Below are 115,343 nucleotides of genomic sequence, written 5' to 3'. Positions count from 1 at the left end.
CGTCCGGCACCGGGGTGACCGGCCCATCAGCAGGCGCGCCTTCGGCGGACAGCTCTTCAGCGGACGGGGATGCGTCGGCCCCGGTTTGGATGTCGCCGTCGGCCAGGTCTGCGCGCAGGCTGCCGTCCGACGCCTCAGCTATCAAGTCGGCCTCGCGAACATCCACAAGCGAGCCAGGCTCGACCCCGGCAGCATCGATTGGCCGGTCACCGTCCAGCGCGAGGGCCTCGGCGGAGTCGGATGCCCCGACCTCGCTGCGCAGCTCGCCGTCACTCGCGCCCGCGTCGGCGTCGGCGTCGGCGTGCAGGTCTGTCTTGGCGGCGGGTGGGTCGGCCTCAGCGGTGTCTGCGAGCGAGCCGGCCTCAGTCACGGAGGCTGCTGCGGGCCGGTCGGCTTCCAGCGCGGAGTCGTCGAGGAGCGCAGCCGGCTCCGCCTCAGTGCGTGAGCCGTCGTCGGCCGGATCGGCACGCAGGTCTGTCTTGGCAGCATCCGCAAGCGGACGAGACTCCTCCGCGACGGCCACCCCGAGCACCTCAGCCTTAGCAGCGTCGGCAGGCGGGCCGACCTTAGCCCCGAGAGCGTCGACTAGCCGGTCGCCATCCAGCGCGGGAGCCTCGGCGGACTCGGACCCCGACGCGGATGCGGACTCGGACCCCGACTCTGACGCGGACTCGGACCCCGACTCTGACGCGGACTCCAACGCGGATGCGGACTCGGATGCCTCGGCCTCGGCGCGCGAGTTGCCGTTGGGCTCGCCGCGCAGGTCTGTCTCGGGAGCGTCCGCGAGCGGATGGCGCTTCTGGCCGGCGGCGTCCACGGGCGAGCCGGGCTCGGCGTCAGCGGCATCGGCGGCATCGGCGGCATCGGCGGCATCGGCGGGACGGTCGTCGTCCAGCGCGGGAGCCTCGGCGGATGCGGATGCGGATGCGGATGCCTCGACCTCGCCGCGCTGGTTCTCGTTGGAGTCGCCGTGTGGGTCTGTCTCGGGGGCATCTGCGAGGGGGTCGGGAGTGGGGAGGCGGTTGGCGCCGAGGGTGGGGCGTTGGGGTGGGTGGGGGATGGAGTCTTGGAGGTTTCGGCGCCAGGCCAGGCGGACGATGGGGAGTTCGGTGGTTTGCTCGCTGGTGTCTTCTTCGAAGTCTGAGGAGCGGGCGGTGATCGAGCCGGGGCGGACTGGGTCGCCGTACGGGGAAGACGTTGGGGCTGTCGCGAAAGGGGCGGGGGCCGCGTGGGGGCCGGGGGTGGTTGCGTAGGGGCCTGGGGCTGTTTCCAGGGTGTTGTCTAGCCAGCGTTGCTTGAGGAGGGGACGGAGGATTTTGCCGCCGGGGGTGGTCGGGAAGTGTCGGCGCGGTACTCCGACTACCCGCGCGTCAAGGCCGAGTCGCCCGCGCACTACCGACCGGATCGCCTCGTCCACGCCCTCGGCGGCGTCCGAGGTCAGCGCATAGAAGATCAGCAACCGCTCAGTCCCCAGCCCGGCGTCGGCAACCCCACACGCCGCCACCAGTCCGGCCTCAGCGCCAGGAGCGGCAGCCGCGACGGCTTCGAGCTCGTGTGCGTAGTACGTCTGGCCGTTGAGGATGATCCGCTCGCTGTCGCGCCCGGTGATCACCACCTGCCCGCCGGAGATGAACCCCTGATCCCCCGTCGCCAGCCACTTCCGCGCCGGCCAGTTCCCGGCAGGGAACGCCGCCCGGTCCGCGTCCGGATTCCCCAGATACCCCGGCGTCACCCGCGCGGACGCGATCTGCAGCTGCCCGATCCGTCCCTCCGGCAGTACTGCGCCGTTGGCTCCCACGATCCGCACAGTCGCCCCAGGAGCGGGCGCGCCGACCGATACGAGACTCAGTACGCCGGGAGCGTCCACGCGCCCCTTGCCGGGCCGGGCGACCGCGACCTTGCCGGCGTTGGTGCGCTGGTCGACCCACTCGACGACGCCGTTCTGCGAGATCCGTACGCGATGCACGTTCGGCGTGAGGCCCGGCCGCCCGAAGGTGATGCCGGTGACCGTCTCGGTCATCCCCCACGCTGCGACGAAGGTCTCCGGTACGACGCCGAAGCGGTTCGTCAGCCGCAGGAACTCGCTCACCACCGGCACGGTGATCTGCTCGCCACCGCTGACCAGGCTGCGCAACGCCGACAGGTCCCAGTGCCGATCGGGCTCGCCGGCGATCGCCGCGGCGGCCAGCCGGTACCCGAAGTTCGGCGACCAGGAGTGGTTCACCCGGTGCTGGTCCATCAGGTCGAGCCAGCGCAGCGGGTCCGCGAGCACCCAGTTGGTGGCGACGTGGATGTTGGTGCACCCCGTGAACACGGGCAGCAGGTGGTACAGGAGGAAGGCGCCGCTGTGGTCGAGCGGCAACCAGTTGAGTGTCGTCTGCCCGGGTCGCACCGGCAGCATGGCCGGCGTACCGGCCGCGAACTCGACCAGGCCGCGATGCGTGAGCTGGATGATCTTCGGCGTACCGGTGCTGCTGCCCGACGTCATCATCAGTACTGCGACGTCGTCGGCGGCGGGCCGATGGAACTCGGTGGTCGGCTCGTGCCCGGCGAGTGCGTCGGGGTCGAGCACCGGCAGGCCAAGGTCGTTCGGCAGGTCCGACGGGCGGCCGATCAGGACGGTCCAGCCGAGCAGGTCGGTGACCTTGCGGAGCCGCTCGCGGCCCTCCTCGGTGGTGTCGCCCTCGGGCGACGGCGACATCAGCAGCGGCCGGATGCCGCCCAGCGTGCATGCCCAGAACGCGGCGAAGAAGCCGACCGGCTCGGTGCAGTGGACGACAGCGGGGTCACCGGCCCGTACGCCGTTCGCGCGCAGGCCGGCCAGGATGCGCGCGGCGAGCTCGAGCAGCGTCGGGAAGTCGAGGCGGGTCTCGCGGCCGTCGGGGCCGATCTCGACGACACCCGCGGTACCGAAGTCGCGGGCGGCGCGGAGCAGAGCACTGGGCAGATCGCGCGGGTATCCCGCGGGGATCATCAGCGCCGGTCCGGTACTGATCGCCGGGCGGTCCACACCCTGCCTCATCGCACCAGCCCCGTACTACTCGGCCGGACGGCAGCGGAGGAGACGGAGGCGCTAGTGCGCCGTGTCGGCCGTTCCGTTAGCGATAGCGGTGTCGAGGTGCGTGGCTGGGCGCCGGTAGCGCAGCGGAACGGCCGACACGGCGCACTAGCCAGTCGGCGACCCACGGACACGCGCCTCCCCAACTGGACGGAGCGGGATCAGAGCACACCCGTCTCGCAGATACCGACAGAAAAGCCCCGTTGCCGACCGCACGACGACGGTGACCGAGTGGTCCCGGTGCGTCATCGACTTGCCGACGAACGGGAACCTTACCAGCCGAAATGTGACCTGGCCGAAGCAGATCCGGCAGCTGACTGTAAAGAAAGTCGGAGCCCCGGGCAGCGTGTCGCGAACCCGCTGGTGAAGAGGGCCGAACCGGCTGCCCAGGAAGGGGGAGAGGTGGGCGCTGAGGGGATCGAACCCCCGACATCTTCCTTGTAAGGGAAGCGCTCTACCGCTGAGCTAAGCGCCCTCGTTCCACCCGTGAAGGCGGAGCGCAGAGTCTATCCGAGATCGGGTCGAAGGCTTGCCAGGGCCTCCGCATACTCGTCCGGGTCCCGCGCCTCGGGGATCGTGTTGACCACCGACCAGCGCACGGTCCCGGCCTGGTCGATCACGAACGTCCCGCGCACCGCGCAGCCACGGTCGGCGTCGAACACCCCGTAAGCCGACGCGATCGCGCCGTGCGGCCAGAAGTCGCTGAGCAGCCCGAACTCCAGCCGCTCCGCCTCGGCGTACGCGCGCAGCGTGAACATGGGATCGCACGAGATCCCCACGAACTCCGCGCCGGCGAGCAGATCCGGCCGGTCGCGGAGCGCGCCGAGTTCGCTCGTGCACACCCTGCTGAAGGCATACGGGTAGAACACCAGGACCACGTCGCGCCGGCCCTGGTACTCCGAGAGCCGGAACGGTTCGCCGTGCTGGTTGCGGGCGGTGAAATCCGGTGCCTGGCTGCCGACCCTGGGGACGACTGGGCCAGTCACCGAACGATCACCGTCTGACCTTGGGTGACTTCGGCAGCACCAACTTCGTCGCCGACCAGTCGTCGGTGACGCTCAAGCTGCTCGTCGTCTGCATCCCGGCCGTCGGGGCCGCCTCGGCGACCTCTGCCGCGTCGACGTAACCTTCGCGGCCGACCTTGGGAGTCATCAGCCAGACGGCTCCGCCGGCCTTGAGGTCGGTCAGCGTCTCGAACAGGGCGTCGACCAGATCCCCGTCGTCCTCACGGAACCAGAGCAGGACGACGTCCACCGCGTCGTCCGGGTCGTCGCCGGTGAATTCCTCGCCGGTCAGTTCCTGGATGGCGTCGCGGAAGGCATCGTCACAGTCGTCGTCGTACCCGAGTTCGAGCACGACAGTGCCGCTCTCGAAACCGAGCCGGCTCGCCATGTTCGGCTCGCCGCTCTTGCCGTCCGCGTGGTCCGCGGTCGCGCTCACGTGTCCTCCTCCGTCGTCCCCGGTGTCCGGGGGTAGGCGTCAGTAGCAGTAGTCCATCGTGGCCTACCGCGTCGCGCAAGTATGCACGAGGGTTCCGTGACGTGTCCGGTATCCGCATGTCGGACACGGGGCGTGTCCGGTGGCACCCACCCTTTCAGGCGAGATCGGACGAGGTTGTGGATGCGAAGTAGAACGCATTCCGGTCAGGTGACAGGATTACGGGTGCTGCTACCGGAGCTTCCGACACGCGGCACTGGAGTACCGACTAGACAGAACGGCAGGACACCCGTGGCTTCCGGACACGAACCACCAGCCATCATCACCGAGGGGATGCCCACCCAGCTCCCCGATATCGACCCCGACGAGACCCGTGAGTGGGTCGAGTCGCTCGACGCCGTGCTGGACGAACGCGGCAAGGTGCGCGCGCGTTACCTGATGCTCAAGCTGATCGAGCGGGCCCGGGAGCGACAGGTGGGGGTGCCCGCGCTGCGGAGCACGGACTACATCAACTCGATCCCGCCCGAGCGCGAGCCGTGGTTCCCCGGTGACGAGCACATCGAGCGGCGGATCCGGGCCTTCATCCGGTGGAACGCCGCGGTGATGGTCAGCAAGGCCAACCGCAAGGGCCTGGAGGTCGGCGGCCACATCGCCACCTACCAGTCGGCGGCCAGCCTGTACGAGGTCGGCTTCAACCACTTCTTCCGGGGCAAGGACCACCCGGGCGGCGGCGACCAGATCTTCATCCAGGGCCACGCCTCCCCCGGTATGTACGCCCGCGCCTTCCTCGAGGGCCGGCTGACCACCGACCAGCTGGACGGCTTCCGCCAGGAGGTCTCCCGCGGGCCGCACCAGGGCCTGTCGTCGTACCCGCACCCGCGGTTGATGCCGGACTTCTGGGAGTACCCGACGGTCTCGATGGGGCTGGCCGCGCTGGACTCGATCTACCAGGCGCGCTTCAACCGGTACCTGCAGAACCGCGGCATCAAGGACACCAGCGACCAGCACGTCTGGACGTTCCTCGGTGACGGCGAGATGGGCGAGCCGGAGTCGCTCGGCGCGATCGGCCTGGCCGCCCGCGAGGAGCTCGACAACCTCACCTTCGTGATCAACTGCAACCTGCAGCAGCTGGACGGTCCCGTCCGCGGCAACGGCAAGGTGATCCAGGAGCTCGAGGCGTACTTCCGCGGCGCCGGCTGGAACGTCATCAAGGTGGTCTGGGGCCGCGAGTGGGACTCGCTGCTGGCCCAGGACCACGACGGCGCGCTGGTGAACAAGATGAACACCACCCCGGACGGCCAGTTCCAGACCTACGCCGTCGAGTCCGGCGAGTACATCCGGAACAACTTCTTCGGCGGCGACCAGCGGCTCCAGGCGATGGTCCGCAACCTGTCCGACGAGGACCTGCGCAAGCTGCCCCGCGGTGGGCACGACTACCGCAAGGTCTACGCGGCCTTCAAGAGCGCCAAGGAGCACGTCGGGCAGCCGACCGTCATCCTGGCCCAGACGGTCAAGGGCTGGACGATCGATTCGCTGGAAGGCCGCAACGCGACCCACCAGATGAAGAAGCTCACCTCCGACAACCTGAAGACCTTCCGCGACCGGCTCTACCTGCCGATCGAGGACAAGGACCTCGAGGACGCCTACAACCCGCCGTACTACCACCCCGGCAAGGACTCGCCGGAGTACCAGTACATGATGGAGCGCCGTTCGCAGCTCGGTGGCTTCCTGCCCGAGCGCCGGGTCCGGCCGAAGACGCTGAAGCTGCCCGGCGACGACGTCTACAAGCCACTGGCCAAGGGCAACGAGAAGACGCCGGTAGCGACCACGATGGCGCTCGTCCGGCTCTTCCGCGATCTGATGAAGGACCCGGAGATCGGGCACCGGATCGTCCCGATCGCCCCCGACGAGTACCGCACCTTCGGGATGGACTCGATGTTCCCGACGGCGAAGATCTACTCGCCGCACGGGCAGACGTACGAGGCGGTCGACCGCAACCTGCTGCTGGCCTACAAGGAGTCCGCGAAGGGCCAGCTGCTGCACGAGGGCATCAGCGAGGCCGGCGCGATGGGCTCGATGATCGCCGCGGCGACGGCGTACGCGACGCACGGCGAGCCGATGATCCCGTTCTACATCTTCTACTCGATGTTCGGGTTCCAGCGCACCGGCGACCAGCTCTGGGCGCTCGGCGACCAGCTCGGCCGTGGCTTCCTGATCGGCGCCACCGCGGGCCGTACGACGCTGACGGGTGAGGGTCTGCAGCACGCGGACGGGCACTCGCCGCTGCTGGCGTCGTCGAACCCGGCTGCCGTGCACTACGACCCCGCGTTCGCCTACGAGGTCGCGCACATCGTCAAGGACGGCCTGCGCCGGATGTACGGCTACGGGCTGGACAAGGACAAGCCGTACGGCGAGGACGTCTTCTATTACCTGACCGTCTACAACGAGCCGGTCGCGCAGCCGGCCGAGCCGGCCGACCTCGACGTCGCGGCCCTGCTCAAGGGCCTGTACCGGTTCAACGAGTACGAGACGGCCAAGGGCGACGACGTACCGCGCGTGCAACTACTCGGCTCGGGTGTCGCGCTGCCGTGGATCCGCAAGGCGCAGCAGATCCTCGCCGAGGAGTACTCCGTGGCGGCCGACATCTGGTCGGTCACGTCGTGGAACGAGCTTCGCCGTGACGCGATCGCCGCGGAGGAGCACAACCTGCTGCACCCAGACGAGGACGAGCGCGTCCCGTTCATCACCGAGCAACTGAAGGACACCAAGGGCCCGGTCGTCGCGGTCAGCGACTTCATGCGGGCGGTCCAGGACCAGATCTCCCGCTGGGTGCCGAACGACTACACGTCGCTCGGTACCGACGGCTGGGGCCTGGCCGACACCCGCGCCGCCGCCCGCCGCCACTTCCACGTCGACGCCGAATCCATCGTCGTCGCCACCCTGCAGATCCTCGCCAAGCGCGGCGAGGTCAAGCGCGAGGTCGCAGCGGAGGCAGCCCGCAAGTACCGCATCGAAGATCCGACCGCGGTAGCCGGCGTAAAGCAGGAAGGCACCGGCGCCTAGGTGCTGAACGTCTGAACGGGCCACCCCTGCTGGAGTGGCCCGTTCGCGTTGCGGCCCGGCCGGGCCTGGTGGTGTCCCCGGCCGAACCGCTCAGCCCGGTACGGCGCTGGACCGGGTGGCTCAGGCCGTCGCCAGCTCGAGTTCGGGCTGAGTCGTGTGCGCCTCCAGTTCGCGGACCAGCGGCAGGACCTTGGCGCCGAAGTACTCGATCTCCTCCTGGAAGTGGAGGAAGCCGGCCAGGATGAGGTCGACGCCGCGGCGGCGGTAGGCGACGATGCGTTCGGCGATCTGTTCGGGGGTGCCGATCAGTTGGCTGCGGAAGCCGTCGTTGTACTGGACCAGGTCCTCGAACGACGAGTCCGCCCACATTCCCTTGCCGTCCGGGGAGGACGCGCCCGCCTGGGTGACCGCGGCCCGGAAGCCCTCCACCGCCGGTTTGTTGGCCTTGGCAACGATCTCGCGGAGGACCTCGCGCGCCTCCTTCTCGGTGTCGCGGGCGATGATGAATCCGTTCAGCCCGAACTTCACTTCGCGACCCGCAGCCCGCGCCGTACGGCGGACGTCGAGAAGCTGTTCGGTGACGCCGTCGAAGTCCTTGCCGTTGGAGAAGTACCAATCGGAGTACTTGCCGGCATTGTCGCGAGCAGCCGTCGAGTTGCCACCCTGGAAGAGCTCGGGAACGACCAGCGGCTTGGGTTTCAGGGTGAAGTCGCGGATCCGGTAGAAGTCACCGGCGAACTCCACGTTGTCCTCGGTCCAGACCTTGCGCAGTACCTGCAAGAACTCCGCCGACCGCCGGTACCGCTCGTCGTGCTCCAGCCACGGCTCCCCCAGCGCGGTGAACTCACCCTTGAACCACCCGCTGACCACGTTCACCGCGAACCGCCCGTTGGACAGGTGATCAGCTGTCGCGCCGAGCTTCGCCAGTACGCCGGGTTGCCACAGCCCCGGATGGACAGCCGCGATCACCTTGAGCCGTTCGGTTGCCAACAGCAACGCCAGGCTGAAGCTGGTCGACTCGTGCTGGAACTCCGCGCCATAGCTGGCCGTGTACCGAACCTGGCTCAACGCATACTCGAACCCGACCCGCTCAGCCGTCTGCGCCAGCTTCTTGTTGTACTCGTAGTCCCAGCCGGTCCGCTGCTCGATGTCGCTGGTGACCAGGCCACCGCTGACGTTCGGCACCCAGTAGGCGAACTTGGTCTGGTCCGACACCCGCTCAGTCGTCATCAGGAATACCAGGTCGGCTCGGGCAACTCGCCGGTGAGGAGATGGCGCCCGACCTCGCGCCGCTTGTACGCCACCGGATCGTGCAGCGTGTGCGTCCGGACGTTGCGCCAGAACCGGTCGAGCCCCTCCCTCGACGCGGTTGCCCGCGCGCCGGTCGCCTCGAAGATCCGGTTGGTCACCTCGAGCGCCACGTCGGTCGCCCTGGCCTTCACCGCGGCGACCCGTACTTCGTGCTCACCACGCTGCTGAACGGTCACCTCCCAGGCGTTCTCGTGGATCCGCTGCCCCTCCAGCGCGACGGCGTCGGCGAGGGCTTCCACCGCCCAGAGTTTCGCCTGCAGATCGCCGTACAGGTCGATCACATAAGGCTCCTCGGAGGCGGTCGAATAACCTCCGTGCAGCCAGGAACGGCTCTTCTCCCGGGTATAGGTCAGTGCCGTTTCCAGCGCCCCGCGAGCGATTCCCAGGTAGAAATTGACGAACACCAACTGGATCGTCGGGACGTTCAAAGTGTTGTAGACCCGCGGCTGGAAGGTCTTGCCGACGAACCCGGCCGCCTGGTCCCAGCCGACCCGGACGTGGTTGAGGCTCACGCTGCCGCTCTCGGTCAGCCGCTGGCCCAGGTTGTCCCAGTCGTCGTGGAAGGTCAGCCCCTCGATATCCGACGGCACGATCGCGAAAACGTGCGTCCCGCTGTCGAGCAGAGTGCCCTCGAGCACGGTGACATCGGAGACCTTGCTGCCGGTCGAGAAGCTCTTGCGGCCGTTGAAGACGATCGTGCTGCCCTCGTCGGCGACCACGACATCGGAGTCGCGCGGGTTGACCGCGCCGCCGAAGAACCACTTGTTCTTGGTCGCTTCCGCCTCGACGTGGGCGATCTGCTCCGGCGTACCGACCAACCGGGCGGCCCAGAACCAGAGCAGGTGATAGCCGAGCAGTTGCCCGATCGATCCGTCGGCGGTGGCGACCGTCCGGATCACTTGGTACGCCGTCGGCCAGGTCTGCCCGCCGCCGCCGTGCTCGACCGGTCCGAGCAGGGTGACCAGGCCGGACTCCTTGAGCAACCGCACTTCCTCGTACGGCGTGGCGCCGGCCCGGTCGCGTTCGACCGCGTCGACGGCGAGGATCGCGGCCACCTCGGCGGCGCGCTGAATCCATTCTTCGGGCGTTTTCGGGGTGACCGCGGACAGGGCAGGCTGATTCGATACTTCGGTCATGATGATTCCTCGTTCCAGGAGGTGTGGGGGGTGAATTCGGAGCGAGGGGATCAACAGGTCTGCGAGGCGACGCGCAACAGATCGATATGGCGCCGGCGCACCAGGATCAATTGCTTCGTCATTCCTCAATGTCAACAGACTTACTAGACATTCGTCAACGCGATGACGGCTCGTCTCAGGCGCTGGACACTCCCCGGGTGGTCGTTGGTGAGGCCAACCGACTACGGTCGAGTGGAGGATTTTCCAGCGACAGGGAGTAGTCGAGCGTGTCGGGTACGCAACAGGACGCCGTCGAGGAGAAGCAGTTCTTCGGCCACCCGCGAGGGTTGATGACGCTTTTCACGACCGAGTTGTGGGAGCGGTTCAGCTACTACGGGATGCGCGCGATCCTGTTGATCTACCTGACCGACCAGGCGCACGGGCTCGGGCTCGGCCAGTCGCTCGGCGAGGCGGTCGTCTCGATCTACGGCGCGTCGGTCTACCTGCTCTCGGTGCTCGGCGGCTGGTTCGCCGACCGGGTGTTCGGCGCCCGGCGGACGGTTCTGTACGGCGGTACCGTGATCGTGGCCGGCCACCTCTGCCTGGCGATCCCGGTCGAGGGACTCGCCTACGTCGGCATCGCATTGGTTGCCCTCGGCACCGGATTGCTGAAGCCGAACGTGTCGACGATGGTCGGCAACCTGTACGAGAAGGACGACAACCGGCGCGACTCGGCGTTCTCGATCTTCTACATGGGCATCAACATCGGCTCGTTCAGCGCGCCGTTCGTGGTCGGCTTCCTGCGCCGCGAGTTCGGCTTCCACGTCGCCTTCGCGGCGGCCGCGGTCGGCATGACGCTCGCGCTGGTCGCGTATGTGCTCGGCCGGCGCACTCTGCACGGCCGCGGCGACACCCCGCCGAACCCAGTCACCGCCGAAGACCGCCCGACGATGGTCAAGATCACCGTCGCGGTCGTCGCCCTGCTGGTGATCGTCTTCGCCCTGTCCGCCTGGAGCTCCGGTGGCGTCGGCCCGAAGCCGGTGGTCGACGCGATCTCCTACCTGTGCTTCCTGGCGCCGATCGCGTACTTCACCATGCTGCTGCGCAGCCCACTGGTGACGGCCGACGAACGCCGCCGGGTCCGGGCGTACATCCCGCTCTTCATCGCGGCGATGCTGTTCTTCATGGTCTTCGAGCAGGCCGCCACCACGCTGACCACGTTCGCGGCCGACCGGACCGAGCTTTCTGTTCTCGGGATCTCGATCACGCCGGAGTTCTTCCAGTCGGTGAACCCGTTCAGCATCATCTTGCTCGCGCCGGTGTTCGCGGTGATCTGGATCAAGCTCGGCGATCGCGGCCCGAGCATCGGCCAGAAGTTCGCGACCGGGCTGCTGTTCGCCGGCCTCTCGTTCGCGGTGATGTCGCTGGCGTCGTCGGTCGCCGGCGAGTCGCTGGTCTCGCCGCTGTGGCTGGTCGTCGTCTACGTCATCCAGACGCTCGGCGAACTGTTCCTCTCCCCCGTCGGCCTGGCCGCGACGACGCTGCTGGCTCCGAAGGCGTTCACCAGCCAGATGATGGCGCTGTGGTTCCTCGCCCCAGCGGCCGGCCAGGCAATCACCGCCCAACTGGTCCAAGCAACCGAAGGCGCCTCAGACACCGCCTACTTCGGCGGCCTAGCCATCGTAACGATCGCCTTCGCCCTCATCCTCTACTTCTTAGCCCCCTGGATCCGCCGCCACGCAGACGTCCGCAACTGACCCTCTCCGGAGGGAGCCAGATCCCTTCAACGGGTGAGGACTTCGTACGGCGTACCGCTGAATGCTCTCTTGTATGACAGAGCATCCTGTACCCCGCTGGGCCTATCGTCTCGCGCACGTCATCCCGCTGTTGACCCTGCCGTCGGGGCTTTGGCGGCTTGGGTTGGTCGCGGGGTCGTCGATGGGGATGCTGGATGACAATGGCCGGCCGGCTCAGGTGGACAGTGTTGGGCAGGGTGTCTACATCGTTTGTCTGACTCTGTTCGCGGAGGCGGTCGCGCTGACTGCCTTCGGGATGGTCAAGGCGTGGGGCGAGGTGGTGCCGCGTTGGATCCCGTGGCTGGGTGGGCGCCGCGTTGCGCCGTACGCGGCGATCATTCCCGCGACGCTCGGTGGGTTGTCGCTGATCGCGATCTGGACCTATGGCTTCCGGGATGTCTTCACTGGCGGCTTCATCCCGTTCTCGAGCGACGCCGCTGCGGCCCTGATGATCAGCTGCTACGCACCTTTGCAGCTCTGGGGTCCGGCGCTGCTGGTACTGACCTGGGCCTATTGGCGACGGCGGCGGCAGTCCGCTGCACGGTATGCACAAACGTCACGATCTCAGGGCGTGAGGTCGGCGGGAGCCAACTGAGGACCAGGGTCGTCGTCGGCAGATCCGCCACCGGGATGGCGATCACCTCCCGGGTCAGGCGATCTACAGAGCCCGAGCCGACGACGGTGACGAGCCGGCCCAAGGCGACCCGGTCGAGGATCTCGTCCAGGCCCATCGGCGGGCACTCCTCCTGGTACGTCGGGTCTTGGCAGAGGTCCGCGGTGGTCACCATCGCCCGGCTCCCTGGTGCTCGACCGGATCGGCTGCCCGCCCCGGCGCACGGATCGCGTCGGTTGCCGAGTTCGGCGTACCAGGCGTCCTGCCGGTCTTCTGCCGGCTGGATCAGGACGATCTCACCGCCTTGACTGGGCTCGCCGAGCGCGGCGAACTCGCGGTCAGGGTCGGCGCCTGCTACCCGCTGGAGCGGGCGGGCCGACGCCCCCAGCGCGCCCAGGCCGCGGGCGGTACCCGCGGCAAGATCGTCATCGAGATCGGGGGCGCGGTTTGAGGCGGGCGCCTGGGAGGGGTGGGGCGGGGAGGGCGGCGCCGTCGTAGCCGGGGACGGTCGGGAAGCGGTCGGCGCCGTGGGCATCGATCGAGGCCATCCAGTCGTTGCGGGCGGCAACGATCTCCTCGTGGGAGCGGCCGATGAAGTTCCACCACATCACGAGTTGCTCCTCGAAGGGCTCGCCGCCGAGTAGGAGGAAGCGGGCGTCGCCGGTCAGCTCGATGGCTTCGCGGCCGGCGCCCAGGTAGACCATCTCGCCGAATCCGGGGGTCAGGTCGCCGACCGTCATCGAGCCGGCGACCACCAGTACGGCGTACTCGAAGGCTGGAGTGAGTGGGAGGCTGACGGTGCGGCCGGCGTCGAGTTGGATGTCGGCGCCGACGAGTGGCGTGTAGGCCGGGGCGGGCGAGGTGATGCCGGCGACGGTACCGATCATGACGGTGCCGTGCGCGCCGTCGAACTCGAGCGCCGGCAGGTCGGCGTACGCGTTGAAGTGGGGCGTCACCGTCGTCCGCGCGGAGTCGGGCAGCGCCACCCAGAGCTGGGCGCCGTGCAGCGTCGGCGGGCCGTCCGGCAGCGAGACCTCGGAGTGCGCGATGCCATTGCCGGCGGTCATGATGTTGAGCTCGCCCGGGCGGACCATCGCGTGCGAACCGACGCTGTCGCGGTGCTCGATCTCGCCCTCGAACAACCAGCTCACCGTCTGCAGGCTGGTGTGCGGATGCGGCGGCACGAGCATGCCGCGCTCCCCCGGTACGTCGTACGAGTCGACCCTGGCCGTCAGGTCGTCAGGCCCGTAGTGGTCGACGAAGCACCAGGCGCCGACCATCCGGCGGTTCTTGTTCGGCAGCAGTCGCCGGACCTTCGTCGTGCGCCCGAGCACCACCTCGCGAGCCTCCAGCAGCTCGACCACTGGCCCCTCGGCCCCCTCGCCACCACACACGCCTTCAGCGGGATGCTCGTCCAGATTGCTCATGATCCGAGTATCACCCCGGCGACGAAGCGGTCCACTCCTGGAGGGTGGGTGCGTCCCAGGTGTTGATGACGCGGTCGGCCGGGACCTCGCATTCTTCGGCTCGCTCGCAGCCGTAGATCTGCCAGTCGAGTTGGCCGGGGGCATGGGCGTCGGTGTCGATCGAGAAGACGCAGCCGGTCTCCACCGCGACGGAGAGCAGCCGGCGGGGCGGGTCGAGGCGTTCGGGGCGGGAGTTGATCTCCACCGCCGTACCGAATTGTTTACAGGCCTCGAAGACCACCTCGGCGTCGAACTGTGACTCCGGGCGGGTGCCGCGCTCGCCGGTGATGAGGCGGCCGGTGCAGTGGCCGAGTATGTCGACGTGCGGGTTGGCGATCGCGCGGACCATCCGCTCGGTCATCGCCTCCGACTCCATCCGCAGCTTGGAGTGCACGCTGGCGACCACGACGTCGAGCCGGGCGAGGATCTCGCTGTCGCAGTCGAGCGAGCCGTCGTCGAGGATGTCGACCTCGATCCCGTTCAGGATTGTGAACCCGTCGAGCTCGTCCGCGAGCTTCTTGTTGAGCTCGGCGACCACGTCCAACTGCTGCAACCGCCGCTCGCGGGAGAGCCCGTTGGCGACCGTCAGCCGAGGCGAATGATCGGTGAGCGCCATGTACCGATGCCCGAGCGCAGCCGCCGTACGAGCCATCTCCTCGATCGGGCTGCCGCCGTCCGACCAGTCCGAGTGCAGATGCAGGTCGGCCTTCAACTCACCTCGAAGCCCGACACCGGCCCCAGCCGCCGTCAGCTCGCCCGCAGCCTTCTCCAGCTTCACCAAGTACGCCGGAGTCTCCCCGTCCATCGCCTCGATGATCACGGCCTCGGTCTTGGGCCCGATCCCCGCCAATTCGGTCAACGTCCCGGCCCGCCGCCGAGCCCGCACCTCAGCCGCCGGCAACCCCTCGATCGTGTCCGCCGCCCGCCGGTAAGCCTTGACCCGATGCGTAGGCTGCCGCTCCCGCTCAAGGAAGTACCCGATCTTCCTCAAAGCCTCCACCGCAGCCTCAACACCCGCCCGATCACTCATCCCCCCATCATGCCGCCTCCCGGGGACAACCCGGCCGCTCCTCGCCCCACCTCGCAAACCACCCCATCGGCAAGGGCTCACTATCAACAGTCGGCACGCCACTAGCTGGGAAACAAACTTGCACCTGGAGGCAAAAAGTTTCCCGCTAGTCGGATCACGATCGCTGGCGGCCCGGCCAGCTCAGCCTCGGTGGTCAATCGTCCTCTGGCCAGTTCGTGAGGAGGGCGTGGAGGGCGGTGAGGGTGGACTTCCAGGAGAGGTTGGTGGGGCGGGGGGTGTGGCGGAAGGAGCCGGTTAGTTCCAGGGTGATGTAGCCGTGGAGGGTGGCGCCTAGGAGGCGGATGGCGTCTGTTTGGGCGTTGGGGGTTAGGGGGTAGGCGTGGAGGATCGAGCGGGTCAGGTCTGCGTGGCGGTGGGCGGGGGCTGCTGCGGGGCCGTCGGCGTCCAGGTCTTGTTGCATCGCGGCGTAGCGGCCGGGATGTTGTTTGGCGTAGTCGCGGTAGGAGTTGGCGAAGGCGAAGAGGGCGTCCTTGCCGGAGCGGCCGGCCATCGAGGCTGCTACCCGGTCGGCCAGTTCGGTCAGGGCCAGGGCGGCGACCCGGGCCCGGAGGTCCTTGGCGTTCTTGACGTGGGAGTAGAGGCTCGCGTCCTTCACCCCGAAACGGCGGGCCAGGGCCGAGACGGTGACGTTGTCGAAGCCGATCTCGTCGGCCAGCTCGGCCGCAGCCTGGGTCAGGCGGTCGGCGGTCATTCCCACGCGGGGCATGCGACTCCTCGGATATCAGTTTGCCTAGGACGTCTAGGATACTACCTATGAGTACTTGGATCACCACACCGATCGACAACCAGCTCGTGCGCGGCGCGGTCGAACTAGAGCACACCCAGTACGGCGTACTGCCGCATCGCCTGCCCGCATGGGCGCGTGCCCAGTCGACAGACGGGCAGCTGGCGATGGCCGAGGCGCAGCCCTCCGGCGTACGGCTCGTCTTCCGCACCAGCGCGACCGCGATCGAGCTCGACGTGTTGCCGACCAAGGTCCTGTACGCCGGTGCGCCTGCAGGTCCCGACGGCGTTTACGACTTGCTCGTCGACGGTCGGCTCACGGCTCAGCGCAGCGCGTCGGGCGGGAACGTCTTCACCATCGACCTGGCCACCGGGTCGACCGAGTTCGCGCCCGGCTCGCCCACCACCGTCCGTTTCGACGAGCTGCCCGGCCACGCCAAGGACGTCGAGATCTGGCTGCCGCACCGCGAGCGCACCGATTTGGTTGCCCTGCGCACCAATACGCCGATCGACCGGCAGCCGAGCAGCAGCAAGCCAGTCTGGCTGCATCACGGCAGCTCGATCAGCCACGGCTCCAACGCGGAAAGCCCGACCCAGACCTGGCCGGCCCTGGTGGCCCAGCAGCGCGGCGTCGAGCTGACCAACCTCGGCTTCGGCGGCGGCGCGTTGCTCGACCCGTTCACCGCACGCACCATGCGCGACCTCCCAGCAGATCTGATCAGCGTGAAGATCGGCATCAACCTGGTCAACCTCGACCTGATGCATCAACGCGCGTTCGGCCCGGCCGTACACGGCTTCCTCGACACGATCCGCGAGGGTCATCCGACCACGCCGCTACTCGTGATCTCCGCGATCTACTGCCCGATCCACGAGTACACCCCGGGCCCCGGCGTACCGGACTTCGCCGACGGCAAGGCGCAGTTCCGTGCCACCGGCGATCCCGATCAGCCCGGCAAGCTGACGCTCAACTGGATCCGCGAGGAGCTGGCGAGTCTCACCGCCGCAAGGGCGAAGGACGATCCCAACCTCAGCTACCTCGACGGCCGGGAGCTGTACGGCGAAGAAGACTTCGCAGTACGTCCGCTCCCCGACCAACTCCACCCCGACAACGCCACCCACCGTCAGTTGGCCGAACGCTTCGCCAAGCACCCGTTCATCGCTGGGCCGCGACAAGGCTCCGTCGCGGCAACAACAACGGCGTTGCGAGGATCAGCAGTCCAGCGACCACAACCGCCGTCCGAGGGGTGGTCGCGGCCGCCAGTACGCCCCACAAGGCGGTCATCAGCGCGATGACCGCCTTGCTGGAGATCGACCACGCCGACAGCGTCCGAGCCATCCGGTCATCAGGCGTCTCGGTCAACCGATAAGCAGCGAAGAGCGGCATGAAGATCCCCATGCAGGTGATCAGTCCCAGCTCCACCAGGATCACAATCAGCAGCCCAGCCACTCCCGGCCGGATGAAGGCCAGCCCAAGAAGCCAGCAAGCGCGCAGCGTCCCCGTGACGATCAGGACGCGATGCGAGCCGAAGCGCGCGGCCAGCGGCGCGGACAGGCGCGAGCCGATCAGCCCACCGATGCACGGCAGGCCGAAAGCCAGCGCGTACTGCCACGGCGCAAACCCGAGCTCGCCGAGCATGAGCACAGCCAGCACGGGCGCGGTCGCCATGATCAGCCCACTGGTCAGTACTCCGTTGAAGAACAGCAACCGCAGCGACGAGTGGCCGAAAATGTAGCGCCAGCCATCCCAAAGGTCCGCCACTCGAAGGCGCTCCTCCCGACGAGCCGGCCGGGTCTCGCGCAAACGGATCGCACGAACGCTCAGAGCCGAGAGCAGGTAGCTGACGGCATCGGCGAGCACGGTGACGACCGGCCCGAAAAGGCTGATCGACGCGCCACCCAACGGCGGCCCGATCATCGTGGCCGTCCACGTGGTCGACTCGAAACGTCCGGTGGCGACCAGGAGTTTCTCCCGCGGTACGACGGCCTTCAGCACTGCCCCGGTCGCGGCGGTGAAAGCGTTGTCGGCGGCACCGACCACGACCGCGACGGCCACCAGCTGCCAGAAGCCGAGCCACCCGGCCCAGTATGCCACCGGGATGCTCAGCAAGGCGGCGAAGCGCAGCAGATCCATCCCGACCATCACCGGTACCTTGCGCCGGAACTCCACCCAAGGCCCGAGCGGCACCGCCACCACCGCACCCACGGCCAGCCCGGCGGCCGCCAGCAACGACACCTGCCCAGGCCCTGCCTGCAACGCCAGGATCGCGATCAACGGGAACGCGTCGAAGGCGAACCAGGTCCCCACCGTGCTCACGGCGTACGAAGTCCACAACCAGCCGAACTGCCGCCCCAACTTCCGTTCGCTCACTCGAGGGATCAAAGCCCCTCACCCCGTCCGACCTCAAACAACCCTCACCTCGGCGAGCCACAACCGGACGTTGTAGAACAGTGCCCGTGGATCTCGACGCCGTGCGTACCTTCGTCGCGGCAGCGACCGCGGGCAAGTTCCAGGACGCCGCCGACGACTTCGGGATCACCCAGCAGGCCGTCTCCAAACGCATCGCCGCCCTCGAGAAACACCTCGGTACCACCTTGTTCACCCGTACTGCGCGCGGCGCCCGGCTCACCCTCGACGGCCAGGCGTTCCTCCCGAATGCCCGAGCACTCCTACAGGCCGAGCAGCAAGCGCTGGCGTCGGTGAAACCCGGCAACCGACCACTCCGAGTCGATGTGATCGGTGGCTTTCTCGCCCCGGCCGGCCTGGTCCGCGACTTCCATCGCGAGCACCCCGCCGTCGACCTCGACATCGTCAACCTCCCCGACGGCGCGACCGCGATCGCCGCAGTACGGGCCCGCGCCATCGATGCAACCTTCCGCGCACTCGGCGGCGCCCTCGGCGACGATCTCGGCAGCGTTCGCGTCTTCGACGAGCCCCTCCAGCTCCTGACCGGACCGGCCCACCCGCAGGCGAACGCGAAAACGCTCACCCCCAGCGACCTCCGCGGCCAGCGGATCTGGATGCCCGGCAACATCGCTGGTACCGAGTGGGCCGCGTACTACGACGAACTGGCCGCCGCGTTCGGCTTCACGATCGACACGGTGGGACCCAACTTCGGCCTCGACGCCATGCTCGACGCGATGGCCGAGGCCCCCGACCGCGCCACCTTCGTCGGCGAACAGACCCGCTTCCGCTGGCCCGACGGCTACGACCTCCGCCGAATCGACCTCCGCCACCCCACCCCCGTCTACCCCCACTCCCTGATCTGGCGCACCACCAACCCCCACCCCGCCCTCGCCACCCTCCGCGCCCACCTTCTGCGCCAACTCCATCCCACGACGAACTCCGTGTGGCCAGGCCCCGAGTAGCGCCGCGCCAGTCCCTCCCGCCCTCCACGCGGTGACTTTGTGCACGACGTGAGCGACTTGGCGGGCAGAAAACGCTCACGTCGTGCACAAAGTCGCCCCAGAGGGGACAACCCCGCCACGTCGGCGGTCGACGGCCGACGTGCGGCGTGGGGGTGTGGGTCGAGCGCGGTTGGGGCTGTGGGGTGTGGTGGCGTCTGTATGGTCGGGGCGTGGTGACCAAGCGGGCGATCAACGCGCATGAGGCGCGGGCGCAGCGGTTGCAAGGGGCGACCGGTGCGCTTGCGACGGCCGCGATCGCCGCGATGGACGAGAAGCTGCCCTGGTTCGGGAAGCTGTCGGCGCAGGACCGGTCCTGGATCGGGCTGGTCGCCCAGTCCGGTATCACCGCGTTCGTCGACTGGTTCCGCGACCCGGAGGCGCACGCCTCGATGCCGACCCGGATGTTCGGCTCGGCGCCGCGCGAGTTCACCCGGGTCATCTCGCTGCACCAGACCGTGGATCTGCTCCGGACGACGATCGAGATGATCGAGCACACGATCGGCGACCTGCTCCCGGCCGACGACGTACCGGCCGTCCGCGAGTCGATGCAGCGGTACGCCCGCGAGGTCGCGTTCGCGGCCGCGACCATCTACGCCCAGGCCGCCGAGATGCGCGGCGCGTGGGACGCCCGGCTGGAAGCGCTCGTGGTCGACTCGGTGATCCGCGGCGAGGCGGACGAGTCGGTCCGATCCCGCGCCTCCGCCCTCGGCTGGACCGGTACCAGTACCACCGGTGGCACGTCGTCGGAGGTTGCCGTGATCGTCGGGCGAGCCCTGGAGACCGAGTCCGGCAGCGCGAACGTGGCGGACGCGGTACGGCATGCTGCCCGCGAGGCGGGGGCTGACGCTTTGTGCGCGATGCAGGGCGATCGGCTGGTGGTGGTACTCGGTGGCACGAGTAAACCTGTCGAGATCGTACAAAAACTGATCGGCTGGTTCGGACCCGGTCCGATCGTCGTCGGGCCGGTCGTCAAGGACCTGATGTCGGCCGTCACGAGCGCCCGCGCGGCCGTCGCCGGACTCCGTGCGGCACCCGCCTGGCCGGGCGCCCCGAGGCCGGTCCAGGCCGACGAGCTGCTGCCCGAGCGATCCCTGTCCGGCGACGGTCATGCCCGCCGGCAACTCGCCTCGGACGTCTACGGCCCGCTCACGAAAGGCGACGGGGTACTGCTCGACACCGTATCGACGTACCTGGACTCGGGTGGTTCACTCGAAGCGACGGCCCGGGCGATGTTCATCCACGCCAATACCGTCCGGTACAGGTTGAAGCGTGTGGGCGAACTCACGGGCTACTCGCCGTCGAATCCGCGAGACGCTTTCACGTTACGTGTCGCACTGGCCCTCGGCCGCCTGCTCAACCCGGAACCCGGATCCCAGCTTTTGTAGGAATCCTACAAACTCCTGAGGGTAGAATTCGTGCTGCTTTGTGCTCCACGAAGCGCGTCTCTCAGGGAGAGTTGTCATCGTGCTCGTCATCGCTGCGCCCGGACAGGGCGCCCAGACCCCAGGATTCCTCGAGCCGTGGCTGGCCGACCCCGTCTTCGAGAACCGGCTGAACTGGCTGTCCGCTGTCGCCGGCCTCGACCTCGCCCACTACGGCACCAAGGCCGACGCCGACGCGATCCGGGACACCGCGATCGCGCAGCCGCTGCTGGTCGCGTCCAGCATGCTGTCCGCGCTGGCGCTGTTCCCGCACCCCGGTGACGCGTTCGAGAAGATCGGTGCGCTGGCCGGCCACAGCGTCGGTGAGATCGCCGCCGCCGTCGGCGCCGGGGTGATCACCGGTGAGCAGGCGATGGTGCTGGTCCGCGAGCGCGGCAAGGCCATGGCCGCCGCGTCGGCGCTGACCCCGACCTCGATGACCGCGGTGCTCGGCGGAGACCGCGACGAGATCCTGGCCAAGCTGGCGCAGTACGGGCTGACCGCCGCCAACGACAACGGCCCCGGCCAGATCGTCGCCGCCGGTACGGTCGAGGAGCTGGCCGCCGTGCAGGCCGACCCGCCGGCCAAGACCCGGCTGATCCCGCTGTCGGTCGCCGGCGCCTTCCACACCAAGCACATGGAGCCCGCCGTCCAGACGCTGGCCGGCTACGCCCGCTCCGTCACCACGCACGACCCGCGCACCCGGCTGATCTCGAACCGCGACGGCCAGATCGTGCACGACGGCCGCGACGTCCTGCGCCGGCTGGTCCAGCAGGTCAACGCACCGGTCCGCTGGGACCTGTGCATGCAGACGATGGCCGACCTGCAGGTCACCGGCATCCTGGAGATGACCCCGGCCGGCACGCTGACCGGGATCGCCCGGCGCGCGCTCAAGGGGGTCGAGGTGTTCGCGCTGAAGACGCCGGACCAGCTCGACGACGCCCGCGCGTTCGTGGACAAGCACGGCAGCCCGTCGGAGATCAACGCGTCGCCGACCTGGCGGCTGCTGGTCTCGCCGATGAAGGGCACTTTCACCCGAGAAGGTCAGATCACCCGCGAGGCGGGCGACACGGTCGAGGCCGACGAGGTCGTCGCGATCGTGAAGAGCCTGCGTGATGAGGTCGAGGTCCGCGCGCCGCACGGCGGCAGCGTGGTCGAGTGGCTGGTAGAAGAAGGCGACCCGGTCGCCCCTGGGCAGCCGTTGGTTCGGCTGCATCCGAGTGGAGTGAGCTGACATGCCTGGACAGATCGCAGAATCGACCGGCTCCGCGCACGCCGCAGTACTGGGCCTCGGCTCGTACCGGCCGCGGCGCGTCGTGCCGAACTCAGAGATCCTGGAGCAGATCGACTCCAGTGACGAGTGGATCCAGACCCGGTCCGGGATCAAGGAGCGCCGTTGGGCCTCCGACGACGAGACCATCCTGATGATGTCGGCGAACGCCGCCAAGGAGGCACTCGCCGACTCCGGCATCGACCCGGCCCAGATCGGCTGCGTCGTCGTCGCGACGGTCACCCACCTGTACCAGACCCCCGCGATCGCGACCCAGATCGCCGTCGCGGTGGGCGCTCCGACGGCAGCGGCCTTCGACATCTCGGCCGCCTGCGCCGGGTTCTGCTACGGCATCGCGCTGGCCAGCGACCTGGTCCGCGGCGGCAGCGCGAAGTACGTGCTGGTGATCGGGGTCGAGCGGCTCAGCGACATCACCGACCGGACCGACCGCGGGACGGCGTTCATCTTCGCCGACGGCGCGGGCGCTGCCGTGGTCGGACCGTCCGACGAGGCGGGCATCGGCCCGGTCGTCTGGGGTTCCGACGGTACGCAGCACGAAGTGATCAGCCAGAAGGAGTCCTGGCAGGAGGCGCACGCCGGCGACCAGTGGCCGAACCTCACGATGGACGGCAACCCGGTCTTCCGCTGGGCGTCGTTCGAGATGGCCAAGACCGCGCAGCAGGCGCTCGACGTCGCGGGCGTGAAGTCCGAGGACCTCGACCTGTTCATCCCGCACCAGGCGAACATGCGGATCACCGACGCGATGCGGCGCACGCTGAAGCTGCCCGAGAGTGTCAAGGTCGCGCGCGACATCGAGCGGCAGGGCAACACGTCGGCCGCGTCGGTCCCGCTCGCGATCGCCACGATGCGCGAGAGTGGCGAGGCGAAAAGCGGGGACCTCGCCCTGATCATCGGCTTCGGCGCGGGCCTGACCTTCGCCGCCCAGGTGATCAGGCTCCCGTAACCACAGATGTCCGGGCCGGCTCAGGTGGCCGCCCCGGCTAGCACCGCACACCCAGCATTCGAAAGGGAAACACACTGATGGCCAGCACCGAAGAGATCCGCTCCGACCTCGCCGAGATCGTCAACGAGATCGCCGGCATCCCGGTCGAGGACGTCCAGCTGGACAAGTCCTTCACCGACGACCTCGACGTCGACTCGCTCTCCATGGTCGAGGTCGTCGTGGCCGCCGAGGAGAAGTTCACCGTCAAGATCCCCGACGACGAGGTCAAGAACCTGAAGACCGTCGGTGACGCCGTCGCGTTCATCGAGCGCGCGCAGAACGGCTGATCGAGCCCGTCTCGATCGATCGTGCTGGGCAGCGTGGGGAGCTCACCGGGGTTTCCGGTGAGCTCACCGCTCCAGCAGCACGGCCGGTACGACGTACCGGCCTCCCCTGGTTCAACCACTCGCTACGCCGAAGGATGAGGTAACCATGTCGAAGACCCGAGTCGTGATCACCGGGCTCGGAGCGACGACCCCGGTCGGGGGCGACGTCGCCAGCACCTGGGAGGCGCTGCTGGCCGGCAAGTCCGGCGCGAAGCTGCTCACCGCCGACTGGGTCGAGGAGCTGCCGGTCAAGATCGCCGCACCCGCCGCCGTCGAACCGACCGAGGTCATCGAGCGGGTGAAGGCCCGCCGCCTGGACCGCAACGCGCAGTTCGCCGTCGTCGCCGCCCGGCAGGCCTGGGCCGACTCCGGTCTGGCCGAGGTCGAGCTGGACAAGACCCGTCTCGGCGTGGCGATCGCCACCGGGATCGGCGGCCTGCTCACCACGCTGACCAACTACGACCTGCTCCAGAAGGGCCCGCGCCGGGTCTCGCCGCTGGCGATCCCGATGCTGATGCCGAACTCGGCCGCCGCCAACGTCGGCCTCGAGCTGGGTGCCCTGGCCGGCGTCCAGACCCCGGTCTCCGCCTGCGCGTCGAGCAACGAGGCCATCTCGCTGGCCGCCGACCAGATCCGGCTCGGCCGCGCCGACATCGTCGTCGCGGGTGGCGCGGAAGGCTCGATCGCCGGGCTGCCGCTGGCCGCGTTCGGCCAGATGATGGCGCTGAGCAAGCGCAACGACGACCCCGAGCGCGCGTCCCGTCCGTGGGACGTCGACCGCGACGGCTTCCTGCTCGGTGAAGGCGCCGGCGTACTGGTGCTGGAGTCCTACGAGCACGCTGTCGCCCGCGGCGCGAAGATCTATGCCGAGTTCGCCGGCGCCGGTATCACCGCCGACGGTCACGACATCGTGCAGCCCGACCCGACCGGTTCAGGCGCCGAGCGCGCGATGAAGCAGGCGCTGCGCGAGGGCGACCTGGCCACCGGTGACATCGTGCACATCAACGCGCACGCGACCTCGACCCCGGCCGGCGACATCGCCGAGGCGATCGCGATCCGCAAGGCGCTCGGCAGTGCGACCGACCACGCCGTCGCGACCGCGCCGAAGTCGATGATCGGGCACCTGCTCGGCGCCGCCGGAGCGGTCGAGTCGATCGCCACCGTGCTCGCCCTGCATCACCGGCTGGTCCCGCCGACGATCAACGTCGACAAGGTCGAGGACGGCATCGACCTCGACATCGCGACCGAGCCGCGCAAGCTCGCGGACGGCGACATCGCGGCACTGAACAACTCCTTCGGCTTCGGCGGCCACAACGTCGCCCTGGCCTTCAAATCAATTTGATGCTGTAAGTCGGTCTGATCTCTGGGTGGGCCGGGGCTGGTCCCGGCTCACCTGCTCGGTCCGCACCCTTCTGATCCGGGAGACGCCCATGACCACCGCCCCTGTGAAACCGGCCAAGCTGCCGCGTGAAGAGGATCCCCGCAACCCGGTCTCCCGGCTCACCGCCCTGCTCGACCCCGGCTCCCTCGAGCTGATCACGCCCGACAACCTGTCCGGCATGCTCGCGGCCCGCGGGACCATCGCAGGCGCCAAGGTCGTCGCGTTCTGCTCGGACGCCACCGTGATGGGCGGCGCGATGGGCGACGAGGGCTGCGAGGTCGTCGTACAGGCCTATCAGCTGGCCCGCGACGAGGAGCTGCCGATCATCGGGCTGTGGCACTCGGGCGGCGCCCGGCTGGCCGAGGGGGTGCTCAGCCTGCACGCGGTCGGGAAGATCTTCTTTGCGATGACGCAGGCCTCTGGCAAGATCCCGCAGATCTCCGTCGTCCTCGGCCCTGCCGCCGGCGGAGCGGCGTACGGGCCGGCACTGACCGACATCGTCATCCTCGGTCCGGAAGGCCGCATCTTCGTCACCGGGCCGGACGTGGTTCGATCCGTCACCGGCGAGGACGTCGACATGCTGCGGCTCGGCGGTCCCGAGCCGCACGGGCGGCGATCCGGGGTCGTCCACATCACCACGGACTCCGAGGCGGCCGCGATCGAGAAGGCTCGCCTCCTCGCGGACCTGTTCGCGAACGCCGGTGAGGTGTCCGGCGATGTGTCCGACACCGACCTGTCGGGTCTGCTGCCGGAGTCGGCCAAGCGCGCGTACGACGTCCACCCGCTGGTCGGCGGGGTGCTCGACGAGGAATCCGGCGTCGAGCTGCACCAACGGTGGGCACCGAACATCGTCACCACCCTCGGTCGCCTCGGTGGCCGGACCGTCGGGGTGATCGCGAACAACCCGCTGCGACTCGGCGGTTGCCTCGACGCGTTGTCGGCTGAGAAGGCGGCTCGCTTCGTCCGGATGTGCGACGCGTTCGGGGTACCGATGGTGGTGCTGGTCGACGTACCGGGGTACCTGCCGGGTGTCGGTCAGGAGTGGGACGGCGTCGTACGTCGGGGCGCCAAGCTGCTGCACGCTTTCGCCGAATCCGTCGTACCGCGGGTCACCCTCGTGACGCGCAAGACCTACGGTGGCGCCTACATCGCGATGAACGCGCGCTCGCTCGGCGCGACCCGGGTGTTCGCCTGGCCGCGGGCCGAGGTGGCCGTGATGGGTGCGGTCGCCGCGATCCGGGTCCTGCACCGCCGCCGGCTGGCCGAGGTCGAGCCGGACCTGCGTCCGCAGGTCGAGGCCGAGCTCGCCGCCGAGCACGAGAAGATCGCCGGTGGCATCGAGCGCGCCCGCGAGATCGGCGTCGTCGACGAGATCGTCGAGCCCGCCAAGACCCGCTCGGCACTGGCCGCCGCGATCGCCACCGCGGAGTCCGGCGGCCGAGTCCGCGGCCACCACGGCAACATCCCCCTGTAGCTCCTCCGATCGCAGCGCCTGATCCCCGAGCCCCTGCCTGGGGCCGCGCCACACCAGCCTCGCGACCTTGTGCACCACCTGAGCATCCGGGCGCCGCGAATCCACTCACGTCGTGCACAAAGTCGCGTCCGCCCGCCCCGCCCGCCCCGGCCGCCCCGGCCGCCCCGGCCGCCCCGGCGACCTTGTGCACGACGTGAGCGTCCTGGTGGCAGGAATCCACTCACCTGGTGCACAAGGTGTGTCCGGGGTTTGGAGGGAACCGGCAGTGCCATCGTCTGCGTCGGTACAGGCGAGCTTCACCATGAACCCACGGAGGAACCACCGCCCATGCGCAAACCTTTCATCGCTGCAGCCGGAGTTGTCGCCGCAGTCGGCTCAACTCTCACAGCGCTGCCCGCCAGCGCCGCAGTGAGCGACGTACCGGCAGACTGCTCGGCCTACACGACCGCCTACCGCTCAGACGGCCAGCGGCTCGCCTACGGGTACAACGCCCGCAAGGCCGGCATCACGTCGTACCCGGGTGACAAGCTGGCCTGGGTGCCGTCCGCTTGGCAGCAGTGGGGAGCAGCCGGTGATACCGACCTGTTCATCAGCAGCGAGCTGGCCACCCACCCGACCGACGGCTATATCTACGACCTCGAGCGCCGGGGCGAGCGGACCAACGGCGTCTGGAAGATGACCAAGAACACCTCCGCCCGGATCGCCTCGGGCTTCGCCGGCACCCGGATCCTGGCCAACGGCAGCACCTACTTGTACCGCGTCGCAGGCACCTCTCTCTACCGGTACAAGGTGACCTACGGCGGCACCAAGCCGACGCTGTCCGCGCCGGTGACGCTGCGCACGACCGGCTGGAACGCGGTCAAGACGCTGACCTTCGAGCGCACCGAGGGGACGGGCAGCGCGAAGGTCGACGTACTGATCGGCACGAAGACCAGCGGCGAACTGGTGGAGTGGCGGGTCAACGTGGCCACGCCGTCGACGATCAGCTCCACTGTGCTGAAGACGACGGGCTGGGCCGGATTCAGCAGCCTGACGAGTGGCTACTGCGGGTCGCATCAGAACGGCCGGTCGCTGCTCGGCATCACTGCGGCCGGGGCTGCGTCGATCTACTTCGACGCCAACCGGGCCGACCGGATCGGCACGGACATCAAGGGCGGATCGCTCGGCTCACTGGGCTGGACCGCGAAGAGCTACGGCCAGTAAAGGGCTTCAGGCAAAGGAAGGGCGCGGACCCGAAGGTCCGCGCCCTTTCACGTGGTGCGGCCGCTGTTTGCGACAACCGGGGGTGTCCCGACACCCGGTGGCCCCAGCGGCCACGATCTCTCCCACCCGGTGGGAAGTCTGACCCACAGCATTGTCGAAAAGTTCTAGGAAGTCTTCTACTTCTTGGCTTTCTTCTGAAGTTCTCAGGATCTGGTCAGACGACCTGGTGCAGCCAGCGAACTGGTGCTCCGTCGCCGGCGTACCGGAACGGTTCGAGCTCGTCGTCCCAGGGCCGGCCGAGCAGGCGCTCGACCTCCTCGGTCAGGTCGGCTTCGCCGGTGGCGGCCTTCAGCATCGCTGCCTTCAGCCGCTCCTCGGGCACCATGATGTCGCCGTGCACCCCGGTGGTCGCGTGGAAGACGCCGAGGGTGGGCGTGAAGGAGTACCGCTCGCCTTCGACCCCGTTGCTCGGTTCCTCGGTGACCTCGAAGCGCAGCTTCTGCCAACCGCGCAGCGCCGACGCCAGCTTCGCCGCCGTACCGGCCGCAGCCTGCCACGACAGCTCTGCCCGATAGGTGCCCTGTGCCGCGGGCTGCGGCGTCCAGTCGAGTTTCACGGGCACGCCAAGGATGCCGCCCGCTGCCCATTCGACATGAGGGCACAACGCTGACGGCACGGTGTGGACGTAAAGAACGCCACGAGTCGTCGCCACCGGGACCTCCTGTGCTCGAGCTGCGCCTTCCCCAGCGTTCTCGAACACCACCGTCGATCCCGGTCGGCGAGGTCCATACTGCACCACTGACCCCGCTGACACCAGCAACCTCGCCGTGTCAACTACATCACCGTCGTGTCGCGATGCTGCACTGATCAGTCCGCAACGCCATCGCCCAGCCCGCGCCGCCCCTGTTCTTCCTACTTGAGCGTATCCGGAGTGGCTCTGACCGGCGGAGAGTTGTCCACAGGTCTCAGACCGAGGACCGGACCACCAGGCGGGTGGGGAGGATGAGCGGGCTGGGGTGGTCGCCGGCCATCAGGGCTAGGAGCATTCGGGCCATTTCGCGGCCGAGGGCGTGGATGGGCTGGTTGACTGTGGTCAGTGGTGGGTCGGTGTGGCGGGCGCTGGTGATGTCGTTGAAGCCGACGATGGCGACGTCACCGGGCACCGAGCGGCCGGCCCGGGCGAGCACTCGGAGGGCGCCGATGGCCATCTGGTCGGAGGCGACGAAGACGGCATCGAGATCCGGCGCGCGCTCGAGCAGCCTGGCCATCGCGAGGTTGCCGCCCTCCTCGCTGAAGTCGCCGTGGTCGACCAGGCTGCTGTCGAGGCCCGCTACGGCGAGCGCGTCCTGGAAGCCTTGCAGCCTGGCCATCCCGGCGCCCTCGTCCAGGCGGCCGGTGATGGTGGCGATCTTGTAGCGCCCGGCCGCGACCAGGTGCTCGGTCGCGAGTCGCGCTCCCCCGCGGTTGTCCGCGTCCACGTAGTACCGGGGTTCGAAGTTGAGCGGGCGGCCACCGAAGACGACCGGTACGGAGGCTTGGTCGGCGATGGCTGCCAGCGGGTCGTCGCCGTGCAAGGACATCAGCATCACTCCATCGGCTTGCCGAGTGCGCAGCAACTGCTCCAGCCGCGCCTGCCCGCGCGACGAGGTGGCCAGCGACAGCATCAGCTCCAGCTCGGTCTCCTCCAGCACGGAGTTGACCCCGACCACCACCGCGGCGAAGAACGGGTCCGCGAACATCGCGGGATCGTCACCGGAGATCGCCAGCACAACCGATCCCGCCTGCTGAGTGGCCAGTGCGCGAGCCGTCGCATTCGGCACATAGCCGAGGTCGTCGACGGCGCGGCGTACCGCTTCGCGTTTGGCGCGGCTCACGTGCGGCGCGTTGTTGATCACCCGGGACGCCGCCGATCGCGACACCCCGGCGCGCTCGGCGACCTCGTCGAGCGTCGGTTGCCGCCTGGGCGTCTCGGTCGTCACCTGAGCGTTCTCCTTCGTCTTGCCTAGTCGAGCCATCACGTCTGCACCAGTATCTCGGTCACGAGCGGACGGCCCCGTCCATGATGCCGCCGATGATCTGGCGGCCGAACAGGATGAACACGAGCAACAACGGCACGGTCGCGATCAGCGTGCCCGAGAACATCAACGTGTAGTCCGTGTAGTACTGCGTCGCCAGCTGGCTGAGCGAGAACTGCACGGTCGGATTGTCCGCCTCGAGGATCGCGAGCGGCCAGAGGAACTCGTTCCAGGTGCTCATGAAGGTGAACAACCCCAGTACTGCGGCGCCAGGGCGCAGCGCGGGTGACACCACTCGCACGAACAGCCCGAAGGTGCTGCACCCGTCGAGCCGGGCGGCCTCGATGAGCTCATCGGGTACCGCGCGTTCGGCGTACTGGCGCATCAGGAAGACGCCGAAGGCGGAGACCAGGAACGGCACGATCACGGCTTGCAACTGGTTCTGCCAGCCGAGTTTCACCATCACCATGTAGAGCGGCACGATGCCCATCTGGACCGGCACCATCATCGTCGCGAGGACCGCGATCAGGAACGCGTTGCGGCCGCGGAAACGCAGTTTGGCGAAGGCGAAGCCGGCCAGCGAGGAGAAGAACACCACCGAGATGGTGACCGCGATCGAGGCGAGCATCGAGTTCATCAGGCCACGGGCGAAGTGTGCCTCCTGGGCGTCGAAGAGGCGGCTGACATTCGCGCCGAGGTTGCCACCCGGGACGAGCGGCGGCGGCATCTGACCGATGACGTCGTTGGAGCGGGTCGCCACGACGAACAGCCAGTAGAGCGGGAAGACCGACAGCACGAGGCTGACGAGCAGGGTCAGGTAGACGAGGCTGTTGCCCTTGGTACGCCGTCTCAGCTTCATTGGGTGCCACTCCTCAGGCGACGGGCGATCAGCGCGTTCGCGACGCCGGCCACGACGGTGAGCAGGAAGATCGCCCAGGCGATCGCCGACCCGTAGCCGTAGTCGAAGTTCTGGAAGCTCTGCTCGAACATGTACATCGCGATGGTCTGGAACTGCCGCAGGCTGCCCCCGGAGATGTCGCCCTGGCCGAACAGCAGCGGCTCGGTGAACAGCTGCATCCCGCCGATCGTCGACATCACCACGGTGAAGATCAGCGCCGGCCGGATCAGCGGCACGGTGATCGAGCGGAACTGCCGGATCGCGCCGGCGCCGTCGAGCTGCGCCGCCTCGTACAGGTCGCGCGGGATCGACTGGATCGCGGCCAGGTAGATCAGCGCGTTGTACCCGGTCCAGCGCCAGTTGACCATGCTGGAGACCGCGATCCAGGACGACGCCTTACTCGCCTGCCAGTCGATCGGGCCGATGTCGATCAGCCCGAGCAACCCGTTGACCAGGCCGGTGTCGCGGCCGTAGAGCTGCCCGAAGACGATCGCTACGGCCGCAACCGAGGTGACGATCGGCGCCAGCACGCCGAGCCGGAACAGCATCAGCGCCCGGATCGGCCGGTTGAGCAGCCCCGCGATGATCAACGCGAAACACAGCTGCGGCACGGTCGACATCACGAACAGGCCGAGCGTGTTCACCATCGCGTTCCAGAAGTCGGGATCGTTCACCAGCCGGGAGTAGTTGCCGAGCCCGACGAACCCCGCATCCCCGGTCAGATCCCAGGCCCGCAACGAAACCCAGGCGGTGTAGACCAAGGGGAAGAGCCCGAAGAGGGCGAACAGGACGAAGAACGGCGTGATGAAGAAGTACGGCGAGCCGTGCAGGTCCAGGCGATTACGCCAAGAGGGCGCCTCCGGTCCCCGCCGCGGCGCGCTCTGCGCCGAGCGGGCGCCTGCAGCGGTCACACGGGTGCGTTGCGGCTCCCCCGCTCCCCCCGCTCCCCCCGCTCCGTCGCCCGCCGCCTTGGCAGCAGGCGACGGCGCGGGGTCGCTTGGTGGGCGACGTGTCGTGTTGCTCACTTGTCTACTGCCCGCTTTGCGTCCGACATCGCCTTCGTCCATGCCTCGTCGGGCTGGAGCTTGCCCTGCTCGACCGCGGTCAGGGCGTCACCGATGCCGTCGCCGACCACCTGGTTGTCGGGGCCTAGGTAGACCGGCTTCAGGTCCTTTGCGGACTGGCCGAAGATCTTGCCGACGGGCGCGTTGTTGAAGTAGGCGTTCACCGCACCGGACACGGCCGGGTCGTCGATCGCCTGCGGTGCCGACGGGAAGTTGTTCTTGGCCTTGAAGGCCGCGGTCTGCCCGGCCGGGCTGGTCAGGAACTTGGCGAGCTCGGCAGCCTCCTTCGGATGCTTGCTCTGCGCCGGTACTGCGAGGAACGATCCGCCCCGCACGGCACCTTCACCCGGCACCCGGGCGACATCCCACTTGCCCGCGTTCTCCGGGCCGGCCTGGTCCTTGATGATCCCGAGCATCCACGCCGGGCACGGGATGGTCGCGAAGGTGCCCTTCTTGAAGCCCGCGTTCCACGCCGGACTCCACATCTGCAGCTTGCCCGACAACCCGGCGCCGACCATCGCGACCGACTGGTCCCAGGCGGCCCGCACCCCGGGGTTGCTGTCGGCGATCAGCTTGTTCGAGCGATCGAAGTACGTCTGGTCGCCCTGCTGCATCAAGATGTTCTGGTAGACCCCACCCGCGGTGTCGAAGAAGCTCGCCCCGGTGCCCGCGGCAACGAACTTCTTGCCGGCGGCAAGGTAACCGTCCCAGGTCGGCCAGAGTGCCCCGACCTTGGCGCGATCCGTCGGCAGCCCGGCCTTGGCGAACAGGTCGGTCCGGTAACACATGCCCTGGGCCCCGATATCGGTGCCGAGGCCAACGAGTTTCTTGCCGTCCGGCGTCAGCGCCTGCTGCCACTTCCAGTCCAGGAAGTTGCCCTTCAGCTCGCCGGCGCCCTGGTCGAGCAGGTTGACGAACTGGTCGGGCTTGCCCATCAGCTTGATCAGGATGCCCTCCTCCAGCGCGACCACGTCCCCCGCGCCGCTGCCGGCAGTCAGCCACTGCTGCAGCTTGGGCGTGTAGTCGGCGAGCTTGGCGATGTTCTCCTGCTTGACCTGGACGTCCGGGTGCGCCGACTCGTAGCTCTTGATCAGGTCGTCGTAGCCGAACTGCCCGAAGGTCTTGATCGTCAGCGTGACCTTGCCGTCCGCCGCCTCTTCACCGCCGCCCCCGCAGCCGGCCGCCAGCAATGCCACGCCCACAGCCAGCACAACCGGTGCGGCAAGCGCTTTCCTGATTCGCATGATGAAACCTTTCCGTTCAGACCAGCAAGTTTTTGGGAGCGCTCCCAGTACTACGGACGCCGAGGCCACGGTGACGCCGCTGGGTCAGCGCCGGTCAGAACCCGATGGTGACGAGGGGCGATGCTCGGATTCAGAACTGGGAGCGCTTCCAGCTGACCATAAGGCACGCCCGGCCCGTTGTGAAGGGCAGATTTCACGCCTGTTTCAGTCTTGACACGCCAAGGACGCGTCGGCACCATGCACAGGGACGCCGCTGACTCGTTGGCCCAAAAGTGAAAGCGCTCCCAGCGCGATCCCCCTCCGGAGGCAGCCGCATGACCACATTCCGAAGGCGTTCGGCTATCAGCCTGACCGCCTTCCTCCTCATTCCCAGCGTGTTCACCATCCAGGCCGCCGCGGCGGACACTGCGCAGTACGAGCGAGTCTTGAACGGGACCTTCGACAGCGGCGCCAAGAGCCCGTGGTGGACCAGCGGGAACACCCCGTCGGCCATCACCGACGGGCGGTTGTGCGCGCAGGTCCCGGGCGGCACGGTGAACGTGTGGGACTCGATGATCGGGCAGGACGACGTACCGGTGGAGAGCGGTCAGCCCTACACGCTGCGCTTCGAGGCGTCGGCCAGCCGGGCGACCACGTTCCGCGCCGTCTTGCAGACCTCGTCCAAACCCGTCGCGACGGTGCTCAACAAGACCGTCAACGTCACCACGGGAACGCAGACCTTCACCTTCACCGGCACGTCCCCGACCACCGCGGACCACACCCAGGTCAGCTTCCAGGCCGGCGGCAGCGCGCAGCCGTACACGCTCTGCCTCGACAACATCTCACTCGTCGGAGGTGTCGTACCACCTGGTGGCGTACGGGACTTCGGATCGCCGGTGCGGGTCAACCAGCTCGGCTATCTGCAGGGCGGCCCGAAGCGGGCCACCTACGTCACCGACGAGACCGTGCCGCTCGACTGGCGGCTGCTGGACAGCGCAGACACCGTTGTCCAGCAGGGAAAGACCAAGCCGTACGGTGCCGACGCGATGTCCGGTACCAACGTCCAGCTGATCGACTTCGAGCGGTACCGCGGGGCGGGTGACGGCTACCGCCTCGCCGTCGGCGACCAGCTCAGCGAACCATTTGCCATTGGCAACGACATCTACCGGCCGCTGGCACAGGACGCGCTGGAGTACTTCTACAACAACCGCAGCGGCACCCCGATCGAGGCCCAGTACGTCGGCGCCGAACGCGCCCGCGACGCCGGCCACCTCGGCGTCGCGCCCAACAAGGGCGACACGTCGGTCGCCTGCTTCCCGGGGACGTGCGCGTACAGCCTCGACGTACGGGGTGGCTGGTACGACGCGGGCGACCACGGCAAGTACGTCGTCAACGGGGCGCTGGCGGCGTGGCAGTTGCTCGACCAGTACGAGCAGTCCGGTGACGAGACACTGCGGATTCCTGAAGCAGGCAACGCGATTCCCGATGTGCTCGACGAGGCGAAGTGGGAGATCGACTTCCTGCTCCGGATGCAGGCACCGTCCGGGATGGTGCATCACAAGATCCATGACGAGAAGTGGACCGGGCTGCCGCTCAAGCCGGCCGCTGATCCGCAGCAGCGCTACCTCTATCCCCCCTCGACCGCGGCCACTTTGAACGTCGCCGCAGTCGGCGCCCGCTGCGCACGGGTCTACGCGCAGTGGGACAAGGCACTGGCAGCCCGCTGTCTCGCGGCGGCGGACAAGGCCTGGCAGGCAGCATTGAAGAACCCGGCCGTCTACGCGCCCGACGGCGGCGAAGGCGGTGGCGCGTACGACGACACCAAGGTGACCGACGAGTTCTCGTGGGCAGCGGCCGAGCTCTTCGCCACCACTGGCAAGCAGTCGTACAAGAAGGCCATCACGACCAAACTGAAGGCGGCCGACGGCTTCTCCTGGCAGGAGACGGGCGGCCTGGCCGACCTCGCTCTCGCCCGGGTGCCGTGGCGGCTCTCCCCCATCGAGTACCTGACCTTGGTCATCCGGATCGCGGGCGTCGCCGACAAGTACCTCACCGACCTCCGATCGCAGGGCTACGCCAACCCGTACCTCCCGGCGAACGGCAAGTATGTCTGGGGATCCAACAGCGCGGTGGCGAACAACGCGATGATCATGGCAACGGCCTACTCGCTGACCTGGCTACCCAAATACCGCGACGGCGCACTGGAGTCGCTCGACTATCTGCTCGGGCGGAACGCGCTCAACCAGTCCTACGTGACGGGGTACGGCGAGCGGGACAGCCACAAGCAGCACCACCGGTTCTGGGCGAAGTCACTCGACCCCGCGCTGCCGACGCCCGCGCCCGGATCGCTGGCGGGTGGTCCCAACTCCGGCCTGCAGGATCCGGTGGCCCAGCGCGGCCTCCAGGGCTGCGCGCCGGCGACCTGCTACCTCGACAACATCGGTTCCTACTCGACCAACGAGGTCGCAGTGAACTGGAACTCCGCCCTCGCCTGGATCACGGCGTTCGCCGACAATGCGAGTCGGCCGTCCTGGCCGCACTCCACGGCTACGGCTACCGCTACCGCAGCCGCAGCTCCGGCCTCGGCCGGCAAGCTCCTGGCCAGTCCGATCGACCTGACCAGCGGCTTCTACGTCAACCCGAGCTCGACCCCGAAGGCCTGGGTCAACGCCAACGGAGGCGACTCCAGGGCCGCGACCATCAACACCAATATCGCGAGCAAGCCGACCGCCAAGTGGTTTGGCAACCCGCCCTCCGGTACGACGATCGGCGCCATGGTCGGCGCCTACGTCGGGGCGGCCGACGGTGCGGACAAGTTGCCAGTCCTGGTCGCCTACAACCTGCCCGGCCGGGATGCGTGCGGCGGTCATTCGGGTGGCGGCGCGGGCTCCCCAGCGGCGTACCGGACCTGGATCTCCGCCTTCGCCGACTCGATCGGTACCCGCCCGGCCGTGGTGGTGATCGAGCCGGATGCGCTCGGCGACTTCGAGTGCATGACCGCGGCGCAGATCACCGAGCGGAACGGGATGCTCGCCTTCGCCACCCAGCAGTTCAAGGACCGGGCGCCGAACACCTGGGCCTATCTCGACGCGGGTAACGCAGGCTGGGTGCCGGCGGCAACGATGGCGCAACGACTGCAGGGTGCGGGGATCGCCAATGCGCGCGGGTTCGCGGTGAACGTCTCGAACTACTACACGACCAGCGCCTCGGTCACGTACGCCAACAACGTGCGCAACAGCCTCGGTACGGCGAAACCGTTCGTCATCGACACCAGCCGCAACGGCAACGGTTCGAGCGGCGAATGGTGCAACCCGGCCGGCCGCAAGCTGGGGACATCTCCCCAGACGGGCGGTGGCGCCGAGATGCTGCTGTGGATCAAGGTGCCTGGCAACTCGGACGGCCCCTGCGGGATCGCCCCGAGCACCCCGGCCGGCCAGTTCAACCCAGACCTCGCAGTACGCCTGATCAACGGCACCTAACTCCGCTGGACGTTTGAGGGGTTAACCCCCCAAACGGTGGGTTGCCTACTCAGAATCTGACGGGGCAACCCACCGGCTCAGGGGTTAACCCCTCAAACGTCGGCGGGCGGCGGATGACGGGCTGGGGTTAGGGGAAGCGGGAGGCGAGGGCTATGCAGGCGCCGGCTGCGGCTAGCGTGAAGAGCATGGCTATGCCGGCGAAGCGGGAGGTTACTTCTTTGTCGACCTTGTCGTAGCCGACCGAGGAGCCGATGTCCTTGTAGACGTCCTCGAGCTCGCCCGCGGACTCGGCCGTGTAGGCCTCTCCCCCGGTGATCTCGGCGACGCTGCGCAGCTCGGCGCGGTCCGGGGGGACGCGCTGGCGGATGCCGTCCATCTCGATGAAGCCCGAGTCGGTACCGAAAGTGATCGTGTAGACGGGCGTGTTCTTCGCCTTCGCCGCCTGCGCGCCTTCCTGCGCCGTACGACCGACCGTGCGCTTGCCGTCGGAGAGCAGCACGATGCGGGCCGGGGCCGGGTCGTTCGGGTGGTCCGGGTCCGGCGGGACCTGGGTGAGCGCCTGCAGCGAGGTGAAGATGCCCTCGCCGGTGGCAGTCGACTCGGCCAGCTCGAGCCCGTCGATCGACCGCTGCACGGTGGCCCGGTCGGTGGTCGGCGGCACGATGATGGACGCGGTCCCGGCGAAGTTCACCAGCGCCACGTTGAACTTCGCCGGCAACTGGTTGACGAAGTTCTTCGCCGACTTCTTCGCCGCCTCCAGCCGGTTCGGGTCGACGTCGGTGGCCATCATCGACAGCGACACGTCGATCGCGACCACGATGGTGGCCCGCTCACGCGGCACCTTCACCTCGGCCTTGGGCTGCGCGAACGCGAGCACGCACGACGTCGTGGCGAACAGGGCCAGTACTACGGCCAGGTGCCGGCGCCACTGCGGCCGGCGCGGCGCGACCCGGTCGAGCAACGCGATGTTGGTGAAGCGCAACGCGTACTGCGCGCGGCGGCGCTGCAGGACGACGTAGGCGGCGACGACGACCGGGATGACCAGCAGGATCCACAATCTGCCCGGAGACAGGAACTCCATCAGCGAGCCACCCCCTTCGGCGGTTGGTGCAGGCGTGGCGCCATCCGCCGGTAGGCGAGGACGAACCGCACGGTGTCGGCGACCCAGTCACGATCGGTGCGCAGGACCAAGTGTCCGGCACCTACCCTACGCAGGGCCGTCCGGGTTCGCTCCCGCTGCGCCAGCGCGGCCGCGGCGAACTCTTCGCGCACCTTGCGCTTGCGGGTGTCGATCTCCCGGATCGCTCCGGTCTCCGGGTCGCCGATCAGGACGACGCCGATGTTCGGCAGTTCCAGCTCGCGTGGGTCGACGATCTCGACCGCGAGCACCTGGTGCTGGGCGGTCAGCTTGCGCATCGCGCGCTCCCAGGACGGCTCCATCCGGCTGTCGGTCTCGCCGTCCTCGGGGGTGAGGAAGTCCGACACGACCACCCGCAGGCCACGCTTGCGCTGCGTCCGGGCCATCGAGTCCAACGCTCCGGCCAGATCGCTGCGCGCCTGGTGCTCACCGTGATCGGTCTCCGCGAGCAAGGCCCGGAGCAGGCCGTAGAGCGCCAGCCGCCCGGACCGGGCCGGCCACCGGCGCAGCATCGAGTCGCGCAGCATCAGCCCACCGAAGCGGTCGCCGAGCCGATGGGTCAGGAAGCCGATCGTCGCGACCGCGGCCACCGCCAGCTCACGCTTCTCCAGCTGGGAGGTACCGAAGTCCATCGATGCGGACAGGTCGACCATCGCCCACGTCTCCAGCTCGCGGTCGGCGATCAGGTCACGGACGTGCGGGACCGTGGTACGGGCGGTGACGGCCCAGTCCATCCGGCGGACGTCGTCGCCGACCTGGTACTCGCGGGCCTCGGCCAGCTCGGTGCCCGGGCCGGGCAGCAGGCCGAGGTGCTCACCGTGCAGGTAGCCCTCCAGCCGGCGGACCACCGTCAGCTCGAGCCGGCGCAGCGCGCGCTCGGGAGCGAGTTGCGAGATCGTCATCGCAACTCGTGGGTCCGGTCGGTTGGCCATCTGCAGCGCGCCTAGACGAACTCGGGCCGGCCGGAACCGTCGCTGCCGTCGCGCCAGACGGGCTGCGGCGGCGGCACGGTGGCCAGGATCCGCTCGACCACGGCGCGCGGGTCGATGTTGTCGGCGACCGCGTCGAAGGTCAGTCCGAGCCGGTGACCCATCACGCCGAGGGCGACCGTCTGGACGTCGCTGGGCAGCAGGTAGTCGCGGCCGTGGATCAGCGCCAGCGCCCGGCCGGCCGAGACCAGCCCGAGGGTCGCGCGCGGGCTGACACCGAGCTCGATGATCGGCTCCAGGTCGGGCAGGTGGAAGTCGGACGGGGTCCGGGTCGCCATCACCAGGCGGACCGCGTACTCCGCGACGAGGTTGTGCACGAAGACCTGCTCGGCCGAGCGCTGCAGCTCCATGATCGTCTCGGGCTTCAGCACCTGACGCGCCTGCGGCGGGTCGACGCTCATCCGGCGGAGGATCTCGAACTCCTCGTGACCGCGCGGGTGCGGGACGTCGATCTTGACCAGGAACCGGTCCCGCTGCGCCTCGGGCAGCGGGTAGACGCCCTCGGACTCGATCGGGTTCTGGGTCGCGATCACGATGAACGGCTTCGGCATCGGGAAGGTCTGGCCGCCGATCGACACCTGCCGCTCGGCCATCAGCTCCAGCATCGCCGACTGCACCTTGGCCGGGGCCCGGTTCACCTCGTCGGCCAGGACGAAGTTCACGAACGTCGGGCCGAGCTCGATGTCGAAGGCCTCCCGGGTCTGCCGGTAGATCCGGGTACCGACGATGTCGGACGGGACCAGGTCAGGAGTGAACTGGATCCGGGCGAACGAACCACCGACCACCGACGCGAAGGTCCGCACCGCCAGCGTCTTGGCGACACCGGGCACACCCTCGAGCAGGCAGTGACCCCTCGCCAGCAGCGACACCATCAGCATCTCGACCATCTGCTCCTGGCCGACGATCACCCGCTTGACCTCGCTGATCGCCTCGCTGACCAGGTGTGACTGCTGGGCCACCGACCCGGCCGGCACAGTGGTTTCGGTCATGCCTGTCCTTCCGGGGTCCAACCAGGACCTTGTCTGCACACTCGGGAACTCCCGCTATTCCATCAGATCCCCGGGCAAGGACACGTGCGCGCCCCACCCTGCTCCCCTCCTATCGTGCCCACCCGCCCAAATCCGAACACTCCGGTACGCCGGCCTGGCGGCGGCCGAGGCGGACCGACTACGGCGTACCGGACGGGCGCGGGGCGACACCGCTACCAGGGATGTGATGGGATTGGAGGTGATGACCGCGACCGACTCCCAGACCGACACGGCGGCGCCGGCGGAGCCCGAGGCCCCGCCCGTCGAGCCTGCGCCGGTGCTGCCGGACGCGTTGCCACTGCTTCCGGAGGATCCGCCGAGGGTGGGCGACTTCTGGCTACGGGGCCGGCTGGGCGCGAACGCGGCCGGCTATCTGTACACGGCCAGTGACGAGACCGGGCGGGACGCGGTCATCGCGATGATGACCGAGGGCTCGTCCGACGACGCGGCAGCGAGGGACCGGTTCGTCACCGCGGTCGATGGTCTGCCGCCCGAGGTGGTGCTCGCGCACAACGACGCGGACGACGACGATCTGGCGCTGTGGGCCGCACTCGGGCCGGTCCGCCCGGACGACGGGTCGAGCGCCGCCACCGACGAGCGGCTGATCGCCGAGCGGCGGGGCGAGGAAGTGCTGTCGGCGGTCCTGATGGACCGGATCCCGCAGCGAGGCAGACTGCGCGGACCGGACTTCCGGCACTACTGGGAGCAGCGCCGCCGCCCGGGACTGTTCCGGATCTGGCCGCTGCCCTGGCCGTCGGCGCTGCGGCCCGCCTCCTGGCTCGCGATGGCGCTGTCGCTGCTGACGATGCTGGTCATCATGGCGGTGGCGATCCTGGTCGCCTGGCTCATGTTCCGCAACGCGCCGGAGGTCGACCCGCCACCGCCGATCCCGACCGACCGCAACACGGTCACGGTGACGGTCACCCCGACGACCCCGCCACCCGCCACGGGGACGGCCACGGGCAGCCCCGTTACGCCGAACCCGAGCATCTCGATCGTCCCGCCGCCCGGCACTCCCGGCGAATCGGGATCAAGTGGCACCCCGGAGCCGGGCGACCGCTTCTAGCCCCTGGGTACCTACAAAGAGTTCCTGATCGCTGTTGCCTTCGACACCAGTTGGGCCGCTGCGGCGGCTGGGATCTTCGCGCCGGACTGAGCCTTCACCTTGGTGATGAAACCGTTCAGCTGGACCTTCGCGGCCGGCACCTGGTTGTTCTTGACCGCCGCTCTGGCCACCGTCAGCCTGAGCACCAGGACGATCTCGACCGGCTTGGCCAGGTGCAGCGCCTTCACCTCGGCGATCAGGTCCGTCAGCGCCTTGTACGGGCTCGCCGCGACCGTCTCGACGAACTCGACCGACCCCGCGTCACAGTTCGCACCGAGCGGCCGGCCCTGCATGCGCTGGTCGTCCTCGGTCGTGCAGCTCGCCACCGGCACCCGGCCACCGAGCGGGCTGGTCGCCGCGGGCGTGCGCCCGGACGGGAACCCGTTGGTCAGCGGAGCCAGCTGCGGGTCCGCGGCAGTCACCAGGTCGGAGGCGATCGTGCTGCAGGTGGCGTCCCGTAGTACGGAGAAGCCACCGGAGGTTCCGTGGAAGGCGCCACCGACGCCGGCGCACGAAGTACCGGTGATCGGCAGCACGAGGGCGCTCCGGCTGATCGCGACCGTGGCCGCCGGTACTGCGGCGATGTGCGCGCCGGTGGTCGCCTTGTCGTCGGCCATCGTCACGTGAGTCAGCGTGACCTGAGTCGCGGTGGTGAAGTTCAGGCCGCCGCCGACCGTGGCGGTGTTGGCGTTGATGGTGGAGTTCAGGAAGCTGGCCCCGAACGCCGAGATCCGGGCGCCACCACCGGTACTGGTCGCCGTGTTGGAGTTGATGGTCGTCTTGTCGAAGGTGACCGACTCGGCCGCCAGGTCCAGACCGGCGCCGTTGACTGCCTTGTTGTTGAAGACCTTGCTGCCCTCGAGACCGGCTTGATAGGCGAAGCCGACCTTGACGCCACCGCCGTTGCCGGCCGAGGTGTTGCCGGAGATGGTCGGCTGGAAACCACTGACCGAGCCCGCGCTGAACGCGTACACCCCGCCGCCGTCACCACCGGCCGTGTTGTTGTTGATCTCGGACGTGTCGAACCACAGGGCCGACTCCGGACCGGGGGTCAGGAAGGCGACGCCGCCACCCCGGCCGGTCGCGGTGTTGCCGCTGAAGCCGCCCTTGTAGTTGCTGAAGTTGCCCACGCTGATCGCCGCGCCGCCACCGTCGCCGGCGGCCGTGTTGTTGTCGATCGGCGTGCGGTCGAGGTTGGTCGAGGCCGCGTTGCCGCCGTCCTCGACGAGCACCGGTGTGACGGACAGGCCACCGCCGGCGACCGTGCTCCGGTTGCCCTCGATCCCGGACAGCAACAGGCCGATCGACGAGGCCGGCGTGCCGTTGCGCTGCGACATCGAGAAGGAGATGCCACCGAGCGCGTCCGCGGCGGTCAGGCCGTTGTTGGCGACATAGAGCGAGTACCCGCTCAAGCGGCCACAGTTGACACAACGGATGCCCACCCGGCCGTTGTTCGCGATCGTGGTGAACTCGAACTCCATCTTGTTGGTCGGGAAACCCTGGCCGGTGTTGCTGATCCCCGCCCGGGTGTTGCCCGAGATGGTCGAGTTGGACACCGTCACCGGATAGCCGTCGACCAGCGAGAGACCGGAGCCGACGTTGTCCGAGATCGTCGTGCCGCTCATCGCCAGCGAACAGTTGTCACAGCTGACGATGCTGCCGGTGTTGTTGTGCAGGTTGCTGTTGTTCAACGTCAGCCGGTACGGCGTGATGCCGTGGTCGAAGCTGGACCAGACGACCGAGCCGCCCGGCGAGAGCACGTTGCGGATCTCCACATTCGCCAGCAGCAGCTCGCTGTCGGAGCGGACCGCGGCGCCCTCCAGCCCGGTCGCCGTGGTGTTCGGGCCACCGTCGATGATCAGGTCCTGCAGCTCGAGCCGGCCGGCGTGGTCGGTGCTGTCGATGATCCCCTTCGCGTCGCAGGTCTGGTCGATCACCGAACCGTTGCCCTGGACAATGAGTCCGTGGCCGTCGGCATGCGTCAGCGGACCGGTGCAGTTGGTCAGGGCGTAAGTGAGCCCGGCGCCCAGCGTGATGGTGTCGTCGACGCCGTTCGAACCGGCCGTCGTGAACGCCTCCCGCAACGAGGTCAGGCCGTCGCCCCCGTTGACGACGTCGGCCGTCGTGGTGACGGTGATGGTGGCGGCCGACGCGGCCGGCGCGACAACCGCGACCAGGCCGGAGCCGAGCAGTCCGGCCAGCGCGGCGGCGCGCAGGCAGGACCCGATGATTCTGGACATGTGACATCCCCCCACAGGAATCGAAGGACCAGAATCACCTAGGTGGGGGTCAGTGACAAGAGGTGGCTAGGCAAGAAGTCGGAGGAATTCTTCGTCACGCCACAGCTCGCCAGGAACTGATTGACGTACCAGTGCGGCGTCGGCCCGGATCTCGGCCTGGCTGGCCGCGCCGATCAGTACGGCGGCAACTGCGGAATGCCTGCCAGGGAAGGCCAACGCGGCCTGCGGCAGCGATACGCCGTACCGCTCGCAGACGGCCGAGAATCGCCTGGCCAGGATGACGCCTGGGTCAGTCGTTTGCTTGGATCGATCGACCTGCAGCACGTGCTTGGTCAGTACGCCGGACGCGATCGCCAGCACTCCCCTGGCCAGGCAGCGATCGAGCAGCGGTGCCGCCGACCGGTCGAGCAGGGAGTACTGCCCGGCGAGCAGAACCGCGTCGAGCTCGGTGTCGCGGACGAACTGGTCGAGCAGCTGCCAATCATCGGCTGCGACGCCGACCGCGCCGATCGCCTTCTCCTCACGCAACTGGTGGAGAACCGGATAAGCCTCCTCGATCGCCTGCTGCCAGTGCTCTCCCGGGTCGTGCAGCAGCACCAGATCGACGCTCAGGCCGAGCCGCTCCTGGCTCTCGACGAGCGACCTGCGGATGCCGTCGGCGGAGAAGTCCGCGCTGCCATCGACGGTCCGGCCGACCTTCGTCGAGAGCAGGAACTCCTCGCGTGGCCGGCGCGCGAGCGCAGTACCGAAGCGTTGCTCCGAACGGCCTGCGCCGTAGCGGGGAGCCGTGTCGAAGTACCGGATCCCGGCCTGGTACGCCGCGTCGATGGTGACCGTGGCGGTCGCGTCCCCGGCCGGGCCCGGCAGCTCACCGATGGGTGATCCGCCGAGCCCGAACCGGGGCAACCGGAACTTCGTCGCGGTCGACGGGCTGAGAACGTGGCTCGGAGCGGTCATCGGACTGGCCCTCCCTGGTCGGCACGTGTCCCTACCAGGATGGGTGCTCCGCGACGTCCTCGCATCTCGAACCGCCTAGCTCATGGCCGCTGAGTCAGCGCCCGGAGGTGTACAGCGCGCGCACCTCCTCGACGCCGAGGGCGCGGTCGAAGAAGTGCACCTGGTCGACCGTGCCGTCCAGGTAGTCGACCGGGTTGCCGCCGAACTTGCCTCGCCCGATCACGGCGTTCCCGGTCGAGGTGGCGTCCAGACTGCAGGCGCTCTCGGTAGCGACCAGTTCGCCGTCGACGTACAGCTTGAGCTCACCCTTCGCGGCATCCCGGACGCCGGTGAGGTGGTACCACTGGTCCGGGTTGGGCTTGATCGGCGCGAGCGCGCGCTGGCCGGGGAAGCTCATCGCGAACCGCTGGTCGGCACCGGAGTACTGCAGGAAGAACGCACTGTCGCGATCGCCGTCCTGGCTGACGATGGTCTGGAACGCGCCATCGGCCTTGTTCAGCTTCACCCAGGCGGTCGCGGTGTAGCTGTTGGCGGTGTCGAGCAGCTGCGCACCGGTATCGACGAACTGGCTGGATCCGTTCAGTGCAACGCCTTGCCCGTTCTTGCCGGGGGCAAAGACCGCTCCGCCTTGCAACGTCGCGTCTTTGGTGCCGACGGCATCTTCCGTCGTGCCGTCGAGCGGGTAGAAGTGGATGCCGTCGGCCCCTGGCGTGCCGGGCGGCGGGGTCGGACCGCTGGTACCGGTGCCGTCGGCGCCCTTGATGATGGCGGTGTTCACCGCGCGGACCTGGGCGAAGTCCATCTTCGGGACCTGCCGGTCGTAGGTGAAGAAGCCGTTCAGCTCGCCCTCGACATCGGTGATCTGGGTGTAGACCGAGCCACTGATGCCACAGGAGTTCGCGGACCGCAGTACGTCGCGCTGGTTCTCGACGTACCGCCGGGTGAGCGTGGCCTTGTCCGGCGTCATCTCGTACGCGAAGCCGTCGCCGAACCACATGTGGTCGGGAGTCTTCAGGCCGAACCCACCGTGCTCGCCGTCGACCGCCACCCGATCACCAGCCGGGGCGGAGGTCGCCGGGCCGAGGTACGCGTGGTGGTCGATCACGTCGCCGCGACCGGAGTCGCCCAGGGAGTCGCAGCAGTTCATCCCGCTGTGGGCGTTGACGAGCCGGGACGGATCCTGGGCCTTCACGCTGTCGGCGATCCGACCGGTCTCGGCCAGGTCCCACTCACCCCAGCCCTCGTTGAACGGGATCCAGGTGGTGATCGAAGTGAAGCTCCTGTGCTCCTCGACCATCTCGTGCAGCTCGGCCTTGAACTGGTCGCGCCAGGGCCCCGGGATCGGGTCGGTCTTGGCTGCCGGCATGTCCTGCCAGACCATCAGCCCGAGCTTGTCCGCGTGGTAGTACCAGCGGTCCGGCTCCACCTTGATGTGCTTGCGTACGGTGTTGAAGCCGAGCACCTTGTGCTGCTCCAGGTCGAACTTCAGCGCCTCGTCGGTCGGCGCGGTATTCAGGCCGTCGGGCCAGAAGCCCTGGTCGAGGGTCGACAGGTTGAACAGGATCTTGCCGTTGAGCGCGAGCCGGAGCTTGCCGTCGGCACCCTTCACCTTGCCGACCGACCGCATCCCGGAGTACGAGCCGACCTCGTCCTGCGTCTTGCCCCGGTCGACCAGCTTGACCTTGAGCGTGTAGAGGAAGGGGCTGTCGGGCGACCACAGTTTGGGGTTCTTGATCGGCAGCGTCAGCTCGGTGTCGGCCTTGCCATTCGCCTTGCCGACGATCTTGCTCCCGTCGTACGCGGTGGCCTCGACGTCGAGGCCGGCCGGTCCGCTGGTGTCGGCGGTGAGCTTGAGCGAGCTGCTCGGCAGGTCGGGGGTGAGCTGCAGGCGGTCGATCGAGGATCGGGCGACGGGCTCCATCCAGACGGTCCGCCAGATGCCGGAGCTGCCTTGGTAGAAGATGCCGTGGTCGGCGACCTCGCGCTGCTTGCCGACGGGCTGGAACGTCTCGTCGGTGAGGTCCTCGGCCCAGACGATCAACTCCTGCGGGCCGGACCTTTTGAGAACGTTCGTGACATCGACATCGAAGCCGTCGTAGCCGCCGCGGTGGGTCGCGACCTGCCGGCCGTTCACCCAGACCTTGGCGACGTAGTCGACGGCGCCGAAGTGCAGGACCAGCCGCTGGTTCTTCCAGCTGCTGGGCACGGTGAAGGTCCGGCGGTACCACATCCGGTCCTCGTGCCGCTGGATTCCCGAGAGCGCGGACTCGATCGGGTAGGGCACGAGGACCTGCTCGGCGAGCGTCCTGTCGATCGGCGGAGCTTCACCGGTGGCGGCCGGGGCGAACTCCCACAAGCCGTTGAGGTTCTGCCACTTCGACCGGGTCAACTGCGGCCTCGGGTACTCCGGCAAGGCGTTCGCCGGCGACACGTCGGCTGTCCACGGCGTACTCAGTGGCGGCGTACCGACGTGCCAGCCGTTGGGTTTGGCGGCGGGGTCTTGCGGTCCTGCTGTCGCCTGTTGGCTGCCGGCGGCGAGCGCGGTCGCGGCCAGCAGGCCGGCGACCGCGGCCGCCACCGCGCGACGTCTGAACTCCATGTGTGCCTTCCCTCCCTGGGCGGAGACCTTTCATGGGCGGAGAAAGGTCAGTCCGTTGGAAACGCTCCCGTGACGAAGCGTGACCATTCGGACACGCTCGTCATTCAAGGTGGGTCGGAACAAAAAGGCAAGAGTTCAGCCAAAATCAAACATTGACTGACCGGTACCGGTCAGCCGGCGGCGGTCAGCCCGGCAGGACGCAGACCGGGATCGGCGTGGTGAAGGAGCTCTTCTGGGTCAGCCCGCCGGTCTGGACGTCGACCGCGAGGGTGGTGATGTTGTTGGATCTCTGGTTGGAAACGAACATCAGCTTGCCGGTCGGGTCCAGCGTCACGTGCCGTGGCCAGTCACCGCCGCAGGACGGCGTACCGATCCGGCGCAGGCTCGCTCCCCCGGACTCGACGGCGAAGACGGCGATGCTGTTGTGGCCGCGGTTGGTGAGGTAGGCGAAGCGCCCGTCCGGCGACACGATCACCTCGCCGGGGTAGTTGGTCGGCCCGGCCGGGGCCGTCGCCTGCGCGGCTCCCGGGGTGACCTTGCCGGTCGCGCCGTCGTACTGGAGGACGGTGATGGTGCTGTTCAGTTCGTTGGCGACGTAGGCGTAGCGGCCGTTCGGGTGGAAAGCGAGGTGGCGCGGTCCGGCGCCGGTCTTCACCTTCGCCTGGCTCTTCAGGCTGAGCTTGCCGTTGGCAATCGTGTACGTGTAGATCGTGTCGGTGCCCAGATCGACGGCGAGGACGTAGCTACCGGTCGGGTCCTGGACGACCTGGTGCGCGTGCGGCGCCGAGCCGGCGTGCTTGACCAGGTCGGTCCGGGCACCGAGGCTCCCGTCCGTCTTGACCGGGTGGACGGAGATGTCGCCGGAGCCGTAGTTGGCGCTCAGCAGGTACTTGCTATTGGCAACCAGTGCGAGGTGACAAGGCGCGCTTCCGCCGTTGGGCTGGCGATTGAGCACCCGCAGGTGGCCGGGTGAATCCACTGCGATCGCGGTCACGCCGCCCGACGACTGCTCGTTCACGGCGTACAGGTTGCGGCCCGAGGACGACCGAATCAGGAACGATGGGTCCTGCACGCCGGCCAGCACGCCGGTCGAGCTGAGCTGGCCGGTCGCCACGTCGTACGAGGCGAGCCCGACGCCGGCACCACCGCCCGACTCGGAGGTGTAGGTGCCGAGATACAGCGTCCCCGTGGCTTGGCAACTCGCACTCGCATTCGCTGGGGTGATGCCGACTGCTGCGCTGCCGACGGCAGCGGCGGTGAGTCCGAGGAACTGGCGGCGGCTCGTACCCATGACACATCCTCCGAGCTTCTAGGTGATCGTCCGACCACATAGAGTGGCTCAGCTCGGCGGATGTGGCAATAGGCACAACCAAGGTTGCAGATTACGCAACCGGGACGCTCAGCCAGGAAGGATCGGCGGCGGGCGAACTGAAGCTGACCGTGCTGCCGAGGCTGCTGCGGCCGAGGTAGCGCGGATCGACGGTGTCGACCACCAGGACCAGGTGATGCCCGGCGGGCACCTCCCAGCTCGTCGCCTCCAGCCTCAGGTCGAGCGTCTTCGGCTGACCCGGCGTTGCCCCGCGCAACGTGTACGGCTTGTGGGAGACGAGCGACCCGAAGCCGAACGCGTCCACGTCGTACAGGTAGGCGAAGAGCGAGGTGTCGCGCGCGCTGGGCGTGACGGTCACGTGCAATCGCGGAGCGCCGTTGACGACCGTCTTGGAGCTGTACGCCGGCCCGGACCAGACTCCTGCGAAGGTGCGATCGACGAGTGGGGTGGCGACGCCGACCGGGATCGAGAGCAGCCCCTGCAACGCGCCGGAGATGAGCACCACGCCGCTGTCGGCCACCGTCGGGATGCCCGGGCCGATGCCATTGGACCAGCCGGTGGACGCCTTGGCCTGCAGGGATCCGGTGCGCGACAACCCCGTCGGCTTGGTCAGGTACGAGGTCTTGGTCGAGCCGACCGAGGCCCAGTTCGGGTAGCTGCGCCAGACGTTGCGCTGCGATTTCAGCTGGACGGGGGCTTCGTCGTCGGCGCCGTTTTCGGCCCCGGTGAGGAAGTGCTGCAGCCACGGGGCGAGCTCGTCCCAGACCTCGTTGGGCAGCCCGATCGCGCCGGTCACCTCGGGCGTCGCGTGGTCGCCGTGCGCGAGGAGCAGCCGCTTCGGCCCGGTCAGCTTGGTGAAGAAGTCCGTGTACTGCGTCGGCGGGAAGATCGAGTCCTCGAAGGCGTTGGCCAGGAAGACCGCGGGGTGGTTCGCATTGATCCGGTCGGCCACCGTCGTCGCCGACCTGATCGGTGCGAGCGCGGTCGCCTCGCTGATCGCGCCGTCGAAGTCGCCGGTGACGAACTTCGTCTGCAGCGACCGCATCTCCGGTCCGGGCCGGCCGGTGATGTTGCCCAGGGCAAGGAGTGCGGCGACGGCCTGGAGGTTGACCGTGTCGTTGGGGTTCAGCGAGGCGATCAGGTCGGCCCAGCCGCTGAGCGCGCCGACCGCCTTGATCCGGGGGTCCTGGGCGCTGGCCAGCAGCGAGATGCCGGCGCCGTACGAGATTCCGACGGAGGCGACCCGGCTGGTGTCGGCCGGTGTGTGCTCGGCGGCCCAGTCGATCACTTCGGTGACGTCGGCAACGGTCGGCGGACCGGCGATGTCGATCCCGCCGGCGGAGTCCCAGAAACCGCGGCTGCTGTACGAGATCACCTGGAATCCGGCCTTGGCGAGCTTACTGCCCTGGCCGACGTACTCGAGGTTCGGCACGCCCCAGCTCGACGGCATCACCACCAGCGGGAACGGGCCGGCGCCCTGCCCGGTCGGGGTGAGCACGACAGCACCGATCTCGGTCCCGCCGGCGCCGGGGATGCGCTGGTACGCCGTACTGAATCCCGCCGCGGCCGGAGCGGCCTGCGTTGGGACCGGGGCGAGACCGACGCTCGCGACGAGGACTGCAAGGGCGACGACGAGTCTGCGCATCGGTGACCTCCGGGGCGGGTTACTGCTCAGTTTTACCGAAGGGTAACCACGAAGTTACGGATGTGTCACTAGCTCGGTACTTTGGGTCAGACTCGGAGTTTGCTCAGAACGCGTTGACTCCGGTGGCCTCGACGGACCAGGCCCAGAGCTGCTGGGCGAGCTGCGGGTTCTGAGCGGCCTTGGTCGGATGGACCAGCTTCGGCTTGCCACGGAACTCTAAGAACGACGGACCGTAGTACGAGCCGGAACGCACCTCGGGCGCCGTCGCGGCGTACAGGCTGGGCCAGGCGCCGGCTCTCGCGGACTGGGCGACGATCTTGGTGCCGATCGCGAGCAGGCGGGCTTCCAGGTTGACGCCGCCGAGTTGCGGGCCGGACGCCTGCAGGTGGGTGCGGGCGTAGCCGGGGTGGGACGAGACGCTCGTCAGGTTCGAGCCGGCGGCGCGGGCGCGGCGGTCGAGCTCCAGCATGAAGAGCAGGTTGGCGAGCTTGGACTTGCCGTAGGCGTCCCATTTCGCGTAGCCGTTCTCGGCGCGCAGGTCGCCCTGGCGGATCGAGTTCACGGTCTTGTGCATGATGGAGCTGACCGTGACGACGCGCGGGATCGCCGCCTTCAGCAACAGTGGCATCAGGCGGGCGGTGAGCGCGAAATGGCCGAGGTGGTTGGTACCCACCTGCAACTCGAAGCCATCCACGGTCTGCCGGTACGGCGGTGCCATCACGCCGGCGTTGTTGACCAGGATGTCGAGGTGCTCGTGTTTCTCGGCGAACCGCTCGGCGGCGGTCTCGACACCGGCGAGGTCGGCCAGATCCAGGTCGAGAATCGCCGGCTGTGGTCTGCCGGAGGCCGCGGCGAGACTGGCGGCGGCCTGCTGGGATTTCTCCGGGTTGCGCGCCGCGATGGTCACCTCGGCACCGTGCCGGAGGAGTTCGAGGGCGGTCTCGTAGCCGAGTCCGCTGGTCGCGCCGGTGACGAGAACACGGCGGCCGGTCAGGTCAGGGATATCCGAAGTGCTCCAGCTCATGCGCCCACAGTAGTCGTGGGCGCATGAGCCGGCGCTGGGGTCAGAGAATCTTGCGCGCCTTGAAGGCGGTGGTCACCTTGGCGGCGGCCGCCTTGCCGTAGAGCAGGCGAGCGGACTGCACGGTCACCCGGGCAGCGTCGGCGAACGAGGTGTCGGGCGCGTAGAAGAACGTGCCCTGCAGGATCACCTTGTTGGCCTTGTTCCGGCCGAGTGCCTTCTGGATGTCCCAGAGCGCGTTCGACCAGATCTCGCCGTCGTCGTGCACCTCACCGTCGATGTCGTCGGTGGTCTTGCCGGTGTCGGTACGCCGCAGGCAGTGCTTCGGTCCGTCGGTGTACGACGTGGCGTCCCAGTCCATCACGCACGGGAGGTCGTAGTTCTTGCTGACCGGGATGGACTGCTGCACGGCCCAGTAGTCGCCGAAGCCCTCGCCGATCGCTCCGGCCTGCTCCGACTCGCCGAAGCCCGGGACGACGTCGTCCTGGATCGCGTGACCGTACTCGTGCCAGATCACCTCGGCGTCCTCGGCGTCGTCGACGCCGCCCTCGCCCATCGTGATGACATCGGTCGACGGGTCGTAGAACGAGTTGTCACCCTCGAAGGTGTTGATCGAGAAGTCCTGCGACTCGCTGTTGACGTCGGTGAAGCCGATCGAGTGGATGTACTCCTGGGTCTGGTTGACCTGGTAGTACGCCTCGACCTGCTCGAACTTGTCGTTGGCCCGCTGGAAGACGAAGTGGTTCTTCTTGTTGAACGCCACCCCGCCCTTGGCCTCGGCGATGTTCACGTACTTGCCGTTGAGCTTGCCGGAGCCGTCCAGGTTGCGCAGGATGACGTTCTTCTGCGCCACGAACAGGGCGTTCTGGTTCTTGTCGTCCTGGTCGGTCAGGTCCTCGTTCTTCAGCGTGACGACCGGGTTCGGGTCGAACACCGAGCCCGTGCCGTTGGCGTTGTCGCTGATCACCTTCGACTCCACGACCGTACCGGTCTTGGCATCGACGAGTGAGCGGCTGACGCCCTCGGTCGAGCGCGAGGTGACGTTCCAGACGAGCTTGGCGTTCGGGCCGCCGAGGACGGCCAGCTGGGCCGCACCCTGGGCCGCGGCCGGCGTCGGCGTGACGTTCTTGCCACCGGCGCCGCGGCTCCGTGCGGCGCGCGCGGTCACCGTGGTGTTGGCGCTCTTGGTGGCCGTCGCCGAGGCGACCTTGGCGCTCACGTCGAGGTTCGCCGGTACGGCGTCGCGGCCGTCGACAATCTGGGTCTTGCCAGACTTGTCGACGTGCTGCGCGTAGTACCCGCCGACGACCGGCAGCCCCTTGAAGGTCTGCTGGTACCAGTAGTGCTTGCCCAGCAGCGAGGTCTTGGTCTTGATCAGCTTCAGGTTGGCCGGTACCGCGCTGGCGGCCGAGCTGCTCGCCGGCGCTGCCCCCGCTGCGCTGGTGAACGACATCCCGAGTGCCAGCACCACTCCAGTGGCGGTGATGGCCGCGATCGCCTTCCGGCGACGCACGTGCTTCGTCATACATTCCCTCCCAAGGTGGACGACCGTGGTGGTACGACTACGATCCGTCGCGACCCTAGTTCGCCGGATACCTTCGTGGGAAGCAGAACTTCCCGCGTTCCCGGCTTGGCAAGGGAAAACATCTAGCCCTGCCTAGGTAAGTCGGCCGGCCTGGCTCGCTCCACCGGCAAGCAACCGGATGACCCCCGCTAGGACATCGATGCCAACCTCGGGGTCGATGGCGCGCTGCACGCCCAGGCCGACGCCGAGGCTGAGCAGCGCCGTCGCGCAGTCCTCGGCCGGCATCGGAAGCACGATGCCGAACTCCTCGGCATGTGCGGTGAGCAACAAGGTGACAGCGGCCCGTATCTGAGCGTTGCGCAGGGCAAGCTCCCGGCGGACGACTTCGTCCTGCCGGGCCCGGGTCGCGAACTCGACCTCGAAGACCGTCCAGGCCTGGTCGCCGATGGTCTCGTCTGCCCACCGCTCGAACGCGGTGAGCATCGCCTCGAGGGTCGCCGCGCCCTCCAGTGCGGACGCCATCTTGTGCGCCTGGTCGGCGCGGATCGCGTCGACGACGGCGAGGCAGAGCTCGTCCTTGTTGCGGAAGTTCGAGTAGACCGCGCCCTTGGAGAAGCCGGCCTCGTCCGCGACCTTCTCCAGGCTGGTCGCCGCGTACCCATCCTGGAGGAAGAGCTCCGTAGCGGTCGCGACGAGTGTCTCGCGGGTGCGCGCCTGGCTCTCCACCCGGCTCATTCTCGGCATGCGGCTGACTCTAGTGGTTGCTTCGGGTGGTGATCGGTTTGGGCTTCCATCGGTATTCAGATACCGCTAGTCTCCGGATATGGCTGACCACGAGGTACTGATCGTTGGAGCGGGCGCTTCCGGGATCGGGGCGGCGATCCGGCTGCAGCAGGCCGGGATCACCTCCTTCGTCGTCCTGGAGAAGGCTTCGTCCCTGGGTGGGACGTGGCGGGACAACACATATCCAGGGTGCGCGTGCGACGTACCGTCGGCGTTGTACTCGTATTCCTTCGCGCCGAACCCGTCCTGGACCCGGGCGTTTGCCGGGCAGGCGGAGATCCGCGCGTATCTGGAGTCGACGGCGGCGCAGTACGGGGTGTCTTCTCATTTGAGCTTCGGGGTGGAGATGCTGCGAGCCTCTTGGTCGGATTCTGCGCAGCATTGGGTCGTCTCGACGTCGGCCGGTGAGCTGACGGCCCGGGTGCTGATCACCGGGACCGGGCCTTGGCATGAGCCGTTGCTGCCGTCGGTGCCGCTGGATTTCGACGGGCCTTTGTTCCATTCGTCGCGCTGGGATCACTCGGTCGACCTCCGCGGGAAGCGGGTCGCGGTGATCGGCACCGGCGCGTCTGCGGTGCAGTTCGTACCGGCGATCCAACCGCTGGTGTCCTCACTGCATCTCTTCCAGCGGACGGCGCAGTGGGTCCTGCCGAAGCCCGATCACTCCGTGCCGATGGCCGAGCGGTGGTTGATGCGGCGGGTGCCTGCGGCTCAGCGCGCTTTGCGAGCTGTGGAGTACGGCGCGATGGAGGCGCTCGGGGTCGGTTTCCGGCACCCGGCGGTCATGCGCCAGATCCAGCGGGTGGGCGCCTGGCACCTGCGGCGGGCGGTCCGTGATCCGTTGCTGCGTGCGGCGCTGACGCCGTCATACACGCTGGGGTGCAAGCGGATCCTGATGTCGAACGACTACTACCCGGCACTTGCCTCCGACAACGTCAAGGTGCATCCGACCGGTGTCGCGTCGGTCTCGGGGTCCACCGTGACCGGCGACGACGGATCGGTCGCCGCTGTGGATGTGGTTGTCCTGGGCACCGGGTTCAAGATCCTCGACTTGCCCTTGGCAACAAGGGTTTTCGATGCTTCCGGTCGCAGTCTGCAGGACCACTGGCAGGGCAGCCCGTCCGCCTATCTCGGGACGACGGTGGCCGGCTTCCCCAACCTCTTCAACCTGCTGGGTCCGAGTCTGGGGACCGGGCACACCTCGGCCTTCATGATTCTGGAGGCGCAACTCGATCACACGCTGGCGGCTTTGAGCGCGTTGGTGCGGAGTGGGTGGTCGAGCATCGACGTACGGCCTGAAGTGCAGTCCGCATTCAACTCGGCGGTGCAATCGGCTCTGGGGTCGACGGTCTACGAGACCGGCGGCTGTGCGAGCTATTACCACGACGCGAACGGCCGAAACAGCTTCAACTGGCCCTGGTCGACACGGCGGCTGCGGGCTCAGGTTGGCCGGTTCTCCCCTGGCGACTACGCGATCCGTTCTGGTGTGGAGGTTGTGCGATGAAGCTCGACATATCCCGGTCGGTGGTTGTGGTGACGGGCGGCGCTCGCGGAATCGGGGCGGCGACCGCTTCGGCCTTCTCGGCTTTGGGCGCTTCGGTATTCGTCGGCGATCTCGACGGTCCGCGGGTACTCGACGTGACCTCGCGTACGTCGTACAAGACCTTCGTGGACGAGGTTCTCGGCGAGGCGGGGCGGATCGACGTGCTGGTGAACAACGCCGGGGTGATGCCGCTCGGGCCGTTCCTCGACGAGCCCGACGAGATCAGCCGGGCGACGCTCGACGTCAACGTGTGGGGGCTGATCCACGGGATGCGGCTGGTGGTCCCGGGAATGGTTGCCCAGGGCCACGGTCATGTCGTGAACATCGCCTCGATGGCGGGCAAGATCCCGTTTCCGGGGATGGCGGTGTACAACGCTTCGAAGTACGCGGCGGTGGGGTTGTCGGCGGCGGTACGGCGGGAACTGCACGGGACCGGGGTCAGCGTCAGCGCGGTGCTGCCGAGCGCAGTACGGACGTCGCTCTCGTCGGGCGTCCGACTGGGCGGCATCTTGCCGACCGTGGACCCTGCCGACGTCGCCGCAGCCGTGATCCGCACCTGCCGCACCCGCCGAGCCGAAACCCCGGTACCAGGCTTCCTGGCCGGCTGGGGCTTGCTTGACGGGTTGGTGCCCGAGCCCCTGATGGCTTTCGCCCGCCGCCTCCTCGGCGACGATCGCGGCCTGGCCGCCGACGCTGCTGCGCGGGCCTCCTACACAGCCCGCCTCGAAGCCTTCACCCGCCGCACGTAGCCGGCCTGGCGCTTTTCCTCGACCCCGGGAGAGGATCTGCCATGAGGAAGTTGAGTCTGCGAGCCCTGAACCGCGCCACCCTCGCCCGTCAGTGGCTGATCGAACGCCGCTCCGCGACTGCCCTGGAAGCGATCGAACACCTGGTCGGCATGCAGGCCCAGTCTCCCCTCGCCCCGTACGTCGGTCTCTGGACCCGCCTCACCGACTTCGACCCGGCTGAACTTGCCTCTTTGCTGGAAACCCGTCAGGCGGTCCGCGGCTCGATGATGCGAGCCACCATCCACCTGGTCTCCAGCCGCGACTTCCTGGCCATCCGCCCGCTCATCCAGCCCCGTCTGGAACGCGAGGTCTACGCCAACCAAACCTACGGCCGCCACCGCCTGGAGGGCGTCGACATGGACGCCGTCCTCGCTGCCGGCACAGCCCGAATGACCACCGCGCCAGCCACTGCGGTAGAACTCCGCGAACACCTGGCCCCTCTCTGGCCCGACCGCGACGCCCCTTCCCTCGCGCACGCAGTCCGCTGCCTACTCCCCACCATCCAAGTCCCCCCGCGCGGCATCTGGGGCAAGGGCGGCAACCCCACCATGACCACCGCCGACCTCTGGTTGGGCACCCCCATCACCCCCACCCCCGACGTAGACGCCGTCGTCCTCCGCTACCTGGCGGCCTACGGCCCGGCCTCAGTAGCCGACGCCCAATCCTGGTCCGGCCTGACCCGCCTGGCCGAAGTCTTCGACCGCCTGGATCTGGTCACCTACACAGACGCAGAATCCAACCGAACCCTCTACGACCTCCCCGACACCCCTCTCCCCGACGAGGACACCGAAGTCCCCACCCGCTTCCTCCCCGAATACGACAACCTCCTCCTCTCCCACGCCGACCGCACCCGCTGGATCACCGAAGCCGACCGCACCCGCCTCACCCTCCAAGAGGTACTAACCCGCGGCTCCATCCTCCACAACGGCCGCGGAACAGCCCTCTGGAAACTAACCAAACAGGGCAAAAAGTCTGCCACCTTGGAGATCGAACCAATCACCAAATTGACAAAGCCTGCCCGGAACTCGATCGAGTCCGAAGCTCACCAGCTACTAGCTTTCACGACTGAGGCCGCAGCCAGTGAGGTCAGGTTTCTGGGGTGACTTTGTGTTGATGGAGAGCTAGCGAGACTGGATGTAGACCTCGATGGCTCGGATCCTTTCGGCTACCGACGGCTGACCAGCGAGCCAGTCAGGCTGCATCAGCCCCAGCCTGCGCGAAGTCTCTTGATGCTGAGCCTGCCAACCGTAAAGAACCTCGAGAAGCTTGCGGGCATAGCCGAGGTCGGCGACAGCTCGGTCAGCCATCCGTTCGAGGAGCTTCGCCTCACCGATGAACAGCAGCGGAGCGAACAGCGGGGTGAGGAAGAGCAAGGGGACCAGAAGGCTGTCGTAGAAGATCAGCGAAGCGAGGATGAATCCGAAATAGGACACCATCAGGAAGCCGACGATCGTGCACCCAACTGCGGGTACCGTACGGCTGAGCTTCAGGAGCTGGCGGACTACCAGGGCAACGATGCGCGTCGGCACCGAGTACCACAGAGCAATTCGGCTGACCCAGCCGCGCCCGTGCAGATGTGTTGCAAGGTCATGCGCCAGCACCGCCTCGAGATGGCTGGGCGGCAACGTGTAGAGCGCCCATCCCGTCACCGTGACGGTGCATCCACCGGCGGCCGCGCCGGTCGGAGTCTCAGCCCCTTGGATCCAGAGGGTGTAGCGATTCGCATCCACTCCAGCTCGGCCGGCGACCGCCAGCCAGCTGGGAGCAAGCCGCTGCGCCTCGACCATGGTCGGGCGCCGGAGCCCCAAGAGATAGCGAGCGACGAGGCCATCCGATCCGGGCCACAGCACGATCAGGCCAGAGCACAGCCAGCTGATGATCAGCACCCACGTGCGTTCTTCGAGATCGAAGCCCTGACAGAGCCAGTAGATGATGATGAAACTGACGCCGACCCACAATAGGCCGTTGAGGATCTCAGCGACGAGCAGCCCGATACCGCCGATGAGGCTCCCACCGGACGGTCCACCAGACACGTGAATCGCTTCGTGAGGCCGACGCGGTGGCGGTAGCTGAGGCCGTCCTGGTCCGCCCTGCGGTTGGCCTCGCCACGGACCGTTGGGACCCGAGGCCTGAGGATCCGGGGGCGAGTTGTCGATCGGTCCCTCAGGAGTACTCACACTTCGCCTCTGCCATCAGTACATCGACACATGGACATGATCGTAGTGACCACCTGTCGCGTCGTTCGGATCGTAGACCCCGCCCCCGTTGTAGGGCTTCCAGCTCCCGGTACGAGAGCTCCAGATCTTGCCATACCAGATCAGGTACCTGACGCCGGTTGTCCCGGCAGTCTGAATCGCCCAGTTCGCAATCTGATCGCCCTTGACCCGCAAGGGGGCCGATCTGCGTGCGTCACCACCAACCATCACATCGCAGGCCTTGCCCTTGGGATGATCGCTGGTCGGGTTCCACGCGTGGCGATCCCAGCAGCTCATCGGCGGATTGCCCAGTGCAGCCCTTGCCTGGCTGACCCAGAGCGCGGTTCGAGGCGTCACCATGCCGCCGGTACCGGTCGGATCGGTCACTGTCTGCTCCTGAGGAGGCCAGACACCGTTGACCGGTTGCCCCGCGATCAGGCCTTGCCCTTCATCGCAATCATCGAGCGTAAATCCACCGTCGGCAGGACCCGCTGTCGGTTTGACGCCGGACCGGCCGGCATACGGATCGCCGGCGCGATCGATGTCGATACCAGCCTCTGTAGCGATCGCTCGAGCGGTGCGCTCGTGTCGGGCATAGGCGTTCGGGAAGGCCGAGACCTGAACCGCCTGTGCGGCTTCGGTGTATGCCATCGTCGGCCATCCGTCGATGTCTACCAGCCCAGGCGGGCTCGGCGGTTTGGCACCGCCGAAGAAGGCCTCGGCCGCATAGGTCGGGTCGAGAATCTGCTGAACCGTCCCCCAGCCCGCTGACGGCCTCTGCTGGAAGAGCCCGACAGAGTCCCGGTCTCCGTAGTCGATGTTCTCCAATTGGGACTCCTGCAAAGCAGTCATCAGGGCGACCAGGGTGGCTCTTCCTGGGAGACCGCGAGCAACCGCTACACCATCGATGATCTTGGCGAAAGCGACCTGTCGCGCACGGGTCGGCGCATCCGCACCTGGGTCATCGACCCGGCCGCCATCTCCTGCCGGGCAGCTTGCGACGAACCGGTCGCCGCCTGCTCCGAAGGGCAGGATGAGCGCCAGTCCGAGCAAGCCAGCAATCGCCATCAAGCCGATTGCTTTCAACACCATCGACTTACCCACCATCGCGCCCAGGACGCCGCCGGCTTCTCGCTCCGTCAACATGAGCAGCTCACCCACTCCGTCACGGGCCTGACCCACCATTCAAGTCGCTCACGACCCAGACAGTGCCTTCCGGCACCAACGTCACCACCAGCGGCAGAACGATCCGGTCCGGATGCTTGCCGGTGATATCGATTGTGACGGTAACCAGACGGCTTATCCGGGTCGGCGTGTCGACCGGTGCCGAGTCCGGCTTCGGCGCACTGACGACCACGGAAGCAACGCTCGACTTGTCCCCATCGGCTTTCAAAGCGTCATAGGTCGAATCTCCAGCGGCAAGCAGGCTGTCGGCCACCTCACCACTGATCATCGGGTCGGTCTTCGCGACCAGATCGCCGTAGGTCTCAGCACCGGGGTCTCGCGTGTAGAACGTTCGAGCCCACCTCGTAACCACATCGACCGCCCCGGTAGTCGCCAGAGCGGACGGCCGCTCCGTAAGCACCGGTGGCGTGGAGATCGAGGAGCTTGGCGACAGAGTAGAAGCGGGTGCGGTTGGTGCCGGCTCAGATTGGCCAGGCGGTTCCGGGGGCAGTGAAGGCGTGAGTAGCCCGACGTCCTTACCCGCGGGCTCATCCTGGCCGAGCAACCGCGGCAGGCCACCACCCAGACCGAGCACGACAATCGCCAGGATGACGATTGCAACGATCACCGTCACCGGACTGGTCGGCTCGGCCTGTCTCTGCTGACGCAGCCACGCCATCCGCTCTGCCTGGTCATCGCGTCGCCAGGATCGTTTTGCCCGACGCCTATCCCTCCGCCGGAGGTCGTCAATCTCGTCGGGATAGGAATAGTCCGGACGCACCACATCACGCCAGTTCTCCGGCGCTTCTGGGCGTGGCCGGTCGCTGGCCGCATCGTCGGCCTCGTGGGGACGCTTACTCCCGCGTTGCCGTTTGCCTTCCCGCCTACTCATCCCGTGCTCACCTGCGGGTCGGCACCATGACGGTCACTCCGTCCTTGGTCACCTTGGAGTACTCGCGGAATCGACGTGTGCCACCAGGCGCCGGACGTCGCCGTTCCCGCGCCACCTTGGGCGGACCATCACGCAGGCTGGCCGAGTGTGCGTTTACTCGGGGTTCGAAACGGCTACCCCCCTGCGGTTGAGGGGTATCCCGGGCATGGCGAGGACGCTTCGACTCAGCAGGGCTGCCGCCACTGGAGGTCGTCGGCGCCACCGCTGAGGAAGTCACGCCACCACCGGAGCTATAGCCGACAGAGATCGTCTTTCGTCGAGAAGAACCACGGCCATCGCCACCCTGGTTTGGACCAGATGCAGCTGCCTGGACGTACTGAGCCTGGTCCTTCGCCCTGGTCGACTGAGCATCGGCCCGGCCGATTGATCCGGCGCCCTTGGAACTACCAGCTGCCTCGATTGCGCGTCGGTCGTTTCCTGCTGCCAACTCTTGGGCGGGCCGCTGTGGTGATCCGGCGGCGCCTCGGGCTCCGCCAAGCACAGGTGCCTGCCGGAAGATTCGTACAGATGCCACCCTCTCGACGCTGGCCTCTCGAGCGCCTCCCTTGCCGGCCACCCGTTCACCAATGGTCGGACTGGCTGCACGACTGCCCACAGCACCCATCAACCGACGAACGGCCGATGTCGCACCACGGCGGGCCAACCCACCCATCAGCAGACTGCCCGCTCCAGGCCGCATCATCGAACTCATGCTCTCGAAGAGTCTGCGAAGCCGGAACCCAGCGATCAGAACAGCGATCGCGAGGCCGCTGACAGGCAGCCAGCCGAGCGTGTCAGTGAGCCCGAAGACTGCTGTCACCAAGGCCAGGGTCGTCGAGAACACGAGGAGCGCGAGGATCGATTGCAGGACGAGGCCGAGGAGAGCCTCGAACCAGTTCATCCCCCATTGTCTGGTTCGGCCCGGCACGGCCCAGAGACAGGCGAACAGGACGCCGACAACCAGCAACAACATGCATCCGACGAAGGCCATCAAGGCAGTGAACGCCAACGAGATCGTCAGGAAGGCGAAGAGGGTCGCGGCGATAGCGCCGAGCGTGAGTACTCCGACTCGACCGAACGGATTGTCCCCTTTGGCCCACTTGACTGTGGCAGCGTCGCCGCCACCTTCGGCCTTGCTGACCTCGTTGTCGATGTACTCCTTGCGAGCGTCACCATCAGTTCCCTTGTCCAGCAGGGCCTTGCCGTAGCGCTGGCAAGCGGCGAGCGAGCCGAATTCCGCGACACACCACGGAGTGGCCGCAAACGCCCTCCAGGTCGCGTCGCCGGACTTCCGTAGCAGAGTGTCGCGGTCAGTGCCGGAAAAGCTTGGTTCCGGCATAGTGATCGGCACCTTGACGGTGTCGCCGAGCACATGTGTCGAAGTACCGACCACGGCATCTGAACCGATCTGGCGAGCTCCGTCAACGCCGGTCAGCCAGGTCGATGGCGCAACCGCGAAACTTGTTGCCAGCAGCCCGGCGGCGAAGACCCACACCAGTTGCCCCATCGCGCTTCCGCTCGCACGCTTCTGGGCGTAGGCGGCGATCGCACCGAAAGCCAAAGCGGACGGCAACAACCAGCCGACGAACTCGGTATTCACCGCGCCGATGGCCGCGGATGCTGTTTGTGTCAGCGGCTTGATGTCGGTGAACGAGAAGAGCCACCATCCGACCGAGATCGCGGCCCGCGTGATCGCCACGATGTACATCATCACCATGTGCGCGTAGCCGTTGAACACGGCCTGGATCGGGTCCCTGAAGCTCGTCTCGAAGTCGAGCCCGTAAACCGTAGGACTGTACTGCTCGAACAAGGTTCGGGTGTCCCCGCCGGTCAGATCCGGGGTCGGGAGCAGGTCGCCGAAGCCGGTGGGGTTGGTGGGGCCGGTGGGGTCGGCTGCTAGGGCTAGTTGGGCGGTGACTATGAAGGAGATCGCGAGGGTGGTCAGCGCCGTTCTGAGGCGGCGAGACCACTTCATGCGACGTGCTCCTTCTTGCCGGAGCTGTTGTTGGACTTGGTGGGGTCCGGGTCGCTGGCGGGGTACATCGCTTCGTTGTAGGAGGCTTCGTCGGCTTCTTGGTCGTAGACCTCGCTGGGGCCGATTGGTTCTTCGTAGCGGGGTGGGTGGTGGTGGTCTACGCCGTTGGGGGGTGGGGGCGGGGGTGGGGCGGTGACGCCGTTGGAAAGCGTGTGTGAGGTGCTGGTGGGGGCGTGGTGGGAGGAGGTTTCTACTACTGGGACTGAGGGGAGGGGGGCGTCTTGGGTGGGGTCCTGGGTGTGGGCTTCGGCTTGGGCTGTTGCGGCGGCGGCCGGTTGTAGGGCGTTGGCGCGGTCTTCGTCGTCTTCGGCGAAGGGGTCTGGGTCTTCGTAGGGGGCGAGGATCGGCTGGGTGGGTTCCAGGTCGTGTTCGGACTCGGGGGTGGTGCGGAGGAGTTCGGCGACCCGTTGGCTGGGGATGTCGATCTGGACGGTGGCGACCTCGTCCCAGCGGTCTCGCATGATGCAGTGGCCGTGGCGGATGCTCTTGCCGTTGGCTGCCGTGTTGATGCCTCGGACGAGGGTTTGGTACGGCGCTGTTTGGGGGCGGCCGAGGAGCTCCAGCAGGGAGTCGACCTGTTCGCGGGAGCGGAGGCTGAAGGCGAACAGGGTGGTGATCTGCTCGACCAGGCCGGGGAGCTTCAGGATTGAGGCTGGGTCCTGGGTGTCCAGGACCAGGGAGGCGCCCAGGGCACGGCCTACTCGGGCGATGTAGTCGAGGAACGAGGCGCCGTCGGGCGTCTTGGTGAGCAGGTGGACCTCGGGGACGATGACGACCTTGGAGCGGCCACGGAACTCGCGGCGGCCGGTGGTACGGACCATCCAGGCAAGGCAGCCGCGCAGGCAGGCCATGCCGACCCGTTCGATCGGGGACCACGACTCAGGCGCGGACTCCGGCGAGGGCAGAGTCAGGCCAGGCATCTGTACTACCCACAGGCCCGGGTTGGTGGTCAGCGACGAGAGGCCGGACGGCGGGCCGGCGACGACCGAACCGAGGCCCGTCTCGACCAGGTCGCGCAACGCGAAACCGACCGTCCGGGTGGTCTCCGACTCGGCCGCGCACAGCCGCTGGATGACTCCCCACGACGACGGGTCGGGCGACTGGATCTCCGCACGCGTCGCCGCCATCACCGGAGCTTCCGCGGCACCACGCAGGTGCGGCGGCAGCAGCAACATCAACTGCGACGGCGCCTGCAGCAAGGCGTCGTCCACAGGTAGTACGCGCAGCAGGTCGGCAGCACCGGAGAACTGCGCGGTGATCTCGATGACGGCAGTCGGTACGCCGTACTCCGCGGCTACCGCCGAAACGCCTGCCGCATCACCCTTCAGATCCAGCAATGGCACCCATGCCCCGGCGAAAGCCGAGTCGAGGCCACCGAGCATGGCAGCAGTCGTCTTGCCTCGACCCGACCGGCCGAGGAACAAGGTGGTCGTCGCGTCGCCCAGGGCCGAACCGGCAGCCGCGTCGAAACGCACCAGGCCAGGCGTCGAGCCGGTCAGGTAGCCGATCGACGGACCGGTCGCGTCACCGATCGACGCGCCGCCCCAGAACCAGGATCCGAAGAACGCGGTCGACTCCCGGACATGGCCGAGGTCGGGCACCCGGAGCTGGTCGCCTGGCAGCGATTCCAGCCAGAGGTCGCGCTGCTCGTCCGCGCCGGCGGCCACCGTGATGCCTCGGTCGGCGTAGTGCGCGACGACGGCGTCGACGTACGCCTCGAGGTCCTCGCGGGTGTCCGCGCTGACCAGTAGGCGGGGGTGGTCCTCGACCAGGGTGAGGCCGCTGCGGTTGATGTCGCGCTTGACCTCGCGCATGATCCGCTCGGTCTCGACGATCTCGTCGGCGGTCTCCTCGGCGGTGCCCTTCGCGGCGGAGCGGCGCTGTTCCTTGGCGCTCTTGCGGGTCTCGTCGACTAAGTGCCGCGCGGTCTTCTTGGTCAGTACCCGGAACCGTACCGAGGCCTCGACGGTGACGTCGATCTCGTCGCCGTCGTCGTCGATCGCCTTGATCTCGGACAGCGTCCGCAGCCACTCCCCCGCGCCCGGGGTCTCGAGCTCCTCGGGGAAGTCCGTCATCGCCAGCACACTCGTGTACGCCGCGATCTGACCGCGGGAGTCGTAGATGCGCAGGTGGTCGGTGTAGGGCACGACCCGGCCGGACGTGAGGCGGGCCAGCGAGGCGCCGGTGATCAGGCCGCGACGGGGTGCGGCTACCGCGCCGCGGTGCATCTCACGGCTGATCAGCCAGGAGATCACCTCGGCCGGAGCCGTGTGCGCGCGCCAGACGGTCGAGCCGAGCTGACGGGCGAGCTTGTGGACGCGCTCGTCCAGGTGCGCGAGCTCGCGCGCGCTCACCCGCCACGACGTCGTACCGAGGGCGTCGCTGATCGAGCCGCGGACCTGGGCGGTCGCGCGCGGGTCGCGGTCGCTGAGGTGGACGCCGAGCGCGACGTAGCGCTCCGGCATCCGCATCTCGTCGATCCGGTCGGCGCGGGTCTGCGCCCAGCCCTCGTGGTCGCCGATCCGGTAGTGACCGGCGATGCTGTCGATGTAGTCCTGGCCGGTGGATCGGCCCCAGACCACCTTCAGGTGGCTGAGCCGGTCACCGAGGATGGTCGCGGCGGCACTGACCGCGGCGTCGAGAGCGGCGTCCTGCTCGCCCTCGGTGGCCAGGTCGGTGTTCGCGACCGAGATCAGGAACCATGCCTCGGCGCTGCGCTCGGTCACCAGCAGACCGTCGGCGATGGCGACCAGGCGTGGCGGCGGCAGGCCGCGCTCGCGGCCGACACCGACCAGGTTCAGGAGCTTGTCAGCGATCTTCATCAGTGCCCCTTATTTCGGCTGTGTCCCGACGATGTCCTGCGACTGACCCTCTGCACGTGGTCCGCCCCGAGGAGGCGGGCCCGCTGGTTCACGGTGATCTCCGCGCCGGCGCGGATCTGCGGGTCGAGCTCCACCACGTCCTCGCGTTCCCATTCGGGCGTCACTCTGGCCTTCGCCAGGTTGGCCACCTTCTGGGTTGCGACGCGCTCACGCCAGGGCAGGTACTCCGTCTTGTCGGCGGCCCGGGCGCCAAGTCCGATGATCGGGCGGTGGGCGCGCAACGCATAGCGGACGGCGAGCGCCCACTCGGTCACGCGGCGGCGGCGTTCGTGGTGCTTACCGGCCCGCCAGCCGAACGCGGTGATCACGAACGGCGGTACGACGTACAGGCTGACGGTGGCCTTCTGCGGCACCCCGATGAACGGGACGAGCAGGGCGATCCAGACGAGGATGATCACCGCACCGAAGATGATCATCCGCCGACGGGCGCCTTCTCCGAGGTCGATGCCGAGCAGGTCGTACTGCCGGGTCTCGATCTCGAAGTGGTGGGTCAGGGTGCGACCGACACGCATCAATTACCTCCGGCCAGCAATCCCCAGAAGCCCTTGAGCACGTTGATCGTCTGGTTGTTGGCGTAGATCAGGCCACCGACCAGGACACCGGCCGCGATGTGACCGAACAGCTCGCCCCACTCGCGCTTGAAGTAGTGCCCGATCGCGCGCAGGACCAGGATCGCGATGAAGATGTTCCCCGCGATGACCAGGACCCAGTCCTTGAAGTCCGCCCCCGTGGGGACGTTGCTGTCGGCCATCGGCGCGGTGAGCTCCACCACGCTCGCGACGAGTTGGTGCGTCATCATTGCGGTATCTCCCTTGGTGCTCTGATCATCCGACGGCAGTCTGCTGTGGTCATCCGACGGCAGCCACTTGCCATCGCTGTGCTCCGTCCGCGGCGACAGTACGCCGAAGAGTGAGCGAATAGGTCTGGTCGAGGGTGGTGTCCCCGGCCCCGTCCCAGGTAACGGCAGCCGTGGCTCGGCGCTCGTTATCGTTTCCGGTGTAGACCTGCCAGGATTTCAGGTCGCCGAGCTTGACGACACCGTTGAGGCTGCGGATCGCGGCGCCTGGTGCGGTCACCGCTTCCACCTTCGCGTCGGACTCGGCGTACGCGCTGAAGAAGGCCTCGGCGTCCTTCATCGTCACCGCGGTCAGATCGTCGTCCGGTACGCCGGCTTCCGGCATGTTGTCGGGCAGGGCGGCCCGCTCGTCGGCGACGAAGGTGGGCGGGCCGCTGGCGACGACCCGCGACGCCGTCCGCACCACCGGCACGGAGACGCGTTGCCAGGTGTACGGACCGGGCAGGTAGCTGCGGCCCGACTTGGTGAACACCCGGATCTGGACCCGGACGTCGACGACCGCGACCACGCCGCCGGCGTCGACCTTGACCTCACCCGGGTAGGGGTTACCCGCGGTCTGCTTGCCGCGGCCGTTCCAGCCGGCCCGGGTATCCAGGCCGGCGGCGAGGTCGAGGCCGATCTGGGCCGGGCGCGCGTCAGGGTTGGCCTCGTCCCAGTTCAGGTACGAGACCGCGTACCGGCTCGCGACCGCGCGGGCCTCGTCCGCCGGGAAGCCGGTCTGGCTGACTCCGCCGTTGGTCGTGGTGGTCGAGTTCGGCCGGACCCAGGACCGGACGCCGCTGATCGCGGCGAGCAGCAGGACCGCGACCGCCAAGCCGCGAAGGAAACGTTTGCCCCAAATTGAGAAGGACGTCTCCGGCTCGGTCGACCAAGGAGTCTGGTTGGGCTCGAGGATCGGCTCGCGGACCGGACCGGGCGCCGCGTGGGCGCCGTGCGGCGATCGCTGCCGGAGTCGCTCGGGCTGCCTGTTCCCGGGCACCGGCGGCTGGCCCGTACTACGGGCTGCCGGGGGCTGGCCGGGCGCCTGACCTGGCGGTACCTGCCCCGGCGGCGCCTGGCCGGCCGGTGGCTGGGCGCCGGGCTGCTGCGGACGGCGCGGCGGTGCCATCAGTCCACCGGTGTTCGGCGGCTGGGGTTGGCTGTACTGCGCTGCTACCCCCTGCGCCTGGCGAGGCGTGGGTGACACCGGGCCATCGGGGTGGGACCACCACTCCGGTGCGGTGTTGCTCTGCGGGCGTTGCTTGCCCGGCTTCTTAGTGCGCTTCTGGTCCGCCCAGTGCTCACCTTTTGGCGGCAGATTCAGCAACGTTCGCCACCAACTCATCGCTACCCGCCCCTCAGACAGCAGTTACGCGGACAGTAGCCGGGAGAATACGGCAAGCAACTGTCCATCGGGAGACCCCAGACCAGGATCCGGATGTTGCATCGCTCCCCGCAGCCATACTGTTACCCGCTTCCGCGCTCGGTGCACATTCACGGGTGAAGCGTGACACCTTCGGTACCGTCTCCATAACTCCTCTCTCATGCCCGACCGGTCGATCAGGCAGCGCAAACCATGCCACACGGTCCCGACAGGTTCGAAAATCCGTGCGAACAACATGGTAAGCGGAACGATCCAACTGATCACAGATAGTAACCGATCTGCCGGTCCGCCCTGTGGAAAACTCTCCCGTGGCGCGGGGTCAAAGTACTAGTGTTTGACCAACCTGCGGACCTTTGGAAGGACAAGCATGGAGACTCGTCGACTCGGGCGGCTGGAGCACCAGAGCTCGGTACTGATCTACGGCGCGGCATCGCTCGGCGGAGTGGACCAAGACCGCGCCGACGCCTCGATCCAGGAGGCGCTCGACGCCGGGATCAACCATTTCGACGTGGCGGCCGACTACGGCGACGCCGAGCTGCGGCTCGGGCCGCGGATGCCGGAGATCCGGGACCGGATCTTCCTGGCCACCAAGACCGGACGGCGCACGTACGACGAGGCGTGGTCGGAGATCAACCGCTCACTGGAGCGGCTGCAGACCGATCATCTCGACCTGATCCAGATGCACGCCGTCTGCGATCTGGAGAACCTCGACCTGGTCACCGGCAAGGGCGGCTCGCTCGAGGCCGCGATCCGGGCCAAGGAGGAGGGCATGGTGTCGGCGATCGGCATCACCGGGCACACCGCCGAGGCGCCGTCGGTGCATCGCGAGGGGTTGCGCCGGTTCGACTTCGACAGCGTGCTGACGCCGCTGAACTACAAGCTGTCCACCGATTCGCGGTACGCCGACGACTACGCAGCGCTGGTGGAGGCCGTCCAGGCCAGTGACGCTGCGCTGATGACGATCAAGATGATCGCCCGGCGGAACTGGCGCGAAGGCGAGAACAAGGCGTACGACACCTGGTACCAGCCCTTCGACGACCAGCGGTATGTGACGGCCGCCACAGCCTGGCTGCTGAACGGGCATCCGGAGATCACCGGGCTCGCGACCGCCGGTGAGACGAAACTGCTCAAGCAGATGATTCAGGCCGAGCAGGAGCGCGCCGGGCTCAGTCCGGAGGACGCGGCTGCCATCCTTGACGAGGTGCGGGACTACGAGTCCCCGTTCGCCGACATGCCGTTCTGATCCCCCGTACCGCGGTGCGCGGGGCCGGGAACACTGACGGCTCCCGTGCTGTTGTGTAGGGGGTATTCGTCTAACTTCGGAGGTCGTAGTGGCAACGGTCGAGCTGTCCCAGGAGAACTTCGACAAGACCGTCGGTTCCGACGGGCTCGTCCTGGTGGATTTCTGGGCGGAGTGGTGCGGTCCGTGCAAGATGTTCGGACCGGTGTTCGAGAAATCGTCCGAGACGCATGAGGACATCACTTTCGGCAAGGTGGACACGGAGGCCCAGGTCGAGCTGGCCCAGGCGTTCCAGATCAGCTCCATCCCGACGCTGATGGCTGTCCGCGACGGTGTCGTTCTGTACTCGCAGCCCGGCGCCCTGCCGGCCGCGGCGCTGGAGGACCTGATCACCCAGCTTCGCGCGGTCGACATGGAAGAGGTCCGCGCGCAGATCGCGGCCCACGAGGCCGAGCACGGCACGGAGCCGCACACGCACTGAGCCTCAGCGCTGCAGTCATAGCTGAAGAAGCGGTCCGGACCTGGTCATCAGGTCCGGACCGCTTCTGTTTTCACCGAGCTTACGTAGACAGAGCGTGGCTCCCCGAGGGGAGCCACGCTCTCTTCTGGCTCGGCGTCGTTGGCCGAGGCAGGCGGTGCGACGGTCCTCCGCCCGAGGACCGCTGGTACTCCGGGGTCGGAGTACCAGGTGGTGCGGCCGGCTCCCGCGCGGCATCGCGGGAGCCGGGTCATGCACTCGCGGTCCCCGCCAGGCGCTCGGTGTGGACCGCTGCCGGGTTCCGCGAGTGAGGCTTCGCGGAACCCGGGTCCTGCACCGCGGGTCTCCCAACTGGGCGGGAGTCGCGGGTGCTGCGGCCGGTATCCACAGAGCAGGCGCCGTGCGGATACCGGGTGGTGCTGCGGCTTCCCGACAGGGGCCGGGACGTCGCTGGTGGTGCTGGCTCCCGCTGAGGCGGGGCCGGTGGTGCTGCGGCTTCCCGGCAGGGCGGGAGTCGCGGGTGGTGCTACCGAGCCGTGGTGAGCAACTCGGGTCGTACGCCGGACTGTGGCCCGGGTGATGCTGCCGGGTCCGTGGTGAGGGAACCCGGGGTCGTGCGCCGGCTCCGTGGGGTCACGGTGGGCCGGGTGGTGCTGACCGGTCCGTGGTGAGCGGATCGGGTGGTGCGCCGGGTTGCCGCGGAATCGCGGACCCGGGGTGGTGCTGCCGGAGCCCCGGGAGATGTACGGGGCCGGCTGGTGGTCTCCTGCAGGGTGGAGGCCGCCTGGTCCCGTCGCGGTGAGGCGGCTGGGGTACGACTCGGCCGCGACGGGAGTTCGAGGGTGGTCGGTTGGGTGGTGAGCTCGGCTGCAGCCGTGCTCTGGGTGGCCGGCTGCAGCCGGGCTGGGAGGAGTCCGTCTGTGGCCGGACTCGTGTGGTCAGGTGTGGCCGGTCAGCGGAGTGGGTTGAAGGGGGCCAGCTCGACCGGCGTACGGCCGGTGGTGATGGTCTCGGCGAGCAGTTGGCCAGTGATCGGGCCGAGGGTGATGCCCCACATGCCGTGGCCGCCGGCGGCGAAGACGCGGGGTGAGGAGGTGGCGCCGATCAGCGGCAGGCCGTCCGGGGTGCAGGGACGCGGGCCGACCCACTCGAAGGTGCGAGCGTCCAGGTCGGCGTCCCGCAGCAGCGGCCGGGCCGCCTCCACGATCGCGTCGATCCGGCGCGGGTCGAGCTTCGCGTCGGGCTTGCGGAACTCCATCATCCCGGCCACGCGCAACCGGTCGCCCAGCGGCGTACAGGCGATCCGCTGCGCCGGGAAGTAGACAGGACCGGCCGGTACGTGCGCGATCGGCACGCTGAAGCTGTAGCCGCGACCCGCCTGCACGACGGTCCGTACGCCGAACTGCCGGGCCAGGTCGCCGAGCCACGCGCCGGTGGCCATCACGACCGCGTCGTACGGCGTGCTCTCGCCGTCGGCGGTGACGATCCGGACGCCGCGGATCTCGTCCACGATGTCCTTCACCGTCACGCCGGTGACGATCTTGCCGCCACGAGCGCGGACCGAGTCGGCGAGCATGTTCACGTACTCGCCCGGGTTGATGAAGCGCTGACCGTGCAGCCGGATCGCCGCACCGATCTCGTCCGACAGCGACGGCTCGATCTCGCGAGCGTCGTCACCGGTGATGGCCTCGAACTCGATCCCCTGGCCGGCCGCGTGGATGTGCTCGATCTCCTCGAGCAGCACCGAGCGCTCGGCCTCGGTCCGGTACGCCGCGAGGAACGACTTGGCCTCGTACGTCTCGGCCTCGACCCCCGCCTTGGCCAGCGCATCGAAGCCGTTGAGCGCCTGCCGGTTGATCGGGACGAGCGCCTCCATCGCGGTCTTCCAGCGTCCGGCGGTGCTGTTGCGAGCGAAGCGGGTCAGGAACGAGATGAGCCGCGGGCTCGCCGTCGGCGGTACATAGACCGGCGAGGAGGGGCTCAGGACCGCACGGACGCCGTACTTGAGGACCGCCGGCTCCGGCAGCGGAGTCGCCAGGCCGGGGGTCAGCCAGCCCGCGTTGCCCCAGGAGGCGCCCGCGGCGACACCCTCGCGATCAAGCACGGTGACCTCTACGCCGGCCTCCTGGAGGAACCAGGCGGTGGCGAGACCGACCATGCCGGCGCCGACTACGGCGACCCGGTCCGGGACGATGTGAGTGCCTTGCACGGAAGCGACCATGTATCGATGGTGCGGCCGCCCGGAACCGCTGTCATGGTGCGATCGCACCACAGCTGGCCCCAAGGACAGTGGCAAGAGCACAATAACCTTCATGATCACCGTCCCTGACCTGGTCGTTGCCGTCGGACCGGCCCTTTTCGAGATCGTCGTCGCCGGCCAGGGCGACGGTGAGGTGCGTGACGTTTTCCTGGCCGACCCGCAGGAGGACTCGACCGGCCAGGCGGGCGACCTGGTCCTGGGCTTCGGCCTGGGCAGCTCGGAGGACGCAGTAGAGCTGGTGGAGCGCTGTGCCGTCGGTAGCGCCTCGGGCATCATCCTGCGCACAACACTCGCCCGGGACCCCGCCGTGGTGACCCAGGCGGAGAAGAGGCACATCACCCTGGTCGCGCTGCAGCCGACGGTCACCTGGGCCCACGTGGTGTGGCTACTGCGAGGCGTAATCGACAGGGCGGCCTCTCCGGACTCCCCCGTCGCAGGTGACGCCGGAGTACATCAGGAGCTCTTCGCACTGGCCGATGCCGCTGCCGCCATCGTCGACGCTCCAGTGACGATCGAGGACAACCAGTCCCGAGTGCTTGCCTACTCGAGCCTCCATAACCTCACGGACACCGACCCAACCCGGGTGTCGACGATCGTTGGCCGTCGGGTGCCTGCTGAGGTCATAGCGCACTTCAGGGCCCGAGGGATCTTCCGGCGCCTCGCCCGGTCGAGTGAGCCCTTCCTGGTCCCCGACGGGCCTAATGGGATCCGCCCGCGTCTCGTAGTACCGGTTCGGGCGGGTGGTGAGTGGCTGGGGTCCATCTGGGCCGTGGTGGATGGTCCTGTGAGTGCAGAGGTGACTACTGAGCTCAGTAACGCCGCATCTGTCCTCGCGCTGCACCTACTGCGGCTCAGGGCTCAGGCTGACGTCGCCAGGCGCAGTGCGATCGACCGGCTGCGCACTGTCCTGCGGCAGTTCTCCCCCGACGCTCCGCTCGACGTACGGCTGCCGGCGCCGCCGTGGCGGGTGGTCGCGCTCGGTTCACCCGGCGCGTACGACGTACCGCAGGAGCTGGACCTCTGGGAGTCCACTGGTCGCCGCCATGGATGGAGCGAGCCACAGCTGGCCGACCTGGACGGGACTGTCCTGGCAGTCGTCTCGGACGGCGACGGCCCCGGCTCCTGGCGCTGGCTCCGCAAACTCGTCATAGACCTCACCAAAGAGTCCCCCGGTACTACGGCCGCGGCCGGCGGGCGTGCCCGTGGTGCCGCAGACCTCCCCAGCTCGCGGGCTGAGGCGGTCGAGCTACTAGGCCTGGTACGCCGTGGGCTCGCGCCTGGCCCGGCGCTGCGGGTGGAGCAGGCCTGGCACATCCTGACCGTTCATCGGGCGGTGACCTCGCTTGACACGACCAAGCTGGACGGGCCGCTCGCGACTTTGTTACGGCATGACATCGAGCACGACACCGCCTTCGTCGACACCCTGCAGGCCTGGCTGAACTATCCCGGCCAGCCGCAGCAGGCGGCCAGGGAGCTGCATCTGCACACGAACACGCTGCGGCACCGGATGAAACGGATCGGCGAGATCGCCCGGCTGGACCTGACCAACCCCCGTGAACGGCTGGCGCTGCAGCTGCAGATCGCGGCTGTTCGCACGGAGCACTGAGACGTAGGCCACAGAGCTAGGTAACAAGGCTTCATATTCCGGCAATGGATGGGCAACATGAGGCTGGCAATCTTTAACTCAGAAACACCGAGAGCTTGTCCCAGCCTTTCACCAGGAGGCTGGGGCCAGATCGTTCCAGCCTTTCACCAGGAGGCTGGAGCAACCCGAGCGAGCATTTCACCAGGATGCTCGGTCGCGTGTGGGCCCGGCGATTGTCTGAGCGATCGCCGGGCCAACGCGCGTTTTCAGGGGCTTTCAGGCGAGTTGGTTGACGATGGCACCGAAAATCTTCGGCAGTCGCGCCGCCGCCGGGACGATACGGGGAGCGAGCAACGACCTGTTGCGGGCCCAGAGCAACGAACCGGTGAGGAACCGGCACTCCCAGGAGACCCGCCGCCAGGCCGCGTCGTACGCCGCCGGCTGGTCGGCCTGGATGCACCGGACCAGTTCGGCAGAGGTCCGCAAAGCTACTGCGATGCCTTCGCCGGTCAACGCGTCGACATAACCCGCCGCGTCACCGACCAGCAACACCCGCCCGGCAACCCGACCGCGCACCCGCTGGCGTAGTGGACCAGCGCCCAGCACCGAGGTCGCCTCGGAGGCTCCGGCCAGTCGGCGCTTGAGCGCAGGGAAGGCTTCGAGGTGAGAGTCGAAGGACCCCCGGGCAGAGGTGAGGATGGCGACGCCGACGAGGTCGTCGGCGACCGGAGTCACGTAGGCCTCGCCGAGGGAAGACCAGTAGACCTCCACGAGATCGCACCACGGCCGGACGCTGTAATGCCGCCGCAGCCCGCGACGCAACGCAGCCGCGTCGCGGGCTGCGGAAGGGCGAGGCAAGGAGGACAGGTGTAACTGTCGCCGGATTGGGGAGTGGAGGCCGTCGGCTGCCGCTAGGTAGCGGGCGGTGATGCCAGCGGCCGTGACTGACTGCTGGTTTTGGGTGATGGTTTCGACGCGGGTGCGGATGATCGGCACCTCTAGCTCGGCCAGGCGGTTGGCGAGGGCGCGCTGGAGGGCAGTACGGCGTACCCCGAGGCCTGGACCCAGGCGGAAACGGGCGTCGACGACGTGCGATGAATCCAAGTAGCGGATGCCGTGGAAGGGGCGGCCGTCCAGCTGCACGCCCAGGCGGGTCAGATACTCCACCGCGCTGAAAGCGATGCCCTCGCCGCAGGCCTTGTCGATCGGGGACGCCCGTGGCTCGACGATGGCCACCGACAGGCCGGCTAACGCTGCGCGGATGGCGGTGGCGGCGCCGGCTGGGCCGCAACCTGCGACGAGGAGGTCGATCACTTGGTCAGCGCAGTGTCCAACGCCGCTTCCTCCGCACGGATCCGGACTGTCAGCAACGGGATGTTCAGCAGCAGGAACACCACGGCGGTCACCCACGACGTGTGCACCAGCGGCAGCGCGACCCCCTCCGCGACCACCGCCACGTAGTTCGGATGGCGCAGGAACTTATAGGGGCCAGCAGCAACCAATCGCAACCCCGGTACGACGATCACGCGCGTGTTCCACTGCTGCCCGAGCACCCCGATGCACCACCAGCGCAACCCCTGCGCCAGCAACACCACCGCGAACATCGACCACCCCAGCGCCGGGATGAACGGCCGGTCCGCCACGATCGCCTCGACCAGACAGCCGACCAGGAACCCGGTGTGCAGCACCACCATGAACGGGTAGTGCCCCTTGCCGGACTCCACCCCGCCCTGCTTGAAACTCCACGCCGCATTGCGCAGCGAGACGACCAGCTCGGCCACCCGTTCGAGCCCGACGACGAGCACCAGGGCGACGTACCACCACAACGACGAGTCCATCACCACTCCAGGAGTACGAGCTCGGAACAGAAGCCTGGGCCCATCGCGAGCAACACACCCATCCCCGAAGGATCCAGGCGCAGGGTGTCACCGAGCACGTGCAGCACCGACGACGACGACAAGTTGCCGACGGCGGCGAGTGATTTCCAGGTCAGGTCGAGCGCGCCCGGTCTCAACTCCAGCGTCTCCGCGACAGCCTCGAGCACCTTCGGTCCACCCGGATGACTCACCCACGTCCCGATCTCCGGAATGGTCAGGCCGTGCGCCGCGAGGAACGCGGTCACGTCGCCACCGAGGTACTTCCGGACCACCTGCGGTACGTCGGCGCCGAGCACGATCCGGAACCCGCCCGACCCGATGTCCCACCCCATCACCCGCTCCGAGTCGGGGTAGAGCCGCGACCGCGTCGCCACCACCGACGGACCCGCCGCCGCGGGATGCTCCGACCCGGTCAGTACTACCGCCGCCGCCCCATCACCGAAGAGCGCCCCACCGACCAGGTTGGGCAGGGACGAGTCGTCGCGCTGCAGCGTCAGCGAACAGAGCTCCACCGAGAGCAGTACTGCGACCTGCCCCGGCCAGGCCTTGAGGTAGTCGTGCAACCGCGCGATCCCCGCCGCTCCCCCGACACACCCCAACCCGAACAGCGGCAGACGCTTGACGTCCTCCCGCAGCCCGAGCCGCATGGCGACCCGCGCGTCGATCGACGGCGCGGCAATCCCCGTTACGGTGGTGAACATCAGCACGTCTACGTCATCCACCGTCAGCCCGGCCGCCGCGAGCGCCCCCGAGATGGCCTCGGCGCCCAGGTCGACCGCCACCGAGATCCACGCGTCGTTGGCCTCGCCGAAGTCCTTCAGTACGCCGTACTGCTCGAGCGGCAGCGCCAGATGCCGGTGCGACACCCCCGCGTTCGCGTGCAGCCGGCGGAGCAGCCCGATGCCCTTGCCGTCGGGCAGGCAGATCTCTGCGAAGGCATCCGTCAACTCCGACTGCGCATAGCGGTGCGGCGGCAACGCGGCCTGCACCGCGGCGATCCGCGTCATCGTGGCATCGTTGGGTCGGTGACCCGGCTCAGCGTCGAACTGCGTGTATCACGGGGCCTCGCCATGGCGAGCCATCCCGGACCAACTGTTGCCGTCACCACCTTGGTCACCGTCGTCGCATGGTCCGCAGGCCGAGACGCCCTCGGATGCTTGTTAGTCGCCGCAGCAATCCTCACCGGCCACCTCTCGATCGGCTGGAGCAATGACGCGATTGACGCACCCCGCGACACCAGTGTCCACCGAAACGACAAACCAATCGTGCTCGGACTGGTGAGTCGCCGGACCTTGTGGATCGGCGCCACGCTGATGGTCGTTGCCTGCGTCCCACTCTCCCTGGCCAGCGGCGTGCTCGCCGGGTTGGCGCACCTGGTCGGCGTGGCGGCCGCGTGGGGCTACAACCTGAGGCTCAAGTCGACGCGCATCTCGTGGCTCCCCTACGCCGTCGCCTTCGGCCTGCTGCCGTCCTTCGTCACCCTCGGTACCTCCGACACGTGGGCACCATGGTGGGCCTCCGCCGCCACGGCCCTCCTGGGCGTCGGGGCGCACCTGGCCAACGTCGTACCTGACCTTGCCGATGATCTGGCCACCGGAGTCGACGGCTGGCCGCAGCGCTTGGGCCGCCTAGCCCGGTACGCCGCGCCGCTGCCACTCGCCGTCGCCACGGCGCTCCTGGTCGTCGCTCCACCGGGCGCCGTGGGCGCAATCGGCTGGGCCACCCTCGTTGTTGTCGCCGTACTGCTCGCGGCAATCGTGCTGTGGAAGAACGCCCCGTTCCTGGTGACCATCGCCGTGGCCGCGGTCAGCATCTTCGCCCTAGTACTCCGCGGCGACGCCCTGACTCGCTAGTCGGCCGGCTTGAGCGGAGCGTTGCTGCCCAAGATCGCCGCCGTGAGCGCCTCGGCAGGCTCCTTGGCGGCTCGGGGATTGGTGATCAGGACCAGGTCGATGGGAGGGAGCTCGGGCAGCCCGGCGCTGGGTGGGGGCTCCACCAGGTCGGCCGGCATCAGCGAGCGGGCGAAGATGGCGATCCCAAGCCCGGCCCGAACCGCGGCCAGCACTCCGTTGACGCCTCGCACGATGCAGGTGATCCGGCAGGAGCGACCGGCCTGCTCCAGAGTTTGGACGCCGAGCGAGCGGCTGATGCTGGGCGCCTGATAGGCGACGAGCGGCACCGGACCATCGGGAGCGATGCGAGTGCCCGAGATGCCGGCCCACACCAGCGGGTCTCGGCGGACGACGCGGCCGTTGGGTTCGTACCCGCCGCCGAGGCTGTGCTTGACGTAGGCAAGGTCCAGGTGACCCGACTCGACCCGGCGGAGCAGATTGGGGCTCTGCGCAACGGTCAGCTCGAGATCGATCCGCGGGTAGAGCTGGCGGAAGTCGCGCAGGATCCGCGGCAACGGCGTCAGCGCGAGGTCGTCGGTGACGCCGAAGCGCAGCCGGCCACGCAGCTCCGAGCCGGTGAAATACCCCATCGCCTCCTCGTGCGCCGCGAGGATCGTCCGCGCGAAACCCGCCATCGCCTCCCCGTCGGCGGTCAGCGTGACGGTCCGGGTGTCGCGGACGAACAGCGGCCGCCCGACCGCCGTCTCGAGTTTGCGCACATGCTGGCTGACCGTCGGCTGCCGGATGCCCAGCCGTTCCGCGGCCTGGGTAAAGCTCAGTGACTGCGCGACCGCCAGGAACGTTCGCAACTGGTCCGGATCGTAGGCCACCAGCACTCCTCACCAAGCAGGGTCATTGCGGTACGCAATAAGACTAATAGGAGTAATTCGCTATCGGAATCCAGTCTCAGCCCGTGAGGATGGAGGAGACCTCCCCTGCCAAGTCCACTTCCCTAGGGATGACTCTTGACCACCCGGGCCACCGGTTCTGTCCACCCCGTCCCCGATTTCCATACCCATCGCACCGCCGGCAGCAGCCCCGAAGACGCCCGCAAACGACCGGGCTTCCGGGAGACCTTCAGCGCTCTGCAGGTCCGCAACTTCCGCCTCCTGGTCAGCGGCCTGTTCGTCAGTTCGACCGGCGGCTGGGTCCAGCGCATCGCCCAGGACTGGCTGGTCCTGACGCTGACCGGCAGCGCCACCGCGGTCGGCATCACCACCGCCCTGCAGTTTCTGCCCACTCTCCTGCTCGGCCTGTACGGCGGGGTGATCGCCGACCGTTTCCCCAAGCGCAAGGTCCTGCTGGTCACCCAGGCCACGATGGGCACGGCGGCCGCAATCCTCGCCACGCTGGCGTTCGTCGGCAGCGTCCAGGTCTGGCAGGTCTACTCGCTGGCACTGTTCCTCGGACTCGCGACCGCCGTCGACAACCCGACCCGGCAGTCCTTCGTCACCGAACTGGTCGGCAAGGAACGACTGCGCAACGCGATCAGCATGGTCTCGTCGACGTTCCAACTCGGCAGCCTGATCGGCCCGGCGCTCGGCGGCGTGCTGCTCGGCACGGTCGGTACCGGCTGGGCCTTCGCGCTCAACGCGGTGACCTTCTTCGGCTCGATCTCCGCGCTGCTGATGATGCGCGAGCACGAGATGCCCGGGCTGCAAGCGGCCCGTCGGGCCAGCGCCGGCATCCGGATCCGCGACGGTCTGCGAGACGGCGTGCGGTACGCGTTCCATGAGCCGGCCGTCCGGTGGGCGATCGCTCTGGTCGGCGTCTACGGCATGTTCACGATCAGCCTCCCAGTGACGCTCACCGCGTTCGCCGACCGCGTCTTCCACACCGGTGCGACCGGGTACGGCGTACTGAACTCCGTCGTTGCCGTCGGCTCCCTGACCGGAGCGTTGCTGTCGGCAAGGAGAGTCCGGCCGACCAGACTGCGCAACCTGGTCGGGATCGCCTCGATCCTCGCGGTGACCGAGATGGCGGCCGCGCTCCAGCCGTCGCTGTGGACGTTCCTGCCGCTGCTCGCCGCGCTCGGGATGGCGACGCTGATGTTCCTGACCGCGGCCCAGTCGATGGTTCAGCTGACCACTCCCGACGGACTCCGCGGCCGGGTCGCCGGCATCTACAACCTGGTCTTCATCGGTGGCGGCGCGATCGGCGGACCGACCGTCGGCTGGGTCGCCGAGCACTGGGGTGCCCGGACCGGGCTGCTGCTCGCCGGGATGGTCCCGGCCGTCGCGACGATCGCGATCGGGATCAAGCTCGCCCGGGCCGGCCGGTTCCGGGTGGTCGTGGTCCGGCCGCAGACCCGCTCACCGTGGTTGCTGCCGCCGCGACTCGGGCTGACGCAGACCGAAGTACTGGTCGAGCGGCCGGCGGCGCCGCGGGTCGAGCGGCCACGCACGATCGCCAGGCGGCAGCATCAGCGCTCCGGCGATCACCCGCACCCTCGGCGTACCAGAAGGAAACCGCTGAATCACTGAGCCAGGAAGAACTCGGTCAGCCAGGACTGCCAGGCGTCCTCCAGGCGCTTGGCATCCTGGTTCGCACCGAAGTAATGGTGGCCGAGGGCAACGGGCATGCCGAGCAGGCTGCGGTCGTGGAAGCGCAGCAGCGCGTGCTCGGTCGTGATGCCCAGATGGCTCGGACCTTGGTAGTCGACCTCGCCGACCACCACTCCCAGCCCGTAGACGTCCAGCTCGACCTTCGCGCCGACCTCGCCACCGACGGCCTCGCACAGCTTCTGCCAGGCCTCCGCCGTGCCCGACCAGGCGGGGCCTTCGGCAACGACATAGGTGGCCGGCTCACCGTGGAAGCCGGACAGATAGACCTGCAGGGTGTGGAAGTAGAGATCCCAGCCGCGCGCGGTCGCTTCGTACTCCGCTTCCCAGTCGTCTCCCTGGAACCCGGTCTGGACGAAGCGCAGGACCGTCGAGCCACCGTCCTGCGCCTCGATCAGATACTCGAACGCACCCGTCCCGGTCTGGATGGCGAACCCGCGACCCGGCTCCCAGCGCAGTACTTCGCCGTCGGCGATCCGCCCGTTCTCGTCCGGCGCCGGGTCCATCGGCGCGAACCATGCGGTCAGCCCGGCCTCGGTCGCGATCGCGTCCCAGACCTGCTCGGGTGTTGCGTCCAGCGGGATCTCGGCCTCGATCCGGCGTTCCTCGGTCATCGTGAGCCTCCCGTGGTCCTCGAAGGTGGCCAGCCTAGTCGGGCAACGCGAAGGCGGCCCTCCCCCAGGAAGGGCCGCCTTGTGGGCAACCCGTCAGGGGCTGCCAAGGAGCGGGCTCGCGTCCCCGAGCGCAACGGGGAAGCGAGACCGGATCAAGGAGCGTCGATCACGCCGACCGGCGGAACCTTGACCGTGCGGTGGTGCAGGGTGCCGCCCAGGATCACCTTGCGGAGGGCCACGTTGTTCGTCGTGCTGGCCTCGAACAGCTTCTTCTCCGGGTTCGCCAGTACCTCGATGAAGTACTCACCGTTCGGCAGGTTCGTCACGTCGAAGGACTGACCGGGCCGGAACTGCGCGTAGGTGTCGCCGGATCCGACGTCCAGCACCTCGCGGACCGACAGCGACGTGTGGCCGCCGCAGGCGGTGTGCAGGTCGGTGTTGTCCGGCTTCCAGTTGGCGTTCTTGACCGTGTAGTCGATGGCGTCGGTCGCGGCCAGGCAGAAGGCCTCCTTCTGGCTGCGGACGACCTCGGTCTGCTTGGCGTTCAGCAGGCTGTAGCGGGCGAAGTCGGTGAAGTGCCAGTGGGTGTGGCCTTCGCGCGGGTCCCACTCCATCGTGCCGGTGTTCTGGTAGCCGATCTCCTTGCCGTTCGCGTCGTAGAAGTACTGGTACGCGTCCATCAGGTCCTTGCCCTTTTGCCGGAACCCGTCCAGCACCAGCGGCGACGGACCCGCGTTCCACACAGTCGCCGAGAAGGCCAGGAAGTCCTTGTCGGCATCCGGGGTGCCCTCGTCGCCAGGAGCGATCTCGATCCCCCAGGCCGGTACCGACCGCAGGTCCGGCTTCGGGCCCTTCGGCACCGCGCCCTTCCCGGCCGGCCGCTGCGCGTGCGGCTTCGCCGCGGTCTTGGCAGTCTTCGACGCGACGCCGGCGTTGGTCAGCGCCTTGGCCTTGGCCTGCGCGAACGCCTGCTTGCAGCCGTCGGTGTGACCGTCACCGTGACAGTCCTCGACGTCCTTGACGGTGACGTTGACCGTCACGGCCGAGTCGTAGGCGCCGATCTTGAAGTAGTCCTTGTAGACCTTGTTGACCGACACCTTGGCGGTGTACTTGCCGACCGGCAGGTCCACCTCCTCGTTGTTGTAGTAGCTGGTGGTGTTCGACGACCAGCCGGCCTGCAGGCCCCAGACCGCGCCGAGCGTGAACGGGTTCCCCCCGCATCCCGACGGGTACGGCGAGGTGGCCGGCGCGTCCGGCCGGGTCCGCGAACCCTCGCCGTTGAGGCAGAAGCTGCGGTCCTTGTCGTAGACCTTCTTACCCTTGGCATCGGTGATGGTCAGGTGCAGGAACTTGGCCAGGCCACCGAAGTCCGTGACCGCACCCTTCGGCAGGGCTTTCGGCTTCCCGTTGACGATCTGGTTCGCGACGACCGGGTCGTTGTAGGTCTTGCGGGTCGCGCGCACCTCGATCGGGTTCTTCCCGGCCACCAGGTGGGTGCCGAGGTCCAGGACGACGCCACCGCCCTCCGGGTACCGGTCCAGCGTCACCTCGGTGGCGCCGGCGACGAGCTTCAACTGCGGCTCGGCGGCTGCCTGCGTGGTCGAGGTCGCGGCTCCCGCGGCCCCCGCCGCGAGTGCCACGAGCGTCGCGGCTCCGGTCACGGCCACCGCCGTACGACCGAACTTGCGTGAAATGTTGATGATCAATCCCCTCCCGTTCGGGCCGGCCCGCCTCACACGGGCCATCGATCCCTTACGTGAGTACTGACCTCTGGCTCCCCCCGAATGTTGATCTCAGTTGCGTCGCAATTGCGTTACAGCCATCACCCACAGTTACCGCCTCCTGTTACTTGACCCCGTAAATTAAACAGCCCTAGGCTCGGCCCACGTCCCGCCTCAAGACGGAGGAACACCTATGTCAGAACTCCGACCGCCGAGGCGCCGCCTGCGCCGTACCGGTGTGGTCACCGTGGCCGCTGTCGCCCTGGTATCGGCAGCAGCCTCGTACGCCAACGCGAACGCGAGCGTTCAGACCGCCGGACTGCCCGGTCCCAAGCCGTCCCTGGTCGAGCCGGACAAGAGCTTCCAGGGCAAGGCCCCGGTCGAGGCGCCCAACGCCAAAGCACCGGTACCGGCGAAGTACCCGCAGGTCGCCGCGAAGCCGTACCTGGGCTGGAGCAGCTGGAGCCTCCAGTCCACCAACTATCCCGGGGTGAACCCCGACGGGCCGGGCAGCTTCATCAGCGAGAAGAACATCCTCGCCCAGGCCAACGCGATGGCCACCAAGCTCAAGGCCTTCGGCTACGAGTACATCAACGTGGACGCCGGCTGGCAGGGCGGCGGTGACGAGTACGGCCGACCGATCGCGAGCCCGACCCGGTTCCCGCGCGGGATGAAGGCCGTCGGCGACGACATCCACAAGCTCGGCCTGAAGTTCGGCATCTACACCGTGGTCGGCCTCGGCTTCGACGTCTACCGCGAGGGCAACACGCCGATCTACAACGCGCCGGGCTGCTTCACCCGCGACATCGTCTACCCCGACCTCCGCACCACGAACGGCTGGGACCAGGCGTACAAGATCAACTACGCCAGCCCGTGTGCGGCGAAGTACGCGGACTCGATCACCAAGCTGTTCGCGAGCTGGGGCGTCGACTTCATCAAGATGGACGGCGTCGGCCCCGGCTCCTGGAAGGGTGCGCCGGACGACCCGAACCACAACAACACCGAGGACGTCGAGACCTGGTGGCGCTCGGTCCAGAACGCCGGCCGCCCGATGCAGTACACGCTGTCCTGGTCGCTCAGCCACCGGTACGCCGACACCTGGAAGGCGAACTCGAACGGCTGGCGGATCGACACCGACGTGGAGTGCTACTGCGACACCATCGTCCGCTGGGACGGCTCGGTGAAGCAGCGCTGGTGGGACCTGCCGCAGTGGATCGACGACGCCGGACCGGGGCACTGGAACAACCTGGACGCGATCAACGTCGGCGTCGGCGAGATGGACGGCCTGAACGAGGCCGAGCGGCAGAGCTACATGACCTTCTGGGCGATCAACGCGGCCCCGCTGTTCGTCGGTGACGACCTGACCAAGCTCGACGCGTACGGTCTCAAGCTGCTGACCAACCGCGAGGTGATCGCGATCAACCAGAGCGGCAACCCCGCGCGGCCGCTGAACCAGGACCAGTTGCAGCAGACCTGGTACGCCAAGAACGCCGACGGCAGCATCACTGTCGGTCTGTTCAACCTGGCCGAGACTCCGGCCACGGTGACCGGTGACTTCGGGCAGCTGGGCGTCTCCGGCAAGGCGACCGTCCGCGACATCTGGGCGAACCAGAACACCAAGAACGTGTCCGGCCAGGTCTCCGCGGCGCTGCCCGCGCACGGCTCGAAGCTCTACAAGATCACCCCGAACAGCGCCGGCTCGGTGAGCAAGCCGGCCGACCTGACGGCGACCGATGTCAGCCGCACCACGGTGTCGCTGACCTGGCAGCCGAGTACGAAGGCCAAGTCGTACAAGGTCTATGCCAATGGCAAGCAGGTGGCGACCAGCACGACGACGAGTGCCGTCGTCAGTGGGCTGCTGCCGCAGACGCAGTACAAGTTCGAGGTGAAGGGTGTCAACGGCAACAAGTCGTCCGACGCCAGCGCCGCGGTCACGATGTTCACGGCCAAGTCGGGCGGCCCGGTCCGATACGAGGCGGAGGCCGCGAACAGCACACTGACCGGTAACGCGAGCGCCAACGGCTGCACGCTCTGCTCAGGTGGCAAGAAGGTCGGCAACATCGGCTACGACGCCTCGGTGACGCTGAACGACATCACCGTGCCGACCGCCGGCACCTACCTGGTCAAGATCGCCTATACCGACGGCGATACGAGCCGGCAGAGCATGCTCACGATCAACGACGCCGACAGCTACTGGGTGAACTACCACGGCCTCGGCGACAACGACTGGGGTACGCCGCAGGTCGTCTACCTGCCGATCAAGCTGGCCGCCGGCGCCAACTCGATCAAGGTCTCCAATCCGTCGGGCTACATCGCCGACATCGACTGGATCACCGTCTAGTCAATCCCTCCGCGAAGGGCCGGTACTGCGCGCTGCGCGGCACCGGCCCTCTGCGTTGGGATCAGATCGCTGAGGTGAGGCCGCCGTCCATCGTGATGATCGAGCCGGTGACGTAGCTGGCCCGCGGTGAGGCAAGGAAGACCGCGACATTGGCCACCTCGGCCGGTTCGCACGCCCGGCCCAAGGGGATCTCGGCGACCAGCTCGGTGAGCAACTCCTCCTTCGGCCGCCCGGTCGCCCGGACCGCGGCCTCGAGGCCCTCGTCGACGCGTCCGGTCTTGGTCAGCCCGGGGTTGATCACGTTCACCCGGACGCCACGGTCGGCGTATGCCTTGGCATAGCCGACGGAGGCGAGCATCAGCGCCGCGTTGGCCGCGCCGCCGCCGATGTGCATCGGGTTCGCCGCCCGGCCGCCCTGACCGACGACGTTCACGATCGCGCCCGTGCCCCGCTCGGCCATCCCCCGGATGACCGCCTCGGTGGCGTGCATGTAGGTGAAGTACTTCGCCTCCATCGCCGCATGCAGCGCCTTGCTGTCCAACTCAGCCGCCGGCGTACGCCGGGCAGCCCCGGCGCAGTTGATCAGGATGTCCGGAACACCGACCCGCTCGAACGCCGCGGCCGTCGCCTCCGGATCCGTCAGATCGACCGCCTCGACCTCGAACTCCAACCCCTTCTCCGCCAGCTTCTCCTGCGCGGCAGCAAGGTTGCCGGCATCACGCGACATCCCGATCACCCGCACCCCCTCCCAGGCCAGCGCCTCGACACAGGCCAGCCCGATCCCCTTGCTCGCCCCGGTAACCACTGCGATCCGACCGGACAGTTGCAGATCCACTTCGCGTTCCTCCGGACTCTCTGCGCGTTTGTGTGCCGATCGCGAGCGTATCCCCGCAGCTTCGGTCACCGAAGCCGGGTGCAGAAGGCAACTATCTAGGGGCGATCGGCAACGAATTGGAATTACTGCTCGCTGGCCCTTGATCGCCCGGTTACTATGGGTACTCAGATCGACACTCTTTGTTTCGACGTTCTGTTGCTGTCAGCACCCAACGCCGGAGGCACCCGTGCCGAGCATCTCTCACAACCACTCACCGCCTTCAGGCGAGCCTGCGCGCGACCGCAGTTCCTGGAGGTCCATCCTTCGACATGACGTACCGGCCTCGCTGGTCGTCTTCCTGATCGCGATCCCGTTGTCGCTGGGGATCGCCGCAGCATCCGGAGCCCCGCTGATCGCCGGGCTCGTCGCCGCCGTCGTCGGTGGCATCGTCGCCGGCGCGCTCGGCGGCTCCCCGTTGCAGGTCAGCGGCCCCGCCGCCGGCCTCACGGTCGTCGTGGCCGGGTTGGCCACGCAGTTCGGCTGGGCCGCCACCGCGGGTATCACCTGCGCAGCCGGCCTCCTGCAGATCCTGCTGGGCGTCACCCGCATCGGCCGGCTCGCCCTCTCCCTGTCCCCCGCCGTGGTGCACGGCATGCTGGCTGGAATCGGTGTCACCATCGCCGTCCAGCAGCTGCACGTGGTGCTCGGCGGCCAGGCCCAGAGTTCCCTGATCGCCAACGTGGCAGGGCTTCCCGAGCAGTTGCTGGCCCATCACGCCGGCTCCGTACTGGTCGGGATCCTGACCGTCGTGATCCTGCTCGTCTGGCCCAGACTGCCCCGGGTCAGCATCGTTCCCGCGCCGCTGGTCGCGGTGGTCGCCGTCACCGCGCTGGCCGCCACGTTCATGGTCGACGTCACCCGCGTCAACCTGCCGGACTCGCCCCTGAAGGAGCTCATCCCTCCCGCGGTGCCGCACGGCGGCCCGCTCCAGATCGCGACGGCCATCCTGACCGTCGCACTCGTCGCCAGCGTCGAGTCGCTGCTCTCGGCCGTTGCCGTGGACAAGCTTCATCGCGGCAAGCGCAGCAACCTCGATCGCGAACTGATCGGCCAGGGCGCCGCGAACGCGATCTCCGGCGCCCTCGGCGGCATGCCCGTCACCGGGGTGATCGTGCGCAGTTCCACCAACGTCGCCGCGGGTGCCCGCACCCGGGCGTCGGCGATCCTGCACGGCATCTGGATCGCGGTCTTCGTGCTCGCCGCGGGCGCGATGCTCGAGCTGATCCCGATGGCCGCACTGGCCGGCGTCCTGCTCGTCACCGGCCTGCGGCTTGTCCAGATGGCCCACATCCGAACCCTTCGGCGTCACGACGAGCTTCTCGTGTACGTCGTGACGGCGGCCGGCGTCGCCGTTCTCGGGCTGGCCGAGGGAGTGCTCGCCGGGCTCGTCCTCGCGCTCGGCCGGGTGCTCTACCGGTTGACCAAGGCAACGGTCACCGCGACCGAGGAGGACGGCGTGTGGGTCGTCCGGATCCGCGGCACGCTGGTCTTCCTCGGGGTGGCGTCGCTGATCCGGACGCTGCGCACTATCCCGGTAGGTGCGGCCGTCAAGGTGGATCTCCAGGTCAACCACCTGGACCACGCGGCGTACGAGGCGATCGAGGACTGGCGACGCGGGCATCTCGCGCGCGGCGGTTCGGTCGTCCTCAATCGGGCGGCGTTCCGGGCCGCAATGAAGGGCGACATCGGGCGCCGGATCATCCCCTGGCAGCCGCAGCACCAGGTGGTACCGGAGCTCGACCAGCGGGCCGCGATGCTGGACGGGATCCGCGAGTTCGAGGCGTCGGCCGATCCGATCCGGCCGATGATGGCGCGGCTCGCGGCCGACGGCCAGAAACCGACGCAGTTGTTCATCACCTGCGCCGATTCGCGGATCGTGCCGAACATGATCACCACGACCGGACCGGGCGACCAGTTCTGCGTCCGCAACGTGGGCAACCTCGTCCCGCCGTACGGGTCGAACAGCAACTCTGTCGACGCGGCGGTCGAGTACGCGGTCGAAGTACTGGGCGTCGCCCAGATCGTCGTCTGCGGTCACTCGCACTGCGGTGCGGCCGGAGCCGCGCTGGGGGCATCGGGTCAGGACGGTTCCGCGTTGCGGACCTGGCTGAAGCATCTCGAGAAGTCGGTCCGCCGGTCCGCCGCGCTGCCCGACATCATCGACCCGGTGACGGGCATCAAACTGTCACCGGCCGACAAGCTGTCCGTCACCAACGTGGCGGTCCAGCTGGAGAATCTGCGCAGCTTCGCCTGCGTCCGCAAGGCCGAGGAGGCCGGCCGGCTGGAACTGGTCGGCCTGTACTTCGACATCGGCGCGGCCGCTGCCCGGCTGGTCCTCGAGCGCGAGCCCTACCTGGTCCGTGCCGACGAGGAGCTGGCCACGACGGCGCCGCCACCGGCCGATACCTGAGCGGCCGCCAACTGAGTGGCCGTCAACTGAGTGGCACCGGCGGGTGTGCTGTCCCGGCGCACCCGCCGGCTGTCGAAGATCAGTACCAGCGGGATCGCCAGCCCGATCGCGATCAGGCCGTCGAGCCAGTAGTGGTTGGCCGTCACGACGACCACCGCGAACGTGATCACCGGATGGGCGATCCACAGCCAGCGCCAGCGGGACTTGGTGGTGCGGATGAGGAACACCGCGACCAGGAACGCCCAGCCGACGTGCAGGCTCGGCATCGCCGCGAACTGATTCGCCAGCCCGCTCTCGGCATCGGCGTTGTAGACCGACTGCCCGAGCAGCTGCGCGGTGTCGACCAGCCCGTACTGCGGGAACATCCGCGGCGGCGCCAGCGGGAAGACCAGGTGCCCGATCAGCGCCAGCCCAGTCAGCGATGCGAGCGCCCAGCGAAACTTCGCGTACTCGACGGGCCGGCGGATCAGCAACCAGACCAGCACGATCGCGGTCAGCGGGAAGTGCACGCTCGCGTAGTACCGGTTGGCTGCCCGCGCGAGGTCGGGGACCTGCAGCGCGAGGTGCTGGACCTGCGCCTCGGTGGGCAGACCGAGCCAGTCCTGGACGTGCCGCACCGTGTCCGCGTGCACGAAGGCGGAGCCGGCGTGATGAGCCGAGAACAGCCGGCCGAGGTTGTAGATGCCGAAGAGCACGGCCAGCAGGGCGATCTCGCGGGCGATGCGCTTGAACCGGGTGTGGTGCTCCGAGGGTGGAGACAGCGGCGGCAGACCCTCCAGCGGTACAGCCAGTGGCCGGCAGAGAGTTGTGTGCGCCATGTTGCCCTCCCTGGAAACCGAACGCTCGTTCTATGAGTCAGCCTGCGCCTGGAGGCGAGGGGAAATCAAGAACGGTCATTCGTTTTGCTGTGTGATCTGGACCGCACTGCCGTCCTTTCAAATTATCGTAACTTGCTGATAGTTGCGAACTATATGAAGGAGATCACAGCGGAGCTGCCCCTTCCGGCAACGGAAGGGGCAGCGGGCGAACCCGGTCAGACAGTGAGCGGCCGGTGGCCGCCGGTCAGACGGTTAGCCGCCTGGACGCGACCAGCTCGCCGGTGGAGTAGCCGTCTGCTCGAAGGAGCTGGCCGGCGGCGACGTCGAGGATGTCGATGCTGATCGGGGCCCCGGCCAGGTCTTCGGAGCTGATCGGGCGGTCGTCGAGGTACAGGTCGACCCGGTCGAGGCCGTCCACGTCCAGTCCGACCGTCAGCGTCGTACCGGCGCGTGAGGTGGAGACATCGAGCCGGCGGTTCGGCATCGCCGCGAGGATCGCGCCGGCGGCGTCGAGCAGATCGACATTGCCCTCCAGCAGATCCCGGCGGGTCATCTTGTGGGTCGAGTCCGGCCGGACACCGAGGTCTTCGACCGGACTGCCGGACAACTCACCGACGCGCAGGGTGCGGCGGATCGCCACCCGCATGTTCGCGCCGTTGGGCAGCGCCTCGTACGGCGAGGTCGAGTCCGGTGGCGGCGGCTCGTTGAGCAGCGTGGCGAGCAGGCCGTGCGTCCAGACGTTCGCGCCACCCGCGCCGGTGTTGTCGTCGACGCCGAGGATCCGGCCGATCTGGTGGTCGGCGAACCCGGCCGCGAAGATGTCCGTCGCCGAGTAGACGCGCGCGTCGGTGATGAGCACGACCGGGCCGTAGTACGTCTGGCCGATCGCGTTCGCGCCGTCTTCGGGGGTGATCGGCTTCGCAGCGGAGTACGCGGCGCCGGTCTCGGTGGCGAGGTCGAGCGAGTCGAACCACGGTCCGAGGTCGATACCGGCCGGGTTGTCCTTGTGCCGGCGGCAGATCCGCAGGTTGAGCGGTGTGCTGATGAACTGCACCGGCTCCGGTGAGATGTGCCGCGGCGTCATCGTCTGCAGGGTGAACTCGCTCGCGAAGATATGCCCGCCGCCGTTGTCGCGGACGTCCACGATCAGGCCGTTCTGTGGCAGCGCCGCGGCGAGCCGGACGAACTCGTCGCGGAAGGCGATCGGGTCGTTCACGCTGAACGTGAAGATGCGCAGCTGACCGAAGGTGCCGTGCGCGGTGACGACTTCGCGGGCGCGGAAGACACCGGGCATCGTCGTCGGCAGGTCCGCGCCGCCGACCGCCTGAGGTTTGGCCAGCTCGGCAGAGCTCTGGCCGCGCTCCAGCTCGACGACCTCGCGGACATAGAGCGCCTTCTTGGCCCGTGCCTTCTCGTCGGAATCCAGGTCGAGCCCCATCAGGGCCGAGGCCGGCGCGAGCGCGTCGAGGTCGGTCATCGGTGGCAGGTTGGTCGTCACCTTCCACTGCTCGCGCAGCTCCTGGGCGGAGCCGTCGAGGCCGAGATAGCTCAAGCTCACCCAGTCCTCGTCCGGTGGCGACTGGATCACGAGCGGGCGCAGCGTCAGCGACTCCAGTCCGCGGGCCAGGTTCGCGGCCTCGTTGCTGCCGGCGAACTGGGCTCCGTTGAGAGCGACGGCGCGGGCGATCGGCGTACCGTTCCAGTGCGTCACCTCGGCGCCGGCCCCGAACTGGGGGGCGGCGTAACCGGTGACGACCCGAGCGACCAGGTAGTGCTCACCGGTCTGGTCGAAGCACTTCTCGATCATGAACGGGAGAAAGGCGATCTTGCCCGCGAACGGCGCCGGCAGCAGGTAGTTGGTGTGCAGATCCCGGACCGAGTGGAAGATGCTCGACATCTGCCGGTGGAAGATCCACTCCGCCCCCATCTCCTCGGCGGTCTGGCGTTCCAGCCTGGCGCGCATCACCCGTAGGCGCTGCAACGGATTGACGGCGTGCATCGCGACCTTGAGCGGCAGGTGCACGTAGTTCTGGTCGAGCAGCAGCAGAGCCTGGTCGACGAGCAGTCTGCGTTGCCCCAGCGTCAGCGATCCCGCCGTCTTGAGGAACTGTGACAGCGGGACGGTTGCGGCCTCAGCTGCTTTGCCGGCGGTCGTTTTCCTGGTCAGGCGCTGCCTGGCAGGTTTCGTAGCGGTCTTGCGTGGTTGCGACATGACTTTCCCCCATCGAGAGCAGCCCCACCCCTGGGCCGCGATCAGTCCACCGTCCTGCGGACCCCAGGCGATGTCAACGGCTCGTTGTCCCGACCAAAAACCTGTCCATCTCCCTTGGAGCGGCTGACGGCCGGACCTACGTGGTAACTAACTGGGGGATGCCTTGGGTGGGGGTTACCCACCTGCCTGCAAGGATGGGGTGATGGGTGAGGTTTGGGACAACATTACGAGCGTGCAGCCGGACGCCTCGACGGCTTTGGTGATCGGTACCGGGATCGCCGCGTTGCTGCTGATCGCGTGGCGTCCCGTGTGGCGGCAGACTCGGCAAGTTGTGACGATTGCTCATGAGGGTGCGCACGGGCTGATCGCGTTGCTGGTGGGGCGTCAGTTGGCCGGTATCCGGCTGCACTCGGACACGTCGGGCGTCACGGTCTCCCGCGGTAAGCCCGATGGCGTGGGCATGATCGCCGTGCTCCTGGTCGGCTATCCGGGCCCGGCGCTCTTCGGTCTCGCGGCCGCATTCGTTCTCAGCCGCGGTTACGCGGTCGCCATCCTCTGGGGTCTCCTGCTCGCACTGCTCCTGCTGCTACTCCAGATCCGCAACCTCTTCGGCCTCTGGTCGGTGCTCGCCTTCGGGGCCATCGTCTTCGGCGTCTCCTGGTGGGGCTCGGAGCAGGTGCAGTCCGGGTTCGCGCATCTCCTCACCTGGTTCCTGCTCCTCGCGGCTCCGCGCGCAGTACTGGAGCTGCAGCGCTCCCGCCGGCACGGTGGCGGCCGGAGCTCCGATGCCGATCAGCTTCGCCGGCTCACCGGCGTACCGGCGATCCTCTGGGTCGGCTTCTTCGGCATCCTCACCCTCGCCTGCCTGGCCATCGGCGTGGCGTGGTCCGGCCTGCTGCCGAGCTGATGGCGGGTCCGCGCTCGTTCGATCCCGTCCTGGTGGGCAACCGGGAGACCGACGCCTGGGTGGCGTACTACCGCCGCGACTGGCTCAAGTTCCTGCGGAGCTCCGTCGGGCTGGTCGCCGCCGGGTTCGGGATGAGTCCGACGCAAACGCTCATCGGCGCCTGGTACGTCCTCAAGGCCAACCAGTTGTGGGCGCCCTTCCCCGACAATCAGCCAGACGGCGCGCGGGCGTACATGCGCCGCTTCTACGCGCTGGTCGCCGAGACCGAAGACCTCGATCCGGCCAAGGCGGCGAGGCTCGAGGTCGAGTGGTGGCGGATCCACCGCGCGCATCAGCACGACGACAGCGTCACCCGGGCACAGCTGGAAGACGCGCTGGTCGAGCTCTATTCGTATGTCTACGGCGCCGACCAGGACGCGGTACGACCAGCGGCCGCTCATCGCGTCGACGCGATGGACTACTCCGACAGCTGGGTCGCAGCCGGCTGCAACCTCGACGACCGGCTGCTGGTCGAAGAGCGGCGCGCGCTGGTCTCCTCGTACGCCGCTCTCCGCCTGGCCATTAGCAACTAGTGCCCTGCTGTACTAGCCCCGGCCGCCCGCGATCGGTCGGTCGCGCTGGTCGACGCCCGGGCCGCCGTACGGGTAGTCGGCCGCGCCCGGGTCGCTCGCCTCGTCGAGGCGCTGGGTCTCCTCGGGCGTGAGGTGCAGGCCGGCCGCGGCGAGGTTGTCGTCGAGCTGCGTCATCGTGCGGGCGCCGAGGATCACCGAGGTGATCGCCGGGCGGTCGACGAGCCAGGCGAGCGCGATCTGCGCCATCGAGATGCCGCGTGCTTCGGCGATCGCGCGGACCGCGTCCACGACGTCGCGCACGCGCTGGTTCTGGCTGCGGCGGTGCCAGGACTCGACGCCACGGTCCGGGTCCTCACCCAGCCGGGTCTCGCCGGTCGGCGCCTCGTCGAACGAGTACTTGCCGGTCAGCCAGCCACCACCGAGCGGCGACCACGGCAGCAGCCCGAGGCCGTTCTCCTGCGCGGCCGGGACGATCTCCCACTCGATTTCCCGCACCAGCAGGTTGTACTGCGGCTGCAGCGTCACCAGGGGCGACCACCCGCGCCGGTCGATCAGGTCGCACGCCTTCTGCAGCTGCCACCCGGTGAAGTTGGACAGGCCGCCGTACAGGATCTTCCCGGCCCGTACTGCATCCTCCAGGAAGCTCAGGCTCTCCTGGAGCGGGGTGATCGGGTCCCACGCGTGCAGCTGGTACAGGTCGACGTGGTCGACGCCGAGGCGGGTCAGCGACGCGTCGAGCGCCTTGCGCAGGTGCCGCCGCGAAGTACCGATGTCGTTGGGCCCGTCCCCCATCGGGAAGCGCCCCTTGGTCGCCAGTACGACGTTGTCGCGCGCGCCCGACTTGCCCAGCCAGCCGCCGATGATGTTCTCCGAGGCGCCGGCCGTGTACACGTCGGCCGTGTCGATGAAATTGCCACCGGCCTCGACGTACCGGTCGAGCTGCTCGTGCGCGCCGGCCTCGTCGGTCTCGTTGCCGAACGTCATCGTGCCCAGCGCATACGTCGACACGACCGTGCCACTGCTGCCCAGAGTGCGGTATTCCACGACTGCTCCTCGCTCGAAACCGGTTTGTGCTGACAACACTAGACCTGGCTCGGATTGTCGGAGGCGGCAAGTAGCCTGACGATGTCCGCGTGACGAAGGGGAAAAGATGAACACCAGCGAACTGCTGCTCGACGCGTTCGGCCGGATCCAGGAGGCCGTGCATGAGGCGGCCGACGGGCTCGACGACAAAGTGCTCGCCACCCGGCCCGGGCAGACCGGCAACTCGATCGCCTGGCTCGTCTGGCACCTGAGCCGGATCCAGGACGACCACCTCGCCGACGCGGGCGGGTATGAGCAGGTCCACACGGCCGACGGCTGGCATGAGCGGCTCGGCCTACCGTTCGACGCCGCCGACACGGGCTACGCACACACTTCCGCCGACGTTGCCGCGGTCCACCTGTCGAGCGAGCAACTACTCGGGTACTACGCCGCGGTGCACGCCCGCAGCCTCGAGTACCTGAAGGGCCTGACCGACGACGACCTGGACCGAGTCGTCGACAAGCGCTGGGACCCGCCGGTGACCCTCGGCGTGCGCCTGATCAGCGTCCTGGCCGACGACCTCCAACACGCCGGCCAAGCCGCGTACGTCCGGGGCCTGCTCAGCTGAGCGTGGTTTTCCAGAGGGACGCGGGCTGGCCGGCCGGACCGGCGATCAGGTAGAGCGTCTTGCCGACCAGGGTGGCATCCGTCACGACGCCTGCCGGCCCGCTCGACTCCTGCCCGGCCGACTCCTGTCCGATAGATTCCTGCACCGTCCAGCTGTCGCCGTGGCCACTGACCACCTTCACCTTGTTGCCTTCCGCAACGACCTGGTAGAGGTGCCCACCGTCGTCGACCGGTGGCGGCAGCTTGGCGTTGTCGCCGACCGCGATCGGCGGCACGTTGTGCAGCCGCTTGCCCTGATTCCCGTCGAGCTGCCAGAGCGCGAGTTTGCCGTCGGCGAACCCGGCGATCGTGCAGGACGCCGGCGTCGTACAGGACAGCGAGTTGCCCTGACTACGCTCCCCGAGCTCCGGAAGCTCGATCCGGCTCCACCCCTGGTTGATGCTGGTCGATCGCCACATCACCGCCTCCTCCTTGACGACGTTCGGAGCGAGCCGCGTCTGCGAGCCGGTCAGCAGGATTCCGTTGCCGACAGCGACGCCGTAGCCCGGGCTGAGCAGCAGCGACGGCACGCTCTCCAGCGGAGTCTTCGCCGACGACTGCCGCACCCACTTGGTGCTGGACACCGGCAACCAGACGGCGCCATCCAGACCGGTCTGCGCACTCCCCCACGCACCAGCCAGCGCCTCACCGGCGGGCGTGATGATCGCCGAGTACAACGGCCCCGCAGCCTGCCCCCCGAACGTGTCGAACTCCTGTGGGTACTCCGTCAACCTCTTGGCCGAGCCGCTCCACACCGTCCAGCGGATGTTGGAGTGCGCCCCACCCGCAGCACCACCCAGCGCGAGCAACCGCTCACCGTCGTACGCGATCGAGTGCCAGACCGCCTCGAAGGCGTACGGACTCTTGGCCGCCACCCGAATCTCCTGCCGACTGCCGTCCGCCTGCTGGAGCAGCAATCTCGGCACGACCTTCGCACCGCGATCACGCAGCCCGATCAGCAACTGATCGCCGTGCCCGGTCAGTACGACGGGCTCGGCCGGCAACTCGACCTTGGTCCACACCACCGGCTTCGGTGGCGGCGGCGCAGCCTTGTCATCGGTGCAGCCCGAGATCACGAGTACGAGCGCGCTGACGAGCGCGGCCAGGCGGAGGCCGTTCATTCAGCGATTCTGCGGGAGCTTGGGGGTCGTCTTCTTCGCGCCACGCGCACCACGCGGCGCCGACGGCGGTGGTACGACCGGACCGATATCGCCGTCGGGCGCGGTGTCCAGGTCGATCATCACCGGTGCATGGTCGCTCGGGCCGGTGCCCTTGCGCGCCTTCCGGTCGATCCAGGCCGCCTTCACCCGCTCGGCCACCGGGCTGGACGCGAGCATCAGGTCGATCCGCATCCCGAGGTCCTGGTGGAACATACCGGCACGGTAGTCCCAGTAGCTGAACACCCGCTCGGTCGGCCAGCGATCGCGGACGACGTCGTGCAGCCCGGTCGCCATCAGGTCGGCGAGCGCCTGCCGCTCCGGCGCGGTCACATGGGTCGACCCGGCGAACGCCGCCGGGTCGAAGACGTCGGCATCGGTCGGCGCGATGTTCATGTCACCGCAGACGATCTGCTCGGCCGGGCCGGCGGCGACGACGACGTCCCGCAACGCGGCGAGCCAGGCCAGCTTGTACTGGTAGTGGTCCGAGTCCGGCTCGCGCCCGTTCGGCACGTACAGCGAGTGGATCCTGATCCCTCCACACGTCGCGGCGATGGCTCGCGCCTCCGGGTCGGGGAAGCCCGGCGCCCCGGCGACTCCGGTGACGACGTCCTCGAGCCCGACCTTGGACAGCAGCGCAACACCGTTCCACTGCGCCTGGCCGTAGACGGCGGTCTCGTACCCGCGGCCGGACAGCTCGTCACCGAGCAGCTTCGTGAATGCGTCGTCGGCCAGCTTGGTCTCCTGCAGGCAGACGACGTCCGGTTGCCGTTCGTCCAGCCAGTCCAACAACCTCGGCATCCGCTGCTTCACTGAATTGACGTTCCAGGTGGCTACTCGCACCCGCCCTACGTTAGCCGCTGACCGGCTGACCTCAGGCGGCTGGGAGAATGGGTCGGTGCCGAGACTTCCTGGACTTGTTGTCACCGATCACGTGTTCACCGTTCCGCTCGACCACTCGCAACCGGACGGGCCGACCATCGAAGTACTGGCTCGTGAGGCTGTTGCCGCGACCAAGGTCGATGCTGATCTCCCCTGGCTCGTATACCTACAAGGCGGTCCAGGCGGCGCCTCCCCTCGGCCCATGTCGGCCAGTGGCTGGCTCGGCCGGGCCACCCAGGACTACCGGGTGCTCCTGCTCGACCAGCGCGGCACAGGACGCAGTACTCCGGTGACAGCCCGTACTGCGTCCAGACTCGCGCCAGCCGACCTGGCGGCGTACCTGCGCCACTTCCGCGCCGACTCGATCGTGCGGGACGCAGAGCTCATCCGGGCACAGCTCAGCCCCGACAAGCCGTGGACCACCCTCGGTACGAGCTACGGCGGCTTCATCACGCTGACCTACCTCTCGCTCGCACCCGAAGGGCTCAAGACCTGCCTGATCATGGGCGGCCTGCCCGGCCTCGACACGACGGCCGACGACGTCTACAGCCGCACATATCCGCGAGTGCGCGCCAAGGTGGAGACGTACTACCAGCGCTACCCCGAGGACGTCGAGCGGGTACGCCGGATCGCGGATCACCTGCGCGACAACGACGTACGGCTCCCTGATGGCGACCCGCTGACCGTCCGGCGGTTCCAGTTGCTCGGCCTCGGACTCGGCATGGGCGACCACGCCGAAACCTTGCACTGGCTGATCGACGAGGCCTGGGACGACGGCGAACTGGCCGCCGACTTCCTCTACAGCGTCATGAACCGCACGCTCCTCAACCCGATCTTCACAGTGCTGCACGAGAGCATCTACGGGCAGGATGAGCGCCCGACCAACTGGTCCGCCTCGCGGCTGCGCCCTTCGGAGTTCGACGGCGACGGCTCGCCGCTGCTGTTCACCGGCGAGATGATCTACCCCTGGATGCTCGAGGAGACCGCGTTGCTGCGCCCTTTCAAGGAGGCGGCCGACCTGCTCGCCACGGCGACCGACTGGACTCCCCTGTACGACGTACCGCGACTGCAGGCCAACCGTGTCCCCGTGGCAGCCGCCGTCTGGCATGACGACATGTACGTCGACGCCGGGCTGTCCCTGGAGACGGCCGCGCGAATCGGCAACCTCAAGGCTTGGGTCACCAACGAGTGGGAGCACGACGGCGGTCGCGCGTCCGGCGGGTCGGTACTGGATCGCCTGCTCGCCATCGCGGCAGACCTCCCACCGGCATGAGCGAATCCACTCGATGAGAATCACTGCCCAAGAACTCAACCGGGCGACGCTGGCCCGACAGTTGCTGCTCGAGCGGGAGGCGGTCGGTGCTGTCGAGGGAACGCGGCGGATCGTCGCGATCCAGGCGCAGCACCCGGCGTCGCCGTACATCGCGCTGTGGAACCGGCTGATCGACTTCGATCCGGTCGAGCTGGACACCGCCTTCGCCGAAGGGCAGCTGGTGAAGGCGACGCTGATGCGTTTCACCTTGCATACGGTGCATCTGGACGACCACCTGCCGATGCACGTCGCGATGCAGCCGACGTTGCGGACCCGGCTTCCCAAAGAGCGCGCCGGTGGGTTGACGCTTGAACAGGCGCACGAGCTGGTCCCGGGGTTGCTGGAGTTCCTCGCGGAGCCACGCAGCAACGCGCAGATCGAGGGGTGGATCGGCGAGCACAGCGAGATCCCCGGCAAGGACGCGTGGTGGGGCATCCGCAGCTTCGCGCCCATGTTCCACGCCCCGACCGGCGGCCCTTGGTCGTTCGGCCAGCGGCCGGCGTACGTCGCCGCGGCCCGTCTCCCCGGCCTGTACTCCGCCGAGCACGCCGCGACCGCGCTGGAGTCGCTCGTCTGGCGCTATCTCGAAGGCTTCGGGCCGGCGTCGATCCCCGACATCGCCCAGTTCGCCTCGGTCCAGCGAGCCCGGGCCCGCGACGCCGTCGAGTCGCTGCGGGACAGGCTCACGGTCCTCCAAGGACCCGACGGCAAGGACCTGTACGACGTACCGGATGCGCCACGGCCGCCGGCCAACACGCCTGCTCCCCCGCGCCTGATGGCGATGTGGGACAGCACGCTGCTCGCGTACGACGATCGCTCGCGGATCGTGCCCGCGGAGTACAAGTCCGTCGTTACCCGCACCAACGGCGACGTCCTGCCCACGCTTCTGGTCGACGGCCACGTCGCCGGCCTCTGGCGCCCGACCCCCGACGGCATCGAGGCGACGGCCTTCCGCCCGCTACCGGCCAAGGTCTGGAAGGCCTTAGCCGCCGAGGCCGAAGCGCTCGTCACCTTCCTGGCCGACCGCGAGCCCGGCGTCTACACGCGCTACAACCGCTGGTGGTCAAGCCTCCCGGCAGGAGACACGCGCCTGCTGGCCGGCTAGTCGACGCAGAAGCAGAAGGGGTGCCCGGCCGGGTCGAGGTACACGCGGAACGTCGTACCGGGTTGGTGGTCGGGTTTGGTCGCGCCGAGCTCGAGCACAGCTGCCTCCGCGGTGTCGAGGTCTTCGACCATCACGTCGAGGTGCATCTGCTGCGGTACGTCCTGCCCCGGCCATGCGGGCGGCCGGTAGCCCTCGACGGGCTGGAAGCAGATGCATTGCCCATAGTCCGCCCGCACCTCGCCCCACTCCGGAGAGGCCTTCACCTCCCAATCGAACAGCGCACCATAGAACTCCGCGAGCGCGACCGGATCCGCGCAGTCGAGAACAACACTCGGAAATCGTCCAATAGCCATGCCTTGCACGGTACCCAGCTATGCGGACGATGTACGTCCGCATAGCTGGAGAGCCGCTACCAGTAGGTGTTGAGGTCGGCGATCAGGTTGCGGACGGCGCCGCCTTCGGGCTTCTGGTAGAAGTCGAGGGCGACGTAGTTGGGTTTGCGGCCGGCGACGGGGCCGCAGACACGGCGTACGCGGTCGCTGAGCTTGGTGCCGTTGTCGGCGGTGGCCGAGCCCTCAGACGGGATGTCGCGGTAGTGGTTCATCGAGTACAGGCGACGGAAGCCGGGCTCCTCCTTGGCGAGCGGCACCTCGTCCCAACGGCTGTAGCACTGGACGTCACCGCCGCCCGAGCCGAGTGACCAGTAGTTCTCGGCGGTCCAGTCCCGGTCGAACATCACGCCGTACGAGTCGCGACCGGAGCGCTGCGAGAAGACCAGCAGACGGCGGTTCTGGGCGACCAGCTCGGAGACGCGCGGCCAGCCGTTCTGCCGGACGCCGGCCTGGCCGGGGTTGAAGACGCGATCGGCGAACCCGTTGACGCGGGCAACGACCGTGCGCAGTTCCTCGACGCTGGTGTAGTCCTCGATGAACAACGTGACGACCGCGTCGCGATTGGCGTTGAGGAAGTCGACCACGTCCTGCAGGCCCGCCGTCAGCGTGCGCTCGTTGCCCCAGCAACTGCCGTGGCACATCCGGACGTCACCTTGGTACGCGTAGGCATCGATCTGCAGACCGCGCACCCCCTGGGTCAGCTGGTCCTTCAACCGGTACGACTGGTTGGGGAACCGGCCCCAGAACCCCTCGTCCGTGTTGGCCATCGCGTTGTGCGCGGCCAGGAAGGTGACCTGGTCGAGCCGGGGGTCCGCCGGCATCGCCCGGCGCGGGACGTCGAGCCCGTTGAGATACCACTCGGCACCGGCTCCCGAGTCGTCGTTCACGACCAACTCGCGCCCGTTGGACGGGCTGGTCGTAACGACGTGCAGGTAGCCACCGGACGGATGCTTGATCCGGTAGCGACCCCCGAGATCCTCGAAATCCCAAGCGGACAAGGCGTTACCACAGCTGCGCAGTACCGCTCTCGCCTGATCGCGGGACAGGCACCAGGCCTGGTTGGAGGCGAGCTTGATCTTGTAGCGGTCTCCTTCTCGCACTACCTGCCACTGCTGAGCGGTAGTCCCGTTCGCGGGCCACTCCTGGAGCTTGTGGCCCTCGTCGACCCCGCCCCCGTCCAGGTCGGCGACCCGTCCGTTGGGCACGCTCACCAAGATCACCGCCCCGGTCGGTGGATCGGCGGCCGGACTCGCTTGTGCTGTCCCTACTGCGCAGACCATCGCGAGTAGGGCGGCACTGAGCAATCGGACTGTGCGAAGAACCATCTCAGGTACCTCCGGCGTATCACCTCGATCCGGCTGGGCGGTGCGGATCCGAGGCGTCCCGCACACAGCGTGCCCAACTGTGCGCAGCCCGTCAAAGTGGCTCAGCGTGTATCGCGTGTTGTTCATCGGGCGGTACTGCGGACTTCTCCGAGCCCGGCGACCGGCGCGGGCCGCGGGCGATGACGTAGGCGGTCTACGTTCTCAACGGCACCCTGCGCTTGGTCCTGGGCGAACACGACATGCTCCTACTCCCCGGCGAAGCAGCCGAATTCGACACCCGCACCCCCCACTGGTTCGGCTCCACCCCCACCAGCTCAGTCGAATCCCTGAGCCTGATCGGCAAGCAAGGCGAAACAGCCCACATTCGAGCCACTACCAACCGCGACTGACCTGCACACCCATAACCTCGGGCTGATCACGCGCGGGCGCTTCTCAAGGTGTCTTCGACTCGCTCAGTTGCAGCGCGAGGAGACGGCCCGATCGCTCACCGAATGCGGCCTCGGCTTGCGCGGTGATGCGACGCCGGGCAAGGCGCCGACGCAGTAGCGGCCGGATCCAGAGATAGCGGCGCCAGCCGATGCGGTACTGGATGGTCGTGGAGAAGAGCTGGACCACCACCCACTCGGCGGGGATGACCCCGGTGGTGCGGACAGCTTTGCCACCGTCGTGTGGGTTGCCCGAGATATTCATCGCGGACGCGACGCCCGCCGGAGGGCTGGCCCAGGCTTCCCGTGCGTGCAGGGTTACTTCGGCGCGCAACAGCTCGACGAGACGGTTGTAGATCTCGCCGAGCTCACTGCTCTCCGCGCTCACCCAGCCGGTTGCATAGGCGAGCGCCTCCTGGATCTCGGCCCCGAGCGCCTCCAGCCTGACCAAGGTCTCCGCAGTGTCATCGACTCGCCGGCGTATCCGGTACGGGAACTGCCCCCACGCATTCAATGCCTTCGTGGCGTCGGCATACCCCGCACGGATCGTTTCGGTCCGGGAACCGGTGCGATCCAGCAACTTGCCGACCGTGGTCCCCAGCACGGAAGAGCCGAAGGCCACGGTGACAACGGTCGTCCAGGAGGCTGTGCTGACCGGATCTGGCATGAGCGACTCCATGACCTACTCGACTGTCCTACCTGCTGACTCGGACCGACGACCATAGCTGCTCCAGAACGAACGGACACCGTCACCACCCGCACCGAAGCCACCGCCGTAGCCCAACACCGGCCTCCTCGCCGCAGCCTGACCGCTTCGCCTGAGAGCGCTCTCAGGTCTACCGTTCGGTGCACTACGCGACTTGAACGCGCCGTGATGGAGAGTGCAGCCCCCAAATGAGCAGCTACAAGCCCACGATCGAGGACGTCGCGCGCGCGGCCGGCGTGTCCCGAGCGACCGCGTCCCGCGTGATCAACAAGGTGCCCGGCGCGTCGGAGCCGCTGCGCAATCGGGTCAACGCGGCCGTGGCTGAGCTGGGCTACCAGCCCAACGAGACCGCCAGAGCCCTGGCCACCGGCCGCCGGCGCGCCGTCGACGTCATCGCGGTGACCTATGGCCCCGGCATCGGCTGGCTCGGTACACATCCGTACTTCAGCCGCGTCCTGGCCGGCATCATGCCCGTCCTGGAAGGCGCCAACGCACAACTGCGATTGCACGCCGTAGGCCAGGAGAACGCCGCCGAAGCGATCGACGAGCTCGCCGCGAACGCTACCCTCGGGGCCATTCTCGCCGACATCACTCCAGCCTTGGCTGCCCGCTACTACCGCCGGTGCGGCCGCGTCGTTTCGATGGTGCCCACCGCTTCGTCCGTGCCCGGCATACAAGCCGACAACATCGGCGGCGCGTACGCCGCGGTCAACCATCTGCATGAGCTGGGCCGCCGCCGGATCGCCGCCATCCACGGACCGGCCCTCAATCCCTGCGCCATCGACCGACGTACCGGATACCGGCGAGCGGTGGAACGTCTTGGCCTGACCGGCGTGGGTGCCGACGGCGACTTCCACCGCGACGGCGGTTACCACGCCGCGCGCCGGCTGCTCGAACAACACCCGGACATCGACGCGATGTTCGTCGCCTGCGACCTGATGGCCGCCGGAGCCGTCCAGGCCATCACCGCCGGCGGCAGACGGGTGCCCGACGACGTGAGCATCATCGGCTTCGACGACAGCATCGCCGCCGTCTGCGCCAACCCACCCCTGACCACGATGCGCCTGCCGGTCGAGGAAATGGCCGCAGCCGCCACCCGCCTGCTGCTGGGGGGAAGCCCGGCAAGCGGCCACCGACAACTGTTTCCGGTCGAGCTCGTCGTCCGTGAGAGCACCCCGAACTGAACATGCGGAGGCAGGCAGAGATGGCAGACGATGAGCAGGGCGAGACCACAGACCTGGCACTGGACGAGCCGGTGGTGCGCAGGTCGGCGCTGCGGCTCATCCTCGTCACGCCGTTCTACCGCAGCGCCACCATCGCGCTCTTCCTGTCGGGCCTCGGCTTCTCGGCAGCCGCACCCCAGATCGCATCGTTCCTGGTCAACGACTTGGGGGCCTCGCTCACCGCCGCCGGACTGTTCTATCTCACGAGCCTGACCGCACCGGTGTTCGGCTACCTGGTCGGTGCCCGGTCCGACCGCAGCGGCGCACGGCTGGGTCTGTTCCGCGTCTGCGCCGTCGCCGGGTTCGCGGGCTGGGCGGGCATCGCCTTCTCGACCCAGCTGTGGATGCCCTACGTCATCAGTGCAGTCGTGCTCGGCTTCGCCGGCGCCGCGACGTCTCAGCTCTTCGCTGCTGTCCACGACGAACTGGAGGCGCTCCCGAACCCCGGCAACGACGGCGTGGTCGCCGGAGTACGGATGGCACTGACCGGAGGTTGGGTAGTCGGTCCGGTCGCAGGATCATTCCTGGCAGCCCACACCTCGCTGCGGACCATGCTTCTCGCGACGGCGATCTGCACCCTCGCCCAAGTCGTCCCGCTCGGAGTTCTCAGGACACCGCCCGCCGCACCGTCGACGGCCGAACCGCGGACTCGCGCCCCCGGCTTGCGGGCGATGGCGCCGTTGCTCGCCTTCACAGCGCTCTTCATGCTCGTCTACGCCGGGGAACCGATCAAGTACGCGTATCTGCCGATCTACATGAACGGGCCACTGGATCTCCCCTCCGGGCTCAGCGGCGCAATCATCGGAATTCAGCCGCTGGTCGAGATCATCCTGATGCCCCTGGCCGTGCTGGCGGCGCGCCGGGTCGGGATGATGCGGCTGATGGTGGTCGGCGCGGTGTTCGGGGTCGCCGCCAACATCTGCTTCGCCACCACCGGCACCGCCGCCGGGCTCTTCGCAGGACAGATTCTGATGGGCGGTGTGTGGGGAGTCTTCGCCGCCCTCGGGATCATCGTCGCCCAGCGTCTTCTCCCGACGGCCGTCGCCACCGCCTCCGCCATCTTCCTCAGCTCCACAGCTCTTGCCTCCGCCGTGGGCGGAGCCGCCGGAGGCATCGGAGCCGCTACCCTCGGACTCCCGCTGGTCTTCCTCATCCCGGCCGCCCTGGGGCTCCTCGCAGTCATCGGTCTGGCCGTCATGACGCGCTCAGCCGGCCCCGATCTCTGACCGGTCCTTGGGAATTGTGTGGTCAATCGACAGTCAGGGTGAAGCCGCCGTCAACGCGTAGGATCCGAAGCGTGGATGATCCGAACCTGTCGACTTGGCTGGGCCGGCTGCAGGAGTCGTCCTTCAGTCAGGGCGGGCAGGCCGTGCGCAAGGCATACCCACCGGAACGACGACTGACCGGACCCCAGCTGGCCACGTACCTGGGACGCCGAACATACGCGCTCGCATCCTCCACCCGCCCCGACGGCCGCGCCCACGCCGCACCGACCCTGTTCACGATCTACGCAGAGGCATTCTGGCTCCCCACGCTCGGCGGTGCGACCCGCCTCCGCAATGTGCAGGCCCATCCGTGGCTCGCCCTGTCCGTACTCGAGGGCGAGCACGAAACCCACGCCGCAGTACTCACCGAAGGCCCAGCCGAAGTCCTGACTACAGTCCCGGCAGACGTCACACACGCCACCGAACTACGCAACCGCGGCGCCACCCTCGACTGGGCAACAGCCTGGCTACGAATGACCCCCCACCGCCTATTCAGCTTCGCCGAACACGCCTGGCAGGAACACCCATAGATCATCCCGAGCCCAGGAATGACCCTATGCGCAGGACCCGCCTTCGAGAAAGTCGAGAGCGCAGCAAGGCTGAGGCTCAGACGACCCAGGGATTATGAGAGCCATGGCAACACCAACACTGAACAACTTCAGACTCCGCTAGTCAGGATTCTCGCCTCATCCAGCCACTCGACCAACGCTGTTTGGCAGTACTTCGCGTCATGACTCGCGTCATGCGACGGCCGTCTGTCGGGCCGCAGGGCAGAGTGTTCTATGACCCGAACGGGATGCAGACGTAGTGAACAACAGTCGCGTTCGGACCGGCCATCGGAGCCAGGCACCTTGCGGCTGAGCCCATAACAGTTCTTATGTCAGATGCAATTTGCGTAGATGCTACTGATGAATCAGGCTTCCTCCGCGGCCATCGAAGGTAGACCTGCCAACTGGTGAAGTGGCGGGCAGGTGATCACGATCCCTCCGAGCCCTGGATCGGCGTCGGAAGGCCAACGCCACCGACGGGGGTACGGGAGGTCCGCCTTTGCGCGGGCTTCGGGCGTTGACCGGCCTTGGTACCGATGGCGGCCTCGATGGCGAGAATGCCTTCCAGGCGAAGTTGAGCGGCGATGACGCGTAGAGATTCCCGCACGCCGGGTGGAGGACCCTTCACTTCATCCGCGACCTCGGCGATCTCGGCGGCGACGGTGCCCTTCACAGCCTCGTCCACCGCCTGGTAGGCCGCTTCCCCGAGTTGGCCCCAGCGCCATTCCAGCTTTCCGTTGAGGCGTTCGTTCGGGGATGACGGCGACATATCCTCCCGCGGGATGAAGCGCCGAGCTGAGAAGCCTTCCGGGCTGAGCGCGGCCCGCACCCGGGTGGTCTTCTCTGACAACGAGACCGGGGCACGGGGCAGATGGGCGCCAGCCGCCCGGACCCGGTCCAGATCGCGCAGCGACGATGTCACGGCAGCCTTGACCATGATCAGGGTCGGCTCTCCCAGCTTCGGCTTCAGGAGGTGGCCGTCCCCGACAACCTTCCACTGATAACCCCCGGGAACGCGGCGCCCCGACGGATCGGCGTCGGATATCACCCCGAGGCCCTTGTTGTCGTGGTCATGCAGGGCGAGGGACACGATGTCGCCGAGGGAGAATGACCGCAGGGCCGCGCCGCCCATCTTCCGGATCCGACGCCGGATCAGCCATCGTTCGATTAGTCCGAGCAGTGAGGGAAGGGGTAGCTTGTCGCGCGCGCTCAGTTGGTGGAACAGGTTCTTCGCCAGGTATTCCACGAACCTCTCTCCGCTGCCGTCGAAGTGCTCGCGATGCCAGGCCTTGATCTCGAAGCGTGGGGTGCGCACGTGGCCGCCGGCGAACATGTCAGTCAGGAAGTGGTCGCTGAACGCCTCCTGGGTCACGGCTCGCTGCCAGATCGCCGGGTCGGACGTCTGACCGGCCTCGAGGGCGGTGGCGAGAGCGCGGCCGTGCCACCGGAAGTATTCCGACATGGCCGTGCCGCCGGTGTTGAAATGGGTCAGGTTGTGGGCCGCCAGGTCGTAGTACCGGTCAGCCACCGTCTGGTGGATGTTCGCGTCGAGCTTCGGGTCGAACCTCGGCTCGGGAATCCCCTGCTCCTTAAGGTTCAGGGCGCGCCAGCGGGCCCAGGCCAGCTCCGCCCGCCCCGCCGGAGTCTCGCCTAGACGGTTCATCTCGTCGTAGGTCTCGAAGTAGTCGCCGGCCAGGCTGATCATGTCGCCGAATGTCAACTGCTGGGGCGGGTTGTCGTACGGGATGTCCGAGAGCAATCCCTTCGAGGCGGCGTCCCCGATCAGTTTGTGCTCCGGCCCGGCGAACTCGGCGTCATCGCCCGAGCCGTCCGCGAACTCCTCCGATTCGATAGCCGCGGGGTTGCGGTCATTCTTCGACGGTACGTAGAGGTCGATCAGTTTCTTGTGTGGAGGCAGAAGTTTGTTCTCGATCAGGAAGACCTTGTAGCCGCGCTCACGCTCGGCCTCCACCTTCTCCGAACTGTTCTCTTGATCGGCCTTCTGCAGCAGCGCAATGGTCTCCTCCACCCCATCCAGGCGAGAGTCGGTCCAGTTCAGCTGCTCCTTCTGGGCCGGGTTGCGCCGGGCCAACTTGTTGAGCTGCCCGTACTGGGTGTTCAGGTCCAGGAGCGTCTTGCGGTAAGCCATCAGTTCGTACGCCACCATCTGTTGATATCTAGTGGGCCGCCCGACAATTGAGAACTGATATATGTGGACCGCCTCGTGGCGCAGGATCACGTCCAGGGCGTATTCCGGTGTGGTCGCGGTCTCGGGTATGTAGATCCGGGTGCTGGAATTCGTCCAACCGTTGTACTTCTCGCCGAGAACCGCCTTCGAGGGCACGACCCTATAGTCGCGAATGATGACGTCCTTGAGCAGCAGGTCCGTGCCGAACAACTTCGTCCACCGGTCCTGAGCCTTCACCTGGGCGGGCGCCCGTTGGGGAGTGTCCTCAGCCGGAAGCTCCAGGTCGTCGGTTGGGCGCAGCAGGAGTCGGCCCGGGGTCAGCGTTCGGCCGACGGACGGCGTGTCGGGTTCGGCATCGCGCACCTCGATGGAGCGGCCCGAACGCAACTGCCCGAAGGTGATCTCAAGCACGAGATCGCCGTTGCGAGGTGTCTGGGAGACCCGCTCCCCGGGTCGGGCGAGCACCTCGTACCGTTCACCGATCCGGCGGGCCAGAGCGCCGTTCGGCCGGTACATGCACTCGCGGTATGCGATCCCTGGGGCACGTAGCACGATGCTGCTGTCGTCGTCCATGATTGGCTCCTTCGGGATGTGGTCGAGCAGCCGGGCGATGTCGAGGTACCCGCGCCCCAGGCGGCATTCGGGGTCGATACCGACGATGGGGTCGGTGGTGGCGAGCAGGAGGTCGCGGACCGCGCGTGCGGCCAGCGGACGGCCGGCGTGCAGGCTGGCTTCGAGGCAGAGAGCGACGGCGCCGGTCACGTGCGGGGCGGCCATGCTGGTGCCGGACTTCCGGACCAGGCCAGAAACGGGACGGGGTTCACCGGCCGGGGTGGACCGGGCCGCGAGCACGTCGACCCCCGGCGCAGCAAGGTCGGGCTTCGACCGGCCGTCACGGGTCGGGCCGGCACTGGAGAACCGGGCCGGCGGCCGGTCGGGGTCGTGCGCGTCATAGGCACCGACCACCAGGGGCAGTCGGCCGTTCGCTATCGTGCCGATGGTCGACCTCGGCGAGCTCGTGCCGGGGGCGAATCGGGCCTGGGTGTGCGGGCGGGCGTCGTCACGCTCCAGCCAGGCGTCGAACCGCCCGCTATCCGTACGCCGCGCCTGCAGAGTGACCGTCCAAGCGCCCTCGATTGGTTCCAGGAACGCGTCGATGTGGTGGTCACCGTTGTTCGGGTCGTGAGCCCGGTGGTAGATCCGCCCGACCACCTGCCCGGCGGCGACGATGTCGGCCCATCCGCCGAGCTCGACGGCCCGCATCGGGTCGCCGGGCCGCGCGCCGGGAGGCTCGATGCGGACCACGAACTCGTCGTCCCCGCCGTACCAGATCTCCAGTTCGTTGGGCGTCAGATCCCCCGGCTCGGTCACGAACGTCAGCGAGCAGGACTCGCCTGCATGGACGACACCGTGTGCGTGCGTGCGGGCGCCGTAGTAGTTGCCCGCGCTCTGCACGATGAACCGGCCTGGCGCCGCGTTGAGGAGTTCCCCGAACGCCTGCTCGACTAACGTGCAGCCGTCGTGCGGTCCGCCCTCGCGGCCCATGCTGGTGTTCACCACCCAGGGCCTCGGACCGGCTGCACGGCGGACGAAATCGACGGCCTCGAGCAACCGCACGGAATCGCCCAGAGTGGCCAGCCCGCCGGTGCCGCGGTCGGCAAGGTGCACGAACACCAGGTCCGCCTCCGGGGCGACGCCGACCGGCCCGGCGGCCCGGCCGTTGCCAGCCGCGATGTCGATCACGTGGGCGCCGTGCGCGCCGTTGCCGCCGCCGTCGGCGACCGATGGGTGGAGGCCGAGGGCAGCATACGGGTGATCGCTACGCAGCGCCCGGTCGATCCCGGCCCGGTCGTGCACCGCGCCGTAGCCGTACGGCTGTGCCCGCCGGCCCCGTGCGAGGTCGCGCTGATCCCAAACGGCCAGGAACCGGGTGGCGCCGGAGGCATGCCGTAACGCAGACGAGCCCACGTCCACACCCCAGTCCACGACGCCCACCACGACACCCGCGCCGGTGACGGTCGCCCCCGCTGGCCGCCGGACGTCGGCCGCCCGGCTCTCCCCCTTGACCATGGAATCTTCAACACTCCCGCGCGGGACATGGCCGGGGCTCAGACCGCGGGCCGCCTTGAGGCTCCTCACGTCGGGGTGGGCGTGCACGGCGGTCACGTCGCAGGCCCGTAGCCGGCAGGTGGCGATCGGGCCGAAATGCGCTACCTGCCGCACCCCGGGAATCTCGATCCCTGGCCGGTCGAGCCGGATGATCGCCTCGATCACCCGATCCGGGTCCGACCGATCCCGAAGCAATTCTCGGAGCGCCGGATCCATTCGTCCGGCCGCTACTCGATCGCGATGACGAAGGGCTCGACGCGGTCGCCGACGGTGACGGTCACGGTCACGGTCTTGGCAGATGTGCCCGGCGGCACTGTGAAAGTGCCGTCGTCCTCCACCACCAGCGCCTTGTCGTCGTCCGAGTCGTACGCGAACGGCTTCAGGTTGAGTAGGTTGCCGCTTGTGTCCTTAATCCGGGGCTTGAATTTGCCAGCGGTGGGACCGGCGGCTCCGGCTGCTGAGATCTTGCGCGGGGTAAGGTCAATCTGCGAGACGGAAGCGCCGGGCTTGAAGAAATGGCCGGCGGCTACGATGCCGGCCACGCTGGCTACGCCGATTACCTGCGGAGAGAGCAGCCACCCCGCCGCGCCGGGTTTCGTGTGCTGTTTTCCCAGGAGGGCCAGCGGGGCGAGCCGCAGGCCGGCCCGGACAAATTCGTGTTCCTTCAACTTCTCGCCGAACGTGTCCAGGGCCTGGTCGACGCCCAGACTCGCCATCGCCGTCAGCCGGGCCCGCGCGGAGCGCGCGTTCGCCTGCTCGATACCCCGGCGCAGCGAGTCCTGCCCGACCTTGGTCTCCAGATCCAGGTTGCGGACCGCGGCGACCGCCGTGGCCGGGGTCGCCCGGCGGGACGCAGGCACCCGGCGGGACACAGGCGCTCGGACGCCTGGCCGGCGCTGCGACTTCTGACGGAGGGCCACGATCCGCCGAGCCTCGGCCTCGCGCTTGCGAAGGGCATCCGCGCGGGTGGCCTCGCTGTCGTAGTCCCCGCTGTCGTAGTCCTCGGTGTCGTAGTCCTCGGTGTCGTAGTACGCCTCGGAGTCGTAGTCGTCGGGCCAGCTAGTCATCCCCGTCGTTCCCTTCGTCGTCGTGGTTGTCCTCAGTGGTCGGGCCGTCAGGAGCGGGAGCGGTGGCCGGGGCCATCCGAGCGGCGGCGGGTCCGATGAACTCCCGGAAGAGGTCCGGGTCGGGCTCGGCCCACCCCGACGAGCCCTGGCCGGCGCACGCCGGACAGTCGGATCGGGTTCCCCAGCAGTCGCAGGCGCCGAGCGCAGCTTCCAGCAGGAGGCGCGGGTCGCGCGGGGAGGGCCCAGGTGCGTCGGTCGCCACGGGCTCCCCCGCGACGGTGTTCGCCGTCCGGTAAGTGCCGGGCGGGGATGGGAACGGCGTAGTGCCGGCCTGGTCCAGGACGCTGGAGAACTGTGTCAGGACCTGATCCAGCAACCGCTGGGCGAAACCTGCCGGGTCGGGCAGCACGTGTTCCAGCAGTGCAGTCACCTCGTCGAGTTCGGTGGCGGTCATGCGAAGTCCTCCTCACGGTCGTCGAAGGCCTCGGCCAGTTCGAGGTTGTCGGCGTCCAGCAGCGCGGTGTACAGGGAACGGGCCGGCTCGACCGGCTCGCCACCGCTCTCCGCGTCCGGGTCGCCCTGCTCGAGGTACAGCAATTCGTCGGCGTCGGCGGCGGCCTGGCCGATCACCTCGCTGAACATGCCGAGCATCTTCGCCACCGGGACTCCGGCCACCTGCGGCTGGCCGTGCCCGCCGAGAGCTGCGGCGAGCAGGCTCTGCAGCAACTGGGGCTGCTGGGAGAGCACCAATGCCTGGAGCGCGGCGTCGGACCCCCCGGCCACTGGCGACCCAGCTGCCCGGCCGAAGGCAGGGGGAACACCGGTGGGACTGGGCCGGGCTGATGCCGGTAGCGCCGCGGCCGCCCGGGTGCCGAGTTGACCGCCGATTGCGGTGCCTGCCGGGCCGCCGATGACGGTGCCGAGCGCACCGCCGGCCACTGGTAGCGCCTGTCGCGAGATCGACGCGACCGTCGGATCGGAGAGGACGCGTCCGGTGCTGCGTCCGATCTGGTTCAGTGCCTGCGAGAAGTTGAAGGACTCGGCAGGGCTCATCGTGTCGAGCATCCCGGCCAGGGCTTCCTCCAGTTCCTCGTCGCCGGCGTCCGCGTAGGACTCGTGCAGAGTCCGGCGTAGCACGTCGGTCCAGGTGTCCTCGACGAGCGGGTAAGAGGTCACGGGACATCACATCCTCCGGCCGGGCCTTGACGCAGGCCACTGTTCCGGCTCACCGTCTTTCTGGCGTCCCTCGCCCCGTCAACGGGGTGTAGCCGGTGGCGTTTCACCCGTTCAGGTGCCGCCCTCGTCCGCCTGCAGTTCGATCTCTGCCAGGAGCTGACGGAGCCGCTCGACCACTTCGGGCAGGCCGACGACGACCCAGGTGCGCTGGCCGTCGCCCTCAACCAGGATCCGGGCCCGCAGCTGCCCGTTGTCCGGCCAGGCCCGAACCACGATCACTCGCCAGGGGTACGCCGTCATGCCAAGACGTTCGTACCCGGGCGTCAACGGCATGTATCGGCATTGACGGGGCGTAGACGCATAGGTACACGCGGATCGATCATAGTGAGGATCGGCATTCGGCGATAAGGCGCATTTTTTGGGGGGCACCATGTCCGATTCCCGGAAGATTGGAACCCGCGCGCCGCCGCGCATCCTTCTACTGGGCACCTTCGCGGTCATGGTGGATAACGCCGAAGTCTTCCTCCCTACCAACGCCCAGCGGGTGCTGGTAGGGCTCTGCATAGTCGGGCGGCCTCGCCTGCCGCAGTCCCGGGCTGCGTTGGCCGAGCGGGTGTGGGCGGCTAGCCCGGCAAAGAGAGCCCAAGGCAACCTACGTACCGCGCTATGGCGGATCCGGCAGGTCGACCGCTGGCTGGTCAGCGCGGCGCACGACCAGGTCCGGCTCGGCCCACTCGTCCGGGTCGACGTGCACGAGAGCCTGGCACAGGCAGAACGGTTGCTCAGGCAAGAAGAGCAGTTAGAGAGGGACGACGAGCGCCTCGACCCGCTCACCCTCGATCTACTGCCCGGCTGGGACGAGGAATGGCTGATCCTGGAACGCGAGCGGGTCCGCCAGACTCGCTTGCACGCCCTCGAAGCGCTCTCCTCCCGGCTGCTGGCTGACGGCCGATACGGCCTGGCAGTCCAGGCGGCGCTAGCCTCGATTGCGGCCGAACCGCTACGCGAATCAGCACACTACGCGCTGATTGCCGCCGAACTCGGGGAGGGGAACTACGCCGCGGCGCACCGAGACTTCCGACGGTATTGTGAGCTGCTTTGGGACGAACTGCGCCTCACGCCCGCGGTCGGCTTCCAGGAGTTGCTGGCTCGGCACTCGCCCCGCCGCGGCGAGGTGCCGCTCGGCTCAGGCTGACCCAGCCGAGTGCGCGCGGCCGGCCTCAGCTCGTGGCGCCAATCACTATCACTGACCTTCTAAAACTGGTAACGGCGGATGTTGGAGTGCCGGGAGTAGCTGGTCAGCCTGTCCAGCCGAACCGTTCCAGTACGGAGTCGATTTGGCTGTCTGTGGCTTGCCAAGACCAGCCGCGAACCTCGATCAGTTTGATCATTCCAAGGAGTTCGAGCGGGTCGGCAGCGACGTATCGTCCTGTCGGGGACGCCGCCCGCAGAAGGTCCTCGCCTATTTGTTCGACCTGAAAGCCGGCTGCCTCGAGGGCCAGGATTGAGGGCACGACGGGTGTTTCCGGCTGCGGCAATGAACTGCTCTTGTGCGGTCATGATCGAACGCTAGCGAGGAATCGGCAGCATCCGTCAGCGGCGAGTGGCAACGTAGGTGGCGTAGCTGGTCGCGGCGTCTTTCGCGTGACTCCCGTTGAATAACTGGCGAAGCGACATGTCGAGATGCGACGAGTTGCAGTCTCGTACACCCGTCTGAGGCCAGTTAGAGGGTTGTCTGCCGATGTTGACCTGACCGTCCAGACTGCACACGGAAGCGCACTCACATGCCGATGAGGGGGCGCAAGCCTCCTGCGAGCACCCGCGCGGTCCGGCCAGGGACTGTGAGCCCGTTGTCTATACCTTGCTCGCGACCACCATGTAGTTCTCGGCCTCAGGGTTGTACGTGCTCCTTTCCGTCCGGAGTCCGACCTGGTGCAACTCGGCTGCGAGTTCGTCGTATCGGTAGGGCCAGCACGACAGCAGTTCCGAGCGGACAAGAACCGACCCAGCCGCATCAACTTGCGCGACCGCAATCTCGATGTGGTGCTCATCCTCCCAATGTGACGCAATCTCCCAGCGGTAGACCACGACGGCATTGCGCCCGTTCCGGCGGACAAGACGGTCACTGATGTCCAGCCGGGAACCTCTGGCCCTCACGAGTTCCCAGGTGCGGGAGGTGAGTACCAAGCGCCCGCCACGGCGCAGAAGCCGTGACATCGACTCCAGAGCAGCAACCCTGCCTCTCGCGCCCACGGCATGGTGCAGCGAGTTGCCAACGCAGAACACCATGTCGAAGGTGTCGTCATCGAAATGGTCGGGCAACTCTTGCCAGTCCGCCCGCACTGTCCGGACAGGTGCCCTGAATTCCTCAGACAACTCCGCAGTCCGACGAACCATCGTTTCGCTGGCGTCAGTTGCGACCACCTGCATGCCAAGACCGGCGAGGCCGACCGCCAACTGTCCGGTTCCGCACGAACAATCGAGGACGTGAGCGTTCGACGGCAGGAGACTGAGGACGTCGTCGAACGACGCAGCGAACTCGGCCGGGGCCAGCTTTGCATCCGAGATGAGCCACTCGTACACCTCGGCAAGCGCGTTATAGCTCGTCACAACTACTACCTCCGACACGGGGCAGACTCACGGTCGCACATCAGTACATCAGCGGAGCAAGTCGGTTCACCAATGGTTTTGCAAGGGCAACCCGCCCTGTCATGCCGCTCTGCGTGCGTGCGGGCGCGCGGCGCCGCACGCTACTGCCGCAACTCGCGAATCGCGTCGTCCGGCGTGCGAGCATCTGCGCGAGCGGTTGAACTTCTATGACATGTACGGGGAGCTCGCGCTATACGCGCACCACCCCCAGGCTGGTGAGCGGCTTGGTCAGTTGACTGCACCAACGGCCCTACCGAGTTGGTTGGGCGCGCTAGCATTTGCGATGATCTGGACGACGTCGAGGAAGGCGGCGAGACCGATCAGGCAGGCCAGGGCCAGCAGTGCGGCGCCCACGGGACAGCGTGCCCTAGCGCCAGACCGCAACACTCATCACGACCTGCCCTATGTTGAAGGATCAGGCCGCCGAAGAGCACCGGGATCAACGCCGATTCCTTGAAGGCCTGGTCGAGGAGGCTGACGACGCCCTCCTTGCCCTGCCAGAGCTGGACCCCAAAAGCAGGTACGACGACGGCGTACTGCCACCATGAAAGCGAGTGCGCCGGACCGAAACCGTGGACCCTCGGTCGCGGATTGGTTCATCTCTGCTCCAGCCCGGCTTGGTCGTCGTACCGTTCGACCGGGCGGTGAGGGATCGCGCAGGCCAGCATGAGTAGAGCCATGAACGCGTAGTAGTACAGCGCGACCCAAAGCCCTGCCGGTGTGTCGAGTGCGAGGTGCGGGGCGAAGGACTCGACCGTGAAAGCCCAGATCGGTACGACGCTGAAAGCCACGAGGCCGGCGATCAGTCGTCCCCACAGCGGGCCGCGGCCAGAGATGGCATAACCGCCGAGTATGCCGTACAGCGGTACGCCGATGGCGCCGCCACCGATGCCGCTCTCGAGGATGCCGAGCGGGTCCGGGGTGAGCACGGCCGCGAAAAGCAACGGCGAGAGTGCCAGCCAGCGCCAATGCGGACGGCCGCCAGTACGTCGGATGGACTCGGCCCACGCGAGGAGGATGCCGGTGAGAGTGCCGGGCAGCAGGACCCAGACGAAGGTGCCGACCCAGTGGACGTCTGCCTCGTTGCCCGCGACCTGAGACATGAACCCGCGCAGTCCGGCTGCCCAGGCGAATCCGCCGAGCGCGCCCAAGGCGAGCAGCGTCGTCCGACTGACGGTCGGCAGTTGAACCGGCCGCGACGATTGTCGTGTCGCCATTGGACCCCACCAATCCCCCCAGGTCCCAGCTCTCACGATAAGTCAGCCGGCACCCCGTGGCGGCTTCGAACTCTGCCCGAAAGGGCCGAAACCCCTGCGCCTCGCATGAGGCCGGCGGTGATGCTCGGCCGCAAACCCGAGCAGGTCGAGGCTGCACTGACCCGGATCCGCGACGCTCCCCGGAGCAGTCCCGGCTGACCATCATGTGGATCATCTCGGCAGCGTCATCGACCCGGAACGACAGCAGCCCCCGGCCACGACGAACGTCGCCTCCCGGAGGGGCGGGTCGGCGCCCCGCGCTGCGATGTTGGCTCCCCACGGTGCGTCGGCTAACAGCGCGTTCTCAGCTGGCTGCCGCCAGCCTCGGCTTTAGTGCAGAGAAGGTCATGGATGTCGATCCAGTTCATCGGTTTGTTCAGCACCACCGCGTACCGGGTGGTGCTGACGGTGGCCCTGGTGTCTGAGGTCGGAATCTTCTTCCACCAGGCAGAGTCGTTCCTAGCGACGAAGTGGTGGCGGTTGCGGGAGCCTTCCGACCAGGAGCTGGCGCGGATCGCTCCGGCCTGGCTGGCCGTCTGCCGAGCGGCCGGCGGAGGCTGGCATGGATGGACTAGCAGTGAGAAGATTGAGCGAGGTTCGACCTCGCCGGGGGACAGATGGCTGACGACGCAGCGAAGCCCGATGCAGTGGGATCCGGGCGGCGTGGCCACCTTGGCATACCGGTTGCAGTTGTCGTGCCCGCGGTCGCAATCTTCCAGATCTCGTCGCTGGCTGGCTACGATATGCAGGTTTCGCTTGCGATACTATCGGCAACCGAGAGTACGGCAAACATTGCCATTAGTGCAGGGCTGGTGTCGCTTCAGTTTTTCGGCACTATCATCGCCGGCATTGCCTGCTCATTCTTACTTATCTCCCATCTTGGCGTGTTCGGTGGACAAGTAGCCTCTACTCGTGAAATAGAGCTACTTGAGAAATATTCTCCTATGTTCCTTGGCTTGCTGATCCTCGCAGTGTTCGTCACGCCTTGGATCCTGTTGTCCATACTCCTCGCAGAGTCACTTCTACTCGCCCTATACGTGGCATATCACGAACGGGATCGAGGCAGCAGACCTGTCAGAGCCGCGTCGACCGACGTCCGCAAGCGATCCGGCCGCGCGATGCTTATTACTGTACTTGCAATCTTTCCACTATTATCCACCAACAACACATGGATTCCCTACGAAGAGCTCACCACAACTGGTTTACAGTCATTCACTGGACAGGTTGTGGGGTCAAAGAATGATGAACTGATTGTCGTGACCTCAGGACGCCGGATCGAGCTTATGCGGCTGCCAGTTCAGAAGACACAGCGGGCGCTGTGTGCCCGCACGAAACTCAACACGCGGGTTTGGCCGCAACTAATGTTTGGCACTGATCAACTCTTTTACGGGCGAAGCGTCGTTCAGGTGGCATTGGGGATCCGCGGCGCAGAACTGAAACCTTGCCCTGCTCGCAACCACCCCACCGACTAGCGGAGACCCGGAACCGTCGAAATCGCAGCGTCCGAGGCCTGACGCCAGATGCAATCATTCTGGAGGCCGACCGGCGGCGCGGAGGATGACGCCAGAGCTGCATGGCGCCTGCGACCATCGCCACAAGATTCCGGGCGTCGGCCGTGCGCCGAACTCTTCGGCGGACTGGGCCCAAGTCATAGCTACCAGGTGCGCCTCGGTGGGTGACAGGCGGCCGAGTGGGTGCGCCCACCAGCGAGCCCGGCGTCTGACACCGCCGGCCAGGCACTATTGGCGGCCAATAGGTCATGTGCACACTCGACGGCTGATTGTCTTGGGCAACTAGCCAGGTCAGGTCGGCCCCTCTACGGGCCAGAGCGTCCAATCGACGCCGTCCCAGCGCTCGCCGGCATGCTCGCGGAAGTAGTTGACTGCGGCCTTGACCTGATCGAGTGGGATCTCCGAATCGGGGGGCCAGGGTGCGGAGTTGCCGAAGAGGGCGTAGCTGACCTCATCGTCGACAGGATCGCCCGGGGGGTACCAAACGGTGCCTTCGTCGTCGTACTTCAGACTGCCGACCTTGCCGTTTCGGTCCACGGCGGACATCAGGCTCTGGGGTGGGAATCCGGTGTCTACGTCCACCGGCGTGTCCAGCACTCGGGCGTAGGCTGCGTGGCTGCCATAGTCCTCGATCAGTCCTGCAACGAACTGGTCGAGATCATCAGGCGTGGCAATCACCAGCGGATCATGGCGTCGACTCGGATCTCGCCGCTGCCGATTAGTAGACCCGCCAGATGCTGCCGCGCCGCCTCAAAGGTGCTGAACGTCGACCAGTTGAGCCAGGGAGTGAGCCGTACCTGCTGTGCAGAGCAGCACCAGGTCACCTCCCCCGAACGGAGCGATCCAACATGAGATCGATGCCTTCAGGCAAAACCAAGTTGTTCGACTGAGCCGTACCACTTCCCGCGCTGAGCCGATCTAGTGCCTCGTCAAGCAACGTTGGCGTTGTAATCGTGTCGGCTTGACCTGGGCGGTGTGGGTTTTGGAGGCTGGCTGTCGGAGGTGGTGATGGCTCGACAGCCTGAGGTGTTCGTGCGTGAGTTGG

At 67.9% G+C, this 115,343-nt stretch carries 92 protein-coding genes, 1 tRNA gene and 3 pseudogenes (1 of these 96 running past the window's edge); 38 read left to right on the top strand and 58 right to left on the bottom strand.

The features are described 5' to 3' along the window. The 4 genes from G3I17_RS17660 to G3I17_RS17645 all read right to left on the bottom strand — a co-directional run. On the bottom strand, window positions 1-3,022 hold the beginning of the coding sequence (locus G3I17_RS17660; protein ID WP_164597525.1) for a non-ribosomal peptide synthetase/type I polyketide synthase. 7,277 nt of this gene lie to the left of the window's left edge; 3,022 of the gene's 10,299 nt are visible here — the first part of the coding sequence; the start codon lies at window positions 3,020-3,022; its stop codon lies beyond the left edge, outside the window. A 439-nt stretch (window positions 3,023-3,461) separates the two neighbouring features. Beyond that, window positions 3,462-3,533: transfer RNA gene (locus tag G3I17_RS17655), tRNA-Val, on the bottom strand. A 31-nt stretch (window positions 3,534-3,564) separates the two neighbouring features. Then, window positions 3,565-4,044, bottom strand: coding sequence for a peroxiredoxin (locus G3I17_RS17650; RefSeq protein WP_164597524.1), 480 nt, complete (start codon window positions 4,042-4,044; stop codon window positions 3,565-3,567). A gap of 7 nt (window positions 4,045-4,051) precedes the next feature. Then, on the bottom strand, window positions 4,052-4,498 hold the full coding sequence (locus G3I17_RS17645; RefSeq protein ID WP_164597523.1) for a DUF3052 domain-containing protein: 447 nt from the start codon (window positions 4,496-4,498) through the stop codon (window positions 4,052-4,054). Between the two features lie 330 nt (window positions 4,499-4,828). Here G3I17_RS17645 and aceE point away from each other — a divergent pair, with 330 nt between their 5' ends. Beyond that, window positions 4,829-7,558: a pyruvate dehydrogenase (acetyl-transferring), homodimeric type gene (aceE, locus tag G3I17_RS17640; protein ID WP_239062658.1), complete on the top strand. Its 2,730-nt coding sequence runs from the start codon at window positions 4,829-4,831 to the stop codon at window positions 7,556-7,558. A 120-nt stretch (window positions 7,559-7,678) separates the two neighbouring features. Here aceE and sfnG read toward each other — a convergent pair whose 3' ends face one another. Continuing rightward, window positions 7,679-8,788, bottom strand: a complete 1,110-nt coding sequence (gene sfnG, locus G3I17_RS17635) for a dimethylsulfone monooxygenase SfnG (RefSeq protein ID WP_164597518.1) — start codon at window positions 8,786-8,788, stop codon at window positions 7,679-7,681. Continuing rightward, window positions 8,788-10,005: an acyl-CoA dehydrogenase family protein gene (locus tag G3I17_RS17630; protein ID WP_164597515.1), complete on the bottom strand. Its 1,218-nt coding sequence runs from the start codon at window positions 10,003-10,005 to the stop codon at window positions 8,788-8,790. The genes sfnG and G3I17_RS17630 overlap by 1 nt, the downstream gene beginning before the upstream one ends. A gap of 266 nt (window positions 10,006-10,271) precedes the next feature. Between G3I17_RS17630 and G3I17_RS17625 the strand changes: the two genes are divergently transcribed. From G3I17_RS17625 to G3I17_RS17615, 3 genes are all read left to right on the top strand, one after another. After that, window positions 10,272-11,741, top strand: a complete 1,470-nt coding sequence (locus tag G3I17_RS17625) for an oligopeptide:H+ symporter (protein WP_164597513.1) — start codon at window positions 10,272-10,274, stop codon at window positions 11,739-11,741. A 73-nt stretch (window positions 11,742-11,814) separates the two neighbouring features. Then, the gene (locus G3I17_RS17620; RefSeq protein WP_203590367.1) at window positions 11,815-12,375 is read left to right on the top strand and encodes a hypothetical protein; all 561 of its coding nucleotides are present in this window, start codon (window positions 11,815-11,817) and stop codon (window positions 12,373-12,375) included. Between the two features lie 166 nt (window positions 12,376-12,541). Further along, window positions 12,542-12,844, top strand: a complete 303-nt coding sequence (locus tag G3I17_RS17615; protein ID WP_164597510.1) for a hypothetical protein — start codon at window positions 12,542-12,544, stop codon at window positions 12,842-12,844. On the opposite strand, the gene G3I17_RS17610 is transcribed toward G3I17_RS17615, so the two are convergent. The 3 genes from G3I17_RS17610 to G3I17_RS17600 form a co-directional block, all read right to left on the bottom strand. After that, window positions 12,819-13,820: a pirin family protein gene (locus G3I17_RS17610; protein ID WP_164597508.1), complete on the bottom strand. Its 1,002-nt coding sequence runs from the start codon at window positions 13,818-13,820 to the stop codon at window positions 12,819-12,821. The genes G3I17_RS17615 and G3I17_RS17610 overlap by 26 nt on opposite strands. A 10-nt stretch (window positions 13,821-13,830) precedes the next feature. Beyond that, window positions 13,831-14,889, bottom strand: coding sequence for a PHP domain-containing protein (locus G3I17_RS17605; protein WP_164597506.1), 1,059 nt, complete (start codon window positions 14,887-14,889; stop codon window positions 13,831-13,833). Between the two features lie 193 nt (window positions 14,890-15,082). Next, on the bottom strand, window positions 15,083-15,655 hold the full coding sequence (locus G3I17_RS17600; RefSeq protein WP_164597505.1) for a TetR/AcrR family transcriptional regulator: 573 nt from the start codon (window positions 15,653-15,655) through the stop codon (window positions 15,083-15,085). 47 nt (window positions 15,656-15,702) lie between these two features. On the opposite strand from G3I17_RS17600, the gene G3I17_RS17595 reads away from it, so the two are divergent. After that, entirely contained in the window at window positions 15,703-16,965 is a 1,263-nt protein-coding gene (locus tag G3I17_RS17595; RefSeq protein ID WP_239062647.1) for a GDSL-type esterase/lipase family protein, read from the top strand. On the opposite strand, the pseudogene G3I17_RS17590 reads toward G3I17_RS17595, so the two are convergent. Beyond that, window positions 16,850-18,040: pseudogene (locus G3I17_RS17590) on the bottom strand (MFS transporter); the annotation flags it as partial. The gene G3I17_RS17595 and the pseudogene G3I17_RS17590 sit on opposite strands and share 116 nt — an antisense overlap. An 86-nt stretch (window positions 18,041-18,126) precedes the next feature. Here G3I17_RS17590 and G3I17_RS17585 point away from each other — a divergent pair. From G3I17_RS17585 to G3I17_RS17550, 8 genes are all read left to right on the top strand, one after another. Then, entirely contained in the window at window positions 18,127-19,038 is a 912-nt protein-coding gene (locus tag G3I17_RS17585; RefSeq protein ID WP_164597501.1) for a LysR family transcriptional regulator, read from the top strand. A 209-nt stretch (window positions 19,039-19,247) separates the two neighbouring features. After that, window positions 19,248-20,462 carry a PucR family transcriptional regulator gene (locus tag G3I17_RS17580; RefSeq protein ID WP_164597499.1) on the top strand — a complete coding sequence of 405 codons (1,215 nt, stop codon included), beginning with the start codon at window positions 19,248-19,250 and terminating at the stop codon, window positions 20,460-20,462. A gap of 79 nt (window positions 20,463-20,541) precedes the next feature. Beyond that, window positions 20,542-21,732 (top strand): acyltransferase domain-containing protein, encoded by a 1,191-nt coding sequence (locus tag G3I17_RS17575; protein ID WP_164597497.1) that lies wholly within the window; start codon window positions 20,542-20,544, stop codon window positions 21,730-21,732. A gap of 1 nt (window position 21,733) precedes the next feature. Beyond that, window positions 21,734-22,732 carry a beta-ketoacyl-ACP synthase III gene (locus G3I17_RS17570; protein WP_164597495.1) on the top strand — a complete coding sequence of 333 codons (999 nt, stop codon included), beginning with the start codon at window positions 21,734-21,736 and terminating at the stop codon, window positions 22,730-22,732. Between the two features lie 74 nt (window positions 22,733-22,806). After that, on the top strand, window positions 22,807-23,058 hold the full coding sequence (locus tag G3I17_RS17565) for an acyl carrier protein (protein WP_164597916.1): 252 nt from the start codon (window positions 22,807-22,809) through the stop codon (window positions 23,056-23,058). 145 nt (window positions 23,059-23,203) lie between these two features. Continuing rightward, window positions 23,204-24,439, top strand: coding sequence for a beta-ketoacyl-[acyl-carrier-protein] synthase II (locus G3I17_RS17560; RefSeq protein WP_164597493.1), 1,236 nt, complete (start codon window positions 23,204-23,206; stop codon window positions 24,437-24,439). Between the two features lie 88 nt (window positions 24,440-24,527). Further along, window positions 24,528-25,952: a carboxyl transferase domain-containing protein gene (locus G3I17_RS17555; RefSeq protein ID WP_164597491.1), complete on the top strand. Its 1,425-nt coding sequence runs from the start codon at window positions 24,528-24,530 to the stop codon at window positions 25,950-25,952. A 327-nt stretch (window positions 25,953-26,279) separates the two neighbouring features. After that, window positions 26,280-27,155 carry a hypothetical protein gene (locus tag G3I17_RS17550; RefSeq protein WP_164597489.1) on the top strand — a complete coding sequence of 292 codons (876 nt, stop codon included), beginning with the start codon at window positions 26,280-26,282 and terminating at the stop codon, window positions 27,153-27,155. Window positions 27,156-27,369: 214 nt separating this feature from the next. Here G3I17_RS17550 and G3I17_RS17545 read toward each other — a convergent pair whose 3' ends face one another. The 5 genes from G3I17_RS17545 to G3I17_RS17525 all read right to left on the bottom strand — a co-directional run bounded on the left by G3I17_RS17545 (window position 27,370) and on the right by G3I17_RS17525 (window position 32,376). After that, a complete protein-coding gene (locus G3I17_RS17545) occupies window positions 27,370-27,867 on the bottom strand; it encodes a DUF3145 domain-containing protein (protein ID WP_164597487.1) in 498 nt (165 codons plus the stop codon). A 253-nt stretch (window positions 27,868-28,120) separates the two neighbouring features. Continuing rightward, entirely contained in the window at window positions 28,121-29,134 is a 1,014-nt protein-coding gene (locus G3I17_RS17540) for a LacI family DNA-binding transcriptional regulator (protein WP_164597485.1), read from the bottom strand. A gap of 58 nt (window positions 29,135-29,192) precedes the next feature. Further along, window positions 29,193-30,029, bottom strand: a complete 837-nt coding sequence (locus G3I17_RS17535) for a carbohydrate ABC transporter permease (RefSeq protein WP_164597482.1) — start codon at window positions 30,027-30,029, stop codon at window positions 29,193-29,195. Then, complete coding sequence (locus tag G3I17_RS40820) at window positions 30,026-30,979, bottom strand: sugar ABC transporter permease (RefSeq protein ID WP_343238338.1); 954 nt, start codon at window positions 30,977-30,979, stop codon at window positions 30,026-30,028. Before G3I17_RS40820 ends, G3I17_RS17535 begins: the two co-directional genes overlap by 4 nt. A 110-nt stretch (window positions 30,980-31,089) precedes the next feature. Further along, window positions 31,090-32,376, bottom strand: a complete 1,287-nt coding sequence (locus tag G3I17_RS17525; protein ID WP_203590364.1) for an extracellular solute-binding protein — start codon at window positions 32,374-32,376, stop codon at window positions 31,090-31,092. Window positions 32,377-32,690: 314 nt separating this feature from the next. On the opposite strand from G3I17_RS17525, the pseudogene G3I17_RS17520 reads away from it, so the two are divergent. Both G3I17_RS17520 and G3I17_RS39855 read left to right on the top strand, forming a co-directional pair. After that, window positions 32,691-34,841, top strand: a pseudogene (locus G3I17_RS17520) (glycoside hydrolase family 9 protein); the annotation flags it as partial. A gap of 9 nt (window positions 34,842-34,850) precedes the next feature. Continuing rightward, the gene (locus G3I17_RS39855; RefSeq protein WP_343238345.1) at window positions 34,851-35,834 is read left to right on the top strand and encodes a glycoside hydrolase family 6 protein; all 984 of its coding nucleotides are present in this window, start codon (window positions 34,851-34,853) and stop codon (window positions 35,832-35,834) included. Window positions 35,835-35,961: 127 nt separating this feature from the next. Here the strand turns inward: G3I17_RS39855 and G3I17_RS17515 are convergent, their stop codons facing one another. Genes G3I17_RS17515 through G3I17_RS17505 form a run of 3 tightly spaced genes read right to left on the bottom strand, consistent with a single transcriptional unit; the run spans window position 35,962 to window position 38,950 of the window. Continuing rightward, a complete protein-coding gene (locus tag G3I17_RS17515) occupies window positions 35,962-36,915 on the bottom strand; it encodes a VWA domain-containing protein (protein ID WP_164597478.1) in 954 nt (317 codons plus the stop codon). Further along, a complete protein-coding gene (locus G3I17_RS17510; RefSeq protein WP_164597476.1) occupies window positions 36,915-37,874 on the bottom strand; it encodes a DUF58 domain-containing protein in 960 nt (319 codons plus the stop codon). Before G3I17_RS17510 ends, G3I17_RS17515 begins: the two co-directional genes overlap by 1 nt. A 41-nt stretch (window positions 37,875-37,915) precedes the next feature. Beyond that, on the bottom strand, window positions 37,916-38,950 hold the full coding sequence (locus G3I17_RS17505; protein WP_164597474.1) for a MoxR family ATPase: 1,035 nt from the start codon (window positions 38,948-38,950) through the stop codon (window positions 37,916-37,918). A 241-nt stretch (window positions 38,951-39,191) separates the two neighbouring features. Between G3I17_RS17505 and G3I17_RS17500 the strand changes: the two genes are divergently transcribed. Then, window positions 39,192-40,055: a hypothetical protein gene (locus G3I17_RS17500; RefSeq protein ID WP_164597472.1), complete on the top strand. Its 864-nt coding sequence runs from the start codon at window positions 39,192-39,194 to the stop codon at window positions 40,053-40,055. Between the two features lie 11 nt (window positions 40,056-40,066). Here the strand turns inward: G3I17_RS17500 and G3I17_RS17495 are convergent, their stop codons facing one another. The 8 genes from G3I17_RS17495 to G3I17_RS17460 form a co-directional block, all read right to left on the bottom strand. Further along, window positions 40,067-42,334, bottom strand: a complete 2,268-nt coding sequence (locus G3I17_RS17495; RefSeq protein WP_164597470.1) for a right-handed parallel beta-helix repeat-containing protein — start codon at window positions 42,332-42,334, stop codon at window positions 40,067-40,069. 66 nt (window positions 42,335-42,400) lie between these two features. Continuing rightward, complete coding sequence (locus tag G3I17_RS17490; RefSeq protein ID WP_164597468.1) at window positions 42,401-43,291, bottom strand: aldo/keto reductase; 891 nt, start codon at window positions 43,289-43,291, stop codon at window positions 42,401-42,403. A 94-nt stretch (window positions 43,292-43,385) separates the two neighbouring features. Further along, on the bottom strand, window positions 43,386-45,890 hold the full coding sequence (locus G3I17_RS17485; RefSeq protein ID WP_203590362.1) for a LamG-like jellyroll fold domain-containing protein: 2,505 nt from the start codon (window positions 45,888-45,890) through the stop codon (window positions 43,386-43,388). Window positions 45,891-46,074: 184 nt separating this feature from the next. Beyond that, window positions 46,075-47,181, bottom strand: coding sequence for a lactonase family protein (locus G3I17_RS17480; RefSeq protein ID WP_164597466.1), 1,107 nt, complete (start codon window positions 47,179-47,181; stop codon window positions 46,075-46,077). Between the two features lie 91 nt (window positions 47,182-47,272). After that, window positions 47,273-48,865, bottom strand: a complete 1,593-nt coding sequence (locus G3I17_RS17475) for a CocE/NonD family hydrolase (protein ID WP_164597464.1) — start codon at window positions 48,863-48,865, stop codon at window positions 47,273-47,275. A 103-nt stretch (window positions 48,866-48,968) separates the two neighbouring features. After that, window positions 48,969-49,889: an oxidoreductase gene (locus tag G3I17_RS17470; protein ID WP_164597462.1), complete on the bottom strand. Its 921-nt coding sequence runs from the start codon at window positions 49,887-49,889 to the stop codon at window positions 48,969-48,971. Between the two features lie 40 nt (window positions 49,890-49,929). Then, a complete protein-coding gene (locus tag G3I17_RS17465; RefSeq protein WP_164597460.1) occupies window positions 49,930-51,411 on the bottom strand; it encodes a M36 family metallopeptidase in 1,482 nt (493 codons plus the stop codon). Window positions 51,412-51,543: 132 nt separating this feature from the next. After that, on the bottom strand, window positions 51,544-52,155 hold the full coding sequence (locus G3I17_RS17460) for a TetR/AcrR family transcriptional regulator (RefSeq protein ID WP_164597459.1): 612 nt from the start codon (window positions 52,153-52,155) through the stop codon (window positions 51,544-51,546). A gap of 79 nt (window positions 52,156-52,234) precedes the next feature. Between G3I17_RS17460 and G3I17_RS17455 the strand changes: the two genes are divergently transcribed. The 3 genes from G3I17_RS17455 to G3I17_RS17445 are packed head-to-tail and all read left to right on the top strand — an operon-like array spanning window position 52,235 to window position 55,628. Next, complete coding sequence (locus G3I17_RS17455; RefSeq protein WP_164597457.1) at window positions 52,235-53,698, top strand: NAD(P)/FAD-dependent oxidoreductase; 1,464 nt, start codon at window positions 52,235-52,237, stop codon at window positions 53,696-53,698. Then, complete coding sequence (locus tag G3I17_RS17450; protein WP_164597454.1) at window positions 53,695-54,486, top strand: SDR family oxidoreductase; 792 nt, start codon at window positions 53,695-53,697, stop codon at window positions 54,484-54,486. The genes G3I17_RS17455 and G3I17_RS17450 overlap by 4 nt, the downstream gene beginning before the upstream one ends. Before the next feature lie 41 nt (window positions 54,487-54,527). Continuing rightward, window positions 54,528-55,628, top strand: a complete 1,101-nt coding sequence (locus tag G3I17_RS17445) for a winged helix DNA-binding domain-containing protein (RefSeq protein ID WP_164597452.1) — start codon at window positions 54,528-54,530, stop codon at window positions 55,626-55,628. An 18-nt stretch (window positions 55,629-55,646) separates the two neighbouring features. Here the strand turns inward: G3I17_RS17445 and G3I17_RS17440 are convergent, their stop codons facing one another. The 8 genes from G3I17_RS17440 to G3I17_RS17405 form a co-directional block, all read right to left on the bottom strand. Continuing rightward, a complete protein-coding gene (locus G3I17_RS17440; RefSeq protein ID WP_164597450.1) occupies window positions 55,647-56,483 on the bottom strand; it encodes a M48 family metalloprotease in 837 nt (278 codons plus the stop codon). A gap of 234 nt (window positions 56,484-56,717) precedes the next feature. Beyond that, window positions 56,718-57,881 carry a hypothetical protein gene (locus G3I17_RS17435; RefSeq protein WP_164597448.1) on the bottom strand — a complete coding sequence of 388 codons (1,164 nt, stop codon included), beginning with the start codon at window positions 57,879-57,881 and terminating at the stop codon, window positions 56,718-56,720. A gap of 4 nt (window positions 57,882-57,885) precedes the next feature. After that, window positions 57,886-58,563 carry a hypothetical protein gene (locus G3I17_RS17430; RefSeq protein ID WP_164597446.1) on the bottom strand — a complete coding sequence of 226 codons (678 nt, stop codon included), beginning with the start codon at window positions 58,561-58,563 and terminating at the stop codon, window positions 57,886-57,888. Between the two features lie 220 nt (window positions 58,564-58,783). Further along, window positions 58,784-60,625: a type IV secretion system protein gene (locus tag G3I17_RS17425; protein WP_164597443.1), complete on the bottom strand. Its 1,842-nt coding sequence runs from the start codon at window positions 60,623-60,625 to the stop codon at window positions 58,784-58,786. A 161-nt stretch (window positions 60,626-60,786) separates the two neighbouring features. After that, window positions 60,787-63,672 (bottom strand): ATP-binding protein, encoded by a 2,886-nt coding sequence (locus G3I17_RS17420; protein ID WP_164597441.1) that lies wholly within the window; start codon window positions 63,670-63,672, stop codon window positions 60,787-60,789. Beyond that, complete coding sequence (locus G3I17_RS17415; RefSeq protein WP_164597439.1) at window positions 63,672-64,244, bottom strand: hypothetical protein; 573 nt, start codon at window positions 64,242-64,244, stop codon at window positions 63,672-63,674. The genes G3I17_RS17420 and G3I17_RS17415 overlap by 1 nt, the downstream gene beginning before the upstream one ends. Continuing rightward, window positions 64,244-64,531 carry a hypothetical protein gene (locus tag G3I17_RS17410; RefSeq protein WP_164597436.1) on the bottom strand — a complete coding sequence of 96 codons (288 nt, stop codon included), beginning with the start codon at window positions 64,529-64,531 and terminating at the stop codon, window positions 64,244-64,246. The genes G3I17_RS17415 and G3I17_RS17410 overlap by 1 nt, the downstream gene beginning before the upstream one ends. A gap of 49 nt (window positions 64,532-64,580) precedes the next feature. Then, entirely contained in the window at window positions 64,581-65,912 is a 1,332-nt protein-coding gene (locus G3I17_RS17405; RefSeq protein WP_164597434.1) for a conjugal transfer protein, read from the bottom strand. Window positions 65,913-66,318: 406 nt separating this feature from the next. Between G3I17_RS17405 and G3I17_RS17400 the strand changes: the two genes are divergently transcribed. Next, window positions 66,319-67,194 carry an aldo/keto reductase gene (locus G3I17_RS17400; protein WP_164597433.1) on the top strand — a complete coding sequence of 292 codons (876 nt, stop codon included), beginning with the start codon at window positions 66,319-66,321 and terminating at the stop codon, window positions 67,192-67,194. A gap of 88 nt (window positions 67,195-67,282) precedes the next feature. Further along, window positions 67,283-67,672, top strand: coding sequence for a thioredoxin (gene trxA / locus G3I17_RS17395; RefSeq protein WP_164597431.1), 390 nt, complete (start codon window positions 67,283-67,285; stop codon window positions 67,670-67,672). Window positions 67,673-68,621: 949 nt separating this feature from the next. Here trxA and G3I17_RS17390 read toward each other — a convergent pair. Further along, window positions 68,622-69,890 carry an FAD-dependent oxidoreductase gene (locus G3I17_RS17390; RefSeq protein ID WP_164597428.1) on the bottom strand — a complete coding sequence of 423 codons (1,269 nt, stop codon included), beginning with the start codon at window positions 69,888-69,890 and terminating at the stop codon, window positions 68,622-68,624. A gap of 91 nt (window positions 69,891-69,981) precedes the next feature. Between G3I17_RS17390 and G3I17_RS17385 the strand changes: the two genes are divergently transcribed. Beyond that, window positions 69,982-71,535: a helix-turn-helix domain-containing protein gene (locus G3I17_RS17385; RefSeq protein ID WP_164597425.1), complete on the top strand. Its 1,554-nt coding sequence runs from the start codon at window positions 69,982-69,984 to the stop codon at window positions 71,533-71,535. Window positions 71,536-71,790: 255 nt separating this feature from the next. Here G3I17_RS17385 and G3I17_RS17380 read toward each other — a convergent pair whose 3' ends face one another. Genes G3I17_RS17380 through G3I17_RS17370 form a run of 3 tightly spaced genes read right to left on the bottom strand, consistent with a single transcriptional unit; the run spans window position 71,791 to window position 74,398 of the window. Next, window positions 71,791-72,828: an FAD-dependent monooxygenase gene (locus G3I17_RS17380; protein ID WP_164597423.1), complete on the bottom strand. Its 1,038-nt coding sequence runs from the start codon at window positions 72,826-72,828 to the stop codon at window positions 71,791-71,793. Continuing rightward, window positions 72,825-73,340, bottom strand: coding sequence for an isoprenylcysteine carboxyl methyltransferase family protein (locus tag G3I17_RS17375; RefSeq protein ID WP_164597911.1), 516 nt, complete (start codon window positions 73,338-73,340; stop codon window positions 72,825-72,827). The genes G3I17_RS17380 and G3I17_RS17375 overlap by 4 nt, the downstream gene beginning before the upstream one ends. 11 nt (window positions 73,341-73,351) lie before the next feature. Further along, window positions 73,352-74,398 (bottom strand): type III polyketide synthase, encoded by a 1,047-nt coding sequence (locus G3I17_RS17370; protein WP_164597421.1) that lies wholly within the window; start codon window positions 74,396-74,398, stop codon window positions 73,352-73,354. 63 nt (window positions 74,399-74,461) lie between these two features. Between G3I17_RS17370 and G3I17_RS17365 the strand changes: the two genes are divergently transcribed. Beyond that, window positions 74,462-75,244, top strand: a complete 783-nt coding sequence (locus G3I17_RS17365; RefSeq protein WP_164597419.1) for a UbiA family prenyltransferase — start codon at window positions 74,462-74,464, stop codon at window positions 75,242-75,244. On the opposite strand, the gene G3I17_RS17360 is transcribed toward G3I17_RS17365, so the two are convergent. Next, entirely contained in the window at window positions 75,241-76,113 is an 873-nt protein-coding gene (locus G3I17_RS17360) for a LysR substrate-binding domain-containing protein (protein ID WP_343238337.1), read from the bottom strand. The genes G3I17_RS17365 and G3I17_RS17360 overlap by 4 nt on opposite strands. A gap of 135 nt (window positions 76,114-76,248) precedes the next feature. Between G3I17_RS17360 and G3I17_RS17355 the strand changes: the two genes are divergently transcribed. Beyond that, a complete protein-coding gene (locus G3I17_RS17355; RefSeq protein ID WP_164597417.1) occupies window positions 76,249-77,766 on the top strand; it encodes an MFS transporter in 1,518 nt (505 codons plus the stop codon). Here the strand turns inward: G3I17_RS17355 and G3I17_RS17350 are convergent. Both G3I17_RS17350 and G3I17_RS17345 read right to left on the bottom strand, forming a co-directional pair. Next, window positions 77,760-78,458, bottom strand: coding sequence for an SRPBCC domain-containing protein (locus G3I17_RS17350; protein ID WP_164597415.1), 699 nt, complete (start codon window positions 78,456-78,458; stop codon window positions 77,760-77,762). The genes G3I17_RS17355 and G3I17_RS17350 overlap by 7 nt on opposite strands. A gap of 152 nt (window positions 78,459-78,610) precedes the next feature. Next, window positions 78,611-80,203 carry a lysyl oxidase family protein gene (locus tag G3I17_RS17345; RefSeq protein WP_164597413.1) on the bottom strand — a complete coding sequence of 531 codons (1,593 nt, stop codon included), beginning with the start codon at window positions 80,201-80,203 and terminating at the stop codon, window positions 78,611-78,613. A gap of 169 nt (window positions 80,204-80,372) precedes the next feature. Between G3I17_RS17345 and G3I17_RS17340 the strand changes: the two genes are divergently transcribed. Further along, window positions 80,373-82,520, top strand: a complete 2,148-nt coding sequence (locus tag G3I17_RS17340) for a fibronectin type III domain-containing protein (protein ID WP_164597411.1) — start codon at window positions 80,373-80,375, stop codon at window positions 82,518-82,520. A gap of 61 nt (window positions 82,521-82,581) precedes the next feature. Here the strand turns inward: G3I17_RS17340 and G3I17_RS17335 are convergent, their stop codons facing one another. Further along, window positions 82,582-83,355 (bottom strand): SDR family oxidoreductase, encoded by a 774-nt coding sequence (locus G3I17_RS17335; RefSeq protein ID WP_164597409.1) that lies wholly within the window; start codon window positions 83,353-83,355, stop codon window positions 82,582-82,584. A gap of 226 nt (window positions 83,356-83,581) precedes the next feature. Here G3I17_RS17335 and G3I17_RS17330 point away from each other — a divergent pair, with 226 nt between their 5' ends. After that, the gene (locus tag G3I17_RS17330; RefSeq protein ID WP_164597407.1) at window positions 83,582-85,804 is read left to right on the top strand and encodes a bifunctional SulP family inorganic anion transporter/carbonic anhydrase; all 2,223 of its coding nucleotides are present in this window, start codon (window positions 83,582-83,584) and stop codon (window positions 85,802-85,804) included. Here G3I17_RS17330 and G3I17_RS17325 read toward each other — a convergent pair. Continuing rightward, window positions 85,744-86,622 (bottom strand): phosphatase PAP2 family protein, encoded by an 879-nt coding sequence (locus G3I17_RS17325; RefSeq protein ID WP_164597405.1) that lies wholly within the window; start codon window positions 86,620-86,622, stop codon window positions 85,744-85,746. The two genes, G3I17_RS17330 and G3I17_RS17325, sit on opposite strands and share 61 nt — an antisense overlap. A 244-nt stretch (window positions 86,623-86,866) precedes the next feature. Continuing rightward, entirely contained in the window at window positions 86,867-88,834 is a 1,968-nt protein-coding gene (locus G3I17_RS17320) for a S41 family peptidase (RefSeq protein WP_164597404.1), read from the bottom strand. Between the two features lie 202 nt (window positions 88,835-89,036). Between G3I17_RS17320 and G3I17_RS17315 the strand changes: the two genes are divergently transcribed. After that, window positions 89,037-89,741 carry a M50 family metallopeptidase gene (locus G3I17_RS17315; protein WP_164597402.1) on the top strand — a complete coding sequence of 235 codons (705 nt, stop codon included), beginning with the start codon at window positions 89,037-89,039 and terminating at the stop codon, window positions 89,739-89,741. Next, window positions 89,717-90,313 carry a hypothetical protein gene (locus G3I17_RS17310; RefSeq protein ID WP_203590361.1) on the top strand — a complete coding sequence of 199 codons (597 nt, stop codon included), beginning with the start codon at window positions 89,717-89,719 and terminating at the stop codon, window positions 90,311-90,313. Before G3I17_RS17315 ends, G3I17_RS17310 begins: the two co-directional genes overlap by 25 nt. A gap of 12 nt (window positions 90,314-90,325) precedes the next feature. Here the strand turns inward: G3I17_RS17310 and G3I17_RS17305 are convergent, their stop codons facing one another. Further along, window positions 90,326-91,357, bottom strand: coding sequence for an aldo/keto reductase (locus G3I17_RS17305; RefSeq protein WP_164597400.1), 1,032 nt, complete (start codon window positions 91,355-91,357; stop codon window positions 90,326-90,328). A gap of 106 nt (window positions 91,358-91,463) precedes the next feature. On the opposite strand from G3I17_RS17305, the gene G3I17_RS17300 reads away from it, so the two are divergent. After that, window positions 91,464-91,964, top strand: a complete 501-nt coding sequence (locus G3I17_RS17300; protein WP_164597398.1) for a DinB family protein — start codon at window positions 91,464-91,466, stop codon at window positions 91,962-91,964. Here G3I17_RS17300 and G3I17_RS17295 read toward each other — a convergent pair. Both G3I17_RS17295 and G3I17_RS17290 read right to left on the bottom strand, forming a co-directional pair. After that, window positions 91,957-93,123 carry a hypothetical protein gene (locus G3I17_RS17295; RefSeq protein WP_164597396.1) on the bottom strand — a complete coding sequence of 389 codons (1,167 nt, stop codon included), beginning with the start codon at window positions 93,121-93,123 and terminating at the stop codon, window positions 91,957-91,959. The genes G3I17_RS17300 and G3I17_RS17295 overlap by 8 nt on opposite strands. After that, window positions 93,124-94,002, bottom strand: a complete 879-nt coding sequence (locus G3I17_RS17290) for an exodeoxyribonuclease III (RefSeq protein ID WP_164597394.1) — start codon at window positions 94,000-94,002, stop codon at window positions 93,124-93,126. Between the two features lie 55 nt (window positions 94,003-94,057). Here G3I17_RS17290 and G3I17_RS17285 point away from each other — a divergent pair, with 55 nt between their 5' ends. After that, complete coding sequence (locus G3I17_RS17285) at window positions 94,058-95,314, top strand: alpha/beta fold hydrolase (RefSeq protein WP_164597392.1); 1,257 nt, start codon at window positions 94,058-94,060, stop codon at window positions 95,312-95,314. 13 nt (window positions 95,315-95,327) lie between these two features. Further along, window positions 95,328-96,458: a winged helix DNA-binding domain-containing protein gene (locus G3I17_RS17280; protein WP_164597390.1), complete on the top strand. Its 1,131-nt coding sequence runs from the start codon at window positions 95,328-95,330 to the stop codon at window positions 96,456-96,458. On the opposite strand, the gene G3I17_RS17275 is transcribed toward G3I17_RS17280, so the two are convergent. Both G3I17_RS17275 and G3I17_RS17270 read right to left on the bottom strand, forming a co-directional pair. Further along, window positions 96,455-96,811: a VOC family protein gene (locus G3I17_RS17275; RefSeq protein ID WP_164597388.1), complete on the bottom strand. Its 357-nt coding sequence runs from the start codon at window positions 96,809-96,811 to the stop codon at window positions 96,455-96,457. The two genes, G3I17_RS17280 and G3I17_RS17275, sit on opposite strands and share 4 nt — an antisense overlap. A 56-nt stretch (window positions 96,812-96,867) precedes the next feature. Then, window positions 96,868-98,175: an RICIN domain-containing protein gene (locus tag G3I17_RS17270; protein WP_164597386.1), complete on the bottom strand. Its 1,308-nt coding sequence runs from the start codon at window positions 98,173-98,175 to the stop codon at window positions 96,868-96,870. A 191-nt stretch (window positions 98,176-98,366) separates the two neighbouring features. Between G3I17_RS17270 and G3I17_RS17265 the strand changes: the two are divergent. After that, window positions 98,367-98,564, top strand: a pseudogene (locus G3I17_RS17265) (cupin domain-containing protein); the annotation flags it as partial. Window positions 98,565-98,607: 43 nt separating this feature from the next. Here G3I17_RS17265 and G3I17_RS17260 read toward each other — a convergent pair. Further along, window positions 98,608-99,267, bottom strand: coding sequence for a hypothetical protein (locus G3I17_RS17260; protein WP_164597384.1), 660 nt, complete (start codon window positions 99,265-99,267; stop codon window positions 98,608-98,610). A 227-nt stretch (window positions 99,268-99,494) separates the two neighbouring features. On the opposite strand from G3I17_RS17260, the gene G3I17_RS17255 reads away from it, so the two are divergent. The 3 genes from G3I17_RS17255 (at window position 99,495) to G3I17_RS17245 (ending at window position 102,324) form a co-directional block, all read left to right on the top strand. Then, window positions 99,495-100,490: a LacI family DNA-binding transcriptional regulator gene (locus G3I17_RS17255; protein WP_164597382.1), complete on the top strand. Its 996-nt coding sequence runs from the start codon at window positions 99,495-99,497 to the stop codon at window positions 100,488-100,490. Window positions 100,491-100,510: 20 nt separating this feature from the next. Continuing rightward, entirely contained in the window at window positions 100,511-101,755 is a 1,245-nt protein-coding gene (locus tag G3I17_RS17250; protein ID WP_203590359.1) for an MFS transporter, read from the top strand. A gap of 71 nt (window positions 101,756-101,826) precedes the next feature. Next, a complete protein-coding gene (locus G3I17_RS17245; protein ID WP_164597378.1) occupies window positions 101,827-102,324 on the top strand; it encodes a pyridoxamine 5'-phosphate oxidase family protein in 498 nt (165 codons plus the stop codon). A 445-nt stretch (window positions 102,325-102,769) separates the two neighbouring features. On the opposite strand, the gene G3I17_RS17240 is transcribed toward G3I17_RS17245, so the two are convergent. From G3I17_RS17240 to G3I17_RS17220, 5 genes are all read right to left on the bottom strand, one after another. Then, window positions 102,770-106,855, bottom strand: a complete 4,086-nt coding sequence (locus G3I17_RS17240) for a S8 family serine peptidase (protein ID WP_164597375.1) — start codon at window positions 106,853-106,855, stop codon at window positions 102,770-102,772. Window positions 106,856-106,866: 11 nt separating this feature from the next. Continuing rightward, complete coding sequence (locus G3I17_RS17235; RefSeq protein WP_164597374.1) at window positions 106,867-107,706, bottom strand: hypothetical protein; 840 nt, start codon at window positions 107,704-107,706, stop codon at window positions 106,867-106,869. Then, window positions 107,699-108,160, bottom strand: coding sequence for a hypothetical protein (locus G3I17_RS17230; protein ID WP_164597372.1), 462 nt, complete (start codon window positions 108,158-108,160; stop codon window positions 107,699-107,701). Before G3I17_RS17230 ends, G3I17_RS17235 begins: the two co-directional genes overlap by 8 nt. Beyond that, the gene (locus G3I17_RS17225) at window positions 108,157-108,882 is read right to left on the bottom strand and encodes a hypothetical protein (RefSeq protein WP_164597370.1); all 726 of its coding nucleotides are present in this window, start codon (window positions 108,880-108,882) and stop codon (window positions 108,157-108,159) included. Before G3I17_RS17225 ends, G3I17_RS17230 begins: the two co-directional genes overlap by 4 nt. A 111-nt stretch (window positions 108,883-108,993) precedes the next feature. Continuing rightward, the gene (locus G3I17_RS17220; protein ID WP_164597369.1) at window positions 108,994-109,182 is read right to left on the bottom strand and encodes a hypothetical protein; all 189 of its coding nucleotides are present in this window, start codon (window positions 109,180-109,182) and stop codon (window positions 108,994-108,996) included. Window positions 109,183-109,312: 130 nt separating this feature from the next. Here G3I17_RS17220 and G3I17_RS17215 point away from each other — a divergent pair, with 130 nt between their 5' ends. Continuing rightward, window positions 109,313-110,077: a BTAD domain-containing putative transcriptional regulator gene (locus tag G3I17_RS17215; protein WP_164597366.1), complete on the top strand. Its 765-nt coding sequence runs from the start codon at window positions 109,313-109,315 to the stop codon at window positions 110,075-110,077. Window positions 110,078-110,736: 659 nt separating this feature from the next. Here the strand turns inward: G3I17_RS17215 and G3I17_RS17210 are convergent. Next, window positions 110,737-111,492, bottom strand: a complete 756-nt coding sequence (locus G3I17_RS17210; RefSeq protein WP_164597906.1) for a class I SAM-dependent methyltransferase — start codon at window positions 111,490-111,492, stop codon at window positions 110,737-110,739. Between the two features lie 443 nt (window positions 111,493-111,935). On the opposite strand from G3I17_RS17210, the gene G3I17_RS17205 reads away from it, so the two are divergent. Continuing rightward, window positions 111,936-112,079 (top strand): hypothetical protein, encoded by a 144-nt coding sequence (locus G3I17_RS17205; protein ID WP_164597364.1) that lies wholly within the window; start codon window positions 111,936-111,938, stop codon window positions 112,077-112,079. 48 nt (window positions 112,080-112,127) lie between these two features. On the opposite strand, the gene G3I17_RS17200 is transcribed toward G3I17_RS17205, so the two are convergent. After that, window positions 112,128-112,748 carry a hypothetical protein gene (locus G3I17_RS17200; protein ID WP_164597362.1) on the bottom strand — a complete coding sequence of 207 codons (621 nt, stop codon included), beginning with the start codon at window positions 112,746-112,748 and terminating at the stop codon, window positions 112,128-112,130. Window positions 112,749-113,404: 656 nt separating this feature from the next. Between G3I17_RS17200 and G3I17_RS17195 the strand changes: the two genes are divergently transcribed. After that, entirely contained in the window at window positions 113,405-114,259 is an 855-nt protein-coding gene (locus G3I17_RS17195; RefSeq protein WP_164597360.1) for a hypothetical protein, read from the top strand. A gap of 330 nt (window positions 114,260-114,589) precedes the next feature. On the opposite strand, the gene G3I17_RS17190 is transcribed toward G3I17_RS17195, so the two are convergent. Next, window positions 114,590-114,979, bottom strand: a complete 390-nt coding sequence (locus G3I17_RS17190; RefSeq protein WP_275402498.1) for an Imm1 family immunity protein — start codon at window positions 114,977-114,979, stop codon at window positions 114,590-114,592. Between the last annotated feature and the right edge of the window lie 364 nt (window positions 114,980-115,343).

It is taken from the genome of Streptomyces sp. SID13031, assembly GCF_010548305.1.
Classification (GTDB): Bacteria; Actinomycetota; Actinomycetes; order Propionibacteriales; family Kribbellaceae; genus Kribbella.
The sequence above is the reverse complement of the archived record's forward strand: the minus strand, read 5'-3'. Positions and strand labels throughout refer to the sequence as shown.

Coding starts and splice junctions, on each gene's coding strand:
- G3I17_RS17345 (WP_164597413.1), bottom strand. CDS start 80,203: ATGGCCCGTGTGAGGCGGGCCGGCCCGAACGGGAGGGGATTGATCATC.
- G3I17_RS17430 (WP_164597446.1), bottom strand. CDS start 58,563: ATGGCGTGGCTGCGTCAGCAGAGACAGGCCGAGCCGACCAGTCCGGTG.
- G3I17_RS17240 (WP_164597375.1), bottom strand. CDS start 106,855: ATGGATCCGGCGCTCCGAGAATTGCTTCGGGATCGGTCGGACCCGGAT.
- G3I17_RS17320 (WP_164597404.1), bottom strand. CDS start 88,834: ATGTCGCAACCACGCAAGACCGCTACGAAACCTGCCAGGCAGCGCCTG.
- G3I17_RS17235 (WP_164597374.1), bottom strand. CDS start 107,706: ATGACTAGCTGGCCCGACGACTACGACTCCGAGGCGTACTACGACACC.
- G3I17_RS17325 (WP_164597405.1), bottom strand. CDS start 86,622: ATGGCGCACACAACTCTCTGCCGGCCACTGGCTGTACCGCTGGAGGGT.
- G3I17_RS17390 (WP_164597428.1), bottom strand. CDS start 69,890: ATGGTCGCTTCCGTGCAAGGCACTCACATCGTCCCGGACCGGGTCGCC.
- G3I17_RS17630 (WP_164597515.1), bottom strand. CDS start 10,005: ATGACCGAAGTATCGAATCAGCCTGCCCTGTCCGCGGTCACCCCGAAA.
- G3I17_RS17365 (WP_164597419.1), top strand. CDS start 74,462: ATGGCGAGCCATCCCGGACCAACTGTTGCCGTCACCACCTTGGTCACC.
- G3I17_RS17550 (WP_164597489.1), top strand. CDS start 26,280: ATGCGCAAACCTTTCATCGCTGCAGCCGGAGTTGTCGCCGCAGTCGGC.
- G3I17_RS17315 (WP_164597402.1), top strand. CDS start 89,037: ATGGGTGAGGTTTGGGACAACATTACGAGCGTGCAGCCGGACGCCTCG.
- G3I17_RS17610 (WP_164597508.1), bottom strand. CDS start 13,820: ATGAGCAATCTGGACGAGCATCCCGCTGAAGGCGTGTGTGGTGGCGAG.
- G3I17_RS17275 (WP_164597388.1), bottom strand. CDS start 96,811: ATGGCTATTGGACGATTTCCGAGTGTTGTTCTCGACTGCGCGGATCCG.
- G3I17_RS17350 (WP_164597415.1), bottom strand. CDS start 78,458: ATGACCGAGGAACGCCGGATCGAGGCCGAGATCCCGCTGGACGCAACA.
- G3I17_RS17300 (WP_164597398.1), top strand. CDS start 91,464: ATGAACACCAGCGAACTGCTGCTCGACGCGTTCGGCCGGATCCAGGAG.
- G3I17_RS17410 (WP_164597436.1), bottom strand. CDS start 64,531: ATGATGACGCACCAACTCGTCGCGAGCGTGGTGGAGCTCACCGCGCCG.
- G3I17_RS17295 (WP_164597396.1), bottom strand. CDS start 93,123: ATGAACGGCCTCCGCCTGGCCGCGCTCGTCAGCGCGCTCGTACTCGTG.
- G3I17_RS17505 (WP_164597474.1), bottom strand. CDS start 38,950: ATGACCGAAACCACTGTGCCGGCCGGGTCGGTGGCCCAGCAGTCACAC.
- G3I17_RS17260 (WP_164597384.1), bottom strand. CDS start 99,267: ATGCCAGATCCGGTCAGCACAGCCTCCTGGACGACCGTTGTCACCGTG.
- G3I17_RS17510 (WP_164597476.1), bottom strand. CDS start 37,874: ATGACGATCTCGCAACTCGCTCCCGAGCGCGCGCTGCGCCGGCTCGAG.
- G3I17_RS17465 (WP_164597460.1), bottom strand. CDS start 51,411: ATGACGAAGCACGTGCGTCGCCGGAAGGCGATCGCGGCCATCACCGCC.
- G3I17_RS17515 (WP_164597478.1), bottom strand. CDS start 36,915: ATGGAGTTCCTGTCTCCGGGCAGATTGTGGATCCTGCTGGTCATCCCG.
- G3I17_RS17495 (WP_164597470.1), bottom strand. CDS start 42,334: ATGTCCAGAATCATCGGGTCCTGCCTGCGCGCCGCCGCGCTGGCCGGA.
- G3I17_RS17475 (WP_164597464.1), bottom strand. CDS start 48,865: ATGCGCAGACTCGTCGTCGCCCTTGCAGTCCTCGTCGCGAGCGTCGGT.
- G3I17_RS17605 (WP_164597506.1), bottom strand. CDS start 14,889: ATGAGTGATCGGGCGGGTGTTGAGGCTGCGGTGGAGGCTTTGAGGAAG.
- G3I17_RS17555 (WP_164597491.1), top strand. CDS start 24,528: ATGACCACCGCCCCTGTGAAACCGGCCAAGCTGCCGCGTGAAGAGGAT.
- G3I17_RS17535 (WP_164597482.1), bottom strand. CDS start 30,029: ATGAAGCTGAGACGGCGTACCAAGGGCAACAGCCTCGTCTACCTGACC.
- G3I17_RS17525 (WP_203590364.1), bottom strand. CDS start 32,376: ATGCGAATCAGGAAAGCGCTTGCCGCACCGGTTGTGCTGGCTGTGGGC.
- G3I17_RS17460 (WP_164597459.1), bottom strand. CDS start 52,155: ATGCCGAGAATGAGCCGGGTGGAGAGCCAGGCGCGCACCCGCGAGACA.
- G3I17_RS17340 (WP_164597411.1), top strand. CDS start 80,373: ATGTCAGAACTCCGACCGCCGAGGCGCCGCCTGCGCCGTACCGGTGTG.
- G3I17_RS17195 (WP_164597360.1), top strand. CDS start 113,405: ATGGCTGACGACGCAGCGAAGCCCGATGCAGTGGGATCCGGGCGGCGT.
- G3I17_RS17400 (WP_164597433.1), top strand. CDS start 66,319: ATGGAGACTCGTCGACTCGGGCGGCTGGAGCACCAGAGCTCGGTACTG.
- aceE (WP_239062658.1), top strand. CDS start 4,829: ATGCCCACCCAGCTCCCCGATATCGACCCCGACGAGACCCGTGAGTGG.
- G3I17_RS17385 (WP_164597425.1), top strand. CDS start 69,982: ATGATCACCGTCCCTGACCTGGTCGTTGCCGTCGGACCGGCCCTTTTC.
- G3I17_RS17595 (WP_239062647.1), top strand. CDS start 15,703: ATGAGTACTTGGATCACCACACCGATCGACAACCAGCTCGTGCGCGGC.
- G3I17_RS17445 (WP_164597452.1), top strand. CDS start 54,528: ATGAGGAAGTTGAGTCTGCGAGCCCTGAACCGCGCCACCCTCGCCCGT.
- G3I17_RS17570 (WP_164597495.1), top strand. CDS start 21,734: ATGCCTGGACAGATCGCAGAATCGACCGGCTCCGCGCACGCCGCAGTA.
- G3I17_RS17270 (WP_164597386.1), bottom strand. CDS start 98,175: ATGGTTCTTCGCACAGTCCGATTGCTCAGTGCCGCCCTACTCGCGATG.
- G3I17_RS17420 (WP_164597441.1), bottom strand. CDS start 63,672: ATGAAGATCGCTGACAAGCTCCTGAACCTGGTCGGTGTCGGCCGCGAG.
- G3I17_RS17250 (WP_203590359.1), top strand. CDS start 100,511: ATGGCAGACGATGAGCAGGGCGAGACCACAGACCTGGCACTGGACGAG.
- G3I17_RS17620 (WP_203590367.1), top strand. CDS start 11,815: ATGACAGAGCATCCTGTACCCCGCTGGGCCTATCGTCTCGCGCACGTC.
- G3I17_RS17450 (WP_164597454.1), top strand. CDS start 53,695: ATGAAGCTCGACATATCCCGGTCGGTGGTTGTGGTGACGGGCGGCGCT.
- sfnG (WP_164597518.1), bottom strand. CDS start 8,788: ATGACGACTGAGCGGGTGTCGGACCAGACCAAGTTCGCCTACTGGGTG.
- G3I17_RS17500 (WP_164597472.1), top strand. CDS start 39,192: ATGACCGCGACCGACTCCCAGACCGACACGGCGGCGCCGGCGGAGCCC.
- G3I17_RS17230 (WP_164597372.1), bottom strand. CDS start 108,160: ATGACCGCCACCGAACTCGACGAGGTGACTGCACTGCTGGAACACGTG.
- G3I17_RS17470 (WP_164597462.1), bottom strand. CDS start 49,889: ATGAGCTGGAGCACTTCGGATATCCCTGACCTGACCGGCCGCCGTGTT.
- G3I17_RS17370 (WP_164597421.1), bottom strand. CDS start 74,398: ATGACGCGGATCGCCGCGGTGCAGGCCGCGTTGCCGCCGCACCGCTAT.
- G3I17_RS17255 (WP_164597382.1), top strand. CDS start 99,495: ATGAGCAGCTACAAGCCCACGATCGAGGACGTCGCGCGCGCGGCCGGC.
- G3I17_RS17205 (WP_164597364.1), top strand. CDS start 111,936: ATGTTGAAGGATCAGGCCGCCGAAGAGCACCGGGATCAACGCCGATTC.
- G3I17_RS17560 (WP_164597493.1), top strand. CDS start 23,204: ATGTCGAAGACCCGAGTCGTGATCACCGGGCTCGGAGCGACGACCCCG.
- G3I17_RS17280 (WP_164597390.1), top strand. CDS start 95,328: ATGAGAATCACTGCCCAAGAACTCAACCGGGCGACGCTGGCCCGACAG.
- G3I17_RS17455 (WP_164597457.1), top strand. CDS start 52,235: ATGGCTGACCACGAGGTACTGATCGTTGGAGCGGGCGCTTCCGGGATC.
- G3I17_RS17215 (WP_164597366.1), top strand. CDS start 109,313: ATGTCCGATTCCCGGAAGATTGGAACCCGCGCGCCGCCGCGCATCCTT.
- G3I17_RS17415 (WP_164597439.1), bottom strand. CDS start 64,244: ATGCGTGTCGGTCGCACCCTGACCCACCACTTCGAGATCGAGACCCGG.
- G3I17_RS17405 (WP_164597434.1), bottom strand. CDS start 65,912: ATGAGTTGGTGGCGAACGTTGCTGAATCTGCCGCCAAAAGGTGAGCAC.
- G3I17_RS17200 (WP_164597362.1), bottom strand. CDS start 112,748: ATGGCGACACGACAATCGTCGCGGCCGGTTCAACTGCCGACCGTCAGT.
- G3I17_RS17490 (WP_164597468.1), bottom strand. CDS start 43,291: ATGACCGCTCCGAGCCACGTTCTCAGCCCGTCGACCGCGACGAAGTTC.
- G3I17_RS17600 (WP_164597505.1), bottom strand. CDS start 15,655: ATGCCCCGCGTGGGAATGACCGCCGACCGCCTGACCCAGGCTGCGGCC.
- G3I17_RS17480 (WP_164597466.1), bottom strand. CDS start 47,181: ATGGGTACGAGCCGCCGCCAGTTCCTCGGACTCACCGCCGCTGCCGTC.
- G3I17_RS17485 (WP_203590362.1), bottom strand. CDS start 45,890: ATGGAGTTCAGACGTCGCGCGGTGGCGGCCGCGGTCGCCGGCCTGCTG.
- G3I17_RS17220 (WP_164597369.1), bottom strand. CDS start 109,182: ATGACGGCGTACCCCTGGCGAGTGATCGTGGTTCGGGCCTGGCCGGAC.